82 protein-coding genes, 2 tRNA genes and 5 rRNA genes (1 of these 89 only partly in view) are annotated in these 96,851 nt (G+C 65.3%); 47 read left to right on the forward strand and 42 right to left on the reverse strand.

What is annotated here, in order from left to right; translation table 11 throughout:
• The 7 genes from CLU87_RS22640 to rrf (CLU87_RS22670) all read left to right on the forward strand — a co-directional run.
• Positions 1-2,764, forward strand: a 23S ribosomal RNA gene (locus tag CLU87_RS22640); it begins 115 nt to the left of the window's first position.
• Positions 2,765-2,905: 141 nt separating this feature from the next.
• Positions 2,906-3,018, forward strand: a 5S ribosomal RNA gene (gene rrf, locus CLU87_RS22645).
• Positions 3,019-3,358: 340 nt separating this feature from the next.
• Positions 3,359-4,891, forward strand: a 16S ribosomal RNA gene (locus tag CLU87_RS22650).
• Between the two features lie 91 nt (positions 4,892-4,982).
• Positions 4,983-5,059 (forward strand) — tRNA-Ile (locus tag CLU87_RS22655).
• A gap of 33 nt (positions 5,060-5,092) precedes the next feature.
• Positions 5,093-5,168: transfer RNA gene (locus tag CLU87_RS22660), tRNA-Ala, on the forward strand.
• Positions 5,169-5,546: 378 nt separating this feature from the next.
• A 23S ribosomal RNA gene (locus tag CLU87_RS22665) occupies positions 5,547-8,425 on the forward strand.
• A gap of 141 nt (positions 8,426-8,566) precedes the next feature.
• A 5S ribosomal RNA gene (gene rrf / locus CLU87_RS22670) occupies positions 8,567-8,679 on the forward strand.
• Together the 16S, 23S and 5S rRNA genes with 2 tRNA genes alongside form the textbook arrangement of a ribosomal RNA operon.
• Positions 8,680-9,003: 324 nt before the next feature.
• On the opposite strand, the gene CLU87_RS22675 is transcribed toward rrf (CLU87_RS22670), so the two are convergent.
• The 5 genes from CLU87_RS22675 to CLU87_RS22695 all read right to left on the reverse strand — a co-directional run bounded on the left by CLU87_RS22675 (position 9,004) and on the right by CLU87_RS22695 (position 14,279).
• The gene (locus CLU87_RS22675; RefSeq protein WP_099731899.1) at positions 9,004-9,771 is read right to left on the reverse strand and encodes a class II glutamine amidotransferase; all 768 of its coding nucleotides are present in this window, start codon (positions 9,769-9,771) and stop codon (positions 9,004-9,006) included.
• Between the two features lie 91 nt (positions 9,772-9,862).
• A complete protein-coding gene (locus CLU87_RS22680; RefSeq protein WP_099731900.1) occupies positions 9,863-11,320 on the reverse strand; it encodes a DHA2 family efflux MFS transporter permease subunit in 1,458 nt (485 codons plus the stop codon).
• Positions 11,321-11,379: 59 nt separating this feature from the next.
• Positions 11,380-11,571 carry a 4-oxalocrotonate tautomerase gene (locus tag CLU87_RS22685; RefSeq protein ID WP_015016108.1) on the reverse strand — a complete coding sequence of 64 codons (192 nt, stop codon included), beginning with the start codon at positions 11,569-11,571 and terminating at the stop codon, positions 11,380-11,382.
• Positions 11,572-11,614: 43 nt separating this feature from the next.
• Positions 11,615-11,866 carry a cysteine-rich CWC family protein gene (locus CLU87_RS22690; protein ID WP_099731901.1) on the reverse strand — a complete coding sequence of 84 codons (252 nt, stop codon included), beginning with the start codon at positions 11,864-11,866 and terminating at the stop codon, positions 11,615-11,617.
• A gap of 202 nt (positions 11,867-12,068) precedes the next feature.
• On the reverse strand, positions 12,069-14,279 hold the full coding sequence (locus CLU87_RS22695) for a malate synthase G (protein WP_099731902.1): 2,211 nt from the start codon (positions 14,277-14,279) through the stop codon (positions 12,069-12,071).
• 230 nt (positions 14,280-14,509) lie between these two features.
• On the opposite strand from CLU87_RS22695, the gene CLU87_RS22700 reads away from it, so the two are divergent.
• The 3 genes from CLU87_RS22700 (at position 14,510) to CLU87_RS22710 (ending at position 18,200) form a co-directional block, all read left to right on the forward strand.
• Positions 14,510-16,435 carry an acyl CoA:acetate/3-ketoacid CoA transferase gene (locus tag CLU87_RS22700; RefSeq protein WP_099731903.1) on the forward strand — a complete coding sequence of 642 codons (1,926 nt, stop codon included), beginning with the start codon at positions 14,510-14,512 and terminating at the stop codon, positions 16,433-16,435.
• A 151-nt stretch (positions 16,436-16,586) separates the two neighbouring features.
• Positions 16,587-17,522 carry a LysR family transcriptional regulator gene (locus CLU87_RS22705; RefSeq protein WP_099731904.1) on the forward strand — a complete coding sequence of 312 codons (936 nt, stop codon included), beginning with the start codon at positions 16,587-16,589 and terminating at the stop codon, positions 17,520-17,522.
• 30 nt (positions 17,523-17,552) lie between these two features.
• Positions 17,553-18,200: a response regulator transcription factor gene (locus tag CLU87_RS22710; RefSeq protein ID WP_099731905.1), complete on the forward strand. Its 648-nt coding sequence runs from the start codon at positions 17,553-17,555 to the stop codon at positions 18,198-18,200.
• Positions 18,201-18,347: 147 nt separating this feature from the next.
• On the opposite strand, the gene CLU87_RS22715 is transcribed toward CLU87_RS22710, so the two are convergent.
• Positions 18,348-21,011 carry a PAS-domain containing protein gene (locus CLU87_RS22715; RefSeq protein WP_099731906.1) on the reverse strand — a complete coding sequence of 888 codons (2,664 nt, stop codon included), beginning with the start codon at positions 21,009-21,011 and terminating at the stop codon, positions 18,348-18,350.
• 242 nt (positions 21,012-21,253) lie between these two features.
• On the opposite strand from CLU87_RS22715, the gene CLU87_RS22720 reads away from it, so the two are divergent.
• Both CLU87_RS22720 and CLU87_RS22725 read left to right on the forward strand, forming a co-directional pair.
• Positions 21,254-22,624, forward strand: a complete 1,371-nt coding sequence (locus CLU87_RS22720; RefSeq protein ID WP_056747783.1) for a dicarboxylate/amino acid:cation symporter — start codon at positions 21,254-21,256, stop codon at positions 22,622-22,624.
• A gap of 172 nt (positions 22,625-22,796) precedes the next feature.
• Complete coding sequence (locus tag CLU87_RS22725) at positions 22,797-23,243, forward strand: DUF2214 family protein (RefSeq protein WP_056065213.1); 447 nt, start codon at positions 22,797-22,799, stop codon at positions 23,241-23,243.
• Between the two features lie 97 nt (positions 23,244-23,340).
• On the opposite strand, the gene CLU87_RS22730 is transcribed toward CLU87_RS22725, so the two are convergent.
• Entirely contained in the window at positions 23,341-23,634 is a 294-nt protein-coding gene (locus CLU87_RS22730; RefSeq protein WP_099731907.1) for a PsiF family protein, read from the reverse strand.
• 84 nt (positions 23,635-23,718) lie between these two features.
• A complete protein-coding gene (locus tag CLU87_RS22735) occupies positions 23,719-24,243 on the reverse strand; it encodes a hypothetical protein (protein WP_099732320.1) in 525 nt (174 codons plus the stop codon).
• Between the two features lie 110 nt (positions 24,244-24,353).
• Between CLU87_RS22735 and argS the strand changes: the two genes are divergently transcribed.
• From argS to CLU87_RS22765, 6 genes are all read left to right on the forward strand, one after another.
• Positions 24,354-26,063 (forward strand): arginine--tRNA ligase, encoded by a 1,710-nt coding sequence (argS, locus tag CLU87_RS22740; protein ID WP_099731908.1) that lies wholly within the window; start codon positions 24,354-24,356, stop codon positions 26,061-26,063.
• 15 nt (positions 26,064-26,078) lie between these two features.
• The gene (locus CLU87_RS22745; protein ID WP_056747785.1) at positions 26,079-26,735 is read left to right on the forward strand and encodes an SPOR domain-containing protein; all 657 of its coding nucleotides are present in this window, start codon (positions 26,079-26,081) and stop codon (positions 26,733-26,735) included.
• Positions 26,736-26,847: 112 nt separating this feature from the next.
• Positions 26,848-27,504 (forward strand): thiol:disulfide interchange protein DsbA/DsbL, encoded by a 657-nt coding sequence (locus tag CLU87_RS22750; RefSeq protein ID WP_056747786.1) that lies wholly within the window; start codon positions 26,848-26,850, stop codon positions 27,502-27,504.
• A gap of 108 nt (positions 27,505-27,612) precedes the next feature.
• On the forward strand, positions 27,613-28,272 hold the full coding sequence (lptA, locus tag CLU87_RS22755) for a lipopolysaccharide transport periplasmic protein LptA (RefSeq protein WP_056065224.1): 660 nt from the start codon (positions 27,613-27,615) through the stop codon (positions 28,270-28,272).
• Positions 28,269-29,051: an LPS export ABC transporter ATP-binding protein gene (lptB, locus tag CLU87_RS22760; protein WP_056065226.1), complete on the forward strand. Its 783-nt coding sequence runs from the start codon at positions 28,269-28,271 to the stop codon at positions 29,049-29,051. The genes lptA and lptB overlap by 4 nt, the downstream gene beginning before the upstream one ends.
• Positions 29,051-30,652: an RNA polymerase factor sigma-54 gene (locus CLU87_RS22765; protein ID WP_099731909.1), complete on the forward strand. Its 1,602-nt coding sequence runs from the start codon at positions 29,051-29,053 to the stop codon at positions 30,650-30,652. Before lptB ends, CLU87_RS22765 begins: the two co-directional genes overlap by 1 nt.
• A 62-nt stretch (positions 30,653-30,714) precedes the next feature.
• Here CLU87_RS22765 and CLU87_RS22770 read toward each other — a convergent pair whose 3' ends face one another.
• Positions 30,715-31,194 (reverse strand): glutaredoxin family protein, encoded by a 480-nt coding sequence (locus CLU87_RS22770; RefSeq protein WP_158236094.1) that lies wholly within the window; start codon positions 31,192-31,194, stop codon positions 30,715-30,717.
• Between the two features lie 238 nt (positions 31,195-31,432).
• On the opposite strand from CLU87_RS22770, the gene CLU87_RS22775 reads away from it, so the two are divergent.
• Genes CLU87_RS22775 through CLU87_RS22790 form a run of 4 tightly spaced genes read left to right on the forward strand, consistent with a single transcriptional unit; the run spans position 31,433 to position 33,987 of the window.
• Positions 31,433-31,915, forward strand: coding sequence for a thioesterase family protein (locus tag CLU87_RS22775; RefSeq protein WP_099731911.1), 483 nt, complete (start codon positions 31,433-31,435; stop codon positions 31,913-31,915).
• Positions 31,912-33,204, forward strand: a complete 1,293-nt coding sequence (locus tag CLU87_RS22780; protein WP_099731912.1) for a class I SAM-dependent RNA methyltransferase — start codon at positions 31,912-31,914, stop codon at positions 33,202-33,204. Before CLU87_RS22775 ends, CLU87_RS22780 begins: the two co-directional genes overlap by 4 nt.
• The gene (locus tag CLU87_RS22785; RefSeq protein WP_099731913.1) at positions 33,194-33,679 is read left to right on the forward strand and encodes a putative toxin-antitoxin system toxin component, PIN family; all 486 of its coding nucleotides are present in this window, start codon (positions 33,194-33,196) and stop codon (positions 33,677-33,679) included. Before CLU87_RS22780 ends, CLU87_RS22785 begins: the two co-directional genes overlap by 11 nt.
• A 35-nt stretch (positions 33,680-33,714) precedes the next feature.
• On the forward strand, positions 33,715-33,987 hold the full coding sequence (locus CLU87_RS22790) for a hypothetical protein (protein WP_056747795.1): 273 nt from the start codon (positions 33,715-33,717) through the stop codon (positions 33,985-33,987).
• Positions 33,988-34,076: 89 nt separating this feature from the next.
• Here the strand turns inward: CLU87_RS22790 and CLU87_RS22795 are convergent, their stop codons facing one another.
• Both CLU87_RS22795 and CLU87_RS22800 read right to left on the reverse strand, forming a co-directional pair.
• Positions 34,077-34,901 carry a hypothetical protein gene (locus CLU87_RS22795; protein ID WP_199170865.1) on the reverse strand — a complete coding sequence of 275 codons (825 nt, stop codon included), beginning with the start codon at positions 34,899-34,901 and terminating at the stop codon, positions 34,077-34,079.
• Between the two features lie 8 nt (positions 34,902-34,909).
• On the reverse strand, positions 34,910-36,652 hold the full coding sequence (locus CLU87_RS22800; RefSeq protein WP_099731915.1) for an FMN-binding glutamate synthase family protein: 1,743 nt from the start codon (positions 36,650-36,652) through the stop codon (positions 34,910-34,912).
• Between the two features lie 217 nt (positions 36,653-36,869).
• On the opposite strand from CLU87_RS22800, the gene CLU87_RS22805 reads away from it, so the two are divergent.
• On the forward strand, positions 36,870-37,724 hold the full coding sequence (locus CLU87_RS22805) for a YecA family protein (RefSeq protein WP_099731916.1): 855 nt from the start codon (positions 36,870-36,872) through the stop codon (positions 37,722-37,724).
• A 108-nt stretch (positions 37,725-37,832) separates the two neighbouring features.
• Here CLU87_RS22805 and CLU87_RS22810 read toward each other — a convergent pair whose 3' ends face one another.
• The 9 genes from CLU87_RS22810 to CLU87_RS22850 form a co-directional block, all read right to left on the reverse strand.
• The gene (locus tag CLU87_RS22810) at positions 37,833-38,240 is read right to left on the reverse strand and encodes a GFA family protein (RefSeq protein WP_099731917.1); all 408 of its coding nucleotides are present in this window, start codon (positions 38,238-38,240) and stop codon (positions 37,833-37,835) included.
• Positions 38,241-38,284: 44 nt separating this feature from the next.
• Complete coding sequence (locus CLU87_RS22815) at positions 38,285-38,773, reverse strand: nuclear transport factor 2 family protein (RefSeq protein WP_099731918.1); 489 nt, start codon at positions 38,771-38,773, stop codon at positions 38,285-38,287.
• 84 nt (positions 38,774-38,857) lie between these two features.
• Positions 38,858-40,747: a patatin-like phospholipase family protein gene (locus tag CLU87_RS22820; RefSeq protein WP_099731919.1), complete on the reverse strand. Its 1,890-nt coding sequence runs from the start codon at positions 40,745-40,747 to the stop codon at positions 38,858-38,860.
• Between the two features lie 218 nt (positions 40,748-40,965).
• Positions 40,966-41,871 carry an alpha/beta fold hydrolase gene (locus CLU87_RS22825; RefSeq protein ID WP_099731920.1) on the reverse strand — a complete coding sequence of 302 codons (906 nt, stop codon included), beginning with the start codon at positions 41,869-41,871 and terminating at the stop codon, positions 40,966-40,968.
• Between the two features lie 90 nt (positions 41,872-41,961).
• A complete protein-coding gene (locus tag CLU87_RS22830) occupies positions 41,962-42,489 on the reverse strand; it encodes a CinA family protein (protein WP_099731921.1) in 528 nt (175 codons plus the stop codon).
• The gene (locus CLU87_RS22835; RefSeq protein ID WP_056065252.1) at positions 42,489-43,013 is read right to left on the reverse strand and encodes a phosphatidylglycerophosphatase A; all 525 of its coding nucleotides are present in this window, start codon (positions 43,011-43,013) and stop codon (positions 42,489-42,491) included. The genes CLU87_RS22830 and CLU87_RS22835 overlap by 1 nt, the downstream gene beginning before the upstream one ends.
• Positions 43,014-43,031: 18 nt before the next feature.
• Positions 43,032-43,511, reverse strand: coding sequence for a universal stress protein (locus CLU87_RS22840; RefSeq protein WP_056747817.1), 480 nt, complete (start codon positions 43,509-43,511; stop codon positions 43,032-43,034).
• 110 nt (positions 43,512-43,621) lie between these two features.
• Positions 43,622-45,298: a DUF4139 domain-containing protein gene (locus tag CLU87_RS22845; RefSeq protein ID WP_099731922.1), complete on the reverse strand. Its 1,677-nt coding sequence runs from the start codon at positions 45,296-45,298 to the stop codon at positions 43,622-43,624.
• A 68-nt stretch (positions 45,299-45,366) separates the two neighbouring features.
• Positions 45,367-46,251: a LysR family transcriptional regulator gene (locus tag CLU87_RS22850; protein WP_099731923.1), complete on the reverse strand. Its 885-nt coding sequence runs from the start codon at positions 46,249-46,251 to the stop codon at positions 45,367-45,369.
• A 142-nt stretch (positions 46,252-46,393) separates the two neighbouring features.
• On the opposite strand from CLU87_RS22850, the gene CLU87_RS22855 reads away from it, so the two are divergent.
• The 3 genes from CLU87_RS22855 (at position 46,394) to CLU87_RS22865 (ending at position 50,119) form a co-directional block, all read left to right on the forward strand.
• Entirely contained in the window at positions 46,394-47,434 is a 1,041-nt protein-coding gene (locus CLU87_RS22855) for an NAD-dependent epimerase/dehydratase family protein (protein ID WP_099731924.1), read from the forward strand.
• A 33-nt stretch (positions 47,435-47,467) separates the two neighbouring features.
• Positions 47,468-48,649 carry a twin-arginine translocation pathway signal protein gene (locus CLU87_RS22860; RefSeq protein ID WP_099731925.1) on the forward strand — a complete coding sequence of 394 codons (1,182 nt, stop codon included), beginning with the start codon at positions 47,468-47,470 and terminating at the stop codon, positions 48,647-48,649.
• A gap of 153 nt (positions 48,650-48,802) precedes the next feature.
• Positions 48,803-50,119, forward strand: coding sequence for a ferric reductase-like transmembrane domain-containing protein (locus CLU87_RS22865; protein ID WP_233193845.1), 1,317 nt, complete (start codon positions 48,803-48,805; stop codon positions 50,117-50,119).
• Between the two features lie 23 nt (positions 50,120-50,142).
• Here CLU87_RS22865 and CLU87_RS22870 read toward each other — a convergent pair whose 3' ends face one another.
• The 7 genes from CLU87_RS22870 to apaG all read right to left on the reverse strand — a co-directional run bounded on the left by CLU87_RS22870 (position 50,143) and on the right by apaG (position 57,108).
• Positions 50,143-50,694, reverse strand: a complete 552-nt coding sequence (locus tag CLU87_RS22870) for an RNA polymerase sigma factor (protein WP_056065265.1) — start codon at positions 50,692-50,694, stop codon at positions 50,143-50,145.
• A gap of 6 nt (positions 50,695-50,700) precedes the next feature.
• On the reverse strand, positions 50,701-50,904 hold the full coding sequence (locus tag CLU87_RS22875) for a DUF2892 domain-containing protein (RefSeq protein ID WP_099731927.1): 204 nt from the start codon (positions 50,902-50,904) through the stop codon (positions 50,701-50,703).
• Positions 50,905-51,024: 120 nt separating this feature from the next.
• On the reverse strand, positions 51,025-51,999 hold the full coding sequence (gene thiL / locus CLU87_RS22880; RefSeq protein ID WP_099731928.1) for a thiamine-phosphate kinase: 975 nt from the start codon (positions 51,997-51,999) through the stop codon (positions 51,025-51,027).
• Between the two features lie 56 nt (positions 52,000-52,055).
• Complete coding sequence (locus CLU87_RS22885) at positions 52,056-53,183, reverse strand: YbdK family carboxylate-amine ligase (RefSeq protein ID WP_099731929.1); 1,128 nt, start codon at positions 53,181-53,183, stop codon at positions 52,056-52,058.
• Positions 53,173-54,435 carry a cation:proton antiporter gene (locus CLU87_RS22890; protein WP_056065273.1) on the reverse strand — a complete coding sequence of 421 codons (1,263 nt, stop codon included), beginning with the start codon at positions 54,433-54,435 and terminating at the stop codon, positions 53,173-53,175. Before CLU87_RS22890 ends, CLU87_RS22885 begins: the two co-directional genes overlap by 11 nt.
• Before the next feature lie 158 nt (positions 54,436-54,593).
• Positions 54,594-56,612, reverse strand: a complete 2,019-nt coding sequence (locus CLU87_RS22895) for a site-specific recombinase (RefSeq protein WP_099731930.1) — start codon at positions 56,610-56,612, stop codon at positions 54,594-54,596.
• An 88-nt stretch (positions 56,613-56,700) separates the two neighbouring features.
• Positions 56,701-57,108, reverse strand: a complete 408-nt coding sequence (gene apaG, locus CLU87_RS22900; protein ID WP_056748068.1) for a Co2+/Mg2+ efflux protein ApaG — start codon at positions 57,106-57,108, stop codon at positions 56,701-56,703.
• Positions 57,109-57,196: 88 nt separating this feature from the next.
• Between apaG and rpe the strand changes: the two genes are divergently transcribed.
• Positions 57,197-57,877: a ribulose-phosphate 3-epimerase gene (rpe, locus tag CLU87_RS22905; RefSeq protein WP_099731931.1), complete on the forward strand. Its 681-nt coding sequence runs from the start codon at positions 57,197-57,199 to the stop codon at positions 57,875-57,877.
• A gap of 69 nt (positions 57,878-57,946) precedes the next feature.
• Here the strand turns inward: rpe and CLU87_RS22910 are convergent, their stop codons facing one another.
• The 3 genes from CLU87_RS22910 to CLU87_RS22920 form a co-directional block, all read right to left on the reverse strand.
• Positions 57,947-58,339, reverse strand: a complete 393-nt coding sequence (locus CLU87_RS22910) for a hypothetical protein (RefSeq protein WP_099731932.1) — start codon at positions 58,337-58,339, stop codon at positions 57,947-57,949.
• Positions 58,340-58,466: 127 nt separating this feature from the next.
• Positions 58,467-60,641: a HAMP domain-containing sensor histidine kinase gene (locus tag CLU87_RS22915; protein ID WP_099731933.1), complete on the reverse strand. Its 2,175-nt coding sequence runs from the start codon at positions 60,639-60,641 to the stop codon at positions 58,467-58,469.
• Complete coding sequence (locus CLU87_RS22920) at positions 60,638-61,336, reverse strand: response regulator transcription factor (RefSeq protein ID WP_099731934.1); 699 nt, start codon at positions 61,334-61,336, stop codon at positions 60,638-60,640. The genes CLU87_RS22915 and CLU87_RS22920 overlap by 4 nt, the downstream gene beginning before the upstream one ends.
• A gap of 230 nt (positions 61,337-61,566) precedes the next feature.
• Here CLU87_RS22920 and CLU87_RS22925 point away from each other — a divergent pair, with 230 nt between their 5' ends.
• The 3 genes from CLU87_RS22925 (at position 61,567) to gph (ending at position 65,229) form a co-directional block, all read left to right on the forward strand.
• On the forward strand, positions 61,567-62,913 hold the full coding sequence (locus CLU87_RS22925) for an SPFH domain-containing protein (RefSeq protein ID WP_099731935.1): 1,347 nt from the start codon (positions 61,567-61,569) through the stop codon (positions 62,911-62,913).
• Positions 62,914-62,915: 2 nt separating this feature from the next.
• A complete protein-coding gene (locus tag CLU87_RS22930) occupies positions 62,916-64,439 on the forward strand; it encodes a hypothetical protein (RefSeq protein ID WP_233193846.1) in 1,524 nt (507 codons plus the stop codon).
• A 79-nt stretch (positions 64,440-64,518) separates the two neighbouring features.
• Entirely contained in the window at positions 64,519-65,229 is a 711-nt protein-coding gene (gph, locus tag CLU87_RS22935; protein WP_099731936.1) for a phosphoglycolate phosphatase, read from the forward strand.
• Positions 65,230-65,248: 19 nt separating this feature from the next.
• On the opposite strand, the gene CLU87_RS22940 is transcribed toward gph, so the two are convergent.
• Together CLU87_RS22940 and CLU87_RS22945 are read right to left on the reverse strand one after the other, a co-directional pair.
• The gene (locus CLU87_RS22940; protein WP_099731937.1) at positions 65,249-66,898 is read right to left on the reverse strand and encodes a methyl-accepting chemotaxis protein; all 1,650 of its coding nucleotides are present in this window, start codon (positions 66,896-66,898) and stop codon (positions 65,249-65,251) included.
• 280 nt (positions 66,899-67,178) lie between these two features.
• Complete coding sequence (locus CLU87_RS22945) at positions 67,179-67,778, reverse strand: chalcone isomerase family protein (protein ID WP_099731938.1); 600 nt, start codon at positions 67,776-67,778, stop codon at positions 67,179-67,181.
• Between the two features lie 362 nt (positions 67,779-68,140).
• Between CLU87_RS22945 and trpE the strand changes: the two genes are divergently transcribed.
• The 8 genes from trpE to CLU87_RS22980 all read left to right on the forward strand — a co-directional run bounded on the left by trpE (position 68,141) and on the right by CLU87_RS22980 (position 74,029).
• Positions 68,141-69,640, forward strand: a complete 1,500-nt coding sequence (gene trpE, locus CLU87_RS22950) for an anthranilate synthase component I (RefSeq protein WP_099732322.1) — start codon at positions 68,141-68,143, stop codon at positions 69,638-69,640.
• Entirely contained in the window at positions 69,637-69,972 is a 336-nt protein-coding gene (locus CLU87_RS22955; RefSeq protein WP_056065295.1) for a chorismate mutase, read from the forward strand. The genes trpE and CLU87_RS22955 overlap by 4 nt, the downstream gene beginning before the upstream one ends.
• On the forward strand, positions 69,969-70,553 hold the full coding sequence (locus CLU87_RS22960; protein ID WP_099731939.1) for an aminodeoxychorismate/anthranilate synthase component II: 585 nt from the start codon (positions 69,969-69,971) through the stop codon (positions 70,551-70,553). Before CLU87_RS22955 ends, CLU87_RS22960 begins: the two co-directional genes overlap by 4 nt.
• Complete coding sequence (locus tag CLU87_RS22965) at positions 70,550-71,221, forward strand: LysE family translocator (protein ID WP_099731940.1); 672 nt, start codon at positions 70,550-70,552, stop codon at positions 71,219-71,221. The genes CLU87_RS22960 and CLU87_RS22965 overlap by 4 nt, the downstream gene beginning before the upstream one ends.
• Positions 71,222-71,238: 17 nt before the next feature.
• Complete coding sequence (trpD, locus tag CLU87_RS22970) at positions 71,239-72,276, forward strand: anthranilate phosphoribosyltransferase (protein ID WP_099731941.1); 1,038 nt, start codon at positions 71,239-71,241, stop codon at positions 72,274-72,276.
• A gap of 20 nt (positions 72,277-72,296) precedes the next feature.
• Positions 72,297-72,446 (forward strand): hypothetical protein, encoded by a 150-nt coding sequence (locus CLU87_RS23390; protein WP_199170866.1) that lies wholly within the window; start codon positions 72,297-72,299, stop codon positions 72,444-72,446.
• Positions 72,439-73,242: an indole-3-glycerol phosphate synthase TrpC gene (trpC, locus tag CLU87_RS22975; RefSeq protein WP_099731942.1), complete on the forward strand. Its 804-nt coding sequence runs from the start codon at positions 72,439-72,441 to the stop codon at positions 73,240-73,242. Before CLU87_RS23390 ends, trpC begins: the two co-directional genes overlap by 8 nt.
• 70 nt (positions 73,243-73,312) lie before the next feature.
• Complete coding sequence (locus tag CLU87_RS22980; protein ID WP_099731943.1) at positions 73,313-74,029, forward strand: uracil-DNA glycosylase; 717 nt, start codon at positions 73,313-73,315, stop codon at positions 74,027-74,029.
• A 47-nt stretch (positions 74,030-74,076) separates the two neighbouring features.
• On the opposite strand, the gene CLU87_RS22985 is transcribed toward CLU87_RS22980, so the two are convergent.
• On the reverse strand, positions 74,077-75,051 hold the full coding sequence (locus CLU87_RS22985; protein WP_158236095.1) for a helix-turn-helix domain-containing protein: 975 nt from the start codon (positions 75,049-75,051) through the stop codon (positions 74,077-74,079).
• A gap of 352 nt (positions 75,052-75,403) precedes the next feature.
• Between CLU87_RS22985 and CLU87_RS23630 the strand changes: the two genes are divergently transcribed.
• Both CLU87_RS23630 and CLU87_RS22995 read left to right on the forward strand, forming a co-directional pair.
• The gene (locus tag CLU87_RS23630; protein ID WP_099731945.1) at positions 75,404-77,131 is read left to right on the forward strand and encodes a methyl-accepting chemotaxis protein; all 1,728 of its coding nucleotides are present in this window, start codon (positions 75,404-75,406) and stop codon (positions 77,129-77,131) included.
• A 75-nt stretch (positions 77,132-77,206) separates the two neighbouring features.
• Positions 77,207-78,439, forward strand: coding sequence for an HD-GYP domain-containing protein (locus tag CLU87_RS22995; RefSeq protein WP_099732323.1), 1,233 nt, complete (start codon positions 77,207-77,209; stop codon positions 78,437-78,439).
• A 21-nt stretch (positions 78,440-78,460) separates the two neighbouring features.
• On the opposite strand, the gene CLU87_RS23000 is transcribed toward CLU87_RS22995, so the two are convergent.
• Complete coding sequence (locus tag CLU87_RS23000; protein WP_099731946.1) at positions 78,461-79,402, reverse strand: LysR family transcriptional regulator; 942 nt, start codon at positions 79,400-79,402, stop codon at positions 78,461-78,463.
• Positions 79,403-79,554: 152 nt separating this feature from the next.
• Here CLU87_RS23000 and CLU87_RS23005 point away from each other — a divergent pair, with 152 nt between their 5' ends.
• Both CLU87_RS23005 and CLU87_RS23010 read left to right on the forward strand, forming a co-directional pair.
• Positions 79,555-80,538, forward strand: a complete 984-nt coding sequence (locus CLU87_RS23005) for a tripartite tricarboxylate transporter substrate binding protein (RefSeq protein WP_099731947.1) — start codon at positions 79,555-79,557, stop codon at positions 80,536-80,538.
• A gap of 146 nt (positions 80,539-80,684) precedes the next feature.
• Positions 80,685-82,286 (forward strand): gamma-glutamyltransferase family protein, encoded by a 1,602-nt coding sequence (locus CLU87_RS23010; protein ID WP_099731948.1) that lies wholly within the window; start codon positions 80,685-80,687, stop codon positions 82,284-82,286.
• Between the two features lie 84 nt (positions 82,287-82,370).
• Here CLU87_RS23010 and CLU87_RS23015 read toward each other — a convergent pair whose 3' ends face one another.
• The 4 genes from CLU87_RS23015 to CLU87_RS23030 all read right to left on the reverse strand — a co-directional run bounded on the left by CLU87_RS23015 (position 82,371) and on the right by CLU87_RS23030 (position 86,752).
• The gene (locus tag CLU87_RS23015; RefSeq protein ID WP_099731949.1) at positions 82,371-83,276 is read right to left on the reverse strand and encodes a DMT family transporter; all 906 of its coding nucleotides are present in this window, start codon (positions 83,274-83,276) and stop codon (positions 82,371-82,373) included.
• Positions 83,273-84,418, reverse strand: coding sequence for a tRNA preQ1(34) S-adenosylmethionine ribosyltransferase-isomerase QueA (queA, locus tag CLU87_RS23020; RefSeq protein ID WP_099731950.1), 1,146 nt, complete (start codon positions 84,416-84,418; stop codon positions 83,273-83,275). Before queA ends, CLU87_RS23015 begins: the two co-directional genes overlap by 4 nt.
• A gap of 90 nt (positions 84,419-84,508) precedes the next feature.
• Positions 84,509-85,468 carry a 1-phosphofructokinase family hexose kinase gene (locus tag CLU87_RS23025; RefSeq protein ID WP_099731951.1) on the reverse strand — a complete coding sequence of 320 codons (960 nt, stop codon included), beginning with the start codon at positions 85,466-85,468 and terminating at the stop codon, positions 84,509-84,511.
• A 3-nt stretch (positions 85,469-85,471) separates the two neighbouring features.
• Positions 85,472-86,752, reverse strand: coding sequence for an HD-GYP domain-containing protein (locus CLU87_RS23030; protein WP_099731952.1), 1,281 nt, complete (start codon positions 86,750-86,752; stop codon positions 85,472-85,474).
• Between the two features lie 110 nt (positions 86,753-86,862).
• Between CLU87_RS23030 and recG the strand changes: the two genes are divergently transcribed.
• The 5 genes from recG (at position 86,863) to CLU87_RS23055 (ending at position 93,120) form a co-directional block, all read left to right on the forward strand.
• Entirely contained in the window at positions 86,863-89,022 is a 2,160-nt protein-coding gene (gene recG, locus CLU87_RS23035; RefSeq protein WP_099731953.1) for an ATP-dependent DNA helicase RecG, read from the forward strand.
• A 41-nt stretch (positions 89,023-89,063) separates the two neighbouring features.
• Positions 89,064-90,029, forward strand: a complete 966-nt coding sequence (locus CLU87_RS23040) for a LysR substrate-binding domain-containing protein (RefSeq protein ID WP_056747872.1) — start codon at positions 89,064-89,066, stop codon at positions 90,027-90,029.
• Between the two features lie 146 nt (positions 90,030-90,175).
• Positions 90,176-91,912: a dipeptidase gene (locus CLU87_RS23045; protein ID WP_099731954.1), complete on the forward strand. Its 1,737-nt coding sequence runs from the start codon at positions 90,176-90,178 to the stop codon at positions 91,910-91,912.
• Between the two features lie 151 nt (positions 91,913-92,063).
• Complete coding sequence (locus CLU87_RS23050) at positions 92,064-92,582, forward strand: Dps family protein (RefSeq protein ID WP_056647935.1); 519 nt, start codon at positions 92,064-92,066, stop codon at positions 92,580-92,582.
• A gap of 169 nt (positions 92,583-92,751) precedes the next feature.
• Complete coding sequence (locus CLU87_RS23055; RefSeq protein ID WP_099731955.1) at positions 92,752-93,120, forward strand: response regulator; 369 nt, start codon at positions 92,752-92,754, stop codon at positions 93,118-93,120.
• Between the two features lie 96 nt (positions 93,121-93,216).
• Here CLU87_RS23055 and CLU87_RS23060 read toward each other — a convergent pair whose 3' ends face one another.
• From CLU87_RS23060 to CLU87_RS23075, 4 genes are all read right to left on the reverse strand, one after another.
• On the reverse strand, positions 93,217-94,341 hold the full coding sequence (locus tag CLU87_RS23060; RefSeq protein WP_099731956.1) for a hybrid sensor histidine kinase/response regulator: 1,125 nt from the start codon (positions 94,339-94,341) through the stop codon (positions 93,217-93,219).
• Positions 94,342-94,393: 52 nt separating this feature from the next.
• Complete coding sequence (locus tag CLU87_RS23065; RefSeq protein WP_099731957.1) at positions 94,394-95,017, reverse strand: chemotaxis protein CheB; 624 nt, start codon at positions 95,015-95,017, stop codon at positions 94,394-94,396.
• Complete coding sequence (locus CLU87_RS23070; RefSeq protein ID WP_099732324.1) at positions 95,014-95,850, reverse strand: protein-glutamate O-methyltransferase CheR; 837 nt, start codon at positions 95,848-95,850, stop codon at positions 95,014-95,016. The genes CLU87_RS23065 and CLU87_RS23070 overlap by 4 nt, the downstream gene beginning before the upstream one ends.
• Before the next feature lie 8 nt (positions 95,851-95,858).
• Positions 95,859-96,851 (reverse strand): response regulator (locus tag CLU87_RS23075; RefSeq protein ID WP_143227311.1); only part of this gene is annotated, 993 nt, incomplete at its 5' end.

A 96,851-nucleotide genomic window follows, 5' to 3' on the forward strand; every position in this document is an offset into this window, starting at 1 on the left:
TGAATGGGGAAACCCACCTCGCAAGAGGTATCGCATACTGAATACATAGGTATGCGAGGCGAACCGGGTGAACTGAAACATCTCAGTAGCTCGAGGAAAAGACATCAACCGAGATTCCGAAAGTAGTGGCGAGCGAAATCGGAAGAGCCTTCTAGTGATAGCACGACTGTTAGCAAAACGGGATGGAAAGCCCGGCCATAGCAGGTGATAGCCCTGTATGCGAAAACAGACGTGTGGTACTAAGTTAGAGAAAAGTAGGGCGGGACACGAGAAATCCTGTCTGAATATGGGGGGACCATCCTCCAAGGCTAAATACTCGTAATCGACCGATAGTGAACCAGTACCGTGAGGGAAAGGCGAAAAGAACCCCGGGAGGGGAGTGAAATAGATCCTGAAACCGCATGCTTACAAAAAGTAGGAGCCCGCAAGGGTGACTGCGTACCTTTTGTATAATGGGTCAGCGACTTACATTCAGTGGCAAGGTTAACCGAATAGGGAAGCCGTAGAGAAATCGAGTCCGAATAGGGCGAATCAGTCGCTGGGTGTAGACCCGAAACCAAGTGATCTATCCATGGCCAGGATGAAGGTGCCGTAACAGGTACTGGAGGTCCGAACCCACTAGTGTTGCAAAACTAGGGGATGAGCTGTGGATAGGGGTGAAAGGCTAAACAAACTTGGAAATAGCTGGTTCTCTCCGAAAACTATTTAGGTAGTGCCTCAAGTATTACCTGCGGGGGTAGAGCACTGTTTAGGCTAGGGGGTCATGGCGACTTACCAAACCTATGCAAACTCCGAATACCGCAGAGTACAGCTTGGGAGACAGAGCACCGGGTGCTAACGTCCGGACTCAAGAGGGAAACAACCCAGACCGCCAGCTAAGGTCCCTAAAATTGGCTAAGTGGGAAACGAAGTGGGAAGGCTAAAACAGTCAGGATGTTGGCTTAGAAGCAGCCATCATTTAAAGAAAGCGTAATAGCTCACTGATCGAGTCGTCCTGCGCGGAAGATGTAACGGGGCTAAGCCAGTTACCGAAGCTGCGGATTTGCAATTTATTGCAAGTGGTAGGAGAGCGTTCTGTAGGCCTGTGAAGGTGTCTGGTAACGGATGCTGGAGGTATCAGAAGTGCGAATGCTGACATGAGTAGCGTTAAAGGGGGTGAAAAGCCCCCTCGCCGTAAGCGCAAGGTTTTCTACGCAACGTTCATCGGCGTAGAGTGAGTCGGCCCCTAAGGCGAGGCAGAGATGCGTAGCTGATGGGAAACAGGTCAATATTCCTGTACCGATCAATAGTGCGATGTGGGGACGGAGAAGGTTAGCTCAGCCAACTGTTGGATATGTTGGTTCAAGCCTGTAGTCGTGCTCGGTAGGCAAATCCGCCGGGTTTAGATGAGGGGTGATAACGAGTCTGCTTGCAGACGAAGTGAGTGATACCCTGCTTCCAGGAAAAGCCACTAAGCTTCAGCTATTGACGACCGTACCGCAAACCGACACTGGTGCGCGAGATGAGTATTCTAAGGCGCTTGAGAGAACTCAGGAGAAGGAACTCGGCAAATTGATACCGTAACTTCGGGAGAAGGTATGCCCCAAGTAGGTGAACTCGTACAGAGGGAGCCCAACGGGGTTGCAAAAAATCGGTGGCTGCGACTGTTTAATAAAAACACAGCACTCTGCAAACACGAAAGTGGACGTATAGGGTGTGACGCCTGCCCGGTGCTGGAAGATTAAATGATGGGGTGCAAGCTCTTGATTGAAGTCCCAGTAAACGGCGGCCGTAACTATAACGGTCCTAAGGTAGCGAAATTCCTTGTCGGGTAAGTTCCGACCTGCACGAATGGCGTAACGATGGCCACACTGTCTCCTCCTGAGACTCAGCGAAGTTGAAATGTTTGTGATGATGCAATCTCCCCGCGGAAAGACGGAAAGACCCCATGAACCTTTACTGTAGCTTTGTATTGGACTTTGAACAGATCTGTGTAGGATAGGTGGGAGGCTTTGAAGTGAGGACGCTAGTTCTCATGGAGCCAACGTTGAAATACCACCCTGGTGTGTTTGAGGTTCTAACCTAGGTCCATTATCTGGATCGGGGACAGTGCATGGTAGGCAGTTTGACTGGGGCGGTCTCCTCCCAAAGCGTAACGGAGGAGTTCGAAGGTACGCTAGTTACGGTCGGACATCGTGACGATAGTGCAATGGCATAAGCGTGCTTAACTGCGAGACTGACAAGTCGAGCAGATGCGAAAGCAGGACATAGTGATCCGGTGGTTCTGTATGGAAGGGCCATCGCTCAACGGATAAAAGGTACTCTGGGGATAACAGGCTGATACCGCCCAAGAGTTCATATCGACGGCGGTGTTTGGCACCTCGATGTCGGCTCATCTCATCCTGGGGCTGTAGCCGGTCCCAAGGGTATGGCTGTTCGCCATTTAAAGAGGTACGTGAGCTGGGTTTAAAACGTCGTGAGACAGTTTGGTCCCTATCTTCCGTGGGCGCTGCAGATTTGAGGAAGCCTGCTCCTAGTACGAGAGGACCGGAGTGGACACACCTCTGGTGTATCGGTTGTCACGCCAGTGGCATTGCCGAGTAGCTAAGTGTGGAAGAGATAACCGCTGAAAGCATCTAAGCGGGAAACTCGTTTCAAGATGAGATCTGCCGGGGCCTTGAGCCCCCTAAAGAGTCGTTCAAGACCAGGACGTTGATAGGTCAGGTGTGGAAGCGCAGTAATGCGTTAAGCTAACTGATACTAATTGCTCGTGCGGCTTGACCCTATAACTTTGATAGCCAACACGCTCACAGCGTGAAGCTCAAAGTCTGTTATGCCAAGTTAGACGCAGTCAAAACAAAAATCTGATTCCAGACTCTATGAATTTGCCAGGCAGTTCACAAAAACTGCCCAGCACCAAGTTATGCCTGATGACCATAGCAAGTTGGTCCCACTCCTTCCCATCCCGAACAGGACAGTGAAACGACTTTGCGCCGATGATAGTGCGGGTTCCCGTGTGAAAGTAGGTCATCGTCAGGCTCTTACAGCAAGGAACACCCAGTGTTGATACTGGGTGTTTTCTTTTGGATCATTAAACAGATGGTCCAAAAGAAAGCAAAAGTTTGACAGTTCTTCAAAAACTGTGCTAGAATTCAAGGCTTCGCTGATCGCAGCGAAGTTTGCAAAATAAAAAAGATTTTGGTCTGATTTGTTTTGTTGGGATCCTTAAAAATATACAGCCGATAAGCGTGGGCGTTTGATGGCGAGTGCCAAGTTCTTTGGAACTAGTGCTTAGCACTACAAACGCTCATGAGAGAGAAGTGAAGTTCACTTCAATTCTTAATTATGAGTTGCTCGAAAGAGCGAAAAAATCAAGATCGAACTGTAGAGTTTGATCCTGGCTCAGATTGAACGCTGGCGGCATGCCTTACACATGCAAGTCGAACGGTAACAGGTCTTCGGATGCTGACGAGTGGCGAACGGGTGAGTAATACATCGGAACGTGCCCGAGAGTGGGGGATAACGAAGCGAAAGCTTTGCTAATACCGCATACGATCTCAGGATGAAAGCAGGGGACCGCAAGGCCTTGCGCTCACGGAGCGGCCGATGGCAGATTAGGTAGTTGGTGGGATAAAAGCTTACCAAGCCGACGATCTGTAGCTGGTCTGAGAGGACGACCAGCCACACTGGGACTGAGACACGGCCCAGACTCCTACGGGAGGCAGCAGTGGGGAATTTTGGACAATGGGCGCAAGCCTGATCCAGCCATGCCGCGTGCAGGATGAAGGCCTTCGGGTTGTAAACTGCTTTTGTACGGAACGAAAAGACTCTGGTTAATACCTGGGGTCCATGACGGTACCGTAAGAATAAGCACCGGCTAACTACGTGCCAGCAGCCGCGGTAATACGTAGGGTGCGAGCGTTAATCGGAATTACTGGGCGTAAAGCGTGCGCAGGCGGTTATATAAGACAGATGTGAAATCCCCGGGCTCAACCTGGGAACTGCATTTGTGACTGTATAGCTAGAGTACGGCAGAGGGGGATGGAATTCCGCGTGTAGCAGTGAAATGCGTAGATATGCGGAGGAACACCGATGGCGAAGGCAATCCCCTGGGCCTGTACTGACGCTCATGCACGAAAGCGTGGGGAGCAAACAGGATTAGATACCCTGGTAGTCCACGCCCTAAACGATGTCAACTGGTTGTTGGGTCTTCACTGACTCAGTAACGAAGCTAACGCGTGAAGTTGACCGCCTGGGGAGTACGGCCGCAAGGTTGAAACTCAAAGGAATTGACGGGGACCCGCACAAGCGGTGGATGATGTGGTTTAATTCGATGCAACGCGAAAAACCTTACCCACCTTTGACATGTACGGAATCCTTTAGAGATAGAGGAGTGCTCGAAAGAGAACCGTAACACAGGTGCTGCATGGCTGTCGTCAGCTCGTGTCGTGAGATGTTGGGTTAAGTCCCGCAACGAGCGCAACCCTTGTCATTAGTTGCTACATTCAGTTGGGCACTCTAATGAGACTGCCGGTGACAAACCGGAGGAAGGTGGGGATGACGTCAAGTCCTCATGGCCCTTATAGGTGGGGCTACACACGTCATACAATGGCTGGTACAGAGGGTTGCCAACCCGCGAGGGGGAGCCAATCCCATAAAGCCAGTCGTAGTCCGGATCGCAGTCTGCAACTCGACTGCGTGAAGTCGGAATCGCTAGTAATCGCGGATCAGAATGTCGCGGTGAATACGTTCCCGGGTCTTGTACACACCGCCCGTCACACCATGGGAGCGGGTTCTGCCAGAAGTAGTTAGCCTAACCGCAAGGAGGGCGATTACCACGGCAGGGTTCGTGACTGGGGTGAAGTCGTAACAAGGTAGCCGTATCGGAAGGTGCGGCTGGATCACCTCCTTTCTGGAAAACTGCATTCAATATTGAACGCCCACACTTATCGGTTGTTGGAACAAGCCGCAGACCTGCGAAGGGATTCGCAAGAATGTGGAATGGGTCTGTAGCTCAGCTGGTTAGAGCACCGTCTTGATAAGGCGGGGGTCGTTGGTTCGAGCCCAACTAGACCCACCAAATTCCGATGGCTAGATACGGTAAGAGGACACTGGGGGATTAGCTCAGCTGGGAGAGCACCTGCTTTGCAAGCAGGGGGTCGTCGGTTCGATCCCGTCATCCTCCACCAACCACACTTCGGAAATTCAACACCAAAGCTGCTTTGAAAGAGGCTGCTTTGTTGTTGATCAATATCGATTGATCAAACGGCTGTTCTTTAAAAATTCATAGAGTCGAAATCAGAGTTGCCAGGGGAAACTGCACATTCGTAAAGGTTTAGTGCAGACCGTGCCCTTGGTGACAAATTTTTGATTGCGTCAAAACGAATGTTCAATGAGCAAACGTGATTGCGAAAGTGATTGCGAAGTAATTTGAACTCAGTAATGACGAATGTTTCTTGATAGTGATATCGAGGAATTATTCACATTACGGCATAACGCGTCAGGTGAAAGACCTGGCAAGTCCTTGAGATGACGGCGATATCTTGAAAGAGATGTCAAAGTTATAGGGTCAAGTGACTAAGAGCATGTGGTGGATGCCTTGGCGATTACAGGCGACGAAAGACGTGATAGCCTGCGATAAGCTTCGGGGAGCTGGCAAATAAGCTTTGATCCGGAGATTTCTGAATGGGGAAACCCACCTCGCAAGAGGTATCGCATACTGAATACATAGGTATGCGAGGCGAACCGGGTGAACTGAAACATCTCAGTAGCTCGAGGAAAAGACATCAACCGAGATTCCGAAAGTAGTGGCGAGCGAAATCGGAAGAGCCTTCTAGTGATAGCACGACTGTTAGCAAAACGGGATGGAAAGCCCGGCCATAGCAGGTGATAGCCCTGTATGCGAAAACAGACGTGTGGTACTAAGTTAGAGAAAAGTAGGGCGGGACACGAGAAATCCTGTCTGAATATGGGGGGACCATCCTCCAAGGCTAAATACTCGTAATCGACCGATAGTGAACCAGTACCGTGAGGGAAAGGCGAAAAGAACCCCGGGAGGGGAGTGAAATAGATCCTGAAACCGCATGCTTACAAAAAGTAGGAGCCCGCAAGGGTGACTGCGTACCTTTTGTATAATGGGTCAGCGACTTACATTCAGTGGCAAGGTTAACCGAATAGGGAAGCCGTAGAGAAATCGAGTCCGAATAGGGCGAATCAGTCGCTGGGTGTAGACCCGAAACCAAGTGATCTATCCATGGCCAGGATGAAGGTGCCGTAACAGGTACTGGAGGTCCGAACCCACTAGTGTTGCAAAACTAGGGGATGAGCTGTGGATAGGGGTGAAAGGCTAAACAAACTTGGAAATAGCTGGTTCTCTCCGAAAACTATTTAGGTAGTGCCTCAAGTATTACCTGCGGGGGTAGAGCACTGTTTAGGCTAGGGGGTCATGGCGACTTACCAAACCTATGCAAACTCCGAATACCGCAGAGTACAGCTTGGGAGACAGAGCACCGGGTGCTAACGTCCGGACTCAAGAGGGAAACAACCCAGACCGCCAGCTAAGGTCCCTAAAATTGGCTAAGTGGGAAACGAAGTGGGAAGGCTAAAACAGTCAGGATGTTGGCTTAGAAGCAGCCATCATTTAAAGAAAGCGTAATAGCTCACTGATCGAGTCGTCCTGCGCGGAAGATGTAACGGGGCTAAGCCAGTTACCGAAGCTGCGGATTTGCAATTTATTGCAAGTGGTAGGAGAGCGTTCTGTAGGCCTGTGAAGGTGTCTGGTAACGGATGCTGGAGGTATCAGAAGTGCGAATGCTGACATGAGTAGCGTTAAAGGGGGTGAAAAGCCCCCTCGCCGTAAGCGCAAGGTTTTCTACGCAACGTTCATCGGCGTAGAGTGAGTCGGCCCCTAAGGCGAGGCAGAGATGCGTAGCTGATGGGAAACAGGTCAATATTCCTGTACCGATCAATAGTGCGATGTGGGGACGGAGAAGGTTAGCTCAGCCAACTGTTGGATATGTTGGTTCAAGCCTGTAGTCGTGCTCGGTAGGCAAATCCGCCGGGTTTAGATGAGGGGTGATAACGAGTCTGCTTGCAGACGAAGTGAGTGATACCCTGCTTCCAGGAAAAGCCACTAAGCTTCAGCTATTGACGACCGTACCGCAAACCGACACTGGTGCGCGAGATGAGTATTCTAAGGCGCTTGAGAGAACTCAGGAGAAGGAACTCGGCAAATTGATACCGTAACTTCGGGAGAAGGTATGCCCCAAGTAGGTGAACTCGTACAGAGGGAGCCCAACGGGGTTGCAAAAAATCGGTGGCTGCGACTGTTTAATAAAAACACAGCACTCTGCAAACACGAAAGTGGACGTATAGGGTGTGACGCCTGCCCGGTGCTGGAAGATTAAATGATGGGGTGCAAGCTCTTGATTGAAGTCCCAGTAAACGGCGGCCGTAACTATAACGGTCCTAAGGTAGCGAAATTCCTTGTCGGGTAAGTTCCGACCTGCACGAATGGCGTAACGATGGCCACACTGTCTCCTCCTGAGACTCAGCGAAGTTGAAATGTTTGTGATGATGCAATCTCCCCGCGGAAAGACGGAAAGACCCCATGAACCTTTACTGTAGCTTTGTATTGGACTTTGAACAGATCTGTGTAGGATAGGTGGGAGGCTTTGAAGTGAGGACGCTAGTTCTCATGGAGCCAACGTTGAAATACCACCCTGGTGTGTTTGAGGTTCTAACCTAGGTCCATTATCTGGATCGGGGACAGTGCATGGTAGGCAGTTTGACTGGGGCGGTCTCCTCCCAAAGCGTAACGGAGGAGTTCGAAGGTACGCTAGTTACGGTCGGACATCGTGACGATAGTGCAATGGCATAAGCGTGCTTAACTGCGAGACTGACAAGTCGAGCAGATGCGAAAGCAGGACATAGTGATCCGGTGGTTCTGTATGGAAGGGCCATCGCTCAACGGATAAAAGGTACTCTGGGGATAACAGGCTGATACCGCCCAAGAGTTCATATCGACGGCGGTGTTTGGCACCTCGATGTCGGCTCATCTCATCCTGGGGCTGTAGCCGGTCCCAAGGGTATGGCTGTTCGCCATTTAAAGAGGTACGTGAGCTGGGTTTAAAACGTCGTGAGACAGTTTGGTCCCTATCTTCCGTGGGCGCTGCAGATTTGAGGAAGCCTGCTCCTAGTACGAGAGGACCGGAGTGGACACACCTCTGGTGTATCGGTTGTCACGCCAGTGGCATTGCCGAGTAGCTAAGTGTGGAAGAGATAACCGCTGAAAGCATCTAAGCGGGAAACTCGTTTCAAGATGAGATCTGCCGGGGCCTTGAGCCCCCTAAAGAGTCGTTCAAGACCAGGACGTTGATAGGTCAGGTGTGGAAGCGCAGTAATGCGTTAAGCTAACTGATACTAATTGCTCGTGCGGCTTGACCCTATAACTTTGATAGCCAACACGCTCACAGCGTGAAGCTCAAAGTCTGTTATGCCAAGTTAGACGCAGTCAAAACAAAAATCTGATTCCAGACTCTATGAATTTGCCAGGCAGTTCACAAAAACTGCCCAGCACCAAGTTATGCCTGATGACCATAGCAAGTTGGTCCCACTCCTTCCCATCCCGAACAGGACAGTGAAACGACTTTGCGCCGATGATAGTGCGGGTTCCCGTGTGAAAGTAGGTCATCGTCAGGCTCTTACAGCCCAGAAAACCCCAGTCAGATATGACTGGGGTTTTTTGCTTTTAGACGGCATCGAAATGCGCCAGGGGCTGTAGGCTGGTTAACGCTTGTGGTACCGCAGTTCGCTGGGTTTGCATCGGACTTACCGGACCGCCAAGCGCAGGAAGCCCCTCATCTACGCAGTCCGCACAGCTCCAGATCTAACTGTCGGAATGGACCCACTCGCTTCAATCGATACGGCATGCGCTGATCGATAGAACCTCGCGAGAACCAAAGTGCATCCATTCCGAGCGTCCCCATATTCACAGCCTCTCTCACCGGCGATATATCGTATGCGTCAGATAGGCAGCCGTCGGCCTTGTTCGAACACCAGCAGTTCACCTTTGCCGAACGCCGCCCACGTTTCGTTGGTCGTGAGGGGGCTGGTCACGATCACTGCCACCTGATCGTTCACGCCAGTCTCCTTCGAAAAATCCAGCTGGAGGTCTTCGTCGCTCAGCTGCGCAGCGCCGAAGGGATGGCGGCGCTCTATGTAGTGCAGATGGGTAGAGGCGTGTGCCCACAACGCCTGTCCATTGGAAAGAAGGAAATTGAATGTGCCGTGAGGAGCTATGCGGGCAGCGAGTTCCTTGAGCGTTAGCGTCAGCTCTGGAACAGAAGGCACGCTGGCGTGCGATTTGGCCAACTCTTGCATGATCCAGCAAAACGCATGCTCGCTGTCGGTATCGCCCACGGGGCGGAAATGCGAATGCAGGCGAGGGCGGAAGTCTTTCAAATCTCCGTTGTGGGCAAAGACCCAGTAGCGGCCCCACAGCTCACGCACGAACGGATGGCAGTTCTGCAGGCTCACCATGCCTTGGGTGGCCTTGCGGATATGGGCGATGACGTTCCGGCTCTTGATGGGGTAACGGCGAATGAGTTCGGCCACTGGTGAATCCACAGCCGCCAGATGGTCCACGAAGTGCCGAAGCCCCTTGTCCTCAAAAAACGCGATGCCCCAGCCGTCGGTATGGTGGTCGGTCTTCCCGCCGCGTTGCGCAAAGCCCGTAAAGCTGAAGGTCACATCGGTGGGCACATTGCAATTCATGCCGAGGAGTTGGCACATGGCGAAGGTTCCGTTTCTTTGATTTCTTGAAAGGCTTAGGTGCTCAATGCGCGCATCCGCCTTCAAGCATCAGGACAAGGTATGCCTGCTGTCAATCTGGCCGCGCCTCGCGCAGCTGCCAGGCGGCCACCAGCGCCAGCCCGCACAGAAAAGTCAGCATCAAAAAGGTTTCACCGAATGCTGCGATGCGCGCCGGGTTGCTTGCTCCGGCCGTCAACGAGGCACCATGTGCGCCGAGTCGCCATTCGAGCACGATGCCGCACAGGCTGACCCCGGCTGCGCCGCCCAGCATGCGCAAGAAGCCAATGGCGCTGGAGCCCTGAGAAATGAGCGACTTGTCCAGCGGACGCATGGAGCCCAGATTCAGCGAGGGCAGAATGAAGCCGAGTCCGATGCGCCCCAGGATCGCAAAAGCGACCAGCATCCACAGCGACGAGCCAAGGCCCACAAACACCATCAGCCCGAACGACAGGGCCAGCAAACCGAGGCCAGTGCTGACCAATAAATGGGTGGGCTGCCGGTCCGCCAATCGGCCCACCATGGCGATGGTGGCGGCCAGAACGAACCCTGCCGGCAGCATGAGGGTGCCCACGTGCGATGCCGACAGCTCCAGCCCCAGTTGCATGAACACCGGCAACAGATAGGTAGAGCCGAACAAGGCGGTGCCGTAGATGAATGCCACCACACTGCCCATGGCGAACTGCCGGTATTGGAAGAGGCGCAGGTCCATGAGCGGCTTGCGCCCGGTGCGCAGCAGCCTGCGCTGCCAGGCAATGAAACAGGCGACGGCCACCACAGCACCCATCAGCAAGCCCACCGCCTCGACGTGAGAGCCGCCATGCAGCGACACCAGGCCGTTCAGCAGGCACAGCGTTCCCACCGTGCCCAGCAGAAGGCCTCGCCAGTCCAGTGCCTGGCCTTGCCGATTGGCCTCAACCCCTCCAGGGGCGGTGACCGGTACAAACTTGTACGCCAGCCAGATGGAGGCCAGGCAGAGTGGCACCACCATGAAAAAAATGGAGCGCCAGCCAAACCAATCCACCAGCAAACCGCCCATGCTCGGACCGATGGCCGGCGCCAGCACAACACCCATGCCAAAGATGCCGCTGGCGCGCCCCTGCTCGTGGGGCTGGAAGGCATACAGGATGATGACGGCCGGGATGGGTTGCACGACACCGGCCGCCAGCCCCTCGGCGACGCGTGCTGCCAGCACCAGGCCAAAGTCGCGCGCCAGGCCGCCCCCCACGCCGCCAACGAGCAGCAGCAACATCGCGCCCACATAAGTCGCGCGGTAGCCGTACCGCGACAACAGCCAGGGGGTGGTGAGCATGGACACGGTGGTGGCCACCATGAACCCGGAGGTGACCCACTGGGCGCGTTCCTGGCCCAGTGCAAAGTAGTGGCTCATGTCCGGTATCGCCACGTTGACGATGGTGGAGGACATGATGGAGGCCATGGTGCCGACCATCACGGACAGCAACAACAGCCACCGGTAGCGCTCGCCATAACGCTCGCGCAATACGGCCAGAGACCCCGAAGCGGTGCTCATGAAGCGATCCAGCAGAGAGGCGATGCCACGGGGTCAGTGACGGAGGGAGGCTGCACCACTCAGGATGTGCGCTCCAGCCAGAGCTTGCCGCCCGTGGCCCAGTTTTCGCGCTTCACGTCCGTAATCAGGATGTCCACCGACTCGGGCGAGCCGCCCAGGATCTCGACGGATACGCGGGTGATCTCTTCCACCAGCTTCTTCTTTTGCTCGACCGTGCGGCCTTCCATCATTTCGATGTGGTACGTAGGCATGTCTTGTTCCTTTGCGCGCTGTGAAGACAGCGAAAAGCCCAAATCATATCGGCGAAGGCGGGTGGCCTGCGGCGGAAGGTTGCTGTGCGCCTGGCGCCGGCGCGCCGCAAGCCGCGCAGATACAGACCTTGCCGCGTGCCTCCTGCGGCAAAGCGGCAAAGGCCGCAGGGTCGATGGTCTGCGTCATGCACCAGCAGCTTTCTGCTGGGAGACCCGCCGCGATAGCGCACTGATTGGGCTGCCCGCACAGCGGGCAGGCAGACGGAACGGGGCGGGTAGGTGGTGCTGCAGGCATAGGAGTGAACGCGTGGGCGTCGGTGCCAGTGTACGGCGCAGCTTGCCCCAAACGCGGTCGCCGCCTCTCACGCAACTGAACAGGGTGAGCCGGAGTACTGCCTGAAACAAAAATAGCTGCTAGCGCACATATTTATTGTGCTAGCAGCTATCAAAAGTGGAGCAGGCAACGCCATGAATACGGCACTGCCTGCAGTTGGGAATCAGGCCGCTTGTGCTGCCTTCAGCTTCAGGCGCCAGGCGTGCAGCAGTGGCTCGGTGTAGCCGCTGGGCTGCTCCATGCCCTTGAAGACCAGGTCACACGCTGCCTTGTAGGCCATGCTGGTGGCAAAGTGTCCGGCCATGGGCTGGTACAGCGGGTCACCCGCGTTTTGCTGGTCCACCACGGCGGCCATGCGCTCGAAGGTCTCGCGCACCTGGGCTTCGGTCACCACGCCATGGTGCAACCAGTTGGCCATGTGCTGGCTGCTGATGCGCAGCGTGGCGCGGTCTTCCATCAGGCCCACGTTGTGGATGTCGGGCACCTTGGAGCAGCCCACGCCCTGGTCCACCCAGCGCACCACGTAGCCCAGAATGCCCTGGGCGTTGTTGTCCAGCTCCTGCTGCTTCTCGGCGTCGCTCCAGTTCGGGGCGGCGGCCACGGGCACGGTCAGCAGGCCGGTCAGCAGGTTGTCGCGTTCGGCGTTCACATCGGTTTTTTCCAGCTCGATCTGGATGTCGCTCACCTTCACCTGGTGGTAGTGCAGCGCGTGCAGTGTGGCGCCCGTGGGGCTGGGCACCCAGGCAGTGTTGGCACCGGCCTTGGGGTGGGCGATCTTCTGCTTGAGCATCTCGGCCATCAGGTCGGGCATGGCCCACATGCCCTTGCCGATCTGCGCCTTGCCGCGCAGGCCACAGGAGAGGCCCACCAGCACGTTGTTCTTCTCGTACGACTGGATCCAGGCGCTGGTCTTCATGTCGCCCTTGCGCACCATAGGACCAGCGTGCATGGCGGTGTGCATTTCGTCGCCGGTGCGGTCCAGAAAGCCGGTGTTGATGAACGCCACGCGGCTTGATGCAGCGGCAATACAGGCCTTGAGGTTGACGGACGTGCGGCGCTCCTCGTCCATGATGCCCAGCTTCACGGTGCTGTCGGGAAGGCCCAGCAGCTTCTCGACGCGGCCGAAGAGTTCAGCGGCAAAGCCGACTTCGGCCGGGCCGTGCATCTTGGGCTTGACGATGTAGACGCTGCCCTTGCGGGAGTTGCGGATGCCGTTGGCGCCGTGCCCTTGCAGATCGTGCAGCGCGATGGCCGTGGTCACTACCGCGTCCATGATGCCTTCGGGGATCTCGCGCTGTGTGCCCTGCGCGTCGGTCCACAGGATGGCCGGGTTGGTCATCAGGTGGCCCACATTGCGCAGGAACATCAGCGAGCGGCCATGCAGGCGCACTTCGCCGCCTTGGGGGGCCGTGTAAACACGGTCAGGGTTCAGCCCGCGCGTGAAGGTCTTGCCGCCCTTGGCGACCTGCTCGGTCAGCGTGGCCTGGATGATGCCCAGCCAGTTGCTGTAGCCCAGCACCTTGTCTTCGGCGTCCACGGCGGCCACGGAGTCTTCCAGGTCCAGGATGGTGGACAGGGCCGCTTCCAGCACCAGATCGCTCACGCCTGCGGCATCGGACTGGCCGATGGGCGTGCTGCGGTCGATCTGGATATCGAGGTGCAGGCCGTTGTGCTGCAGCAGCACCGACGACGGCGCAGCGGCATTGCCCTGGTAGCCCTTGAACTGCGACGCGTCCTTCAGGCCTGTGGTGCTGCCGTTGGAGAGTGACACCACCAGCTGGCCGCCTTCCACTTTGTAGCCCGTCGAATCCTTGTGCGAGCCCGAGGCCAAAGGCGCGGTGTCGTCCAGCACCTGGCGCGCAAAGGCGATCACCTTGGCGCCGCGCACGGGGTTGTAGCCCTTGCCCTTTTCGGCGCCGCCTTCTTCGCTGATGGCGTCCGTGCCATACAACGCGTCATACAGGCTGCCCCAGCGCGCGTTGGCGGCGTTGAGTGCATAACGTGCGTTCAGGATGGGCACCACCAGCTGCGGGCCGGCCTGCGTGGCCAGCTCGTCGTCCACGTTGGTGGTGGTGGCCTTCACGTCGGCAGGCTGGGGCACCAGGTAGCCGATCTTTTCGAGAAAGCCGCGGTAGGCCACCATGTTCTGGATGGGGCCGGGGTTGGCCTTGTGCCAGGTGTCCAGCTCGGTTTGCAGGCGGTCGCGCTCGGCCAGCAGGGCGATGTTGCGTGGGGCCAGGTCGGACACGATGGCGTCAAACCCTTTCCAGAAGGCGGCGGCGTCCACCCCCGTGCCGGGCAGCACCTTGTCTTCGACAAAGCGGTACAGGGAAGTGGCCACTTGCAGGCCGTGGACTTGGGTGCGTTCGGTCATGGGGTGCCTCAAGAAGAGTGGTGAAAACGGAGATCAATGAAAAACGGTGCCCGCAACAGCAGGCCATGGACAGACTGTATTGCAAATGTTTGCCCACATAAATACGCTGAAAATCTCTAAACCAGTGACTTTTACGCAAAACTGGTGACAGTCCGTAGTCACCCTGAATGGTGCTTTCGCCCGTTACCCACTACGCTGCGCGCACAACAAACCCACCGGGAGACAAACCCATGCAGGCACCCCTGGACGCCAGCGCGCTCAACGCGGCCCACAAGAACAAGATCGTGAGCGCCGCCGATGCCGTGCAGCTCATCCACGACGGCGACACCGTGGCCACGGGCGGCTTTGTGGGCATCGGCTTTGCCGAGAGCATTGCCGTGGCGCTGGCCCAGCGCTGGGAAACGACCCAAACCCCGCGCGACCTCACGCTGGTCTACGCCGCAGGCCAGGGCGACGGCAAGCAGCGGGGCCTCAACCACCTGGGCCACGCCGGCCTGCTCAAGCGCGTGATCGGCGGGCACTGGAGCCTGGTGCCGCGCATCCAGAAGCTGGCGGTGGACAACCAGATCGAGGCCTGGAACCTGCCCCAGGGCGTGATCACGCACCTGTTCCGCGACATCGCTGCAGGCAAGCCCGGCACGCTCACGCGCGTGGGCCTGGACACCTTTGTGGACCCGCGCCACGGCGGCGGCAAGCTCAATGCGCGCACCACCGAAGACCTGGTGCGCATCCTGCCCATCGACGGGCAGGACTACCTGTTCTACAAGGCCTTTCCGATCCACGTGGGCATCATCCGCGCGACCACGGCCGACGCCGACGGCAACCTCACCATGGAGCGCGAGGCGCTCACGCTCGAAGCGCTGGCGATTGCCATGGCCGCGCGCAACTCGGGCGGCGTGGTCATCGCCCAGGTCGAGCGCATCGCCGAGCGCGGCACGCTCAACCCCCGGCAGGTGAAGGTGCCCGGCGTGCTGGTGGACGCCGTGGTGCTGGCCACCGAGCCCGCGCACCACCACCAGACCTTTGCCGAGCCCTACAGCGCCGCGTTTGCGGGCGAGTTGCGCGTGCCCATGGACACGCTGGAGGCCATGCCCCTGACCGAGCGCAAGATCATCGCCCGCCGCGCGGCGCTGGAGCTGCGCCCGCACCAGGTGGTGAACCTGGGGATAGGCATGCCCGAGGGGGTGGCCAACGTAGCGGCTGAAGAGCGCATCATCGACCTCGTCACGCTCACGGCCGAGCCCGGCGTGATCGGCGGTATTCCGGCGGGCGGCCTGAACTTCGGCGCGGCCGTGAACCCGCAGGCCATCATCGACCAGCCCAACCAGTTCGACTTCTACGACGGCGGGGGCCTGGACATCGCGATCCTGGGCCTGGCGCAGGCCGACCAGCACGGCAACCTCAACGTGAGCAAGTTCGGCCCGCGCCTGGCGGGTGCGGGCGGCTTCATCAACATCAGCCAGAACGCCAAGACCGTGGTGTTTGTCGGCACCTTCACGGCGGGCGCGCTGCAGGTGGAGGCCGTGGACGGCCACCTGCACATCCTGCACGAAGGCGGCGCGCGCAAGCTGGTGCGCGAAGTCGAGCACCGCACCTTCAGCGGCGCCGAAGCCCTGCGGCGTGGCCAGCGCGTGTTGTATGTGACCGAGCGCTGCGTGTTCCGCCTGGTGCCATCGGGCGAGGCGGATGGCGGCGGTGCGCTGGAGCTGATCGAGTTGGCGCCCGGCATCGACCTGCACCGCGACGTGCTGGCCCACATGGCATTCACGCCTCGCATCAGCCCCGGCCTGCAGACCATGGACCTGCGCCTGTGCGAGCCCGGCCCGCTGGGCCTGCGCGAGCAGCTGCTCAACCGCCCGCTGGTGCAACGCTTTGAGCTGGACGCCGCGCGCCAGCTGCTGCACATCGACTTCTCGGGGCTGCAGATCAACACCGCCAGCACCATCGACGCCATCGAGCAGGAGGTGCGCCGCCTGCTCGCCCCGCTCGCCGCACAGGGCGAGCGCGTGGGCGTGATCGTGAACTACGACCACTTCACCATCGCCCCCGACCTGGCCGACGCCTACACCGCCATGGTGCAGGGCCTCACGCGCGACCTCTACACCGAGGTCAAGCGCTATGGCACCGTGGGGTTCCTCAAGTCGCGCCTGGTGTGAAGTGGGGGTGATGCTGGTTCACTATCATTTATGTAGCTGCTCAGGCATATTCCACTAGCGCATGCGGCCTGTTTGGCTTCAAAACCGATCACAGGCCGTGCCCAAGTCTGTCACCAGGCCCTTCTCCGCTTTATCCCCATAATCAGCGCCCATGGACAAACTCAAGGCCTTCGAATCGTTTGTGTCGGTGGCAACACGCGGCAGCCTCACCGCTGCGGCCAAGGCCGAGGGCGTGGCGCCGGCCATCATGGGGCGGCGGCTCGATGCGCTGGAAGAACACCTGGGCGTGAAGCTCTTGGTGCGCACCACGCGCCGCATCAGCCTCACGCATGAGGGCAGTGCGTTTTTGGAAGACTGCCAGCGCCTGTTGTCCGACGTGGCCAATGCCGAGGCCAGCGTGTCCGAAGGGGGCGTCAAGGCCACGGGCCATTTGCGCATCACCGCACCGGCCGGCTTTGGCCGCCGCCATGTGGCGCCGCTGGTACCACGTTTTCGCAGCGCCCACCCGGACGTGACCATCTCGCTCAACCTCAGCGACCGCGTGGTGGACCTGGCGGGCGAGGGCTATGACTGCGCCGTGCGCGTGGGCGACCTGCCCGACTCGTCGCTGGTGAGCGTGCGCATTGCCGACAACCGCCGCCTGTGCGTGGCCACACCAGCCTACCTGCAGCGCCACGGCACGCCGCGCCACCCCAGCGAGCTGGTGCAGCACGACTGCCTCACGCTGTCGAGCGAGGCATCGCAAACACGGGGCTGGGCGTTCCGCATGCCGGTCGAGGGCAGTGGCACCGAGGTCATCCACCTCAAGCCCGGCGGCCCGCTCGATTGCTCGGACGGGCAGGTGCTGCACGACTGGTGCCTGGCGGGCTACGGCATTGCCTGGCGCAGCACCTGGGAGGTGGAGGCCGAGATCGCCGCCGGGCGCCTAGTGGAGGTGCTGCACGATTTTGCCGCACCGCCCAACGGCATCTATGTGGTGTTCCCGCAGCGCAAGCACATGCCGCTGCGGGTGCGGCTGTGGATCGAACACCTCAAGCACCAGTACGCACAGCCCGCGTTCTGGAAAGGCCCGCAGGCCGGCGGTTGATAGCCCCCGTGGCAGACTGCACAACACTCCATGTCCACCGCGCCCACGCTCCTTGTCGCTGACGACCACCCGCTGTTCCGTGCGGCTGTGCTGCACGTGCTGCGCGAGCGGATGCCGCAGTTCCGTACGCTGGAGGCGGCCAGCGCCGCCACGCTGGGTCAGGCGCTGCAGGACCATCCCGAGGTCGAGCTGGTGCTGCTGGACCTGAGCATGCCCGGCACGCGCGGCTTCTCTGCCCTGCTGCATGTGCGCGGCGAATACCCCGAGCTGCCCGTGGTCATCATCTCGTCCAACGACCACCCCCGCGTCATCCGCCGCGCCCAGCAGTTTGGCGCGGCAGGCTTCATCCCCAAGTCCGCGCCCGCCGACGCCATGGGCGACGCCATCCAGGCCGTGCTGGACGGCGGCAGCTGGTTCCCGCCCATGGCGGCCGAGCGCTCCGAGGCCGACGCCGAACTGGCCGCGCGCCTGGCGCAGCTCACGCCCCAGCAGTTCCGCGTGCTGCTCTGCCTGGCCGATGGTTTGCTCAACAAGCAGATTGCGAGCGCGCTGGGCCTGGCCGAGAACACGGTGAAGGTGCATGTCACCGCCATCCTGAAAAAGCTCGCGTGCTACAGCCGCACGCAGGCGGCGGTGCTGGTCAAAAGCCTGGAGACGGAAGACGGCGTGTCTTCCTGAGGTGGAGATCTGCATCAAAACGGCCGTTGTCGCTTATTCAACGAGCCCTGGATGCTACTAAAAGCGTAGCGACGAGCGCGGCCTCTCCAACCGGGCGCAGCACCCTGCGCGAGGCGCCGTGCAAGGGCCGCCCCGCCGCGCAGCGGCTCAGGGGGATGCTCCCTGTCTCAGCAGCGTCTGGCTCACCAGCGCCCGCAGCGCGGGCGCCCGCACCGGCTTGGCCAGAAAGCCCCAGCCGCGTTCGGCGGCCTGGCGGCGCAGGGTGGCATCGCGCTCGGCGGTGACCAGGATCACGGCAGGCGTCTGGCCCCAGCGCTGGCACAGCTGCGCGAACACTTCGGGGCCGTGGAGGCCGGCGCCCAGGTGCACGTCCAGTAGCACCAGCTGCGGTGCCTGGCCGGGCTGGGCGGCGGCCAGGGCCTCGGGCGCGCCAGCGGCCAGCGGCACCGTGCACCCCCAGCGCTGCAGCAGGGCCTGCGTAGCGGCGCAGGTAGGGCCGTCGTCATCAATGACCCAGGCGCTGCTGCCCTGCAGGGGGGCGTCGTCGGCGGGTTGCTGCGTGGTGGCGGGGGGCGCAGCCTGCTGCGCGGCGGCGGGGTTGCCCAGCGGCACGCACACCCAGAACACGCTGCCGCGCCCCAGTTGCGAGCGCAGGCCAATCTCGTGCCCCAGCAGGCGGCCCAGGCGTTCGACGATGGCCAGGCCCAGGCCTGCGCCCCGGTCGTCGGCGCGGCCTTCGTCCAGGCGGCGGAATTCTTCAAAGATCTCGCGCTGCAATGCCTCGGGGATGCCGGGGCCCTGGTCGTGCACCTCGATGCGCAGGTGGTTGCCCACCCTGCGGCAGCCCACCACGATGCGCCCTCGCCGGCTGTAGCGGATGGCGTTGGAGACAAAGTTCTGCAAGATGCGGCGCAGCAGGTTGTCGTCGGTGCGCACCACGGCGCGTGTGGGCACGCAGCGCAGTTGCAGGCCCTGGCTTTCGGCCAGCACGCCAAAGTTGTGGCCCAGCACCTGTAGCAGTGGCCCCAGGGCCACGTCGTGGATGTGCACATCGAACTGGCCCGATTCCATGCGCGAGATGTCGAGCAGGCTGTTGAGGATGGCGTCCTGCGCGGCCAGGGCGCCGTCGATGCTGTCCACGGCGTGCCGTTCGGCGTCGCCTGGCAGATGGCTGCGCAGCAGCGAGGTGAACATGCGCGCGGCGTTCAGGGGCTGCAGCAGGTCGTGCACGGCGGCGGCCACAAAGCGGGTTTTGGAGCGGTTGGCCTGCTCGGCCTCGCGCCGCGCGGCGTCCAGGTCGCGGGTGCGGTCGGCCACGCGCTGCTCCAGCGCGTCGGCCAGCGATCGCAGCTCGCGTGCGGCGTTCTTGTAGCTGGTGATATCGGCGTAGCTGGTCACAAAACCGCCCTCGGGCAGCGGGTTGCCCCGGATCTCCAGCACCGTGCCGTCGTCCTTGGCGCTTTCGTGCAGATGGGGGGTGCCACTGCGCAGGTGGGCCAGGCGGCGTTCGATGGCTTCTTCCACCGGGCCCGGGCCCAGCAGGCCCCGGCGCGCGTTGTGGCGCATCAGGTCTTCAATGGGGCGGCCCACCTGCATCAGGTCGGCGGGGTAGCGGAACAGCTGCACATAGCGCGAGTTCCACGCCACCAGCTTCAGGTCGGCGTCGATGATGACCACCCCCTGGGGCAGGTGTTCCAGACTGCGGGAGAGGCCCATGTCAGCCTGCTGCGCCGCCTGCACGATGCCGTCCTGCGCGGTGCGCAACTCCTGCGCGTGCTGTTGCAGCACGGTCTCCAACTCCTGGCGGCTGCGCTGGCGCAGGCGGGCCAGGCGCTGGCGCTGGCGCACAAACAGCACCAGCAGCGACAGGGCCAGCCAGCCGCCGCCCCCGGCTGCGGCCGCCCAGCGGCTGTCGGCAATGCTGCTGTGGGTGGTGTGCACCAGGTGCAGTTGCCAGGGCGTGCCGGGCAGGGGCTGGGTCAGCCACAGCATGCGGCCGGGCGGGGCGGGCATGTCGGCGGACGGTTGCACACGCACCAGCCGCCCGCCGTTGTCCAGGCGGTCGTCCACGCGGACGTCGAGCGGGCGCAGGGGCTGGTCGGAGTATTGGCGGGTGGCGTTCAGCTCGCGGCGCTCCTCGTCGTCAAGCGGTTCCAGCAGGCGGTAGCGCCAGGCGTCCTGGCTGGCGAGAAAGACCACGCCATGCGCGTCCGACGCCAGCACGATGTCGGGTGTCTGCAGCCATTCGCGCTCCAGCTCCTGCAGCGCAATCTTGATGGCCACCAGCCCCAGGATGTGGCCGCTGTCGTCACGGATGGCCTGCGATAGGAAGTAGCCCGGCTCGCCCGTGGTCACGCCAATGCCGTAGAAGCTGCCGCGCCCCTGGGCCAGCGCCTGCTGCACATAGGGGCGAAAGCTGTAGTCCACGCCCACGTTGCTGGTGGCCGTGCGCCAGTTGCTGGCGGCCACGGCCAGGCCGTCGCGGTCGAGCAGGGTGAGGGTGGAGGACTGGCTGGCGCCGTTGGCCTGCTCCAGCTTGCGGTTGAGCTGCGCTACCTCGTCGGTGCTCAGGGTGCGGCGCAGGGCGTCCTGCAACTGCGCGTCCAGGGCCAGCACCTCGGGCAGGGTGCGGTAGCGGTCGATGCGCTGGGCCAGCGTCTGCCCGTACAGGGCCAGCTGGCGCTGCACGCTCTCGCTTTCGTCCAGCAAGGACCGGTGCCAGGCCCACTGACCGGCGGCGAACATGCTGGCCACCGTGCCTGCTAGCAGGATGAGCAGCGTCCAGAACTGGCGAAGGCGGGGCGTGGGCATGGGAATCCAGCGGGGTGGTTGTGCGGCACCAAGGCCAATTGGGTGCGGGTGGGAGTGTGCTGCACCAGGCTGGGGACTAAGTAGTTACCCTGATTTGGGGCACGCGTTCTCCTATGGAGCCGCTCTCGACTAATACCAATAGGTTATCGGCTGAAACAAAGTGCAGCGGTACAAACGGCACCCTTGACGCGCGCCGGAGGCACCCCGGTGGTGCAGACCCGTGACCCCAGGAGACCCGTTCCATGCACAACCATTCCGCTCCCGCAGCCTCGACCTTGAAGCTGCCTTTTTATCGGCAACTGTACTTCCAGGTGGTGTTCGCCATCGTCCTGGGCGTTCTGCTGGGCCATTTCGAGCCGTCCTACGGCGAGGCGCTCAAGCCGCTGGGTGACGCGTTCATCAAGCTGGTCAAGATGATCATCGCTCCGGTGATCTTCCTGACCATCGTGACCGGCATCGCGGGCATGTCGCAGCTCTCCACCGTGGGCCGCGTGTTCGGCAAGGCCATGGCGTACTTCCTGTTCTTCTCCACGCTGGCCCTGGTGGTGGGCCTGGTGGTGGCCAACGTGGTGCAGCCCGGCGCGGGCATGAACATCAATGTGGCCGACCTGGACCAGACGGCTGTGAAGGGCTACGTGGCCAAGTCGCACGAGATGACGCTCACGGGCTTTGCGATGGACATCATCCCCAAGACGCTGGTGAGCCCGTTCGTGGGCGACAACATCCTGCAGGTGCTGCTGGTGGCCGTGCTGTTTGGCATTGGCCTGGCCATGGTGGGTGAGGCAGGCCGTCCGGTGCTGAACTTTCTGGACGCGCTGACGACGCCTGTGTTCAAGGTGGTGGGCATCGTGATGAAGGCCGCGCCCCTGGGTGCGTTTGGTGCCATGGCGTTCACCATTGGCAAGTTTGGCCTGGGCTCACTGGTCAATCTGGCCTGGCTGGTGGGTTCGTTCTACATCACCTCGCTGCTGTTTGTGGTGGTGATCCTGGGCTTTGTGGCGCGCCTGTGTGGCTTCTCGGTGTTCAAGCTGATCCGCTACCTCAAGGCCGAGCTGATGCTGGTGCTGGGCACGTCTTCGTCTGAATCGGCCCTGCCGTCGCTGATGGAAAAGATGGAAAAGGCCGGTTGCAGCAAGTCGGTGGTGGGCCTCGTGGTGCCCACGGGCTACTCGTTCAACCTGGACGGCACCAACATCTACATGACGCTGGCCGCGCTGTTCATCGCCCAGGCCACCAACACCGAGCTGACGCTGGGCCACCAGGTGGCGCTGTTGCTGGTGGCGATGCTGTCTTCCAAGGGCGCAGCGGGTGTGACGGGCGCGGGCTTCATCACCCTGGCCGCCACGCTGGCCGTGGTGCCCGAAGTGCCCGTGGCCGGCATGGCGCTGATTCTGGGCGTGGACCGCTTCATGAGCGAATGCCGATCGCTGACCAACTTCATCGGTAACGCCGTGGCCACGGTGGTTGTCTCCCGCTGGGAAAACGCGCTGGACCAGGAACGCCTGGACGCGGCGATGAATGGCCATCCGCTGCCGCTCGCGGTGTCTGCGGCATCGGCGCCCGTGGTGCCGGCGGATGTGCCTGTGGCCACGGTGGCGCGCACTGTGGCTTGATGGTTGGCACTTGCTGAATCTGCGCTCCCAGCGGCGCGGGCTTTCGGGCCCGCGCCGTTTTTCTTTGAGCGCGTTGAGCCCACGCCATCGCGCACAATGGTGGCCCTGCCGGACGGCACTGTGAGCGCTTGGCGCGGCGCAGTGGCCTCGGGCGCTACAAGGAATCCGCACCATGACCCTCGAAGCCTTCCTGGCTGCCTTTCACCTTCTGGCCATCCTGACCTTTGTGGTTTTTCTGTCCAGCCAGGCGGCGCTGTGCCGTATCGAGTGGCTCAACGCCGCCGTGGTCGAGCGCCTGGCCCGGCTGGATGTGATCTACGGTGTGGCCGGTGCGGTCATGATTGGGAGCGGCGTGGCCCGGTTGATCTGGGGCGTGAAGGGCGCTTCTTGGTACCTGTCGCAGCCCCTTTTTCACATCAAGATCACCCTGGTGCTGGCCATGGTCCTGCTGTCGTTTGTGCCCTCGGCCGCGTTCCGCCGCTGGCGCCAGAACCTGCGCAGCACCGGTGCGCTGCCGCCCGCCGCAGAAGTCGCGCGGGTCCGCCGCCTAGTGATGATCCAGTCGCATGTGCTGCCCGTGGTGGCTGTGATTGCGGTGTTCTGGGCGCGCGGCTGGTAAGCGCAAATACCCCCCAATAAAAAAAGCCCGCCCGGCTTGATGCCGGCGGGCTTTTCTTTGTCTGAGCCGGTGGCGCTGCACCGGGTATGAACTTACTTCACTTCTTCAGGCAATCGCTCATGAAGGCCTTGCGCTCGTCGCCCTTGAGGGTCTTGGCCTTGGCATCGGCATTGCAGGTTTTCATCTTGTCCTGCTGGGTGGCGGGCTTGTTGCTCAGGCAAGTCTTCATGAACGCCTTGCGCTCGTCGCCTTTCATCTCTCCGGCGTCCTTGTTGCAGGTCGCCATCTTCGATTGCTGCTTGGTGGGGGCCTTGGCGTCTTCGGCGGCGTGGGCACCAAAGCCCACGGACAGGGCCAGTCCGAGTGCAGTCAAGGAAAGAAGCTTTTTCATGGAATCTCCTGGTGTGAATGCGTTATGGGGGGTCCCGGGGGCATTGCACCATAGAACATGGCGTGCGACAACGCGGACCCGTCATCACAACCCTGCGCGGGCCCTGGTGGCCGCGGCTGCATGAAAGGCTTTCAGTGCCGTGTGGATCTGCCGGGGGTCGTGCGCCAGGCCACCCAGGGCAAACACCACATCCCCCCGTTGCTGCCAGCGTTTGAGTGCCTTGACGATCACACCCAGTGCGGAGTCTCTGTGGCCGGGGCGCAACTTGACCAGGATCACGCCTTCGTAGCCGTCCAGGTGCACACGTTCCATGGCTTCCCAGGGCACGGTGTGCGGGTCGTCCTGGCGCAGATCGGTGATGCCGGTGGCGTCAATGACCACCGCCGGGTCTTGCTCCCGGTAGGCCTCCAGGGCGGACCGGCCCAGGGTTCCGCCCACACAGAAGGAGACGAATGCGGCGCACAGGCAGAGGGCCGTGAGCAGCCGGTCGTTCGATGCCAAAGCCCCATAGAGCGAGAAGGCCAGGCATACCGCCATCAGCATCACAAAAGGCACCTGAAACACCAGGGTCCAGCGGCGCCGATAGAGCAGGATGGGCTGGGGTTGCACGCGCAATCTCCGGTTGAAAGGGCATTGCGGCCCATTGTGCCTTTGGCTGCGGGATGCCTCCTGGCGGCGCGTCTGGCGCCCTGCTGCTGGCAGACCCGTAAAATCCTCCGATGCTCACAGCCAAAAATGAATTGCTCGCTGCGCTCGCAGCCGAGCTGGAAAACCTGTCCCCCGGCGCTGGCGCCAAGGCGGCATTTGAATCTCCCAAGGTGGCGGCCCATGGCGACTTCGCCTGCACCGCAGCCATGCAACTGGCCAAGCCCCTCAAGCTCAACCCGCGCGCACTGGGGGAACAGCTCAAGACCGCCCTCGAAGGCACGCCCGCCTTTCAGCGCTGGGTGTCCGCCATTGAAATCGCGGGCCCGGGCTTTCTGAACATCCGCCTCCAACCCGCCGCCAAGCAGGAAGTGGTGCGTGAGGTGCTGGCTGCGGGCGAGCGCTTTGGTTACCAGGCCAGCAATGGCCAGCAGGTGCTGGTCGAGTTCGTGTCGGCCAACCCCACGGGCCCGCTGCACGTGGGCCACGGCCGCCAGGCCGCGCTGGGCGATGCCATCTGCAACCTGTTCAGCACCCAGGGCTGGAAGGTGCACCGCGAGTTCTATTACAACGACGCGGGCGTGCAGATCGACACTCTGACCAAGAGCACGCAGCTGCGCGCCAAGGGTTTCAAGCCCGGAGACGACTGCTGGCCTACCGACAGCGAAAACCCGCTGGCCAAGAACTTCTACAACGGTGACTACATCGCCGACATTGCCGAGGCCTTCAAGGCCAAGGCCACCGTCAAGGCCGACGACCGCGAGTTCACGGCCAATGGCGATGTGGAGGATTACGACAATATCCGCCAGTTTGCGGTGGCCTACCTGCGCAACGAGCAAGACAAGGACCTGCAGGCGTTCAACCTCCAGTTCGACGAGTATTACCTCGAGTCCAGCCTGTATACCAGCGGCCGCGTCGAGGCCACGGTGAACAAGCTCATTGCCAACGGCAAGACTTACGAGCAGGACGGCGCGCTGTGGCTCAAGAGCACTGACTACGGCGACGACAAGGACCGCGTCATGCGCAAGCAGGACGGCACGTTCACCTACTTCGTGCCCGACGTGGCCTACCACATTGCCAAGTGGGAGCGCGGCTTCACCAAGGTCGTCAACATCCAGGGCACGGACCACCACGGCACCATCGCCCGCGTGCGCGCCGGCCTGCAGGCGGCCGATGTGGGCATTCCGCAGGGCTACCCCGACTACGTGCTGCACACCATGGTGCGGGTGGTCAAGGGCGGCGAAGAGGTCAAGATCAGCAAGCGTGCGGGCAGCTACGTCACGCTGCGCGACCTGATCGAGTGGACCAGCAAGGACGCGGTGCGCTTCTTCCTGCTCAGCCGCAAGCCCGACACCGAGTACACCTTCGACGTGGACCTGGCCGTGGCACAGAACAACGACAACCCCGTGTACTACGTGCAGTACGCGCATGCTCGCATCCAGTCGGTGCTGCGTGCGTGGCAAGAGGCGGGCGGTGGTGATGTGGCTTCGCTCAAGGATGTGGACCTGTCCGCCCTCGAAGGCCCGCAGGCCCAGGCGCTGATGCTGCAACTGGCCAAGTACCCCGAGATGCTCACCGCCGCCGCCGACGGTGAGGCGCCACACGATGTGACCTTCTACCTGCGCGACCTGGCCGCCAGCTACCACAGCTATTACGATGCCGAGCGCATCCTCGTGGACGACGAGGCTGTGAAGAAGGCGCGCCTGGCGCTGGTCGCTGCCACCGCCCAGGTATTGCACAATGGCCTGGCCGTGCTGGGCGTGTCGGCCCCGGCCAGAATGTAAGCAGTTACTACCAATATGAAAAAGCAACAGACGGGCGGGACCATTGTCGGCTTCATCGTCGGGGTCATCGTGGGCCTGGGCGCGGCGCTGGCCGTGGCCGTGTACGTGACCAAGGTGCCGGTGCCCTTCCTGAACAAGGGCAATGGCCGCGGTGCCGACCTGGACGCAGCGGAGTCCCAGAAAAACAAGAACTGGGACCCGAATTCGCCGCTGTATGGCAAGAACCCGGCCCGCCCTGCGGCGCCAGCGGTGGCGGCAGCCGCGTCAGCCCCTGCATCCGCTCCCGCCCCTGAGGTGCGCGCCGCCGCGTCGGCTGCCAAGCCTGCCGCGAGCAAGCCAGACGCCAAAGCCGAGGCCAAGGCCGAGAGCAAGCCGGGCGCTGACCCGCTGGGCGATCTGGCCGTGGCCAAGGCCGCGGCCAAGGGCAGTGTGGACCCGTTTGACTACTTTGTGCAGGCGGGCGCCTTCCGCACCCAGGCCGACGCAGACGCCCAGCGCGCCAAGCTGGCCATGCTGGGCTGGGAGGCCCGCGTGAGCGAGCGTGAGCAAAATGGCCGGGCGGTCTTCCGGGTGCGCATCGGTCCTTTCACCAAGCGTGACGATGCCGAAGTGCTCAAAGAGAAACTCGATGGCGCCGGGCTGGAATCGGCGCTGGTGCGTGTGCAGCGCTGATCGGCCTGTGGCTGTGAACAGGGGCCTGTGCATACAGCGCCACCACCAGGGCTGAACTTTTTGTAAAGGGATGTCTCACATCCCGCATACCTGAACCAGGAGAGTCTTTGTCATGAAACGCCGTGAGTTTTCTTTGTCCGCCGCCTCGGCGGTTGCCGCTTCTGCCCTGACGCTGCCAGTGGCCAACCCCGCCATGGCGCAAGCCCGCCAGTTCAAGGAGGGCAAGGACTTCAAGCGGCTGGACAAGCCCGTCGCCCCCGATGCGCCGGCTGGCAAGGTCGATGTGATCGAGTTCTTCTGGTACAGCTGCCCCCACTGCAACGCCTTCGAGCCCACGCTGGACGCCTGGGTCAAGGCTGCGCCCAAGGACCTCTCCATCCGCCGCGTGCCTGTGGCGTTCAACGCCAGCTTCGTGCCCCAGCAAAAGCTGTACTACACGCTCGAAGGCATGGGCAAGCTCGAAGCCCTGCACGCCAAGGTCTTCCGTGCCATCCACGTGGAAAAGGCCAAGCTCGCCAAGGACGACGAAATCCTGGCCTGGGTGACCCAGCAGGGCGTGGATGCGGCCAAGTTCAAGGAGGTCTACGGCTCCTTCAGCGTGGCCAACCAGGTGCGTCGCGCCTCGCAGCTGCAAGATTCGTACGGTGTTGAGGGCGTGCCTTCCATGGGTGTGGCAGGCAAGTACTACACCGACGGCACGATGGCCGGCAGCATGCAAACCGTGTTGCAGGTGGTCGAATACCTGGCGGCCACGGCACGCAAAGCCTGACGATGTGCCGACCCTGTCGGCAAGTTGTCCCAAAGGCCCGCTGACGCGGGCTTTTTTTTCGGGGTGGGTACCATCGGGTGGCTACAATCATTGCAAGATTCGTGCCCTATGACCCACCGCCTACTCCCCCTCCTTGTGCTCGCAGCCCTGACCGGCCTTGCGGGCATGGCACATGCCGAAAAGGCTGACCGTGCCAAGCCCATGAACATCGAGGCCGACGCCCTGCGCCACGATGAACTCAAGCAGACCAGCGTGTTCTCGGGCCGCGTGGTGATGACCAAGGGCACCATCGTGCTGCGCGGCGCGCGGCTGGATGTGCGCCAGGACGCCGACGGCTACCAGTACGGCGTGGTCACGGCCGAGGCGGGCAAACGGGCGTTCTTCCGCCAAAAGCGCGACACCGTGGCGGGGGCGCCTGACGAGTTCATCGAAGGCGAAAGCGAAGTCATCGAATACGACGGCAAGGCCGACAACGTGCGCTTCATCACCCGCGCCGAACTCCGCCGGTACCGTGGGTCGGTATTGAACGACGAGATCACCGGCGCCGTGATCGTCTACAACAACCTCACCGACGTGTTCACCGTCGATGGCCAGAAGGCACCAGCCTCTTCTGCTGCGGCGGGCGACACACCAGCGCCCGGTGGTCGTGTGCGCGCCGTGCTGGCGCCCAAAGACCCTCCGCCCGGCGCGGCAGCCCCGGCCCCAGCGCCTGACGCGCCCGCACCGGCGCTGCGCCCCAGCAACAGCCTTGGCGGCGGCGCCAAGTGAGCGGGCCTGCTGTGAGTACCGGTCCTGACTCCCAGGCGGGTAGCCGCCTGGAGGTACAGCATCTGGCCAAATCCTATGGCAGCCGCAAGGTCGTCAAGGATGTGTCGTTGGTGGTGCAAAAAGGCGAGGTTGTGGGGTTGCTCGGCCCCAACGGCGCGGGCAAGACCACATCCTTTTACATGATCGTGGGCCTGGTGCGCAGCGATGCAGGTGATATTCGCATCGATGGCCACTCGGTGGCCCACATGCCCATCCACCGCCGCTCGCGGCTGGGTCTGTCGTACCTGCCGCAAGAAGCCTCGATCTTCCGCAAGCTCACCGTCGAAGAAAACGTGCGTGCGGTGCTGGAACTGCAGCGCGCCGATGACGGCCAGCCGCTGTCGCGCGACGCCATCGAAGAACGCCTGACGGCATTGCTGCAAGAGCTGCGTGTGGACCACCTGCGTGCCTCGCCCGCGCTGGCGCTGTCCGGTGGCGAGCGCCGCCGCGTCGAGATCGCCCGTGCCCTGGCCACCCAGCCGCGTTTCATCCTGCTGGACGAGCCTTTTGCCGGCATCGACCCCATCGCAGTGATCGAGATCCAGCGCATCATCGGCTTCCTCAAGGCACGCGGTATCGGTGTGCTCATCACCGACCACAACGTGCGCGAGACGCTGGGCATCTGCGACCACGCCTTCATCATCAGCGACGGCCGCGTGCTGGCGCAGGGCACGCCCTCCGAGATCGTGGACAACGCCGAAGTACGCCGCGTGTACCTGGGCGAGCATTTCCGCATGTGATGAAGCCTGGACTGTCGCTGCGCGTCTCGCAGCACCTTGCATTGACCCCCCAGCTCCAGCAGTCCATCCGGCTGCTGCAGTTGTCCACGCTCGAACTCTCGCAGGAAGTCGAGCAGATGCTCGACGAAAACCCGTTCCTCGAACGCAATGCCGACGAAGCACCGCGCGAGGAGTTTGGCCTGGAAGCCGCCGACACGCCCGCGCAGGCCGACGAGTACAGCGCCGATGATGCTATGTTTTTAGGATCGGTCGGTGCAAGCAGTACTAGCGCTGAGAGCCAAAACGAGGCTGAAATCCCCAATGGAAGTGCCGACGAGCCCGACTGGAGCGGCGACGGCACCGTCGAGATGGCGCCCAACGACGCCGAGTGGGGTGGCGACGCCCCGGCGCGCACCCGCAACGATGCGGAAGGCGACGAGGCCGACGCCACCGAGCTGGCCCGTTCGCACGAATCGCTCACCGCCTTTTTGCACCGCCAGGCACTGTCGCTGCGGCTGTCTGAAGTGGACACGGCCGCGCTGCGTTTTCTCATCGAATCGCTGAACGACGACGGCTACCTGGAAGAGTCGCTTGAAGAGCTGGCCATCAGCCTGGCCGGGCCCGACGACCTGGAACAGATCGAAGAATTGGTGCACCGCTTCACCGTGGCCCAGCGCCTGTTGCAAAGCCTGGAGCCCGTGGGCGTGGGCGCGCGCAATTTGTCTGAATGCCTGACGCTGCAGCTCACGGCGCTGGCGGCGGATGAAGACAGCGACGCCGACCCCGAGACCGTGCAGACCGCGCTGCGCATCTGTCAGCAGCCGCTGGAGATGCTGGCTCGCCGAGACATCCGCCGCCTGACGCAGCTGTGCAGCGAAGGTGGCGTGGCCGGAGAAGAACGCACCCGCTCTGCCATGGCACTCATCGCCCGCCTGGAGCCTCGCCCCGGCCGCCGTTTTGCCGACGTAGAGCGCAACATCATCATCCCCGACGTCATCGTGCGCAAAGCCGGTCGCGCCAACGGGCGGGACGGCCAGCACAACTTCATCGTGCAGCTCAACCCCGACGTGATGCCCCGTCTGCGCGTGCACGACATCTACGCCGGCGCGCTACGAGGCCACAAGGGCGGCGAAGGCCACCAGGGCATGCAGCAGCGCCTGCAGGAGGCGCGCTGGTTCATCAAGAACATCCAGCAGCGCTTTGACACCATCCTGCGCGTCTCGCGCGCCATCGTCGAGCGGCAGAAGAACTTCTTCACCCACGGCGAGCTGGCCATGCGCCCCCTGGTGCTGCGCGACATCGCCGACGAACTGGGTCTGCACGAGTCCACCATCAGCCGCGTGACCACGGCCAAGTACATGGCCACGCCGATCGGTACCTACGAGCTGAAGTACTTCTTTGGCTCTGGCCTGGGCACCGAGACCGGTGGCAATGCGTCCAGCACGGCCGTGCGCGCACTGATCAAGCAGTTCGTGTCCGCCGAAAACCCGGCCAAGCCGCTGTCCGACAGCCAGATCGCCGAGATGCTCAAGGAGCAGGGCATCGAGTGCGCACGCCGCACCGTGGCCAAGTACCGCGAGGCGCTCAAGATCGCGCCAGCGAATTTGCGCAAGGCGCTTTAGCGCTCCCGGCGTGGAGGCGCGCGAGTGTTCTCTGGTCGTCCAGGCAACAGTTCAATGCCGGGCTATTTGCGCGCCATGAATACCGCGTCATATGCTTGTGGCGTGAATCCTGCGATCTTCTGGCCGTTGGTCAGCAAGACCGGTACGCCTCTGGCCCCCAGCTGACTGAACGCCGCCTTGCCAGAAGGCGTGTCGATATCCAGCTCCCGATAGGCGATGCCCTTGCTCGCCAGATAGGCCTTGGCCGCCTTGCAGTAGCCGCACCAGGTGGCCATGTACAGCACCACATCGCCCCGAGGAGCCGCAATCTGTGGAGTGTCCGGAGTGGCTGTTTTGGGGGCGGGGCCCGCCCCCGGTACCACGCTGACCGGCAGGTTTTCCAGCTTCATCGTTTTCTCTACGGCACCGGTCGTGGGAGGCTTGTCGCTGTAAACCACCCTGCCGTCCGTACCCACTGATTTGTAGAGCGTCTGGGCGTTGGCTGCCAACGGCACCACGGCCAGCGCCAGGGTGGTCAACAGGGTCCGAACAAAAGGGCGCATGAAGGGGCTCCGGTAAAATCCACTGCCCGAGAGCATACGAGACAGTGGCGCCCGGCCCACAGGACTCGTGCGCAACACTCCCCTGCAGTGGCCTGGGCACCACGCTGTAGATGGGATGGCGTCCCCCTGTGCTTCCCATCTGGCGCCTGGAAGGGCAGACCCTGTCTTTCGCGCAATGCGCTATGTCCGTCGCTGGCACCTGCCTTCGCTTCCTGTTTTGCCCTCCCACTTTCCGACCATGGCCCGCATCGTCTTCGACCTCCCACCGCACTTCGGCTTTGCCACCGAACTGCAGATCTACATCAGCCACGTGAACCAGGGCGGGCATCTGGACAACGCGCAGCTGCTCAGCCTGGTGTCCGAAGCGCGGGTGCGCTTCTTTCAGTCACTCGGCTACCCCGAGGCCGATGTGGGCGGTCTGTCCATCGTGGTCGGCGACATCGTGGCGCAGTACAAGTCCGAAGGTTTTCACGGCGAAACCATGCGGGTGGAGATGGCGCCGGCGGATTTCAACCGCTATGGGTTTGACCTGGTCTTTTGCATGACCGAGAAGACCTCAGGCCGCGAGGTGGCGCGCGGCAAGATCGGCATCGTCTTCATCGGCAAGGCCAGCCGCAAGGTTGCTCCCATCCCAGACTCCATCCGTCAGCTGCTGCTGGCCCGCGCAGGCACGCCGGATTCCCATGCATTGTCCGAGCGCGTATCCTCCCCATCGACATGAACCAACTCCAACTTTTTCTCCCTTGCGCTGCGGGCGTCGAGGGCTTTCTGGCTGACGAGGTGCATGGCATCACCGGCCTCACGGGGCAAGACCTGCTGGTGGGCCGGGGCGGTGTGCTCTTGCGCGCCTCGTGGCGCCAGGCCATGCAGCTCAACCTGCACAGCCGCCTGGCCCAGCGCGTTCTGGTGCAACTGGCGCACCGCCCCTACCGGTCTGAGAACGACCTCTATGCCATGGCCAGCGAGGTGGCCTGGGAGATCTGGTTCACCACGCGCCAGACCTTCAAGGTCGAGGTGACGGCCCAGCACAGCCCGCTGCAGAGCCTGAACTTCGCGGGCCTCAAGGTCAAGGACGCGGTGGCCGACCGCTTCCGCCACAAGAGCGGCGTACGCCCCGATGTGAACACCCAGTGGCCCGATGTGCGCATCCACCTGCACCTGACCACCGACGAGGCCACGATCTACATCGACACCTCGGGCGAGCCGCTGTTCAAGCGCGGCTGGCGCGAGGACAAGGGCGACGCGCCGCTCAAGGAGACCTTGGCCGCCGCCATGATTGCCGCCAGCGGCTGGGACCCGCACGGCGACAACCCCCAGCCCCTGTATGACCCCTGCTGCGGCAGCGGCACCATCGTGGTCGAGGCTGCGCAGATCGCCTGCCGCATCCCGGCGGGCATGCTGCGTCGCTTTGCGTTTGAAAAGCTGCTGCCCTTCCAGGCGCACGTTTGGTCTGCTATCAAAAACGAAGCTGAAGGCGCAATATGTACTAGCGCTGTGCCCCTGTTTGGCAGTGATGTGGCCTTCCGCATGGTCGATTTTGCGCAGCGCAACGCCGAGCGCGCAGGCGTGGCCCAGGCCGTGCAGTTGCGCGGCGGCGACGCCCTGCAGCGCATGCCACCCTGCGAGCAACCCGGTGTGATGCTGCTCAACCCACCCTACGGCGAGCGCATTGCCGCCGCAGGCAGCGCGGGCCGCAACGCCAGCGAGCGCGCGGCCGACCGCGCCCAGGGCATGGCCGTGGGCCGCGAAGAGGCGCAGACCGAAGACGGCGGCGAATTCTTCAGCCAGCTCGCCACGCACTGGAAGAAGAACTACAGCGGCTGGACGGCCTGGATGCTGACGCCCGACCTGAAACTGCCCGGCAAGATGCGCCTGAAGGAATCGCGCCGCGTACCGATGTGGAACGGCCCCATCGAATGCCGCATGTTCCGCTTCGACATGATCAAGGGCGCCGTGCGCGACCGGGCTGCCAAGCCTACCCCCGACGGCGGCCCGCGCCATGAAGGTTGAACTGCGCCTTCCCGCCGAGGCATTGGCGAACGAGCCCGCACGCCCCGTGGTGGTGGACACCAATGTGGCGCTCGACCTGCTGATCTTCAGCGACCCGCGCACCGCCCCCCTGCGCACGCTGCTGGCCCAAGGGCGCCTGGCCTGGATCGCCACCCACGTCATGCGCGATGAGCTGGAGCGCGTGCTGGCCTACCCGCACATCGTTGAGCGCATGAACTACTACCGCGTGAGTGCCGCCAAGGTGCTGACGGCGTTTGATGCGCAGTCGCGGCGGGTGGACATCGCACCCAAGGTGACTTACGTGTGCAAGGACGCGGACGACCAGAAGTTCATCGACCTGGCGGCGGCGCACCGGGCAATTTTGCTGAGCAAGGACAAGGCGGTGATCTGCATGCGCAAGCGGTTGGTGAACCTGGGGGCGGATGTGGCGACTGCGCTGGTGCTGGAAGAGGCGCCCGCCACGGCGGCGGCCTGATCACGCATTGATTAGTTTCTGCTGCAAGGATCGGTATGGGACCGTTGGGTTTTCTTGTCCTCTCGGGCTTCTTCGCCTACCTCGCTTTTGATGCGTTTCAGTTCAACCGGACATCCGGTCACAAAGTCTGGGCCGTGCCGCCCTCTTCCGGTCGGGCGGTTGGTGTGGATCCTTTGTCGCGCGCCGAGCAGGAGGGCGCGCAATCGAACGAAATCACTGCAGTGGGGGGCATTCCCGGCCTCTACTGGATTTTTGTGATGCTGTCGGTGGGCTGCTTGGGGGTTGCTGCCTGGCTGTGGCTAGCGTAGGTTGGGGTAGCGCGGTCTAACCCGACGTTTTCTTCCACGGGCATGGCCTGTCGGGTTACGCCAGCGGCTAACCCGACCTACTGGTTGATCTAGCCTTGAGCCAAGAGGTCATACGCCGCCCGCACCCGCTGCAAATCCCGCCCCAGTTTGCGATTGGTGGGCAGATTCCGCATCCACCCCATCCGCCGGACACTGGTGGCCAGCACCGCCCGCATCTCCTCGCTCCCCTGCGCCACCCACGCCGCCCAGCGCTCGCGCCCCTCGGTCAGCGTGCCGCTGGCATGTAGGTAAATCGCGGTGGAATGCGCGTAACACAGCGCATCGCGCACATGGCACACCGCCAGCGGCAGCACGGCGGCGGGGTCGTCCTCAAAATCGATGCAGGCCACCTCGCCATCGGGGCAGCGCACCAGATTGCGCGCAAACGCCTGGCTCAGGCAGGTGCCCTGGTGGTGCACCTGGGTCAGGGTGCCCAACCCCTGCTGCCACAGCGCCAGCACAGCGGCCGTGTCGCCCGCCTGCACGGCGTGGTCGATCTCGTTGCCCAGCGAATGGGTTTCCTCACCCACGTTGCCCAGGTGGCGCATGGCAAAACCATTCGGCAACGCGGCCAGCACTACGGGCACGCGGATGCCGCGTGCTGCCAGGTCGCGCAGGCGCTGCACTTCGGTGGCAATGGCCGTGGGGCCGCCGGGGTTGGGCACGGGGCGCAGGGCATCCAGCCGCAGCAGGGCGGCCAGCAAGGCCATGGCGCGGTAGCGGCCTGTTCCGTGGGGGGCTCCCGCGCGCTTGATCCAGATCTGTTCGTTGCCCAGCACATGGGCCATCACGTTGTGCGGCTGGGTGGCGAGTTGTTGCTGCAAAAAGGCGGCGTAGTCCGGGGCGGTGGTGTGGGTGGGGGCGGATGCGTCCATCGTCAGATTCATACAGCAGCGTCCCCCGCCACCGCCGCTGCGGTGCCCACGGCTGCGGCGTGCACCAGCTCGACATGGTGGGGGATGGAGGGTTCCAGCGCAGGCTCGCTGGCCTGAAAACTGTGCGCGCTGGCCAGCGGCCAGTACAGGCGGAACACGTTGTGCTGCGCGTCGAGCGGGCCGAGCAGCGCGCCCGGTTGCATGCGCGTGATCAGGTTGGACAGCAGGCGCACCTCGGTGTCGCTGATGCGGCGCACGATGTGGTGGGCCGTGATGTCCTTGGGGTGGCGCAGCCCGGCGGCCTGCACCAGTTCCTGCAGCGCGTGCAGCGTGCTGCGGTGGAACTGCGCCACGCGCGTGGCCTTGTCGGGCACCACCAGGGCCTGCTGGCGCAGCGGGTCTTGGGTGGTCACGCCCGTGGGGCAGTGGCCGGTGTGGCAGTTTTGCGCCTGGATGCAGCCCAGCGCCATCATGAAGCCACGCCCCGCGTTGCACCAGTCGGCGCCCAGCGCCATCATGCGAGCGATGTCGAAGGCGCTGATGACCTTGCCCGCGCAGCCAATGCGCACGTGGTCGCGTAGGTTCACGCCCACCAGCGTGTTGTGCACCAGCAGCAGGCCCTCTTGCAGCGGGGCGCCCACGTGGTCGCTGAACTCCACGGGCGCCGCCCCCGTGCCGCCCTCGGCGCCATCGACCACGATGAAGTCGGGCGTGATGCCCGTGACCAGCATGGCCTTGACGATGGCAAACCACTCCCAAGGGTGGCCCAGGCAGAACTTGAAGCCCGTGGGCTTGCCGCCCGAAAGCGTGCGCAGTTTGGCGATGAACTGCATCATCTCGACCGGCGTGCGGAAGGCGCTGTGGCTGGCGGGCGAGATGCAGGCTTCGCCCTCCTTCACCCCGCGTGCGGCGGCGATCTCGGCCGTCACCTTGGCGCCGGGCAGCACGCCGCCGTGGCCGGGCTTGGCGCCCTGGCTCAGCTTCAGCTCGATCATCTTGACCTGCGGGTCGGTGGCATTGGCCGCAAAACGCTCTTCGCTAAAGGTGCCATCGTGGTTGCGGCAGCCAAAGTAGCCTGAGCCAATCTCCCAGATCAGGTCCCCGCCATGCACGCGGTGGTGCTGGCTGATGCTGCCCTCGCCCGTGTCGTGCGCAAAGCCACCTTTTTTGGCGCCCTGGTTGAGCGCCAGGATGGCGTTGGCCGACAGTGCGCCAAAGCTCATGGCCGAGATGTTGAACACGCTCGCGTGGTAGGGCTGGGTGCAAGGCGATACCGATGGCGACGGCGCATCGGGGCTACCCCCGATCCACACACGGAAGTCGTGCGACGGCAGCTGCGTGGGCGCGAGCGAGTGGTTCACCCATTCATACCCATGCGCGCCCACGTCCAGGTGCGTGCCGAAGGGGCGGTTGTCCGGGTCGCCCTTGGCGCGCTGGTACACCAGCGAGCGCTGGGCGCGCGAGAACGGCGCGGCCTCGCTATCGCTTTCGATGAAATACTGGCGCACCTCGGGCCGCACATATTCGAGCATGAAGCGGATGTGCCCGATGACCGGGTAGTTGCGCAAAATGGCGTGGCGCGACTGCTGCAGGTCGTACACGCCCACTGCGACCAGGGCAGCAAACACCAGCACCACGGGCAACCCTACGTGAAAAGCCACCAGCGCAAACAGCGACAGCAGCAGCCCGAAAACGCACAGCGCAAAGGCCGTGTAGCGCACCGGGTACAGGGAGTTCAGTTGGTGGAGCATGGGGGTCCTGGTTCTGGTGGCGGTGCGAGAGGGGGCTACACTGACCGCCTTTTTATCGGGTTGCCATGTTGCGCAAGGCGCTTTTGAGGCCCGGCACCACCCCGGGTCGCCGTACCTCCGCCGCTACACCAGCGCCACGGCACAAGGCCTGCGCATCATAAAAGTAAAACATTGTTTTGCCGCCCCCGCTTTCTCCCTTGACGACCGGAGTCCTCCCATGACCGAACCTGCATCGCCCACCCCCGCCACTGACGATCTCGACCCCACCACCGCCCCGGCCGCTGCGCTGGGCCCGGATGAGCTGGAGGAGATGGACAACATCCTCGACGACCTGCGCGCGCGCGGCGAGGAAATCCCGCAGTGGGAGTTCTGCGACGGCTTCATGACCGCGCTGATCTGCAGCCGCCGCCCCATCGGCCCGGCCGAATACCTGCCCATGCTGCTGGGCGACGGCGCCGAGCTGGATGTGGCCGAAGGCGACCCGCTGCCGCAGTTGCCCGCGTTTGCCGATGCCGCCCAGCAAGCCCGCTTTATGGACCTGTGGATGCGCCGCTGGAACGAGATCGTGGCCCAGCTCGACACCGACGTGAAGACGCTGGACGACGACCGCACCTTCCAGCCCGAAGCCATGGACATGCGCGGCGCCGTGGCCAGCCTGACCGACGAGCAGCGTGCCGAGATGGGCGACGACCAGGAGATCCCGTCCTTCGGCCAGGTCTGGGCGCTGGGCTTCATGTTTGCGGTGGAGAACTGGCCCGAAGACTGGGCCGCCCCGCGCGACAAGGAAGCTGCCAAGTGGCTGGACGATGCGCTGGAGCGCATCGTGGCCCTGACCGAAGACGACACCGGTAAGCCCGAGGTCTGCATGTACGACGAAGACGGCCCGCCCAGCACCAGCCAGGCGCGCGTGGAAGCCTTCGGCGAAGCCATCTGGGCCGTGTACGACCTGCGCCAGCTGTGGAAGAGCATGGGCCCTCGCGTGGAGACGGTACGCAAGGCGCCCGAGCCGGGGCGCAATGACCCTTGCCACTGCGGCAGCGGCAAGAAGTACAAGAAGTGCCACGGCGCGTAAGCGCAACCTCTGGCACTACTTTTTTGTTATCTGGTCGTGCTTGCAGAAAAAGCGCGAAAGGCTGATAGCCCCGCAGCTTTTGCTGCAAGCCCCTGCGACCGTGGGGCGCTACGGCTGTCCGTCGAACGCGTCGATGTCTTTTGGCAAGGTGACCCACGCTAGGCGGCGCCGCGTCCAGATCTGGCGCTGCGGCGTGCCCAGCTCGTGCCTTTGCGTGATGGTTCCGAGCCGCAGGGAATAGGTCTGCGGATTGTCGGCCGCGCAGGCATACAGCGAGCTTCCGCAGACGTCGCAGAAGGCCAGCACACGCCGGTTGCCGCTGGCCGCTGTCTTGATGTACGTGCGGGGTGTGCCGCGGGTGAGCCGAAAGCCTGCCGCCGGGGCCTGGATGTTGGCACGGAAGGCGGAGCCGGAATGCGCTTGGCAGTCCGTGCAATGGCACACCGTAGCAGTGCCGGGCTCCGCCTGCGCTTCGTAGGCGATTGCGCCGCAATAGCATTGGCCTTGCACCTGCATGGCGTTTCCTTGTCCGTGGGTGGTGTCCGCCAGCCGGTGCGGGTTCAACCCTGCGCCAGAAACTTCTTCAAATTCCCCGCTGCCGTACTCCGCACCTTGCGCTTGAGCGAAGGCGACCAGCCCAGCAGCAGGCCCGGTGCGCCCAGTGCCTGCCGCGCCCAGCGCCAGAAGTTGAAGCGGTCACGGTGAGTGGCAATCAGCCCGTCGGGCGTGAAGGTGAAGGTGCCGTCGATGATGTTGTGCACCTTGCGCCCGGTGGCGCTGAAGAGGTAGTGCGCCTCCCAGTGCGCCTTGCCGCCCTGCGCATCGGCGTCGATGCCGCTGAACTCCAGCTTCCAGTGCTCGGCGGCGCCGGGCTTTTTCGTCGCAGTGCACAGCATGCGCCACATGCCTGCCACCTGCTCGCGGCTTTTCAGGGAAAAGGCCTCGTCGTCAAACGTGGCGTCGGGGGCATAGCAGGCGGCCATGGTGGCGTGGTCCAGTTGGGCAAACGCGGTGTAGAAGCGTTGCAGGGTCTGGGCGTTGGGGTGCATGGGTTCTCCTCCTCAAGGGCGCCCATGCTACACCGGGGCCGTCGCGCTGCCTGCCCCCTGCGGGACCGGCGCGGCGATGTGCTTTCAGCTGGTGCGCAGCCCGCCGATGCGCCGCCGCTGAGTGTCATCCAATGCGTCCAGCACCTGGATGCCGTGCGCATACCCCTGCTGCACGATCTGCTCGAACCGGTTCCATTGCAGCATGCCGACGCGGTCCATGGGGGGGTTGAAGTACAGGTCGGTGAGCTGCTGCGACTGGCGCTGCCGCGACATGCTGTACAGGATGGTGACCTGCATGAGGTAGCTGGCCAGCGAGGGCAGCTTGTAGCGGCGCTGCGCGCGCGGCCGCAGCTTGTCGCGCAGCAGGGCCCAGCTGCTGGGGATGTCGTCCAGCTCGATGCGGCGGGGCTTGCGGAAGTTCAGGTCCACACCAATCACCGTGCCCACGCCGCGCATGCTGCTGCGCATCACATCCACTGGGAAGTTGTTGAACGTGCCACCATCGCACAGCAGGTCGCCCTCGTGCACCACGGGTGGCAGCGCGCCGGGGATGGAGATGCTGGCCAGCAGCGACTTCACCAGGCTGCCACGGCGCACCACCTGTTCGCTGGCGCGCGAGTAGTTGGTGGCCACGCAGTAGTAGTTCTTCCACAGGTCTTCCACCTGGGCCGGGAAGCCCACCAGCCGGCCCACGGCGTCATGCAGGATGTGGCGCAGTCGGCGGCCCTTGATAAGCGACATCAGCGGCAGCAGGTTGAAGTCTCCCGTGGGGTTGGTGCGAAACGCCTCTCGGGCGTTGGCCATCACCGTCGCCAGCGGCCGGTCGGATGCCACATACGCGGCCATGACCGATCCAATGCTGGTGCCGCCCACGCAGTCGATCTCCACGCCTTCTTCCTGCAAGGCGCGGTAGATGCCCAGGTGCGCAAAGCCGCGTGCGCCGCCGCCCGCCAGCACCAGGCCCACGGCCGTGCGGCTCTGGATGCGGGCCAGGCGCGCCATGTCGCGGTCGAGGGTGGGGCGCACATGCACGTGGTCGGCCACGGGGCGGCGGTCCAGCCATTGCTGGGTGCCACGTGGGCACTGCGTGCCTTCCGGGTGCAGCAGCACCAGGATCTCGGCGGCCTCGGCCAGGGGCGCGCGGCGCAGCAGGCAGTTTTCTTCAATCGGGTGGATGGCGGGCTCGGCCTGCGCGTCGGCCAGCAGCAGCAACTCGTCGCAGTGGCGGCTCACGCGGCGCGTCCAGGGGGTGGGCTCGGGGTCGGCCAGCAGCAGCACAAAGTCGTTGCGGGCCTCGATATCGTCGAGCAGCATGGCAATGCGGCGGTTGGCCGTGGCGTCGGCGCCTTCGCGCTGCGCAATGCCGGGCTCCTGCAATTCGGCGTCCACGGTGGTCGAGTCCACCACCCGTACGCGGCCTACCGTGCCGAGGTGGCGCGCCAGACGCTGGCCAAAAGCCTGCAGGTCTACGCCGCTGCTCACCGGCAGCAGGCCCATGGCCACCGGGCGCTCCTGCGCGGCCGTATGGGTGGCGGCGCCCGACTGCAGGCGCTGGATGATCTGGCGCGTGAGCGCAATCGATACCTGGGCGCTGCTGGCCAGCAGGGTCTTGAACACGTCCTTGGTCAGTCGCACCAGCACCGAGTCGCGCACGGCGACCACGGTGGCGGCGCGGGGTGCGTCGGTGAACAGGCTGATCTCGCCAATCACCTGGCCCCGGCCCATATCGGCCACACGGCGCTGCGGGCCGATGCTGCCGTCATCGCTGCGCACATAGGCACGCAGGCGGCCGCTCACGGTGAGGTACATCGACTCGCCGGGCTCGCCCTGCGCCATCAGCGTGCTGCCGCCGGGCACCTCCACCCACTCCAGCTGGGCGCGCAGCAGCTCCAGCGCCTCGGGCTCAATGCCTGGCAGAAAGCTGCGCAGATGCTCGGTGAGCAGTTGGTTCTGGGTCGCGGTAAAGGGAGGCATGGTCACGCAATCGGCAAGGCACAGTGGGGGCGCTGCGGAAGGTGATGGCTTACCAGCCACCGGTGCTGGCCATGGGTTCCGCAGCGTGCGAAGCGGCGGATTCTAGGAACGCGATGTCACCTGTGCGCACTGCACGGGGCATGGTGGCCGCGCAGCGCGTGAACAAATGCACGGCAGAGCCTTTCGATTGCCCTTTCGGGCCGTGTCGGACCTGGTCGTCAGTGCATGAAGGCGCTCAGCGCCTGGGCCGTGGCCTCGGGCAATTGTTCGGGGATGAAGTGCCCCGCCGGAACGGCCTGGCCAGTGACCACGCCCGCACACTGCGCCTGCCAGAGTGCCAGCGGATCGAACAGCCGGTGCACCACGCCGTGCGCACCCCAGATCACGAGGGTGTCGCACGCTATTTTTTCGCCGCGCGCGCGGCTGTCGCGGTCGTGGTCCAGGTCGACGCCCGCACTGGCGCGGTAGTCCTCACAGGCGGTGTGGATGGCTTCGGGTGTGCAAAAGCAGCGTTCGTAATCGGCCAGGGCCTGTGGCTCGATGTGGGCCAGGCCCGCGCTGCCCCAGCCGCCCAGCTTGGCGTGCAGGTAGGCGCGGGCGTTGCCGCCGATCATGGTCTCGGGCAGCGGCGCGGGCTGGATCAGGTGAAACCAGTGGTAATAGGCGCGCGCAAACTCCATGTCGGTGCGCGCGTACATGTCGAGCGTGGGGGCGATGTCGATCACGCACAGCTTCTTCACACGCGCGGCGTGGTCCAGCGCCAGGCGGTGGGCCACACGGCCGCCCCGGTCGTGGCCGCACAGGTAGAACGTGTCGTGGCCCAGCGTGGTCATCACCTCGGCCATGTCCTGCGCCAGGGCGCGTTTGCTGTAGTTGCTGTGGTCGGGCAGGCCGGGCGCGTGGGATGAGTCGCCATAACCGCGCAAGTCCGGCAGCACCAGACAGTAGTCGCGTGCCAATTGCTGCGCCACGCGATGCCACAGCGCATGGGTTTGCGGAAAGCCGTGCAACAGCAGCAGCGGGGGTGCGCCCACGGTGCCGCCGGTGCGCACAAAGATCTCCGCGCCCGAGGTGCTGATGCGCCGGGTGGCAAAGCCGTCAAACCAGGAGGGTTTCGTTGTCATGGCCGTATGGTGTGGCAAGGGGCGGGTGAAGCCCTGTCTTGTGGACGACAGCGGCCGCTCATGCCGGGGCCGGGGATCTTGCCAGCGAGGTCAGGCAGGCAGCAGGCTGAGCAGCCGCTTCAGGGCGTATCGCAGCGTGGCCGTGCGGACGGCGGCGCGGTCCCCGGCAAAGTGCTGCATCTCGCTGTGGGTTTCGCCGCCCACGCACCAGGCAAACCACACGGTGCCCACCGGCTTGGTCTCGGTGCCGCCTGTGGGGCCCGCGACGCCGGTCACGGCCAGGCTGACCTGCGCGCGCGAGTGGGTCAGCGCACCATCGGCCATGGCGCGTGCCACAGGCTCGCTCACCGCACCGTGCTGCTCGATCAGGCTGGGGGGCACCCCCAGCATCTCGGCCTTGGCCTCGTTGGAATAGGTCACAAAGCCGCGCTCGAACCACTGGCTCGAGCCCGACAGGTCGGTGCAGGCGGCGGCGATCATGCCGCCGGTGCAGCTTTCGGCGGTGGCCAGCATGTGGCGGCGGGCCAGCAAACGCAGCGATATTTGCGTCAAATTGGCCTCAAGCGCTTGTACTTCTTGCGCTAGCAGCTCACTTTTTGATAGTGACGTGGGTGCCATCAGAACCTCCACAGTGCGATGACCAGCAAGGTACAGAAGGCTGCCACAAAGTCGTCCCACAAGATACCCCAGCCCCCGCGCCAGCCAAAGCCCTTGAACAGGCTGTCGGCCCAGCCAACCGGGCCAGGTTTGGCAGCATCAAAAAAGCGGAACAGCCCAAACGCCACCACCTGCCCCCACAGCCCCATGGGCATGGCCAGCCACAGCACCAGCCAGAAGGCCACGACTTCGTCCCACACGATGCTGCCGGGGTCGGCCACGCGCATGTGGCGCGCTGTGGTGGTGCAGGCCCACCAGCCCACCACGGTGCTGATCACGATCAACAGGCCCATTTGCCGCGGGTTCAGCCACTGCTGCAGCACCAGGTAGGCCAGCCAGGCCCACAGCGTGCCCACGGTGCCTGGCGCCTTGGGGGCCAGGCCCGCGCCAAAGCCCAGCGCCATGAAGTGGGCGGGGTGGGACAGCATGAAGCGCACGCTGGGGCGCAGGGGGGCAAGGGGTGGCAGTGGCTCGGAAGCGGTCATGTCGCGACGGAAAATTGATCAGGCGCTGGCGGCACCGCCGTCTGCCCCGGCAGGCAGGCGCACCAGCAGTACGGGCACGGGGGCGGTGCGGGCAATCTGCTCGGCATCACTGCCCATCAGCACGCGTGCCAGGCCACGGCGCCCGTGGGTGCCCAGCACGATCAGGTCGGCGCCCCAGGCCCGCGCGTGTTCCACCACCAGGTCAGCCACCCGGGCATCCAGGTTTTCGATCAGCACCGTGTCCACCGGCACACCGCTTTGCGCCACGCGCTCTTGGGCGCGGCGCAGCAACGCCTCGCCCGCCTGGCGCAGGCGGGGCAGCACCTCCTGGCTGTAAACCTCGGGCCGCTCAAAACCGCTGATGTGGGCCAAAGGGTCCATCACGTTCAGCAGGCGAATGCGTCCACCCGTTGCCTTGGCCAGGCCCGTGGCTTCGTTCACAGCGTGGTCAGCGGTGGGGCTGCCGTCAACGGCAACAAGGAGGTGTTGGTAACTCATGGCGGCGGGCTCCTGGGGGCTTGGTGGCACCAATGTGATCGCTGGGGCGGATTGTGACCGACACGCCGTTGCGCGGGGTCTTTGGAGGGCCAGTCACCGTGTTGCCAAGGTCACTGGCGTTCGATCAGCTCCACGTCCTTGGGGTAGCGGATGGTGTGCTCGGCGCTGAACTGGGCAGTGGCCCCCGTCGCCACGGATTGCTGCCAGGATACGGTGCCGGGCGTGCGGTTCCAGGCTGTGTCCGACGGCTGGGGCTGGTAGCGCGATTCGACCTCGATCTTTTCGTTGCGCGACACTGGTGCGGCATGCAGCACCTGCAGCGTGATGGCCGTCTTGTGGCGGTTCTCCACGCTGTAGGTCCGGCGCGTCTTGCGCTCCACGCGCGAGCCGGTAAACCCGCTGCTGCCCGTCAGATCCTGCACGGGCTCGGCCCGTACGGTGACCAGCTCATCGCGGCCAAACGACAGGCTGGTGCTGCCGGCTGGGGCGCCTGCACTGGGCGCGCCAAAGTCGATGCGGCCGTTGCCCACAAAGGCGCCATCGCGGTACAGGCCTGCTGCGCCTGCCGGCCACACGCCGGGCGGCTGGGCAATGTGGGCAACCAGGTAGGCGGCTTCTTCCATGGCCGGTGCCGTGCGCGTGACCAGCGTGGCGGGGGCGCTGTGATTGCCCAGCGCCAGCGTCACGCGCTGGCCGCTGGAGGGCACGGTGATGCGCTGGGGCACGGCGAACTCGGTGGCAAACCCCTTGTCGAGGGCGCTCACGTCAAACGTGGGCATGGCTTCCTCGGCGGCATTGCGGGACCGGGACAGGGACGCAATGGCCGGTGCGGGCGCAGGCGCCATCGCCATGGCCGGCGCGGGCGAGGCCTGCGGGGGCGGTGCCACGTTCAGCCACCAGGGGCGGGGCAGTTGCCCTTGAGTGGCGCGGCCCGGCTGCCCGGTGGACAGGGTCAGCTGCACACTGCCCCAGTCTTCGCCGCTGTTCTGGGCCACCAGCGCCTGGCGTTCGATCAGCACCATGGATTTGTTCGCATCCAGCGTGGCGCGGTAGCTGGGCTGCCAGCCGGGGCCGCGCACCTGGTAGGACAGGCGCAGCTCAGCCTCGCGCTCGGTAGCCAGGTTGATGGTGACTGACACCACCCGCGCACGCTGGCTGGCCACGCGGTCGCGCTCTGCCGCGAGCGGCTTGAGGGACAGCTCCAGTGCCTCCTGCTTGCGCTGGAGCTGATGCGCGCGCGCAAAGCTGTCCTGCCCGGACTTGCGCAGGACCTCGGCAGTGGCGGTGATCTGTGCGGGCGTCGGTGTGGCAGCACGGGGGGCGGAAGTGGCAGGCGCTGCCGACTCCGGGCCCGCGCCGGTTTGCGCCACGCTGCGCAGATAGCCATCCACCAGCTGCAGGGCCGAGGACTCGGCCTTCACCCCCGCGATCTGGTCCTCCAGCTCTCGGATGCGGCCGTCCAGCGGACTGGCGCAGCCTGCCGCCACGTCGCGGTCTTCGGTGAGCACATTGAACTCGTCCACGCGCACGGCGGGGTCGGCGTTGATCTGCAGGCTTTGCACATCCAGCGACGCGGGCAGGCAGGCCAGCGTGAGGCTGCGTGCGCCAGCGGCCACCTTGGCCACGCGCTCTACCGTGGCGCTGCCGGGGTAGACGGTGACACGGGCGATGCGGGAGGTGTCTTGGGCGGCTGCAGACAGCGGGGCCAGGACGGCCAAGCCCAGTACCAGCAGTGCGGGGCGCGCTGGAAGGTGAAGGAAGGGGAATGGGGGGCTCACGGGGCGCATGGGGCTCCTTGGGCGCAATGGACAAAGGGACTGGGATGCTAGCAGCCAGGCAGCGAGCTGCCCGTGGTCTACAGCACCAAGGGCACCTCTGCCGCCAGAAAGTCATACACCGCCCGAATCTTGCGGCTGGTGCGGATCTCGCGGTGCACCGTGAGCCAGATGGGCAGATCGGGCAGGGGCAGCATGGGCAGCACGGCCACCACGTTCGGGTCGGTGCGGGCCAGGTAGTTGCCCACAAAGCCGATGCCCAGCCCCGCCCGCACAGCCTCCCAGTAGGCCATGAGGTCGTCGGTGCGGAACGCGAAGTGCCCGCGCTCCACCGGGTAGCCCATCGCGGCAAAGCCTTGCTGGATGTCTTCGTGCCGGTCGTTGCCCACCAGCTCGTGCTGCAGCAGGTCGGGCGGTTGGCGGGGTGTGCCCTTGCGGCGCAGGTAGTCGCGGTGGGCGTAGGCACCCAGCGTCACCGCGCCGATGCGCTTGGCCACCAGGCTGGCCTGGTCGGGGCGCACCATGCGCAGCGCAATGTCGGCCTCGCGGCGCAGCAGGTTGGTGACCTGGTTGCTGGCCACCAGCTCCACCTGCACTTCGGGCAGCGCCTGGCGCATACGCGCCAGCACGGGCGGCAGCAGCACGCAGGCCACGGGCTGGCTGGCGGTGATGCGCACGGTGCCGGTCACGCCTTCCTCCGCGCCCGACACGCTGCGTGCGAGCTGGTGGGCGCCCATCTCCATGGCGCGGGCCGATTCGGCCAGCCGCAGCGCCGTGGCCGTGGGCAGCAGGCCGCGCCCGGTGCGCTCGAACAGCACGACGCCCAGCTGCGATTCCAGCTCGGCAATGTGGCGGCCGATGGTGGGCTGGCTGGCGTTGAGTGCGCGTGCGGCGCCCAGCAGGCTGCCCTGGTCGAGCGCGGCCAGGAAGGACTGCACGAGGCTCCAGTCAAAGGTCTGGTTCATGGCAATAGCGTGCCCGCAATCGGGCGGCAGTGGGGTGGTTGGTGGTATTCATATTTGCATTGCTGGTATGAATGCTTAGCCAATTGTGTAACGGTGCCTGCGTTTCCACAATCGCTCCATCCCTTGTGAATGGAGCCCTGGCATGACCCCTCAACCCTTCTCCCCCACCGCTGGCGAGCAGCCGCCCACCGTGCTGATCCTGGGCGCCCGGGGCCGCCTGGGCCTGGCCGCCGCCCGTGCGTTTGCCCAGGCGGGCTGGCAGGTGCTGGCCCAGGTGCGGCCCGGTGCGCAGCATGCCACCTTGCCTGCCATCGCTGGGGTGTGGTGGATGCCCGTGCCGGTCGATGACACCGCCGCACTGGCCGCCCAGGCGCAGGGTGCGCAGGTGGTGGTGCATGCGCTGAACCCCGCCTACACCCACAAGGCCTGGCGCGAAGAAGCCCCCGCATTGATGGAAGCGGCCATTGCCGTCACCCGCCAGCTGTGCGCCACGCTGATGCTGCCGGGCAACGTCTACAACTTTGGCGAAGCCATGCCACCTGTACTGCACGAAGACACGCACCAGGCCGCCAAGGGCTTCAAGGGCCGCATGCGGGTGCAGCTGGAGCAGCGCCTGCAGGCCGCCACGCAGGGGGGCGAGATGCGCGCCGTGGTGCTGCGCGCCGGGGACTTCTTTGGCAGCGGCACGGGCAGCTGGATCGACCAGGCCATCGCCAAGGACCTACCCCGGGGCCGCATCACCTGGCCCGGCCCGCTGGACGTGGCCACGCCCTGGGCGTACCTGCCCGACCTGGCCCGCACGCTGGTGCGCGTGGCGCAGGAGCGGCACCGGCTGGCCGCCTTCGAGTGCCTGCATTTCGCTGGGCACCACGTTACCGCGCAGCAGTGGCTGCACAGCTTCACGGCCATTGCAGCAGAGCAGGGCTGGTTGCCCGATGCGGGCGCGCTGCGGGTGGACCAGTTGCCGTGGCCGCTGCTGCGCGTGATGGGGCTGGTGGCCCCCACGTTCGCTGCGCTGGCGGACATGCGCTATCTGTGGCGCACGCCCCACCGTCTGGACAACACCCGCCTGCGCGCGCTCATCGGCGACGAGCCCCACACCCCCTTCGATCAGGCCGTGCGCCAGGCGCTGGTCGATTTGGGGCTGGTGTCCATCCGTTCAATCCGCGCCGCGCTGGCCTGACCGCATCACCTTTTGAACCATCGGAGCATTCTCATGAACCGTCGCAACTTCATCCGTTTGGCAGGGGGTGGCACCATCGCCGCCGCTACTGCGGGCACGCTGGTCGCCTGTGGTGCCGTGGGCTCGCACTATCCCGCCGAGGCGGTGGAGGCCTGGAAAGGTCCGGTGGGCGAGACCGACCTGCGCCGCCGCGCCGTGGCCTACGCCATCACCGCGCCCAACCCGCACAACCTGCAGCCCTGGCTGGTGGATCTGCGCGAAGAGGGCGTGATCACCCTGCGCACCGACCGCGAGCGGGTGCTGCCCCACACCGATCCCCTGGGGCGGCAGATCCTGATCGGCCATGGCGCCTTCCTGGAGCTGCTGGTGATGGCGCTGGCCCAGCAGGGCGTGGCCAGTGAAGTGTTGCTGTGGCCGCAGGGCGAGTTGCCCATGGCCCTGAAGGACTGGGACAGCCGCCCCGTGGCGCGCATCACGCTCCAACCCGGCGGCGCGCCCGATCCGCTGTTCGCCCAGGTGCTGCTGCGCCGCACGCCCAAGACAGATTTCGACACCACCCGCCCCGTGGCGCCCGAGTTGCTGGCCCAGTTGCTGGGCAGTGCCCAGGCCGGTGCCCCGCTGGGCGTCGGCGGCACGGTCAGCGCCGGCCAGCTGCCCGCCCTGCGCACGCTGTGCTGGGAGTCCGCCCGGGTTGAGCTGCTCACGCCGCGCACCATGATGGAAAGCATCCACCTCACGCGTGTCGGGCCGGGGGAAATCCTGCAGCACCGCGACGGCATCTCGCTCAACTCGCCGTTTGTGCGCGCGGTGTCGGCGCTGGGCATGTTCGACCGCTCGGCGCCACCCGTCGAAGGCAGCGCAGCCTACAAAAGCGCCATGGGCCGCTTTGAAGGGCACAGCCGCACGGCCATGGGTTTTGTGTGGATCACCGGCCCCAACACGCGCAGCGACCAGGTCCACACCGGCCGCCTCTATGTACGCCAGCAGCTGCAGGCCACGGCGCTCGGTGTGGGCATGCACCCGATGAGCCAGGCCGTGCAGGAGTTTGCCGAGATGGCCCTGCACTTCGAGCGTGTGCACCAGCTGGTGCTGGGGCTGCCCGCGCCGCGCACGCCGCAGGACGCCACCGTGCAGATGTTCTGCCGCATCGGCTACCCCGAAGGCGAGGTGCCTGCCACACCCCGCAGGCCCCTCGCGCGTTTTGTGCGGACTTGACCCAGAGGAGGGCAGCCCCCGCGCAGATTGCTGATGCAGATCAACCCTCGGCCACCAGCCACCACGCTTTGCCGCCTCTTCACACTCCGTTCAGGTGGCGTTCATCGCGGGTTTCTACAGTTGCTGCATTGCAATAAATAGTTGGGACTGGTGATGTGGAAGAAGGTCTTGGGGGGCTCTCTGGCGCTGGCATTCACAGCGTGGCTGCTGGCACTGTGGGTGCCCCAACCTGCGCCGGCCGCATGGGGCGATGTCTGGTGGTGGCGCAACCAGCTGATCCTGCTCACCGGCGTGGCGGCCTGGGCGCTGATGTCGCTGATCATGGTGCTGGCCGTGCGGCCCGCGTGGCTGGAAAAACCGCTCGGTGGCCTGGACAAGAGCTACCGCCTGCACAAGTGGGCGGGCATTGGCGCGATTGTGCTGGGGTTGGTGCACTACGGGCTGCAGCTCTCGCGCAGCCTCCTGGCCGACTGGGTGGGTCGCCCGGTGCGCACGCCGCGCGCTGACTGGTGGCTCAACACCTTCCGCCACCTGGCCGAGGAGATGGGAGAGTGGGCCGTGTGGTTCCTGGCGGCCATGCTGGTCATCACGCTGTGGCAGCGGTTCCCGTACCACGTGTGGCGTTACCTCCACAAGCTGCTGGCCGTGGTGTACCTGGTGTTGGCCTTCCATGCCGTGGTGCTCACGCCGCCTGCTTGGTGGCAACAGCCGGCAGGTGTTCTGGTGGGCCTGTGCACGCTGGTGGGGGCGCTGTGCGCCGTGCGCTCGCTGGCCGGGGCCATCGGGCGCCGCCGCCGCCATGCAGCCCGTGTGGTGAGCGTGTCGCCCCAAGGGGCTGGGGTGCTGGAAGTGACCTGCCAGGTCAGCCCCGCCAGTGGCTGGAAGCATGCGGCCGGTCAGTTTGCATTTGTCACCTTTGGCCGTGCCGAAGGGGCGCACCCCTTCACCCTGCTCAACGCCGACCAGGGTGATGGCGTGCTGCGGTTTGCGATCAAGGCGCTGGGCGACCACACGAGCCAGTTGCCCCTGCATGTCCGTCCCGGGCAGCAGGTGAGCATCGAGGGGCCGTACGGCTGCTTTGACTTTCGCAGCGGCAGCGCCACCGAGCAGGTGTGGGTCGCCGCAGGCATTGGCGCCACGCCGTTCATGGCCTGGCTGGAGTCGATGCAGTCCACGCCCGCGCTGGCGCCCCGGGTGCACCTGCACTACTGTGTGCGCCATGCGGGTGAGGCGGTGTTTGCCGAGCGCATGGCTGCACTGTGTGCCCGCTTGCCCAGCGTGACGCTGGAGATTCACTACAGTGACAACGCTGGGCCCGTGACACCCGCAGCGTTGCTCGCGGGCACCAGCCCGGCGGCGAGTGTGTGGTTCTGCGGACCGCAGGGTTTTGCCGAGGCGGTGCGCCAGGGCATGGAGCAGCTGGGGCGCTCGCTTGCGCGCTTTCACCAGGAGCTGTTCCAGATGCGCTGAGGCGGGTTCTCCGCGCTGCAGCGCTACGTGGTGCCGGTGCGGTCCGTGGGTGCCAGGTACTCCCGCACCAGGGCCCGCGCGCGGTGCAGGCGGCTTTTGGCCGCCTCGCGCGTCACACCCAGCCGCTGCGCCATCTCCTCGATGGTCAGCTCCTCGAAGTCGCGCATCAGCAGGGCCTCGCGGTACAGGGGCGGCAGCGAGTCGATGGCCAGGGCCAGGTCATGGCGCAGTTCGTGGTCGGGGCGGTGCGACCAGGCGAGGTTGTCTTCCACCTGTGCCAGCGGCTCGCCCTTGAGCCAGGCCAGCATGGGCTGCATGCACAGCCGCTGCACGATGCGCACCACCCACCCGCCGAACGCCGCCACCTCGCGCAGCGCGCCCACGCGGCGGTACACGATGATGAGCGCCTCCTGCACGACGTCGTCCGTCGCCGTGGTGGCGGCGCAGTGGCGCAGCGCATAGCGGCGGATGTCGGGACGGGTGAGGCGCAGCAGCTGCTCCATGGCCGCTGCGTCACCGCTGCGTGCGGCGGGCAGAAGCTGGGCCACGGTGGGGGCTGGGTGGGTGGTGGCCATGGGCGGTCACTCGACAGGCTTGCGGCCCACCATGGCACAGGCGGGGCAGTAGCCAAAGGCACCGCTCAGGATGCTGCCAACGCCCGAGGCTGCCAGCGCCAGGCCCAGGGGCGATGCGGACGTCCACCACAGGCCTGCAGCGATGAGGGCGACGCCCCCTGCAACGCGCAGCAGGATTTCGGGGCGGGTGATGTTCTTGCGGTACAGCATGGTGAAAAACTCCTTGGTGGGGAAATGAAGGCGCCGGCACAGGGCACCTTCCCTACCAAGAGCGGCTGGTTGCGCAAAAGGATTCATGGGTTGCAAAAAATTTTTGCCTGCCACCGCCCGTCACCGGAAATGGTCGAACGAGGCGTAACGGTTCTCCACCGCCTGCCCCTGCGCGTCCACCAGCCAAAGGCCTGGCTCAGCCAGCACGGTGCCGATGCGGGTGACGGGCGTGCCGCTTGCCTGCGCCGAGGCGGCCACCGCGTCACGCCGCGCGCGCGGGGCGGTGAAGGCCAGCTCGTAGTCGTCGCCGCCCGCCAAGGTGCATTGGTGGACCAGTTCAAGGTCCAATGGGCTGGTTGCGCTAGTCGAATATGTCTTTGCTGCTATCAAATGTATAGTTTTTGAGGTGTCGATACAGGCCCCTGCCCCCGAGGCTTGGAGGATGTGCGACAGGTCGCCCAGCAGTCCGTCGCTCACATCCATGGCGCTGGTGGCCACGCCGCGCAAGGCCAGGCCCAGGGCCACGCGCGGGGTGGGGCGCTCCAGCCGCTGGCGGGCGCGGGCCAGCGCCTCGGCGGGCAGGGCGATGTGGCCGAGCAGAGCCTCCAGCGCCAGCCTGGCGTCGCCCAGCGTGCCACTCACATAGATGTCGTCGCCGGGCTGTGCGCGGCTGCGCAGCAGGGCCTGGCCGGTGGGTACCTCGCCAAACACGGTGATGCAGATGTTGAGCGGGCCCTGCGTGGTGTCGCCGCCCACCAGCTCGCAGCCGTGGGCATCGGCCAGCGCCAGCAGCCCGCGCGAGAAGCCCGCCAGCCAGGCCTCATCGACCCGGGGCAGCGACAGGGCCAGCGTGAACGCGAGCGGCTTGGCACCACACGCCGCCAGGTCGGACAGGTTCACGGCCAGCGCCTTGTGGCCCAGGGCTTCGGGGTCGACGTCGGGAAAGAAGTGGCGGCCCTCCACCAGCATGTCGCTGCTGATGGCCAGCTGCATGCCGGGGCGCGGTGCCAGCAAGGCACAGTCGTCGCCCACGCCCAGCACGGCGTTGCGAACGGGGCGCGTGAAGTAGCGCGCAATCAAGTCAAATTCACCCATGCCCCGATTGTGAGTGGGATAAGAGCGGGCAGCTTGTGGAGGGGCGTGCCAGATTCTCAGCCGGCCGCCGCGCCGCGAAAGCGCTGCGCTGCCTGGCGGCTTACCTCGGCCAGCAGCTGCTCTTCGCTCTGGCGTTGGCGCAGCCAGCGGGCATCGTTCTGCCCCGCCTCGACCTCGGTGCGCAGCATGTGCATAGCGCTTGATGCGCCCTGTACGGCCGCGTGGCCTGCGATCTTGTCCATGGTGCGCAGGATGTGCTCGCGCAGCGGCATGTGGTCGCCCGTGGCCGGGTCCACATACACCGCGTCCATGCCAAACCGGCAGGCCTGGAAGCGGTTGTAGGTGTACACGAGGTAGTCGTCCTCTTCGGGCATGAAGGGCTGGTCGGCCAGGAACCACGCGCCCAGCGACTGCACGTAGCCCGCGAGGGCCGCAGCGCGCTCGATGGTGAGCGGCGTGTCGAACACGCGGATCTCGATGGTGCCGAACTCGGGCTTGGGGCGGATGTCCCAGTAGAAGTCCTTCATGCTCTTGACCACGCCCGTGAGGGTCATCTTGTTGAAGTAGGTCGTGAAGTCGTCCCAGGTCAGTGCCATCGGTGCGCGCCCCGACAAGGGGAACGCGAACACCGAGTTGAGCCGGGCCGAGTCAAATGCCGTGTCCTGCCCTTGCACATAGGGGCTGGACGCCGACAGCGCAATGAAGTGCGGGATGTAGCGCGACATGCGGTGCAGCATCAGCAGCGCCGCATCCGCATCCGGGCAGCCAATGTGCACGTGCTGTCCGAAGATGGTGAACTGCTTGGACAGGTAGCCGTACAGCTCGGACAGCTCGCGAAAGCGCGGCTTGTCGTAGATGCGGCGCTCGTGCCACTGCTGGAACGGGTGCGTGCCGCCACCCACCACGGCAATGTTGAGCTTGTCGGCGCTTTTGACCAGCGCATCGCGGATGGGCGTGAGCTGGCCCAGCACCTCGCTGGCCGAGTGGCAGATGCCGGTGGAGATTTCGATCATGCTGTTCGTCATCTCGGGCACCACGCTACCGGGCAGCGGGGTTTTCTTCATGAGGCGCAGCATGTCCTCGGCGTAGGGCGCCAGGTCGTAGTCATTGGTGTTGACCAGCTGCAGCTCCAGCTCGACGCCCAGCGTCAGCGGCTCGGAATGGGTGAAGGCTTCAAGACTCACGGGGGGACTCTCCGTTGTTGTTGCTGCGGGTCAGGGGTGCCCAGGGTTTGGAGCTTTCGCCCGCACGGTAGATGGCCACGGTGGCAATGACGGCACCAAATACCTCCATCAGCAAGATGGCGGGCAGCGCCACACCCGCGATCACATGGCCGGTGGAAGGCGACGCGAGCACAAACTGCGAGGCGATCAGCAGGGCGATGGAGGACATGGGGGTCATCGCGCAGCCCACCCACAGCGCCTGCTTCCAGCTGGCGCCGCTGCCCACATTGCCCAGCGCCACGCCGGTGGCCTTGGCCAGCAGGCGCACGGCAATCAGGGCCAGCACCACACCGGCCACGGGCGCGCTCCAGTCGGCCTGGGCCGCCACGGTGGAAACCAGCACGAACATCAGCATGGTGAGCAGGGACGATGCATTGCCCAGCTGCCGTGGCCAGGCCCAGGGGCGCGGGTTGAGCTGCTTGAGCAGCATGCCCCCCAGCAGCGCGGCCAGTGGTGCCGAGCCCCCCATGTGAGCGGCCACTGCCGTGCCTGCAGCCACCAGGGCCAGGAACAGCATGGAGGTGTTTTCGCTGGTGGGGCTCATGAAGCGCAGCGCCATGCGCAGCACCAGGGCCAGCACGGCGGCCACCACGATCGATACGCCCAGCACCACCACCACGGGCGACACGGCCTCCAGCACGGTGAGGCTCTGGCGGTTGATGAGTTCTGCCTTGGCGCTGCCCAGCGTCAGGGCATACAACGTGGAAAGGGTGGTGAGCACAATGGCGCGTTCGGTCACCGGGCCGGCGGCACGGGTGTCGGCCACCACCCGGGTCAGCACTGCAGGAGATGCCGCCAGCGCCACCAGGGCCAGCGGGCCAGCCGCCTGGGGCGGCAGCTGCAGCCACACCAGCACCCAGTACACCGCGAAATAGGTCAGCACCGATTCGGCAATGCTCTGCACCAGCACCATGGGGTTGTGGCGGAACCAGCGCAGCGGGATACGGCCGCCACATTCGAACAGCACAATGGCCACGCCCAGCTCCAGCAGGAACAGGCCAATGCCCTGCAGCGGCCAGACCGCGCCGCTGAAGCCTGCCAGGCCGGCTGCCGTGCCCACCAGCGAATAGCCCACCACCTTGGGCAGGCCGGTGTGGCGTTGGGTGAGATAGCCTGCCATGGCGGCTACCGCCAGCAGCAGTGACCATTGCACCGTAGGCAGCCCGGCCGAGGGGCGCAGCCACTGCGCCCAAAAGCTCAGGATTTCATTCATTTCATCGGACCTCTGCGTCAGACGGGCGCTGCCCGTTGGAGTGGAGGCCCCGGCGCACAGGCCCTCCGCAGATGGGACGGGGTGCGCTGGGGCGTTGGGCCCTTGAATTTACAGGCGGAAACACTCCGCCCTTGTAGGACAGAGGCGGCGGTTTCGCCTCAGCCCTGTGCCGTTGTCGCGAGTGGCCCCCGCCGCTCGGGCACAAAAAAGCTCAGCGGCGCGGTGCGCAGGCGGGCGCGGATCGCGGCATAGATGCGCGAGCGGTCCACGCCGCTCACGTTCTGTGCACGCAGCGCCAGACTGAAGGCCAGATAAAAGCTCACCGACACATTCAGTGCGCCCAGGAACGGGAGCGAGGCTACTGCCCACCAGAACGCGGGCAACTGCAGCACCTGCAGACCCAGCGTGGCGCCGGCGGCCGCCACCTGCCCGGTGGAGAGGGTGACGTGCCGTACATCCAGCCCCAAGCCGAAAAACGCAGCGAAAGCAGGCACCAGGCCCAGCATGAAACCCAGCGAGATGTTGGCTGCAAAACCCGACAGGTTCTCGCGCAGGAACCGCGCCCAGCGCGCGGCGCGCTCGGCTCCCAATAGCCCGGTGATGCGCGGGTTGTAGTGGAGGGCCGAGTCCATGCGGTGCAGCACAAACCAGTTCTCTGTCCAGCCCGCGATGATGCTGGAGGCAAACAGCAGCACCCCGGTAAAGGCGGCAAAGAACAGCGACGGCCCCAGCAGGTGCAAGGACTCGAACACATGCTCGGCCTGCTTCTCGCTGATGGCCGGGTGGCCCGTGGCCAGTGCAATCAGTGCAGCCAGTGCCAGCACGGCCGGGAACACCACCAGCACATTGCCCAGCACAGCGGCCACCTGCGAGCGCACCAGGTGCGTGATCTCGTCCACGAACGACTCGATCGCATCGCCGGTGCCCAGCTCCTTGAGCTTGGCCGCCATGGCGGGCGCGGTCATGGCAGGTTGTTTGGTGGCCACCGTGAAATGCAGCAACTGGATCAGCACAAAGCTCACGGCATAGTTGATGCCCGCCATGAAGCCGCCCCAGAAGGCCGAGAGCGCGAGCGCATACAGGCCAAACTTGATCAGTGTGGTGAAGGCCATCAGCGCACCGCCCCCTGCCGCCTTGCGCAGCATGGAGCGGTATTCGGCACTGGTGCGGGTGATGTAGTGCTCGCCCGTTTCGGCGCTGCGCTCGGCCACCTTGGCCGCCAGCAGCGAGGAGTTGGAGGCCAGCAGCGCGCGCAGGCTGCGCCGCTCCTGTCCCACCATCACCAGCTGTGCCATGAGTTGCGCCGCAGTGACGGCGGGCTGCGCGGACAGCAGGCAGTCGAGAAGCACGCGCACGCGCAAGATGCGCTCGCGCAGCTGCCGCAGCCGGAACACCAGCCCCACCGAAATGCCGTTGTCCTCGAAATGCGTATAGACGGTGGCAGCCGCCGCGCGGCAGGCCTCCAGGCGTTCGCGCAGGCGCTGGGCGGATGCGTCCAGCCGGTCGGGGGTGCGCAGTGCGTGCAGCACCTCGACCCGCAGGCTTTCCACGTCGCGGATGAGGGCGTGGAAGGGTTGTGCCTCCCGTGCAGATTCGCTCATGCGCAGCCGCAGTTCGGGTGCAAAGCCGGTCGAGAGGATTTGCCCTGCACAGTAGGTGATGGCGTCCAGCAAGGCGCGGTGCCAGCGTGTCGCGCCGCCTGGGCGCTCATCGGCGTTGTCCTGGGCCAGCAACATCACCAGGCGGTTCAGGGTGGCTTCATCCAGCGCTGCCAGCCATTGCGCGTCGAACGCACGGGGCAAGGCCAGCATGAACAGTTCGGACGCATCGATGGTCTCTGGGCTGCCCGGCAGCAGCTTGGTGCGCAGGCGTTCGGCCATCTCGCTGACCAGGGCGGTGCGGGGTGCAAAGCCAAAGTCTGCCAGCAAGGTGGTGATGTCTACCTGGTCCACCAGCGTCGCCCACCAGTCCTGCAGCCGCTGCTGAATATCGGGCCGCGCCGCGACTGCATCGATGAAAAGCTGCACCCGGCCCACCGCGGCAGGCACCGAATCACGCTTGCCGCGCACCCAGTCCAGCAGGTGGATGAGCCAGAGGTGGCGATGGGCCAGGTCGGCGGCAGGGTCCAGCGCCGCCAGCAGGTGGGCCAGGTCTTTGGGCTCGGCGGAATTTTTCATGGATGGCCTGCTCCCACAGGAAAAGCCGCCCATCCGATGGATAGCGGTCCCATGGAGGGGTGGGCATGGGGGCTGTGGGAATGGTTCTTCAATGCAGCACCCGGCCGCTCAGGGGCTCACCCGACGGGCCGTGGCTGATCGCCTCCAGCACGAACAAGGGCACCGGGGTATTGAAAGGCTCGCCATCTTCGGCCACGCAATGGAAGGTGCCGTGCATGGTGCCGCTGGAGGTGCGCAGGCGACAGCCGCTGGTGTACTGGAACGACTCACCCGGCTTGAGCAGTGGCTGCTGTCCCACCACGCCCAGTCCCTTGACCTCTTCGGTGTGGCCGCGCGCGTCGCTGATGATCCAGTGTCGCGAGATCAGCTGGGCGGGCGCGTCCCCTGCGTTGGTGATGGTGATGGTGTAGGCAAAGCTGAACACCCCGGTGTCCGGCGCAGACTGCTCGGGCAGGTATTCGGGCAGCACTTCCACGTCAAACTGGTACTTTGGCATGGGCCGCATGGTAACCGTGCCGCCCCGTGTGTGGGCAACTCCCACGTGCCAAAACCCCAGTGGTTCTGCGCTTTGCGACAATCGGGGGATGAGCCGCACATTCCAAATCGCCCCCTCTATCCTTTCCGCCGACTTTGCCCGCCTGGGCGAGGAAGTGCGCAATGTCATTGCCGCTGGCGCCGACTGGATTCACTTTGACGTGATGGACAACCATTACGTGCCCAACCTGACGTTTGGCCCCATGGTCTGCCAGGCCTTGAAGCCCCACGCCAAAACGCCTGCGGGCGTGGCCGTGCCGATTGACGTGCACCTGATGATCCAGCCTGTGGATGCCTTGGCCGCTGCCTTTGCCGACGCGGGTGCTGACTACATCAGCTTCCACCCCGATGCCTCGGGCCATGTGCACCGCAGCATCCAGGCCATCCGGTCCAAAGGCGTCAAGCCTGGCCTGGTGTTCAATCCCGCCGAACCTCTGGACGTGCTCGACTGGGTGATCGACGACATCGACCTCATCCTCATCATGAGCGTGAACCCCGGCTTTGGCGGCCAGAGCTTTATCGACTCCGCGCTGCGCAAGATCGAAGCTGTGCGCAAGCGCATTGATGCTTCTGGCAAGGACATTCGTCTGGAAGTCGATGGCGGCATCAAGACCGACAACATCCGCCGCGTGGCTGACGCGGGCGCTGACACCTTTGTCGCAGGCAGCGCCATCTTTGGCAAGCCGGACTACCGGGGCGTGATCGACGCGATGCGTGTCGCCTTGGGCTGATCGCCTCGGTCGCTGCGAAGATTGGGTGCGGATGCCTTTTTGGCAGACCGCACCTGATGGGAGGTCAGGTTACTGTTGCGCAGGCACGGTGATGGTGGTCGTGGTCGATTCGCGCAGCACGCCGCCGCCGGAGACCGAGCCACTCGCCGGGCTGCTTTGCACGCGGCGCATGCAATCCGCCTGGTCAGCAGCCGTCTGGAACGCTGCACAACGCTGGGTGGCGTTGTCGGTGGCGGCGGCTCCGGGGTTGCTGAGATCGCCCTTGCGGGAAGCGTCCAGTGCGTTGTTGGCCTCGCGCAGGCAGGTGGCCAGGCTGTCCTGGGTGTTGTTGGTCATGCACTTTTCCCGCTCCTGCTCGTAGCGTGCCCGCGCGTCCTGCGGCGGCGTTTGAGCGGATGCGCCCGCACAGGCCAGCAGCAAGGCCGCAGCGAAGATAGAGGTGGCAAAGGAAAGGCGTTTCATGGAGGGCTCCTGAGGCAATGGCAGACGATGGTCTGAACCTATGCCTGCAGGGTAGGCGCCGGGGCCATGTGCCCCTGTCGGACAGAGCCGCCCTTGCCCGTGCGCGCGCTTCGCGTCTTGGGCTGGGTCAGCCCAGTCGCTGAAAGGTCAGGATGAAGGCCGCGCCATCAGACGTGTTGCGCGCATTGATGGTGCCGCCCATCTTGGCCATGTAGGTTTTGGCCACAAACAGCCCCTGGCCCCGGTGCTCGCCCTCGCCCAGCGGGGTGGGGCTGGCGGGGTCGGAAACGCCCAGCTCAAAAATCCGCTCCAGCAGTTCGTCTGCAATGGTGGAGCCCTGATTGTGCAGCGTAGCGCTGGCGGTGGATTCTGACGCCGTGAGGGTCAGCCTGATGGGGCTGCCCGTGGGGCGATAGCGGTCGGCATTGCGCAAGATGTGGGTCACCACGTCTTCGAGCGCAAACTCGTCGGCCCGCACGATGACCGGGCCAGGGTGGCTTGGGCCCAGGTCGTACACCACATCCAGAATGCCCGCAAAGTGGGCGTTGTCGGCCACGTTGCGCAAGAAGGCATCCAGGTCCAGCCGCCCCTCGGGCACATCGGCGGCCTGCAGCGCTTCGGCGGGCGATGCCGTGCCATACAACACATGGATGGCCTGCTGCATGCGCTGCACATAGCGGTGGCCGGGGTCTTGTGGGCCGTTCAGCGCCATCAGCGACTGCAGGGGCGACATGATCTCGTGCCCTACGGCGTGCCACATGTCGCGCTCTTGTTGGGCGCGCAGCTGCTCGCGCTGCAGGTCGTCCTTCACGCGCTGCAGCAGGTCGGCCAAGCCACCGGCCAGAATGCCCAGCTCGTCCGAGCCGCGCAGGTCCGACACATCCAGATCGCCCAGCCGGGGGCCGGTGTGGCCAGGCTGCACGTTGTACGACACGGCGGCGGCGCGGCGGGTCAGGGCCGTCACGCGGCGGATCAGGCCCACCTCGACCACGAGCCAGGCCAGCGCAATGGCGCCCAGCATGGCACCCAGGTACCACGACAGGCGCGTGGCCACGGCGGCCAAGCCTTGCTCCACGCCGCGCAGGTGGCCGGTGAAGTTGACCACGTAGTTTCCCGTGGGCGTGTCCAGAATGTCCAGGGCCGTAGGGGCGGCGGGCGTGGCTGCTGCCGGGCCCACGCCTGCGGCCTCCAGCGGCAGCCAGCGGATCAGGCGCAGCAGCCACGGTGCAGATGGATCGGCCTGCACTTCGACGCCCTTGAGGGTGATGGCGCTGGCTTCGTCGCTGCCCATTTTGCGGATCTGCACACGCTCACCCGGCAGCAGGCTGCGCGAGAGGTCGCCCAGCGATGCGGCCAGTTGCGCGCCGGGTGCGTCGCTGTCGAACAAGGGCTTGGTGTCCTCGCCCGGCGCCAGCATCTCCACCCGCACCCGCATCTGTCCCAAGTCTTCCGGCGGCCAGACCAGGCGCTCGTCCTTGCGGAACAGGGCTTCGCGGAACAGTTCGACCGGCAGGCGGATGGAGTAGTGCGTGCGGCGCAGGCAGTCAGTGGTGGTGGCCTCGCCAGCGGGCGAGCTGGCCGATGGGGGCGGCAGGTCGCGGCACTGGCCGTTTTGCCACAGCCAGCCGCGAAAGTCGCGCACGGGCCGCGCGCGGGCGTCGAGCTGCGGCGTGCCGTTGTCCACAAATCCCGTCAGACGCCCGCGCACGGCCACGCTGCCTTGTGGGGGCATGGCCTCATACGGCGCAATCCAGCGGTAGGTGGCACCCCGCATGTCCAGGGTGATGCGCGCACGGTGTGCCTCGGCGGGCACCAAGGCGCCGCGCTCGCGGGGCGTCAGTTCGCCGGCATAGAAGCTGCCCACCAGGTAAATGAAGCCGCCCGCATAGGGGTTGTTGCCAATCGCCGCGCACACTGAGGCGCCATCGGGGTACTGCACAGAGCAGCCCGCCATCTCCACGGCCTGTTGCGATTTTTGGGGGTCGTCAAAGTCGATGGCCGCATAGGGCAGCAGTAGCGGCGCCAGCGGCGTCACGCCCTGGCCGAGGTGGCTGGCATTGAGCAGCGCCAACTGGCCGGAGGGGTGGCGCAGCCGCGCCATGACCTCGGCCTGGCTGCGCACAAACCCATGCTGGTAGGCCTGCCAGGCGCGCTCCTTTTCGTCCTTGAGCACCACCACGCTCAGCACCACCGTGGCCAGTGCCAGCAGCACGAACACCCCGCGCACCAGAATGCGCAGGCGGAACGCGGGCAGGCCCAGCCGGGGCATCTCCAGCGCGGGGCGGCGCAGCAGGCGCTTCATTTACCGACCCAGCGGAAGCCGCGCATGGGCACGTTCTCAATGCCTTCAAATCCGGGGTCCACTTCGCGCAGCGCCTCGCGAATGGTGCTCACATGCTTGCGTACGTTGTCGCGATTGCGGCCACTTTTCACCACCTCGAACAGTTCGTCATACGACACCACCTCGCCACTGCGCTGGTGCAGCGTGGCCAGAATGCGCTGGGCCGTGAGCGGCAGGTTGATGCGCTCGCCGCGCCAGGTGGGGGTGCGCTGCCACAGCGGGTCCAGCACCAGAGCATCGCCCGCCGGGGCAGGGGCTGCGCTGGCCGGGGCCTGTGCCTGCGTGGTGCGCAGGATGTCGAGAAAAGTCTCGATGAAATCGGCTTCTTCAAACGTGGTTTTCTGCAGGTAGTCCCACGCGTCCAGCGCCTTCATGATGCTGCGGTAGATGGCCGCAGGCATGGCCGACACCACCAGCACCGGCGTGCCCTGGCGCAGCTTGTTGATGGCGTTGATGAGGGCCACGCCCGCATGGCGCTCGCGGCCTAACTCAATGTCCAGCACCACCGCGTCGTAGTGCTCGCGGGCCAGCGCGGCCTCGGCCTCGTCGCGGGTAAACCACTGGTCGATGACGATACCGCTCTTGGCGCTGCGTATCCACCCGGCCAACTGGTTGCTGGTGGGCAGGTCGTCTTCGATCACGGCAATGCGGGTCATGGGCAGGGCGGGGCTGTAGAGGGGTGGGTGGATTATCCCGGCGCCCCGTTCTGGGCGGTGTGAGTTTTTCTTCCGGGGCCGGAAGGTTCGTGCGTCCGGTGTGAGCGCATTGGGGGCTGCACTGCGTTGTTGCTTCCGGGGTGGATCCGAACAATCGGTCCTCAATGAGCCAGCCACGGCGACGGCTCAGAAACGACAACAACATCGAACCAACCTGAGAGAGAAACACCATGAAAGCCACCTGGAATCGCATCGTGCAGACCCTGAAGGGCCGTCGCTCCACCCCCTTGCCCGAAGCGGGCACGGAACCCGTGTTGGACGCTGATCTGCAAGGCATCCCCCCCACAGCGGGCCCGGTGTCGGCCGCCCCGTTGAACTGGGCCTACCTGCTGCCCACCGCCCGCACCGTGCGCTGGCTGGCCGCTGGCGCCGTGGTCGTCGCAGCGGGTCTGATGGTGTACCGCAATCCGCCCGTGCAACACCTGGCGCAAGGCGACCTGGGTGTGCGCCTGAACCAGTTCACCGGCTCGGTGAGCCTGTGGCGGGATGGCAGCGTGTGGGTGGTGCCCGGCCTGCACACGGTGCGCGTGTTCTCGCTGCGCGACCAGAGCTATCGCCCTGAGGCCATGCGCCAGGCCACGGGTAGCGCGCCGCTGCAGTCGGTGGAAGGCCTGTCGCTGGGGCTGGATTTGAGCGTGCGCTATGCGCTGGACCCCAACTCGCCCGCCGTCAATGCCGGCAACCTGCCCGACAACCTGGGCGTCGACATCGTGGAGCCCGCCGTGCAGGGCCTGGTCTACAAGGTGTTTGCCCGCTACACGGTGCGTGAAATCTTCTCGTCCAAGCGCGCCGAAATTGCACAGATCATCGAAACCGAACTGCGCGCCCGCCTGGCTGCCGATGGCGTGACGCTGCGCAGCCTGCAGATCGGCAAGGTGGACCTGCCCGCCGAATACCGCCGTGGCATGGACAGCCTGCTGGCCGAAGAGCTGGCGTCCGAAAAAATGCGCTACACGCTGGAGCTGAAAGACAAGCGCGTGAAGGAAACCGAGCTGGACGCCAACGCCGACAAGGTGCGTCGCGAAGTGGCCGCCGAAGCCGCCGCGCGTGAGCAGGTCATCGCCGCCAAGGCCCAGGAAGAGGCCATGAAGCACGTGCTGCCCTTCAAGCAGCGCCAGATCGAACAGCGCCAGCTGGAGGCCGAAGCCGAGCGTGTGGCCCGCGTGAAAGCTGCTGAAGGCGCCGCCCAGGCCCGCCGCATCGAAGCCAACGGCGAAGCCGACGCCCGCCAGAAGCTGGCCGAAGCCGAGGCCTACCGCATGGACCGCGTGGGCAAGGTCAACGCCGAGCAAATGGCCCGCGAAGGCGCGCTGGTGACCAAACACCCGCTGCTCATTCAGAAGACGCTGGCCGACAAGCTCTCGGACAAGATCCAGGTCATCATCGCGCCCCCGCCTACCAACGGCGACTTCATCGGTGCCGCGCTGCTGGGTGGCAACCGCAACGCCCAGGCCGGTGCAGCCCATGCTGCGGCCGTGGCCGACGACGCCACCACCACCCAAGCCGTGGAGCAGTGAACATGAACGCCACCTTCGCAACTTTGTTGGCAGCCGTGGCCAGCGCTGCAGTGACCGTGGCGGCCGAGGCCGCCCCCCAGCCATCGCCCAGCGCCCAGGGCAGCGCCATCGTGGTGCAAGACCAGGCCAGCCTGCGCGCTGCACCCCGCGACGGAGCCCAGCAGCAGGCCAGCCTGTGGCAGGGCGAAGTGCTCGAAGTGCGTGGCGAGCGCCTCGACTATTTGCAGGTGTGGGACCACAAGCGCGAGCGCGGTGGCTTCATCCGCGCCAGCGATGTGCGCCGCGTGGCCCTGACCGAGGCGGAAGGCCCCGCGCTGCTGGCCGTGATGCGCTTTGTGCAGGAAACGCCGGGTGCCGAGGCGCTGGGCATTGGCCTCACCGCCGCCTACCTGCAAACCGCGCCCGCCAAGGCCCTGTCGGGTGTGGAGGGTGCCCAGGCTTTCGATGCCCTGGGCACCTTTGCAGACCGCCTGGCGCGCCGTGCCTCGGTGGCCGTGCCGGGCAAGGCATCGGGTGCCACGTTGTCGGCCCATCTGGATGTGGCCAACGCCTACGGCCTGCGCTTTGCCACCTACGAGGTCGAAGGCCGCATGCAGGTTTGCTACGAGGGCGAGGCCTTTCGCCGCCTGCTGGCCATGCCCGTGGCCGATGCCGAGCAGCGCGCCCGTGCCGTCCTGGCGCTGACTCGCCCCGAATGCATCAACCCCGATCTGCCCGCACACGAGCGTGCCAAGGTCACAACCTGGCAGGCTGAGGTACTGGAGCGCGTGGACGTGGCGGGTCTGCCCGGCTACCTGCGCAACCGTGTACAGATGCGCCGCTCCAGCGTGTGGGGTGCTGCAGCGTTCCAGCAGGCGCGTAAGAACGCGGCCGACCCGGCTGTGGCCGCCGCCGCTGCACGTGCCCTGACGGAATTCACCGGCGTGAGCAAGGCCGAGCTGCCTGACGAGGACCAGAGCGCCTACAACGACGCCGCCATGCGGGTGAGTGCGGTGCGCTGGGCGCTGGTGCCTGCTGTTGTGCCTGTCACCTCGGCCGCCAGCACTCGCCCCACGCTGCTGACTGAGCCTGGCGCCCCCGGCGAAACCTGCGTGCTGCTGGTGGACGCGCAGCACAGCGTCAAGGCCCCGCTGCTGCGCCGCTGCACCTACGGCGTGGTGTGGACTGCATCGGCCAGCACCAACCGCGAAGGCACAGCCTTGGCCCTGGCCGTGCAGCCCATGGAAGGCTGGCGCGAGCTGTGGGTGCTGCGCAAAACGGAAGGCGGCTGGCTGGCCGATGTGCTGCCGCCCGCCGCCGCCACGCCCGAGACCGGCGTGGCCGAATGGGCGGGCTGGGTGCCCGGCGGCCAGCAAATGCTGGTGGCGCGCGAAGCCCGGGGCCAGGGCCGCTACCGCAAGAGTTTTGAGGTGGTGCGGCTGGAGGGCTTGACCACCGAGCGCGTGACGGGCGATGTTGCAGCGCTGCCCCTGTTCCAGCGCTGGCAAGACCCTGCGTGGAAGCGCGAGACGCTCAGTCTGCGGTGAACGAAGCAAGGCAGACCAGGGGAGGATTTGACGGGTTCCGTAAACTTGGTCCTGTCTTCTCTTTCCGAATGCTTGCCCAATGTCTCTCGCCGTTACCCCCTCGCTGTCCACATTGCTCACCGGCGTGGACGCCGCCATCATCGACCTGGACGGAACCATGGTGGACACCATGGGTGATTTCAACGAGGCACTGAACCGCATGCTGCGCGAACTGGAGCTGCCGTCGATTGCGGCGCAGACCATCGAACACATGGTGGGCAAGGGGTCGGAGCATTTGCTGCGTTCAGTGCTCAACCACGTGCTAGTGCAGATAAATCATGCCTCTATTGCTACTGAAATTGAAGCGTTGTATCCATCGGCCTGGGCCAGCTACCAACGCCACTATCTCGCCATCAATGGCCAGTATGCCGGGGTGTATGACGGTGTGGAGGCGGGGCTCCAGGCTTTGCGCGCCCGGGGTCTGCGTCTCGCCTGTCTGACCAACAAGCCCCGGGACTTTGCGCTGCCCTTGCTGCAGTCCAAGGGGTTTGACGGCTATTTCGAGAAGGTCTTCGGTGGCGACTCGTTCGAGCGCAAGAAGCCCGATCCGTTGCCGTTGCTCAAGACCTGCGAAGCCTTGGGTACCGACCCTGCGCGCACTCTCATGGTGGGCGACTCCAGCAACGATGCGCAGGCCGCGCGGGCTGCGGGCTGCCCGGTGGTGCTGGTCACCTATGGCTACAACCACGGCCAGCCCGTGCGGGCCGTGGATGCCGATGGTTTTGTGGATACGCTGGCGCAGCTCGCCTGAGCTGGCAGAGCTTGCCTGTTCAGGCGGTCAGCTGGCGCGGCGCCACGCTGCGGTAATCCAGACGTGATGACGCGGGGGGATTGCTGCGCACGGGGGTGGGCACGGTGTTGTTGGGGCGCGTGGCGTTGTCTGAGAGGCGGAACACCGCCACGGCGTCCACCAGCTGGCCGGCCTGGGTCTTGAGGCTGTCGGCGGCGGCCGCACTTTGTTCCACCAGGGCGGCGTTTTGCTGGGTGGCCTGGTCCATCTGCGTGATGGCCTCTCCGACCTGTGAGACGCCCTGGCTTTGTTCGCTGCTGGCGGCGCTGATCTCGCCCATGATGTCGGTCACACGCCGAATCGCGCTGACCACTTCGGTCATCGTGGCGCCGGCCTTGTCCACCAGGGCCGTGCCGCGCTCCACGCGTTCCACACTGGTTCCAATCAGACCCTTGATCTCCTTGGCGGCCTCGGCGCTGCGTTGCGCCAGGCTGCGCACCTCGCCCGCCACCACGGCAAAGCCCCGACCCTGTTCGCCCGCGCGTGCGGCCTCCACAGCCGCGTTCAGCGCCAGGATGTTGGTCTGGAAGGCGATGCCATCGATCACGCTGATGATGTCGGCGATCTTGCGGCTGCTGTCGTTGATGCCCTTCATGGTGTCCACCACCTCGGCCACAACGTCGCCGCCCTGCACGGCCACGGTGCTGGCGCTCATGGCCAACTGGTTGGCGGTGCGGGCGTTGTCGGCATTCTGGCGCACGGTGGAGCCCAGCTCTTCCATGGAGGCTGCGGTTTCCTCCAGTGCGCTGGCCTGCTGTTCTGTGCGGGCACTCAGGTCGTTGTTGCCTGATGCAATCTCGGCACTGGCCGTGGCCACGCCCTCGGCGCTGTTGCGCACGTTGCCCACGATGGTGGCCAGGCGCGATTGCATGGTGGACAGTGCCTGCAGCAACTGGCCGGTTTCGTCATTGCCACTGGTGGTAATGGGGTGGGTCAGGTCGCCATCTGCAATGCTTTCGGCGGCTTGTTGGCCTTGCTGCAAGGGGCGCACGATGGAGCGCGTGACGGTCAGGCCCATCAATGCGCCGAGCGCGACGGCCACCAGCGTGCCTACGCCCAACAGCACCTGGCTGGCTTTGGCCAGGGTGGAGGTGTCTGCCTGGCTTTCGGCCAGCTGGGCGGCCATGGTTTTGCGCAGGTCGTCGAGGGATTGAAGGTATTTGTCGGCCAGCGGGCGCAGGTCTTTGTCCACGAGGGCGGGCACGTTGGGTTCGCCACCGCGGTGCAGTTCCCGGATTTCGTTGAGCTTGTCGTTGTAGGCCTGCCGGGCCGTCGCAATTGCTGCCAGAAGCCCCTTGGCCTGGTCGCCTTGCACCAGTGCCTCAATGCGCTTGACCTTGGCTTCCATGCCCTTCGCCGTCGCCTGGGTATCGGCGGTGAGCTTGTCCATGTAGTCGCGGTCGATGGCCTTGAGGAAGGCCTCGGTGCGTACCCAGTTCAGACGGATGTCCGACGCCCAGTCCTCCACAAGGGTTTGCTGCTCGATCTCCTGCGTGGCGACGCGCTCGCTGGCACTTTGCAGGCTGGCAATGCGCCACATCCCTGTGGCCGCAATGAGAGCCGTGATGAGAAGAATGGCGCCGAAGGATGCGCCCAGGCGCAGGCCGACGGAAAGGTTGCTGAGTTTCATGGTGGTGTCTGGCGCGTAAGGGGGCTGGGGGCAGAAGGGGCGTTACAGACGGCTCGTTGCGGGGCGCGGATAGCGCACAAAGCTCGGTTCAGGCCGTGGCCTCGGGCGCTGCGGGTGTGCGCAGCGGGAGACCGGTTGTCGCGTTGTCAAAAAAGGGCTGGAAAGGTTGGGCAATGGCTGGAGCGGGGACTGAGGCACAGGCTACTCCCGGGTAGGGGGCGCGTCTGTCGGGCGCGCGACAGCCTTTGCCGGGAGGGCGTGGGTGTTTGCCCTAGGACAACTAGGACGATGACTGGGCGGTCTTGCCCAGCAACGCGTCCTTGAGCTTCCAGTCAGCTGGCGCATTGCCCAGCCAGATACCCAGCAACGCGTTGAAGAACTCGGGTTCCTTGAAGGGCTCTCCCTGCGGCTTGCCCTTGACGGTGATGATGGTGCCGGTACCCGGAATCCAGTCGATCTGGAACTGGTCTCCCGCAACCAGCTTCTTGTGGTCCGAGAAGATCTGGCTCATGCGGAGCACGCCAGGAATGAGCTTGGAGAATGCCGCGCGGTCCATGTTGTCCTCCATGCCGCGCGAGAACAGCTTGCCCAGCTCGGTGGAGTCGATGTCGCGCAGCATGGTGATGCTCATGCGCTTGGGGCCCTTCTGGGCCATGACGTCGGCGGGTGTGCCGGCTTTCTTTTCAAGATACAGCCCCGCCGTGTATACCTTGAACACTGCCTTGTAGCGCACCCCTGCGCCGTTGAGCTGCAGGGTGCTGCCGCCCAGGCTGGCGGTTTCTTCGTATTTCACGTCGGCCACGGTAATGGGCTGGGCAATGGCACTGGCTGCCAACAGGCAAGCTCCCGCCATCACAGCGCATCGCGTCAGGAATTTCATGCGCAGCTCCTAAAAAAGAACGGTCGTTCGTTTCAAATTGTTGCAGCGCTCCTGTCGGGCCGCAACAGGGTTTTCGAGCGGTTGTGCGATCTCGCTGTGAGATCTGTCAAATCAGCCCGCTAAAAAAGCTTTGCTACACTTTGGCCCATGTTCATTCACCACGTGTTCATCACAGGTTGCAGCGACCGGGGAGCCTGGCCCTGGCGTCAGCCTGTCGCTTTGAACGCCTGATGGCACCTGGGCAGCAGCCCCAGCGTGCACCCGTGGCCTCCACCCGGATGCGGTGAGGCCGATTGAATGGACCGCAGCGCCCCTTTTCCATTGCACAGGGACACGCGCTGCGACAGCTGGGAGCCCTCCCCGTGATCACAGAACTTGAATTCAAAAGCCTGGCCAGCGAAGGCTATAACCGCATTCCGCTCATGGCCGAGGCCTTTGCGGACCTGGAAACTCCGCTCTCGCTCTATCTGAAGCTGGCGCACACCAAAGACGGCGGCAAGCACAGCTTCCTGCTCGAATCCGTGGTGGGCGGCGAGCGCTTCGGGCGCTACAGCTTCATTGGCCTGCCCGCCCGCACCCTGCTGCGCGCCAGCGGCTTTGGCGACCAGGCCAGGACCGAGGTGGTGACCGACGGTCAGGTGGTCGAGACCGCGCAAGGCAACCCGCTCGATTTCATCGAGGCCTACCAAAAGCGTTTCAAAGTGGCTTTGCGCCCCGGCCTGCCGCGTTTTTGTGGCGGCCTGGCCGGTTACTTCGGCTACGACGCGGTGCGCTATATCGAAAAGAAGCTGGAGACCACCTGCCCGCCCGACACCCTGGGCTGCCCCGACATCCTGCTGTTGCAGTGCGAGGAGCTGGCCGTCATCGACAACCTCTCTGGCAAGCTGTACCTCATCGTCTACGCCGACCCGGCCCAGCCGGAGGCGTACGCCAAGGCCAAGAAGCGCCTGCGCGAGCTGAAAGAGCAGCTCAAGTATTCGGTGAGCGCCCCCGTGGTCAAGGCCACCGAAAGCCACCCCGCCCAGCGCGACTTTGCCAAGGCTGACTACTTGGCCGCCGTGGAGCGCGCCAAGGAGCTGATTGCCGCAGGCGACTTCATGCAGGTGCAGGTGGGCCAGCGCATCCACAAGCGCTACACCGAGTCGCCCCTGTCGCTGTACCGTGCGCTGCGTTCGCTGAACCCGTCGCCGTACATGTACTTCTACGACTTTGGCGACTTCCATGTGGTGGGCGCCAGCCCCGAGATCCTGGTGCGCCAGGAGAAGACCGACGAAGGCACCAAGGTCACCATCCGCCCCCTGGCGGGCACCCGCCCGCGTGGCGCCACGCCCGAGAAGGACAAGGCCACCGAGGTCGAACTCATCAACGACCCCAAGGAACGTGCCGAGCACGTGATGCTGATCGACCTGGCGCGCAACGATATCGGCCGCATCGCCAAAACCGGCACCGTGAAGGTGACCGAGGCCTTTGCAGTTGAGCGCTACAGCCATGTGATGCACATCGTGAGCAACGTGGAAGGCATCCTGCACGACGGCATGACCAGCATGGATGTGCTCAAGGCCACCTTCCCCGCCGGCACACTCACCGGCGCGCCCAAGGTGCACGCCATGGAACTCATCGACCAGCTCGAACCCACCAAGCGCGGCCTGTACGGCGGCGCCTGCGGCTACCTGAGCTACGCGGGCGACATGGACGTGGCGATTGCGATCCGCACTGGCATCATCAAGAACGGAACGCTCTACGTGCAGGCGGCTGCCGGTGTGGTGGCTGACTCGGTGCCCGAGCTGGAATGGAAAGAAACCGAACACAAGGCCCGTGCGCTGCTGCGCGCCGCCGAACTGGTCGAGGAGGGGCTGGAATGACCCTCGCTATCACCCGAGTCAAACCCTGCACCACCATGCAGGACGTGCGCCGCGAAGTGAACGCGCTGGACGACGTCCTGGTGCCCTTGCTGGTAGAGCGCGTGGGCTACATGACCCAGGCCGCCCGCATCAAGCAAGGTGTGGAACAGGTGCGCGATGAAGCGCGCATTGAGGCCATCGTGGCCCGCGTGCGCGAGCGCGCCCAGGCCGAAGGCGGTGACGCCGACGTGATGGAAGCCATCTACCGCAGCCTCATGGAAGCCTGCATCGCCTATGAACACCGCGAGTTCGCCCGTCTGCGCGAGCCCGCCCTTGCCGGGAGCGCCGCATGAAACTCTTGATGGTCGACAACTACGACAGCTTCACTTACAACATCGTCCAGTACTTTGGTGAACTGGGCGCCGAGGTCGAGGTGTTCCGCAACGACGAGATCACCGTGGCCGAGATCGAGGCGCGCCTCAACGCGGGCCAGCTCGACCGCCTGGTGATTTCACCCGGGCCTTGCTCGCCCGCAGAGGCGGGTATCTCGGTAGCAGCGATCAAGCACTTTGCCGGCAAGCTGCCCATCCTGGGCGTGTGCCTGGGCCACCAGAGCATTGGCGCGGCCTTCGGCGGCAACATCATCCGCGCGCAGGAGCTGATGCACGGCAAGACCAGCGTCATCACCACCACGCAAAAGGGCGTGTTTGCGGGGCTACCCGAGCAGTTCACCGTCAACCGCTACCACTCCCTCGCCATCGAGCGCTCCACCTGCCCCGATGTGCTGGAAGTGACGGCCTGGACGGAGGACGGCGAGATCATGGGCGTACGCCACAAGACGCTGGCGATCGAAGGCGTGCAGTTTCACCCCGAAAGCATCCTCACCGAACATGGCCACGCCATGCTCAAGAACTTTCTGGAGCAGCGCGCATGAGCTTCATCGACGCCCACCAGCTGGTGATGTTTATCGCCGCAGGCTGGCTGCTCAACCTCACGCCAGGCCCCGATGTGCTTTACATCGTGACCAACGCGCTCAAGTCCGGCACCCGCGCGGGCATCGTGGCGGGCCTGGGCATCACGGCCGGGTGTTTCGTGCACATCTTTGCGGCAGCCGTGGGCGTGGGCGCGCTGCTGGCCGCATCGGCCACGGCATTCACGATGCTCAAGTGGGTCGGCGCGGCCTACCTGATGTGGATGGGGGTGCGCATGCTGTTGTCCAAGCCCGGTGCCGATGGGGGCAACAGTGCAGCGCTGGCGGCGGCGCAGGCGGCCCGTGCGCAGCACACACCGCTGCGCAAGGTGTTCCTCGGTGGCTTTTGGACCAATGTGCTCAACCCCAAGGTCGCGATCTTCTTCCTGGCCTTCGTGCCGCAGTTCATCGCGCCGGGCGCGGACAACAAGGCGCTGGCCTTCGTGCTGTTGGGCGTGCTGTTCAACCTCAACGCCATCCCCGTCAACGTGGGCTGGGCGCTGGCGGCATCGTGGATGGCACGGCGCGCCGGGGTGATCCAGCGCGGCATGCACTGGCTGGACCGCGTGGCCGGTGCCATGTTCATCGGCTTCGGGCTCAAGCTGGCCTTCACAGACCAGCCCTCTGCATAAATACCAGGAGACATTCCATGCCCATTACCCCCCAGGAAGCGTTGCAGCGCACCATCGAACACCGCGAAATCTTCCACGACGAGATGCTGCACCTGATGCGGCTCATCATGAACGGCGAACTCTCGCCCGTCATGACCGCGTCCATCATCACCGGCCTGCGCGTGAAGAAGGAAACCATCGGCGAGATCACCGCAGCCGCGCAGGTGATGCGCGAGTTCAGCACCAAGGTGCACGTCAAGGACGCGACCCACATGGTGGACATCGTGGGCACGGGCGGCGACGGTGCCAACACCTTCAACATCTCCACCTGCTCGATGTTCGTGGCCGCCGCCTCAGGCGCCAAGGTCAGCAAACATGGCGGGCGCGGTGTGTCGAGCAAAAGCGGCAGCGCCGACGTGATGGAGGCCCTGGGCATCCACATCAACCTGAAGCCCGAGCAGATCGCCCAGTGCATCGCTGAAGTGGGCATCGGCTTCATGTTTGCGCCCAACCACCACCCGGCCATGAAGAACGTGGCCCCGGTGCGCAAGGAACTGGGCGTGCGCACCATCTTCAACATCCTGGGCCCGCTGACCAACCCGGCCGGTGCTCCCAACATCCTGATGGGCGTGTTCCACCCCGACCTCGTCGGTATCCAGGTGCGCGCGCTGCAGCGCCTGGGCGCCGAACACGCGCTGGTGGTGTACGGCCGTGACGGCATGGACGAAGTGAGCCTGGGCGCCGCCACGCTGGTCGGTGAGCTGAAGAACGGCCAGATCACCGAATACGAGATCCACCCTGAAGACTTCGGCCTGCCGATGGCCAGCAACCGGGCGCTCAAGGTCGAAACACCCGAGCAGTCGCGTGAGATGCTGATCGGCGTGCTCAAGGGCGAACCCGGTGCCGCGCAGGACATCGTCTGCCTGAATGCAGGCGTGGCCCTGTACGCCGCCAACGTGGCCGAGTCCATCCAGACGGGCATTGCCAAGGCACGCGCTGCGATTGCCTCCGGCGCCGCGCTGGCCAAGCTGGAGCAGGTGGTCACGCGCACGCATGCGCTGGCCACAGCGGTCTGATACGGCGGCCTGACCCAGCCATGTGGCACAACCCGGGCACCTGGATCGCACTGGGCGTCTCTGCCCTGTTCATCGTGGCCGGGGTCGTGATGCACCGCGTGTTCACCCGCATTCTGAAACAGGGCTCCGCTGAGCCCACCGAAACCGACAAGGCAGCCAACCATGAGTAGTGACATCCTCAACAAGATCGTGGCCGTCAAGCACGAAGAAGTGGCCGCCGCCAAAAAGCGCCTGCCGTTCGATGCCATGCGCGCCGATGCCGAGAGCCGCGTGCTCACGCGCGACTTTGAAGGCGCGCTGCGGGCCAAGATCGCCAAGGGCCAGGCGGCGGTGATTGCCGAGGTCAAGAAAGCCAGCCCCAGCAAGGGCGTGCTGCGCGCTGACTTCGAGCCCGCTGACATTGCGCAAAGCTATATGGAAGGCGATGGCAAGGTCAGCGCGGCCTGCCTGTCGGTGCTGACTGACCGGCAGTTCTTTCAGGGCCAGCCCGACTACCTGAAGCAGGCCCGCGCCAGCACCCTGCTGCCGGTGCTGCGCAAGGACTTCATGGTGGATGCGTACCAGATCTACGAATCCCGCGCCATGGGCGCCGATGCCATCCTGCTGATCGCTGCCTGCCTGGATGACGCGCAGATGGCTGATTTCGAGGCCATTGCCCGCAGCCTGGACATGGCGGTGCTGGTGGAGGTGCACGACCGCCCCGAGCTGGAGCGCGCGCTCAAGCTCAAGACCCCACTGGTGGGCATCAACAACCGCAACCTGCGCACGTTTGAAGTCACGCTGGATACCACCCTGGGCATGCTCAAGGATGTGCCAGCGGACCGTTTGCTGGTCACCGAGTCCGGCATCCTCAAGCCTGCCGATGTGAAGACCATGCGCGACGCGGGTGTGCACGCCTTTCTGGTGGGCGAGGCCTTCATGCGGGCGGATGACCCCGGCCTGGCGCTGGCCAAGCTGTTCGCTTGACAGTGATCGATCACTATGTTTTTGATAGCTGCTGGAGCATGTGTAACTAGCGCTACCAGCCTATTTCGCCATGAATTCCTCTGAAATGCCCGCCACGCAACTCCAGACGGCCCGACCCGCCGACTGGCCGGTAGCCCCTGGCTGGCAGCCCTTGGTGGACGCCTTTTTTGCAGGCGCGCGTGGGCAGGCGTTGCTCGCTCACTTGCAGGCGCGGCTGCAGGCCGGGGCTGCGATCTTTCCGCCCCAGCCGTTGCGCGCGCTGGACCTGACGCCACCCGAAGATGTGCGCGTGGTCATCCTGGGGCAGGACCCGTACCACGGCCGGGGCCAGGCCGAGGGTCTGGCATTTTCGGTGGCGCCGGGCGTGCGGCTGCCGCCCTCGCTGCAGAACATCTTCAAGGAAATGCAGCGCGACCTGGGGGTGGCGTTTCCCCCGTTCCCGAACCCCGGCGGGAGCCTGGTCAAGTGGGCAAAGAATGGCGTGCTGCTGCTCAACACCTGCCTCACGGTGGAAGAGGGCCAGGCCGCCAGCCATGCGGGCAAGGGCTGGGAAGAGCTGACTGACACCGTCATCCGCCACGTGGCCGAGGGCCCGCGTCCGGTGGTGTTCATGCTCTGGGGCTCGCACGCACAGGGAAAGCGCGCGTGGATTCCCGCAGACCGGGGGCACCTGGTGCTCACGTCCAACCACCCCTCGCCGTTATCGGCGCTGCGCCCGCCCGTGCCCTTCATTGGCAACGGGCACTTTGGCAAGGCGCGGGATTTTCGCGCGCAGCACGGTTACTGAGCCCTTGCACGGCGGCCCCCAGGGGTCATGGGCCGCCCTTTCGGTTTTCAAACCCTTCGCGTGCGGGTCTGGGCAGGTGACTCGCCATAGCGCTCACGGTAGAACGCTGAAAAGCTGCTGGCGCTGGCAAACCCGCAATCCATGGCAATCTGCGCGATGCTGTCCGCGCTGTCCTGAAGCAGGTGTTGGCGCGCGGTCGCCAGCCGCTGGTCGCGCAGCCACTGCATGGGGGACTGCCCAAACCGGTGCTGAAACGCGTATTGCAGCGCCCGGACCGACAGGCAGCCCAGCTGGGCCAGCTCGCTGAGGGTGAAGCGAGCCCCGGGCTCGGCCAGCATCGCATCGCACACCTTGTCCACGGCCACGCGTTCGCGCAGGCTGCCCGGGCGGGGTGGGCGGGTCTCCGCAGTCAGCCAGTCCGGCCGGAACAGCAGCACCAGCTGGCGGTAAACAAAGTCCTGAAAACCCAGCCGGTGCAGCAGCTCTGGCTGGTCCAGGTGCAGGTGGATGGTGGCCCCGATGTGCCGCGCCAGGGCCTCCAGAGAAGGGCCCATCTGCGAAGTCAGAAAGCGGACCCGCCCATGGTCCAGGTCGACCGGGCACCCCGCTTCCAGACCCCGCAATGCGCGCGCCGCCATGTGCAGCCCCTGGGGGTCCAGTTGCAGCATGAGCACGTTCTGGCCCTGGCCGACGGCTTCCTGGGGGCCAGAACCCGCCGGAATGAACACGCAGCGGGGGCCGGTCAGCTCCAGCTTCTGGTTCTGCACCCGCAACTCGTTGTGGCCTTGCAGCTTGAAGGACACGGAGGCGCGCGTGTTGTCTTCCACCGCAACACGCAGCGACGTAAACGACGCGGCTATGGCGGATATGCCGGGCAGCACCACGGAGGCCGACTGGCCCGCAAAGGCTTTGTCCCGTGGCTGTGCATCGCAATCCTGGAGCTTGGGCCACAGGGGCAGGACCGATTCTCCGAACGCTGCGGGGGTGGAGAAGGTGGCGCAACGGTCGTTGCCGAACAGCAAAGGGGACGGGACGGACGTTGGGTTCAGAGCGCGATACCGCTGAATGCGGGAAGAAAACCAGAGGTGGCCGGGTGTGAGCCTTGGGCTCTGCATCGAGTTCCTGGGTGGCGCAGTGTACAAGCAGACCTTGCGGTCAATGGCTGCCAAATAAACACCTGGAGGTTACTTTTGCGTTAAACATGCACACAACTGCGCGAATCGTGTAGACGGTAGTCAGGCTGTGTTTGGACAATCCCGCTGAGTCGGGGGGAGGTCTGCGGGCCCGGCGGCGCATGCCGCCGCCGGGTGGCTGTGGCGCGGAGCATCCACGGTGTCTTGCCATCGACAAGAACACAGCAAAGGAAATGACGTCGTGGAATGGTTCAAGAAGCTTTCGGTAGGGAGCAAGCTGATTGGCGGGTTTCTCGCCGTCGCGGCCGTGGGGGCGGTGATCGGGATCAACGGAGTCCAGAAATCGTCCCAGATCAATGACCTGGCCCAGCTGATGTATGAGCGCGAGATCGCTGGCATGTTGCATGCCACCGAAGCCAACATCAACCTTGTCGTCGCCGGGCGGGCCATGCGCAGTGCGCTGCTGGCGGTGTCGGAGCAGGAGCGCGCCACCCAATTGCAGGCTGCCGGCGAGAGCGTGTCGCAGGCACAGAGCGAACTGGAGCGCTCCGCCCAGTACTTCGTCACCGACAGCGGCAAGGCCCTGGCACGGGACGCTGGCGCTGCCTTGCGCGATTACGCAGCCGGGCTGGACCAGGTCGCGGCCTTGCTCAAGGAGGAGGAGCTGGCCAACGTGCGCGCCTCCACCGACAAGATGCGCGCAGTGCGCACCCTGGCCGACAAGGCCGACGACCTGCTGGGCAAGCTGGTCGAGCGCAAGCGCAGCGACGCCAAGGCGCTCAACGATGAGACGGACGCGATCTACGGCCGCATCCGCGTGCTGCTGATCTCCTTGACGGCCGGTGGTGCCCTGGTAGGGATCGCGATTGGCGTGGCCCTCACCCGCAGCCTCACGCGCGCGCTGGGCGGCGAGCCGGCCGCTGTGGCGCAGGCTGCCAATGCCATCGCTGCCGGGGACCTGTCTCTGCCCATCGATACATCGCGTGCCGGGGCGGGCAGTGTGGTGGCTGCGATGCACGACATGCAGCGCTCGCTGCGCAGCGTGGTGGGTACGGTGCGCGAGGCCAGCGACAGCATTGCCACGGGCGCCGGTCAGATCTCGGTGGGCAATGCCGACCTGTCCCAGCGCACCGAGGAGCAGGCCAGCAACCTGGAGGAGACGGCGGCCTCGATGGAAGAGCTGACCAGCACCGTGCAAAGCAGTGCCGACGTGTCGCGCCAGGCGGCCGAGCTTGCGCGCAGCGCCAGCGCGGCGGCCCACGATGGCGGCCGCGTGGTGGGGCAGGTGGTGGCGACGATGGCAGAGATCAACACATCGTCCCAGCGCATCTCCGACATCATCGGCGTGATCGACGGCATCGCTTTCCAGACCAACATCCTGGCGCTGAACGCTGCGGTGGAGGCGGCGCGTGCAGGCGAGCAGGGCCGTGGTTTTGCCGTGGTGGCGAGCGAAGTGCGCAGCCTGGCCCAGCGCAGCGCAGCGGCGGCGAAAGAGATCAAGGGCCTGATCGAGGACAGCGTGGGCCGGGTCGAGAAAGGCAGCCAGCTGGTCAACGATGCCGGCCAGGTGATGGACACCCTGGTGGCCCAGGTGCGCAGCGTGGCCGACCTGATTGGCGACATCACCACCGCCACGCAGGAGCAAACTGCAGGCATCAGCCAGATCAACGAAGCCGTGACCCAGCTGGACACGGTGACCCAGCAAAACGCCGCCCTGGTCGAAGAGGCGGCCGCCGCCGCAGACAGCCTGAACAGCCAGGCCCAGCAACTGGTGCAGGCGGTGGCCGTGTTTCGCCTGGGGCCGGATGCGCAGCGACCCGCCCCCGCGACCGGTCTTGCCGCGCCCGGGGCGTCACAGCGGCTGGCCCCTGCACTGCCACGCGCGGCACAGAAGGCGGTACCGGGCGCCGGTACTACCGCCCGACAGGCGGCCTCGGCAGGCGATGGGGATGCCTGGACGCGTTACTGAACAAGGTGGGGAGTGGCATGGGCTGAACCCCGCCGGGTTCCCCATGCCAGGTAGGTCGCAATGGATGGTGCCCCTGTGTTGAAAAGGATTCCGGTCGATCAGGCCCTGCCAGGCATGTTTGTGCACGCGCTGGATGCGTCGTGGATGGACCATCCCTTCTGGCGCAGCCGGTTTGCCCTGCAGGGTGAGGACGATGTCCTGGCCCTGCGCAGCAGTGGGGTGGCGCATTGCTGGATCGATGTCTCGCGCGGCGCGGATGTGGCTGCCGGGGCTGCATCTGTGCGCGAGGGCGGTGCGTACACCCCGGCGGACCTGCCAGCCGCCCCTGCCACGCAGGCTGCATCGCGGCAGCACCACATCCCGGCCCGGGGCGATGCGGTGACCCCGCCCCACCGCGCCGAACGGCTGGCAGTGAAGGCGCGCGAGGTGGTCCGGGCGCTGTTCTGCCAGGCCCGTGCGGGGCAGGCGATATCCCTGGACCACAGCTTGGCCATCGTGGATGAGCTGACGGCGGCGGTGGCGACGCAGCCCGGAGCGCTGATCGGGCTGGTGCGCCTCAAAAGCAAGGACAACTACACCTTCGCGCATTCCGTGGCGGTGTGCACCTTGATGATCGCGCTGGCGCGCCAACTGGGTTTGGCGCCCGACCAGGTGCGGGAGGCGGGCATGTGCGGGTTGCTGCACGACGTGGGCAAGCTGCGGGTGCCTGGCCACATCCTGGACAAGCCGGGCAAGCTCACGCCCGAAGAGTTCCGGGTGATGCAGATGCACCCGCAGCACGGGGTGGAGATCCTGCGCCGTGGTGGCCAGGTACCGGACTCCGTGATCGACGTCTGTCTGCACCACCATGAAAAGATGGACGGCAGCGGCTACCCGCATGGCTTGCCACAGGGACAGATCAGCCTGCTGGCACGCATGGCGGCGGTCTGCGATGTGTATGACGCGGTGACTTCCGAGCGGGCCTACAAGAGCGCCTGGGACCCGGCCATGGCCCTGGCGCGGATGGCGCAGTGGGAGGGGCATTTCGACCCGTCGATCCTGCACGCCTTTGTGCGGGTGGTGGGTATCTACCCGGTGGGGTCGCTGGTGCGTCTGGCCTCGCACAGGCTCGCCGTGGTGGTGGAGCACAACCCCGAGGCCCTGACGGCGCCCCGGGTGCGCGTGTTCTTCTCGCTGCGCTCTGGCTCGCACATCGAACAGCGGGTGGTGGACTTGTCCCGCACCGGCGAGGCAGACCACATCGTCGCGCGGGAGGACCCGCACACTCACGGGTTCATGCGGCTGGCCCACCTCTGGCAGCCGCAGTGACCGGAGTGCCTCAGCGCCTGTTCACGATCTCGCCGGGGACCGATTGTCAGCAGGCTCTTCGCCCGGCAGCTGTTCCTTGAGCAGTTCCAGAAACGCCTGCGCCGCCACCGGCAGGCTGCGCCCGGCCAGGGTCTGGAGTTCGATGTCGCGCAGGTCCATGCCAGGGTCGCTGATGGGCAGGGCCACGATGGCGCCTTCGGCCACCAGGTGGCGCACGGCGATCTCGCTGGCTACGGACAGGCCGCCGCCCAGCTGTACAAAGTTGACCACCGTCTTGGCGTGGTTGCTGATGAGCACGGCTTCGAGCTGCAGGCCCTGGCGGCTGCAGACGATGTCGATCATCTGGCGCACCGTGGTTTCGGCCGGGGGCAGCGCGAGGGGGTACTCGGCCATCTGCGCCAGGGTCACGCTGCCTGCGCTGGCCAGTGGGTGGCCCGGGGGCAGCAGGGCCAGCACCGGCGCGCTCTGGCGGTAGGCCACGTCGATGTCCTTGTGCGGTGCGCGGCTGAAGCACAGGCCGATGTCGGCTGCGCCGCTGCGCACGGCGTCGGGCACCTGGGCGGTGGGCAAGGCGATCACGCTGAACTGCACCCCTGCGTACGTGCGCTGGAACTCCACGCACAGGCGCGGCACCAGCTCGTTCGCGAACGCATCCGATGTGGCCAGACGCACCTGCCCCGCACGCAGGCCCTGCAGCGCGCCGATCTCGCCCAGCGCGCGCTCGGCGTCCAGCAACGTGCGGCGCGCGTGCACCGCCAGGATCTCGCCCGCCGCCGTCAGCACCATGCCGCGCGGGTGGCGCTCAAAGAGGGGCGTGCCCAGCTGGGCTTCCAGCCCCGCGATCTGGCGGCTCAGTGCCGAGGCGGCCACATGCAGCCGGGCCGAAGCCTCGGTGAGCGATCCACTCTGCGCCACGGCCAGAAAGTAGCGCAGGGTGGTGTCTTGCAGCAGGTGGGGACGCATGGAGGAAGGGGCGGAGAGGGAGGTGTTCAGTATGCGCCGGTTTGCCGTGGTGGCAAAGCAGCTTGCTGAAATGCTGGTGGTCAAGCAAGGCGCAGCTTCCTAAGATGGTTCCATCCTCTGTTGTGTCCGATTTCTTTGCGGGAGTGCTCTGTATGCGTCTACTTTCCTGGGGCCGTGGTGTCTGGGGCCTGGCCGGCCTGCTGGTGCTGGCATCTGCCGCGCAGGCACAAGCCAACTGGCCGGATCGCCCTGTGCGGGTGATCGTGCCCTTCCCCGCCAGCGGCGCGACCGACCTGGTGGCCCGTACCGTTACCCAGCGCGTCGCGGCCGACCTGGGGCAGCAACTGGTGGTGGACAACAAGCCCGGCGCTGGCGGCACCCTGGGCACGGCCGAGGCGGCCAAGGCCGCACCCGACGGCTACACCCTGCTGCTGACCACGAGCAGCACACATGCCATCTCGCCCCACCTCATGCCCAAGCTGGCTTATGACCCGCGCAAGGACTTCACGCCGGTGGCCCATGTGGCCGACGCACCCAGCGTGCTGCTGGTCACCAACAGCCTGCCGGTCAAGACCGTGGGTGAACTGATTGCCTACGCCAAGGCCCACCCCGGCAAGCTCAACTACGCCACCAGCGGCAACGGCACCATCGTGCACCTGAACACGGCCGCCTTCAGCGCCCAGGCGGGTGTGGAGATGACGCACATCCCCTACAAGGGCACGGCCCTGGCCATCCCTGACCTGATTGCCGGGCAGACGCATGTGCTGTTTGACTCGCTGCCCACCGGCATGCCGCACGCCAAGGCCGGCCGCCTGCGCGCGCTGGCCGTGACCAGCGAAAAGCGCAGCACCCTGGCGCCTGAGCTGCCCACGCTGGCCGAATCTGGCCTGCCCGGCTATTCGTCGGTGACCTGGTTTGGTGTGTACCTGCCTGCCGGGGCATCCCCCGCGCTGGTGGAGAAGGTGCACAAGGCCTTTGCCAAAGCCGTGCAGGCTCCCGAAGTGGCCGAGAGCTTGGCCAAGCTGGGCGTGGAGCCCGCCGCACCGCGCACGCCCGCGCAGTTTGGTGCCATGGTGCAGGCCGATAGCAATCGCTGGGCGACGGTGATTCGCCAACACAAAATAAATATCGATTAACCCCCCTGAGTCGCCTTCGGCGCCTTCCCCCAAGGGGGACGACGCCCTCGGTGCGGGGCGGCCCTTTCTCGGCGTCTCTCGCCTGCGCCATGCCTGTTCTACCCGTGTCTGGCTCACCGGACATGGGCCTTGGAGACACACGCTTTATGAATTCCAATTCTCTCGACTGGTCCCTTCCCTACGCCTCCAACCGCAGCGCGGTCATGGGCCGCAATGTGGTCTCCACCTCGCAGCCGCTGGCCGCGCAGGCGGGCCTTCGCATGCTGCTGGCGGGTGGCAACGCGGTGGACGCCGCCATTGCCGCTGCCATGGCGCTCACGGTGGTGGAGCCCACGGGCTGCGGCCTGGGCAGCGACGGGTTTGCCATCGTGTGGGATGGCAAGGAGCTGCACGGCCTCAATGCTTCGGGCCGCTCGCCTGCGGCATGGACGCCTGAATACTTCGAGAAGCTGGGCGGCATTCCCGAAACGGGCTGGAACGCCGTCACCGTGCCGGGTGCCGTGTCGGCCTGGGTGGCCTTGTCCAAGCGCCTGGGCAAGCTGCCGTTTGCACAACTGGCCCAGCCCGCCATCGACTACGCGCGCAACGGCTTTCCGGTGTCGCCCACCATCGCCCGCCTGTGGGCGCTGGGCGCTGCCAAGCTGGGCACGCAGCCCGGTTTTGCCGAGTGCTTCATGCCGAATGGTCGCGTGCCCCAGGCGGGTGAAATCTTTCGCAGTGACGCCCATGCGCGCACGCTGGAGCTGATTGCCGAAACCGAGGGCGAGGCCTTCTACCGGGGCGTGATTGCCGAGCGCATCGCCGCCCATGCGCAAGCCAACGGAGGCGCCATGACGATGGCCGACCTGGCCGCCCACCAGGCCGACTGGGTGGGCACCATCCAGCAGCGGTTTGGCGACTCGGTGGTCCATGAGATTCCGCCCAACGGCCAGGGCATTGCGGCGCTGATGGCGCTGGGCATGCTCGACGCGCATGGCATTGGCAAGCACCCGCTGGACGACGTGGAAACCGTGCACGCCAGCATCGAGGCCATGAAGCTCGCGTTTGCCGACCTGCACCAGTACAACGCCGACATCGACGCCATGCACGTCAAGCCCGATGCGCTGCTGAACCCCGACTACCTGCGCAGCCGCGCCGCGCTGATCGACACCACGCGCGCTGGCGACCCCGGCTATGGCGCGCCACGCCCCGGCGGCACGGTGTACCTGGCGGCAGCCGACGCGTCGGGCATGATGGTCTCGTTCATCCAGTCCAACTACATGGGCTTTGGCTCGGGCGTGGTGGTGCCGGGCACGGGCATCAGCCTGCAGAACCGGGGCCACGGCTTCAACCTGATCCGGGGCCATGCCAACCAGGTGGCGCCGCGCAAGCGCCCCTCGCACACCATCATCCCGGCCTTTGCCATGCATGCCGACGGCACGCCGCAGATGGCTTTCGGCGTGATGGGCGGCCCCATGCAGAGCCAGGGCCACACGCAGATGGCGCTGCGCGTGCTGCGCTACGGCCAGAACCCGCAGGCAGCCGCCGATGCGCCGCGCTGGCGCATCACCGGCGGCAAGGGTGTGGCGGTGGAGCCAGGGTTCGACCCCGCCGTGGTCGCCGCGCTGCGCGCGCGCGGGCACGAGGTGACGGTGGAAGAGGGCAACGGCGTGTTCGCCTTTGGCGGCGCCCAACTGGTGCTCAAGAACGGCAACAGCTACATCGCGGGCTCCGACCCGCGCAAGGACGGGCACGCGGTGGCGTTCTGATCCATGCCCAGGCGGTGGGCTTGATGCTATTGAATATATAGCTGCTCAGGCATATTGCACTAGCGCTACCGGCTGTTTCGGCTCTTAACGTGTCTCGCGCACGGTCAGCCAGGCGCTGGCCGCGCCGCTGAGCACGATGGCCGCGATGCCCGCCATCGACCACGCATCGGGCACATGGCGGTACACCAGCCAGCCCGCCAGCATCGCAAACCCGATCTGTGAATACAGGAACGGCGCAATCGTCACCGGCGTGGTGCGCGCATAGGCGTTGAGCAACAGCATGTGGCCCACCGCGCTCGACAGGCCCATGGTGAACATGCCGGCCCACAGCCACGGGTCGCTCACCGGCTGCCAGAAGAACGGCACGCCCAGCGACACCAGCGCGGTGGCGATCCAGCTGGTGTAGAGCTGCGTGGTAGCGGGGCTCTCGTGCCCGGCCATCTTGCTGCTCAGCACCTGGTAGCCGGTGCCCGCAGCCAGCATGCACAGCGGCCACAGCAGCGCCCAGGTGAAGGCCTCACCGCCGGGCCGGATGATGGCCAGCGTGCCCGCCAGGCCCGTCACCACCAGCAGCCAGCGCAAAGGGCTCACCGGCTGGTGCAGCCACAGGGCCGCCACCACCGTCACACACAGCGGCACCGTGGCCACGATGGCCGTGAACTCCGCCAGCGGCAGGGCCGTGAGGCTGATGAAGCCGAACAGGCTGGTCATGGCGAACAGCGCGCCGCGCAAGGCCTGGAAGCGGGGCTGTGTGGTGCGCAGCGCCGTGCGCCCCGCGCGCTGCAGCACGAAGGCCGTGGTCAGCAGCGACTGGAATACATAGCGCATCCACAGCGCCATTACGATGGGCACACCCACACTGACCAGCTTGCTCGCGGTGTCCAGCAGCGCAAAGAACGCGCAGGCCACCACGGCCAGCGCGATGCCTGCCAGCGCCGCACGCCGGCGGGCTGCAGGGCTGGTCGACGGCGCAGGGCCTGAGGAACTCACGGCGTGCCGCGCGCACGCTCCAGCAGCATGGCGTCGCCATAACTGAAGAAGCGGTACTGATGCGCAATGGCGTGCCGGTACAGGCCCATGATGTGGGCATAACCCGCAAACGCGCTCACCAGCATCATCAGCGTGCTCTTGGGCAGGTGGAAGTTGGTGATCAGCACATCCACCACCTGGAATGCAAAGCCCGGTGTGATGAAGATGTTGGTGTCGCCAGAGGCCTGGCCCGTCTTCGCCCAGGATTCGAGTGTGCGCACGGTGGTGGTGCCCACGGCCACCACGCGGCCGCCGCGCTGGCGGCAGCGCTCCAGCGCGGCCAGCGTGGCCAGCGGAATCTCGTACCACTCGCTGTGCATCTGGTGCTCGGCCAGGTTCTCGGTCTTGCAGGGTTGGAAGGTGCCCGCGCCCACGTGCAACGTGACGCTGGCGCGTTCGATGCCGCGTGCGGCCAGGTCGGCCAGCACGCCTTCGTCAAAATGCAGCGCGGCCGTGGGCGCGGCCACGGCGCCGGGGTTGCGGGCAAACACGGTCTGGTAGCGCTGGCTGTCCTCGGCCTCGTCGGGGTCGTGGTCGGTGTTTTGCTGGCGCTCGATGTAGGGCGGCAGCGGCAGGTGGCCGTGGCGGTCCATCAGCTCCCAGGGCGATTCGCCTGCAGGGCCGTGCAGCGCAAAGCGGAACAGCGGGCCGTCCTCGGTGGGCCAGCGGCCCAGCAACTGCGCGTCAAAGCCGCCCGCCTTGCGGCCACCGGCCATGTGCACCACGCTGCCGGGCAGGGGCTTCTTGCTGACCTTCATGTGGGCCACGACTTCGTTACCCGGGTTGCCAGCCTCGACGGGCAGCACGCGTTCGATCAGCAACTCCAGCTTGCCGCCGCTGGCCTTCTCGCCAAAGATGCGCGCCTTGACCACGCGCGTGTCGTTGAACACCAGCAGGTCGCCTTCGCGCAGCAGTCCGGGCAGCTCGCGAAAGATGCGGTCTACCGGCTGCATGGCGCGGCCATCGAGCAGGCGCGAGGCGCTGCGCTCGGGCGCGGGGTGCTGGGCAATGAGTTCGGGGGGCAGCGAGAAGTCGAAGTCGCTGAGGGTGAACACGCGGGGAGCGTGGGGCGCGCTGGCTGCGCCGGAGGAAAGATCAGTCATCGTGCTTGAGGGCCGAACGGGCCCGTGCCAAGGTAAAAATTGCGGAAGGCGCGATTGTCCCACGGGGCTGCAGCCCCTGCAGGCGCGGTGCTAGGGCGAGGTGGTGAATGCCACTGGTGCCGGTACGCTGTGCACCAACCGTTGCACGTCATCGGCCTGGGCCAGGGTGGTGCCCGGATGCAGCAAGGCGGCAGCGCCTGCGGCCACGCCCCAGCGCAGCGCCTCGGCAGGCGCATCGCCCCGGTCCAGCGCCCAGACCAGCGCGGCCAAAAAGCAGTCCCCAGCGCCCGTGGTGCCGGTCGTAGCGGGCACGTTCAGCGCTGGCGCCTGCCATACCCCCTCCCGCGTGGCCAGCACGGCGCCTTGCTCGCCCACCGACAGGGCCACGGTGTCGGCGGCGCCGCTGCGCACCAGCGACTGGGCGGCAGTGCACCAGTCGACCGCCTGTTCCAGGGGCTGTTGCAACAGGTCGCGCAGCTCGCGCAGGCTGGGTTTGACCAGCGCCACCCCGGCCTGCAATGCCGCCGCCAGCGGCGGCCCCGAGGTGTCGACGGCCACCCGCACGCCCCGGCCGGATGCGGCGCGCGCCAGCTGGGCGTAGAAGTCGTCCGGCGTGCCAGGCGGCAGGCTGCCGCTGGCAATCAGCCAGCGGGGTGGCGGTGTGTAGGTAGCCAGCGCATCCAGGCAGGCCTGCCACTCGCTGACCTGCAGCATGGGGCCGGGCAGCACAAACCGAAACTCCTGGCCCGTGCTGGTCTCGACCACCGAAAAGTTCTCGCGCGTGTCGCCCGCAATGCGCTGCAGCCGCGTGGGCACGCCCTCGCCGGCCAGCAACTGCTGCACCTGGGCGCCCGCCGCGCCGCCCGCCAGTGCCCACGCGCTCACGTCCGCGCCCAGGCGGTGCAGCACCCGCGCCACGTTGATGCCGCCGCCCCCCGCAAACCGTCGCACCGGGCCGCAGCGCAGCTTGTGTGTGGGGGCCACGTGGTCGGTGGTGGTCGCCAGGTCGAGGGCGGGGTTGAGCGTCAGGGTGATGATCAGTGCAGGCATGGGCTACCAGACCTTGTCGGAGAAGCCGGACCACAGCTCGTCCAGGTCGGGAAAGCGCCACTTCTCGGGGTCTTCGCGTGCCACGATCTTCTCGTTGCAGTCCGGGGCGGCCAGGTTCACCACCTCGGGCGGAATGCGCAGGTCGGACTTGGTCGAGAAAAACACCTTGACGATGGGGGTGGTCAGCGCGGTGGGCGATTGTTCAGTCACGATGCCGATGCGGCCCGAGGTCAGCCGCACCAGCGAGCCCACGGGGTAGATGCCGATGCTTTTGACAAACGCCTGAAAGATGCGTGCGTCAAAGTGGTCCCTGGTCCACTCGGCCATGCGGCGCAGCGACTCGGCCGGGTCCCAGCCGCGCTTGTAGGGTCGGTCGGAGGTGATGGCGTCGTATACGTCGCAGATGGCCGTCATGCGGGCGATCACGCTGATGCCTTCGCCCTGCAGCTTGTCGGGGTAGCCCGAGCCGTCCACCTTTTCATGGTGGTGCAGGCAGGCGTCCAGCACGGCGTCGGGCACGTTGCCGCCTTCCTTGAGCATGTGGTAGCCCTCCACCGGATGGCTGCGCACCACGGTGAACTCCTGGTCGGTGAGCTTGCCGGGCTTGTTGAGCACTGCCAGCGGGATGGCCGCCTTGCCCAGGTCGTGCAGCAGGCCTGCCATGCCAGCGAGCCGCTGCTGGTCGTCCTTGAGCTTGAGCTGCTTGGCAAGGGCCACCATGAGTGCGCACACCGCCACCGAATGCATGTAGGTGTAGTCGTCGGCCGTCTTCAGCCGCGCCAGGCTGATGAGTGCGCCGGGGTTGCGGGTGACGGAGTCGGAGATTTCTTCCACCAGGCTCTGTGCACTGGCCGAGTCCACTGCGCGGCCCATGCGGGCCTCGTTGAACATCGAGACCACCGCTTCCTTGGACTTGACGCAGATGGCGGCTGCCATCCTCAGTTCGCTGTGCATGTCCGCCGGTTGGCGGTCCCGCTTGGGGGGAGGAGGGGGTGAAGGCAGCGTCACCTTGATGGGGGGCAGGTCCTCCAGGCGGCTGAAGTCGGTCTCGATCTGCGCATCCACCTCTTCGCGCGACATCGACGCCGTGCCTGCGGCCACATCCAGGCCCTTGTCGGTATCGATCCAGATTTCCTGAATGGCGGTGGCCTGGATGCGGGCGAGGTCCTTGGGGTCCTTGAGCAGGAACTTGGCCCGCCAGAAGGGGTGCTCCATCCACGAGCCGCAAAACTCGTGCAGGTACATGCCCAGGGTCAGGTGTTGGATGTGAATGCGCTTGAGCATGACGGGGCCCCGGACTCGAAAACACGCCGTGATCAGGCGTTAGCAATGGTAACCATGGTAGCCTTTTCAGGCTGCGATCTCCGCTCGTTTTCCCTAGCAAATTGCTCTCCATGCCCGCTGCCGCCCCTGCTCCCGCCAAACCCACTGCGCGCTCCGCCGTCCCGGCCGCGCGTGGCCAGGGTGCGGCCTCGGTGGCGCAGAAGGCGTTGCAAAAACTGGGCCTGCGCCGCGATATCGACCTGGCCCTGCACCTGCCCTTGCGCTATGAGGATGAAACCCGCATCACCCCGCTGGCCAACGCGCGCGACGGGCAAACGGTACAGATCGAGGCCACGGTCACTGCCAGCGAGGTGCAACTGCGCCCCCGCCGCCAGCTGCTGGTGCAGGTAGAGGATGACACCGGCAGCTGTGAGCTGCGCTTTTTCAGCTTCTACCCGTCGCACCAGAAGACCCTGGCCGTGGGCGCGCGCCTGCGCATTCGGGGCGAGGTCAAAGGCGGCTTCTGGGGGCGGCAGATGCTGCACCCGGCCTTCCGCGTGGCGGGTGGCGAGTTGCCCGCCGCTCTCACGCCCGTCTACCCCACCACCGCCGGACTGCCCCAACCCTACCTGCGCCGGGCCGTCGTCAGTGCGCTGACGCGGGTGGATTTGTCGGACACCCTGCCACCCGGCACAGAGCCACCGATGGCCCGGGTTTATGGCCCCAATGGCCTGCAGCGCAGGTTCAGCTTGCGCGAGGCGCTCACTTTTTTGCACCATCCCACGCCCGATGTGGCGCTGTCCACGCTGGAGGACCAGAGCCACCCCGCCTGGCAGCGGTTGAAGGCGGAGGAGTTGCTGGCCCAGCAGCTGTCGCAGCAGCAGTCGCGGCGTGAACGCGACATGCTGCGCGCGCCGGTGCTGCGGCCCCGGCGCAGCGCCGACGGCGCCTTGCCATTGCACGAACAGTTGATGGGCGTATTGCCGTTTGACCTGACGGCGGCCCAGCGCCGCGTGGGCGAAGAGATCGCGGCCGATCTGGCCCGCCAGGTGCCCATGCACCGATTACTGCAGGGCGATGTGGGTTCGGGCAAAACCGTGGTGTCGGCCCTGGCCGCCTGCCTGGCCATGGACGCGGGCTGGCAGTGCGCGCTGATGGCACCCACCGAAATCCTGGCCGAGCAGCACTTTGCCAAGATGATCGGCTGGCTCGAACCGCTGCTGGCCGCACACGGCCGCAAGGTGGCCTGGCTGGTGGGCGGGCAAAAGAAGAAGGACCGAACCGCCATGCTGGCGCTGGTGGCCAGCGGCGAGGCGGCGCTGGTGGTGGGCACGCACGCCGTGATCCAGGACCAGGTGCAGTTCAAGAACCTGGCGCTGGCCATCATCGACGAGCAACACCGCTTTGGCGTGGCGCAGCGGCTGGCCTTGCGGCAAAAGTTGGCGGCCCACGGCATGGAGCCGCACATGCTCATGATGAGCGCCACGCCCATCCCGCGCACTTTGGCCATGAGCTACTACGCGGACCTGGATGTGTCGGTCATCGACGAGCTGCCGCCAGGCCGCACGCCCATCGTCACCAAGCTGATTGCAGACAGCCGCAAGGACGAGGTGATCGAGCGCATCGGCGCGCAGGTGGAGGCCGGACGGCAGGTGTACTGGGTGTGCCCGCTGATCGAAGAGAGCGAGGCGCTGGACCTCTCCAACGCGACCGCCACACACGCCGACCTGAGCGAGGCCTTGCCGGGCTGCATGGTCGGCCTGCTGCACTCGCGTATGCCCACCGCCGAGAAGAAGGCCGTGATGGCGCTCTTCACCAGTGGCCAGATGGGCGTGCTGGTCAGCACCACGGTGATCGAGGTGGGCGTGGACGTGCCCAACGCCTCGCTCATGGTCATTGAACATGCCGAGCGTTTTGGCCTCTCGCAATTGCACCAGCTGCGCGGCCGCGTGGGGCGCGGCGCGGCGGCCTCGGCCTGTGTGCTGCTGTACGCCACCAACGACAGCGGCCGCGTGGGCGAAACCGCCAAGGAGCGCCTGCGCGCCATGGCCGAAACCAACGATGGCTTCGAGATCGCCCGGCGCGACCTGGAGATCCGGGGCCCCGGCGAGTTTCTGGGCGCCCGCCAGTCGGGCGATGCGCTGCTGCGGTTTGCCGACCTGGCGACCGATACCCATCTGCTGGAATGGGCGCGTGAACTGGCCCCCCAGATGCTAGACCGCTACCCGGAATTGGCCGCCAAACACGTGGCGCGCTGGTTGGGTGGAAAATCGGACTATCTCAAGGCATGAGACGCTCAGAACGACACTGACGTGGCCCGCAGGAACACACCATGACCCTCACCGAACTCAAGTACATCGTTGCGGTGGCCCGCGAGAAGCACTTTGGCCATGCGGCCGACGCCTGCTATGTGTCGCAACCCACGCTCTCGGTGGCCATCAAGAAGCTGGAAGAAGAGCTGGACGTGAAGCTGTTCGAGCGCAGCGCGGGCGAAGTCACGGTGACCCCGCTGGGCGAGGACATTGTTCGCCAGGCGCAAAGCGTGCTGGAGCAGGCGGCGGCCATCAAGGAAATCGCCAAGCGCGGCAAGGACCCGCTGGCCGGTCCGCTCACGCTGGGCGTGATCTACACCATCGGGCCCTATCTGCTGCCCGAGCTGGTGCGCCAGTCCATCACGCGCACCCCGCAGATGCCGCTGATGCTGCAGGAGAACTTCACCGTCAAGCTGCTGGAGATGCTGCGCACGGGCGAGATCGACTGCGCCATCCTGGCCGAGCCTTTCCCCGACACCGGCCTGGCCATGGCGCCGCTGTATGACGAACCCTTCATGGCGGCCGTGCCCAGCACGCACCCCTTGGCGGCCAAGAAGTCGGTCACGGCTGCCGAGCTGAAAAACGAGACCATGCTGCTGCTCGGGGCGGGCCATTGCTTCCGGGACCATGTGCTGGAGGTGTGCCCCGAGTTCGCGCGCTTTGCGAGCAATGCCGAGGGCATCCGCAAGTCGTTTGAGGGCTCGTCGCTGGAGACCATCAAGCACATGGTGGCCGCCGGCATGGGGGTGACGCTGGTGCCACGCCTGTCGGTGCCGCGCGATGCGTTGCTCACGGTGTCGCGCCGCCGCAAGAGCGACGAGACCTACATCCGCTACCTGCCCATCCGTGAGGAAGACGGTGGCCCGCCGCCCGTGCGCCGCGTGGTGCTGGCGTGGCGCCGCAGCTTCACGCGCTACGAAGCCATTGCCGCTCTGCGCAACGCCATCTATGCGTGCGAGCTGCCAGGCGTGACCCGACTGTCCTGAACGGCTGCTGGGCACTGATTCGCTTCCTGGAATCGGCGCTACACTCCCGCCGCCCCTGCGCAGGTCCACCCGGCCCGGGCAGGCCATGCTCCACGGCGCCCTCTGCCCATCGGCGGTCGGTGCCTTTGCCCCCACAAGAGGTTCCTATGAAGACGCTTTGGCTCACCGCCACGCTGGTTGCCGCCCTGACGGCTTGCTCCACCCCCACCCCCCCACCCGCGACCCAGACGCTGAAGAAGCCTGCGCTCGACCGCATTGCGGCCGCGCCTGCCGCCGCTGCAGCAGCGGACTTCCGACAGTTCCTGGCGCTGGCTGGACAGATGCAGCCGCAGCTGCAGACCGCCGTGTCGGCTTACCTGGCGCACAAGCCTTTGGTGGGTGATGACCTGGTCAACATCAGCCGCTTGCTGGGTCTGCACAACCGCTTGCGCAACCAGGCGGCGGTGATCGACGCCACGGCGAAGATGGTGGCCATTCCCACGGTGCGCGCCGACAAGGTGCCGCCGCACGAAGACAAGCACATCATCGCCTTCGGTGCCTTGGTGGAGGGGATGGCCAAGGACTTCGGCCTGCAGTACCGCAACGTGGACAACCGCATCTTTGAAGTGAAGCTGCCTGGCACTGGCCCCGAGGAGTTCGGCATCCTCACCCATGCCGACGTGGTGCCCGTGGTGGCCGACGAATGGGTGCTGGACGATGGCACAAAGCTCGACCCCTTCCAGCTGACCCGCGTGGGCGGCAACCTGTATGGCCGGGGCTCCATTGACGACAAGGGCTCCATCGCCACGGTGCTGTTTGCGATGAAGGCCGTCAAGGACAGCGGCCTGCCGCTGGCGCGCACCATCCGCCTCATGATCGAAACCACCGAAGAAACCGGTGGCGACGCGATGAAGTACTACCGTGCCAAGACCACGCTGCCTGAGTACAACATCGTGCTCGATAGCAAATATCCTGCGGTGGTGGCCGAGAAGGGCTCGGGTGCGCTGCGCGCCTCGTTCCCGCTGTCATCGGCTGCCAATCCGGGCGCTACGGTTATCACCGCCATGGCGGGTGCCGCATCGGCCAACGCAGTGCCGCAAACCGCCACGGCCCGGCTGCACGGTGGCAACCTGGCAGATGTGGCGGCGCGGCTGAACGCTGCCAAGGGCGCCTTTGTTGCGAAGTACCAGCCGCAGGGCGGCGCATTCGGCATCGATGTGGCGCAGGACGGCGGTGCGGTGGTGGTGAAGGTGACCGGCGCATCGGCACACGGATCGCGCCCCGAAGAAGGCGTGAACCCGCTGCCGCGCCTAGCGCTGTTTCTCAAGGAGTCAGGCCTTGCTCTGGCACCCAACGGTTATGCGCAGGCCGTGCGTTACCTGACCGACCTGTATGGCACCGATTACCTGGGGCGCACGCTGGGCCTGGCTTACAGCGATGACTTCATGGGCCCGCTCACGATGTCGCCCAACCTCATCCGCGAAAAGGATGGCAAGGTCGATGTGCTGGTGAACGTGCGCATGCCCCGTGGCAATACGCCCGAAGCGCTGGCCAAGGCCACTACCGAACGCATCAAGGCCTGGGGCGCCCAGGCCGGCGTGGCGGTGGAGGTGGACCACAGCCAGGGCAACTGGATGGCGCGCGACCCCCAGGGCGCCTGGCTGGCCACGCTACTCAACACCTTTGGCGACACCACAGGCCTCGAAGCCAAGCCCGTGCCCACCGCCGGCAGCACCACGGCCAAGCTGATGCCCAACGCCATCAACTTTGGCCCCGCCATGCCTGGCAAGAAGTACACGGCCCACAACGCCAAGGAGTTCAAGGAAGTGGCCGACCTGGATGCCGACATGCAGATGTTCACCGAGATGCTGGTGCGCATCGGCAACTTGCCGCAGATGCAATAAGCCTGCGGTGCTTGCCCCCGCGTGTTTTCTTGACCCAGGTGCAGGGCATCGATGTTGGCTGACGCTGTGGGGCTTTTGCTTGCGCTACAGTGTTTGAGGACCCCGCACCGCGCGGGGTGTTTCATGTTTTCCGCACGGAAGGAACCTCCCCATGGCCAAAGCTCCTGGAAAAGCCGCACCTGGCAAGACCTCTGCCCCCAGCATCAACATCGGCATCAGCGACAAGGACCGCGCTGCCATCGCCCAGGGCCTGTCGCGCCTGCTGGCCGACACCTACACCCTGTACCTCACCACCCACAACTTCCACTGGAACGTGACGGGCCCTATGTTCAACACGCTGCACACCATGTTCATGGCGCAGTACACCGAACTGTGGAACGCGGTGGACCCGATTGCCGAGCGCATCCGCTCGCTGGGCCATGTGGCGCCGGGTTCTTACGCCGAGTTCGGCAAGCTGGCGACGGTACCCGACGCGCCCGCCAAGCCGCCCAAGGCGTTGGACATGGTGCGCGTGCTGGTTGAAGGCCACGAGGCCGTGGCCCGCACGGCGCGCAGCCTGTTCCCTCTGGCCGACAAGGCCAGCGACGAGCCCACGGCCGACCTGCTGACCCAGCGCCTGACGGTGCACGAGCAGACGGCGTGGATGCTGCGCTCATTGCTCGAAGAGTAAAAGGGTTCGCAGCTTCCAAGCGCATGACCCGAGGGGCGCAGAACAGTGCAGCACAGCGAAGAAGAGCGCCTTGTCCTACATGGCGCATGTCCATCGCCTGCGCATGATGCGGGTTTTGGTCATGCCCCTTCTTCGCAGGGTGGCATGGCGTATCAATCCCCTCCGATGTATGCGAATCCTGTACGTTGAAGACAACCCGGAGCTGCGCGAGACCATCGGCATGCTCATGGAAGGTGAAGGCCGGACGGTCACGCCCTGCGCCACTGCCGAGGAGGCGCTGGCGCTGGATGCTGGGGACGTCTTTGATGTGGTGGTGACCGATGTCAGCCTGCCAGGCCTCTCGGGCACGGAACTGGCCCGCCAGCTGCTGGCGGGTGATGCGCAGCGGTGGGTGGTGCTGTGCTCCGGCTACGAGCTCGGTAGCCACCCGCGCAGTTGGGGGCCCAACGTGCGCGCCTTGCTCAAACCTTTTGAGCTGGAAGAGCTGGAGCAGTTGCTCGAGTCCATCCATACAGCGCTGGCTTCAGCCGCCGGCTGAGTCTTGCGAGCGCCGATCGCTCGCTGTTCATCCTTTATTCATCACGCCACCCCCCCGGTCGTGGCGATCTGCGCTGTTGTGCTGGGCTGCGCGCAGTCAATTGCGGGGGCTGCGTGCTGGCGAGTGGCGCGGCAGTCTCACACGAAAGGTCGTGACATCGTCCCGTGACTGGGCCTCGATGGTTCCACGGTGGGCCCGCACGATCTGGTGCGCAATGAAGAGGCCCAGCCCCAGCCCCTGGTGGCGGCCGGGCTCACGCTCTCCACCCCGGAACGGGTCGAACAGATGCGGCAGCAGCTCAGGGGGAATGGTGCCGCCGTTGGACACTGTGATGCTCACCTCCTCAGGGCTGGTACCGTCCACTGCAATCTGCACAGGGTGGTCGACTCTGCCGTGGTGCAGGGCGTTGCCAACCAGGTTGGTGATCACCTGACACAGGCGTTCGGCATCCCAGGTGCCGGCCAGGTCGCCTTGCAGGGTGGACCCGATGTAGCGTTCCGGGTGGCTGGTGGCCACCTCATTCAGCGTGCGCTGCACCAGCGCCTGCATGTGGGTGGAGCCCAGCTGCAGCGCCAGCCCGCCCGCCTGGCGAATGCGGGTCACGTCCAGCAGGTCTTCGATCATGTGGCCCATGCGCTGGCTGGCGCTTAGCACCCGGTCGGCCATCAGCGCGGCCTTGTCGGGGGACGGCTGGCGCTTGAGCACCGTGGCTGCTGCGACGATGGACTGCAGGGGCGTGCGCAGGTCATGGCTCAGCACTGCCATGAACATTTCGTTGATGCGCAACGCTTCGGTGCGCGCGCGCAGCTCATGCGCCAGCGCCTGCTTGCGCCGGTGCAGTTCAAAGAACACGCTCGCCTTGTTGGTGAGCATGTGTGGGTCGATGGGTTTGTACAGAAAGTCCACCGCACCACTCTCGTACCCCCGGAACTGCCAGTTCTGCTCCCGCGAACCCGCCGTCATGAAGATGAGGGGAATGTGTCGGGTGCGTTCGCTGCCCCGGATCAGCTCCGCCAGCTCAAAGCCGTTCATCTCGGGCATTTGCACGTCCAGCAAGGCCAGTGCCACGTCATCGTGGGCCAGCAGCAGCTCCAGGGCCTCGGGGCCAGACTGGGCCTTGAGGATATCCAGCCCGTCGCGTTGCAGCAGGGCCTCCAGGGCGATCAGGTTTTCCTCGACATCGTCAACGAGCAGGCATTTGGTGCGGTCGGTCTGGGGCATGGGCGGTGGGGAGGGTGGATGGGGTTCTCAAGGAGGGACGCATATGCCCATATCAAAGCTGCTGGCGCTGATGCAGGTCCGCCAGCAGCCTTGCAATGCCTTCAGGGGGCAGGATGTGGTCAACCGTCACGGCCGCGATGGCCGCCTGTGGCATGGTGGGCATGCCGGCGCTGGCAGGGTCTTGCACGATGGTGAGGCCGCCCGCTGCCTGAATGGCCTGCAGGCCGTGCACACCATCTTCGTTGGCGCCCGACAGCAGAATGCCCACCAGCCGGGGGCCGTAGTGGTCTGCTGCGGACTCGAACAGGACGTCGATGGAGGGACGGGAAAAATGCAGGGGAGGGTCTACCGACAGCCCCACATGCGGGCCCTGGGGCCCGCTGTCAACCAGCAGGTGGTAGTCCGGGGGCGCAAAGCTCACCGAGCCTGGCGTGATGGCGTCCTTGTCCTGCGCCTCGCGCAGCGCCAGGGCGCAGCGGGGCTGGAAGATGTCCACCAGCAGGCTGCGCCGGTCCCGAGGCAGGTGCAGCACCACCAGCACCGCCGCCTGCAGCGTGGCGGGCAGTGCTGGCAGCAGCTCCAGCAAGGCATCGATACCGCCCGAAGACCCGCCCACCACGATGGCGGCGTAGCCCTCGGGGGGCACTGGCCTGGGTGTGTGGGCGGGGCTGCTCACAGCCCGGCCTTCTTGCGGTAGATGCGGTCTTGCAGCACGAAGTCGTCGAACGCATCGGTGTGCGCCGAAAACCGCAGCGACTCCTTGGAGCCCAGGCCCAGAAACCCCCGGTGGCACAGCGACTCGCGGAACAGCCCCAGGGCGCGATCCTGCAGGTCGCGCTCGAAGTAGATGAGCACATTGCGGCACGACACCAGATGGACCTCGGCAAACACGCTGTCGGTGGCCAGGCTGTGGTCAGAGAACACCATGTGCTCGCGCAAGCCCTTGTCGAACACCACGCGGCCATAGCCGGCAGCGTAGTAGTCCGACAACGAGCTGCGGGCGCCGGAGCGCGCATGGTTCTCGGTGAACGCAGGCACTCGGGACAGGTCGAACACACCTGCCTCGGCGGCGCGCAGCGCGTGCGGGTTGATGTCCGTGGCGTAGATCAGCGTGCGGTCCAGCAGGCCTTCTTCCTGCAGCAGGATGGCCAGCGAATACACCTCTTCTCCCGCGCTGCACCCGGCCACCCAGACCTTGAGCGACGGGTAGGTGCGCAGCAGCGGCACCACCTCCTGGCGCAGCGCCTGGAAGTAACTGGGGTCGCGGAACATGTCGCTCACCTGCACGGTGAGGTATTCGAGCAGCGCAGGGAACACGGCGGGCTCGTGCAGCACGCGGTCCTGCAGCTGCGACAGCGTCTTGCAGTCGAACTGCACCAGCGCCGACGCCAGCCGCCGCTTGAGCGACGCCTGTGCGTAGCCCCGGAAGTCGTAGTGGTAGCGGTGGTAGATGGCATCGATCAGCAGGCGCTGCTCGATGTCTGCGGTGCGGGCCTTGCGATGGGGCATGGCGGGGCCTACTTGGGCATCCACACCCGCACCAGGGACAGCAGCTTCTCCACGTCCAGCGGCTTGGCGATGTAGTCATTGGCCCCGGCGGCCAGGCATTTTTCCTGATCGTCCTTCATGGCCTTGGCGGTCAGCGCGATGATGGGCAGGCGGCGCCACTCAGGGCGGTTGCGGATCTCGCGCATGGCGGTGTAACCGTCCATCTCCGGCATCATGATGTCCATCAGCACCAGGTCAATCGCGGGGTGGCCGCCGCTGCCGGCGCGCTCCAGCGCCTGCAGGGCCTCCAGGCCGTTGCGCGCAATCTCCACGTGGATGCCGGTGGGCTCCAGGATGCTGGAGAGCGCAAACACGTTGCGCACATCGTCTTCCACCACCAGCACGTTGCGGCCTTCCAGGGCAGTCTCGCGGTTGCGGGCCACCTGCAGCATATGGCGGTGCTCTGCCGACAGCTCCGACTCCACCTGGTGCAGGAACAGCGTGACCTCGTCGAGCAGCCGCTCGGGGGAGCGGGCGTCCTTGATGATGATGGACTTGGAGAACCGGCGCAGCTGCTGCTCCTCGTCGCGCGACAGGGCGCGGCCTGTGTACACGATGACGGGCGGGAAGGAGACGCCGTCCTGCTCCGTCATCTGCTGCAGCAATTCGTAGCCGCTCAGGTCGGGCAGGTTCAGGTCCATCACCATGCAGTCAAAGGTGGAGCCGCGCAGGTGCGCCAGCGCCTCGGCTGCCGTGCCGGCGCCCACAATCTCCACGTCGTCGTTGGTGAGCAGGTGGCGCACGCTCTCGCGCTGGCGTTCGTCGTCTTCCACCACCAGCACGCGCCGCAGGTTCTGGGTGAACTTGGCTTCCAGCCGCTGCAGGGCATGCACCAGTTCGTCGCGCTTGACGGGCTTGAGGGCGTAGCCCACGGCGCCCCGGCCCAAGGCCTCTTGCGAGTAATCGGCCACCGAGACCACGTGCACCGGAATGTGGCGCGTGGCCGGGTTGCGCTTGAGCTG

It is taken from the genome of Acidovorax sp. 59, assembly GCF_002754175.1.
GTDB classification, from domain to species: domain Bacteria; phylum Pseudomonadota; class Gammaproteobacteria; order Burkholderiales; family Burkholderiaceae_C; genus Acidovorax; species Acidovorax delafieldii.

Bases quoted from the DNA above. Each gene is read 5' to 3' on its own strand.
- CLU87_RS22675 (WP_099731899.1), bottom strand. From the start codon at position 9,771: ATGTGCCAACTCCTCGGCATGAATTGCAATGTGCCCACCGATGTGACC.
- CLU87_RS22680 (WP_099731900.1), bottom strand. From the start codon at position 11,320: ATGAGCACCGCTTCGGGGTCTCTGGCCGTATTGCGCGAGCGTTATGGC.
- CLU87_RS22685 (WP_015016108.1), bottom strand. From the start codon at position 11,571: ATGCCTACGTACCACATCGAAATGATGGAAGGCCGCACGGTCGAGCAA.
- CLU87_RS22690 (WP_099731901.1), bottom strand. From the start codon at position 11,866: ATGCCTGCAGCACCACCTACCCGCCCCGTTCCGTCTGCCTGCCCGCTG.
- CLU87_RS22695 (WP_099731902.1), bottom strand. From the start codon at position 14,279: ATGACCGAACGCACCCAAGTCCACGGCCTGCAAGTGGCCACTTCCCTG.
- CLU87_RS22700 (WP_099731903.1), top strand. From the start codon at position 14,510: ATGCAGGCACCCCTGGACGCCAGCGCGCTCAACGCGGCCCACAAGAAC.
- CLU87_RS22705 (WP_099731904.1), top strand. From the start codon at position 16,587: ATGGACAAACTCAAGGCCTTCGAATCGTTTGTGTCGGTGGCAACACGC.
- CLU87_RS22710 (WP_099731905.1), top strand. From the start codon at position 17,553: ATGTCCACCGCGCCCACGCTCCTTGTCGCTGACGACCACCCGCTGTTC.
- CLU87_RS22715 (WP_099731906.1), bottom strand. From the start codon at position 21,011: ATGCCCACGCCCCGCCTTCGCCAGTTCTGGACGCTGCTCATCCTGCTA.
- CLU87_RS22720 (WP_056747783.1), top strand. From the start codon at position 21,254: ATGCACAACCATTCCGCTCCCGCAGCCTCGACCTTGAAGCTGCCTTTT.
- CLU87_RS22725 (WP_056065213.1), top strand. From the start codon at position 22,797: ATGACCCTCGAAGCCTTCCTGGCTGCCTTTCACCTTCTGGCCATCCTG.
- CLU87_RS22730 (WP_099731907.1), bottom strand. From the start codon at position 23,634: ATGAAAAAGCTTCTTTCCTTGACTGCACTCGGACTGGCCCTGTCCGTG.
- argS (WP_099731908.1), top strand. From the start codon at position 24,354: ATGCTCACAGCCAAAAATGAATTGCTCGCTGCGCTCGCAGCCGAGCTG.
- CLU87_RS22745 (WP_056747785.1), top strand. From the start codon at position 26,079: ATGAAAAAGCAACAGACGGGCGGGACCATTGTCGGCTTCATCGTCGGG.
- CLU87_RS22750 (WP_056747786.1), top strand. From the start codon at position 26,848: ATGAAACGCCGTGAGTTTTCTTTGTCCGCCGCCTCGGCGGTTGCCGCT.
- lptA (WP_056065224.1), top strand. From the start codon at position 27,613: ATGACCCACCGCCTACTCCCCCTCCTTGTGCTCGCAGCCCTGACCGGC.
- CLU87_RS22765 (WP_099731909.1), top strand. From the start codon at position 29,051: ATGAAGCCTGGACTGTCGCTGCGCGTCTCGCAGCACCTTGCATTGACC.
- CLU87_RS22770 (WP_158236094.1), bottom strand. From the start codon at position 31,194: ATGCGCCCTTTTGTTCGGACCCTGTTGACCACCCTGGCGCTGGCCGTG.
- CLU87_RS22775 (WP_099731911.1), top strand. From the start codon at position 31,433: ATGGCCCGCATCGTCTTCGACCTCCCACCGCACTTCGGCTTTGCCACC.
- CLU87_RS22780 (WP_099731912.1), top strand. From the start codon at position 31,912: ATGAACCAACTCCAACTTTTTCTCCCTTGCGCTGCGGGCGTCGAGGGC.
- CLU87_RS22785 (WP_099731913.1), top strand. From the start codon at position 33,194: ATGAAGGTTGAACTGCGCCTTCCCGCCGAGGCATTGGCGAACGAGCCC.
- CLU87_RS22790 (WP_056747795.1), top strand. From the start codon at position 33,715: ATGGGACCGTTGGGTTTTCTTGTCCTCTCGGGCTTCTTCGCCTACCTC.
- CLU87_RS22795 (WP_199170865.1), bottom strand. From the start codon at position 34,901: ATGGACGCATCCGCCCCCACCCACACCACCGCCCCGGACTACGCCGCC.
- CLU87_RS22800 (WP_099731915.1), bottom strand. From the start codon at position 36,652: ATGCTCCACCAACTGAACTCCCTGTACCCGGTGCGCTACACGGCCTTT.
- CLU87_RS22805 (WP_099731916.1), top strand. From the start codon at position 36,870: ATGACCGAACCTGCATCGCCCACCCCCGCCACTGACGATCTCGACCCC.
- CLU87_RS22810 (WP_099731917.1), bottom strand. From the start codon at position 38,240: ATGCAGGTGCAAGGCCAATGCTATTGCGGCGCAATCGCCTACGAAGCG.
- CLU87_RS22815 (WP_099731918.1), bottom strand. From the start codon at position 38,773: ATGCACCCCAACGCCCAGACCCTGCAACGCTTCTACACCGCGTTTGCC.
- CLU87_RS22820 (WP_099731919.1), bottom strand. From the start codon at position 40,747: ATGCCTCCCTTTACCGCGACCCAGAACCAACTGCTCACCGAGCATCTG.
- CLU87_RS22825 (WP_099731920.1), bottom strand. From the start codon at position 41,871: ATGACAACGAAACCCTCCTGGTTTGACGGCTTTGCCACCCGGCGCATC.
- CLU87_RS22830 (WP_099731921.1), bottom strand. From the start codon at position 42,489: ATGGCACCCACGTCACTATCAAAAAGTGAGCTGCTAGCGCAAGAAGTA.
- CLU87_RS22835 (WP_056065252.1), bottom strand. From the start codon at position 43,013: ATGACCGCTTCCGAGCCACTGCCACCCCTTGCCCCCCTGCGCCCCAGC.
- CLU87_RS22840 (WP_056747817.1), bottom strand. From the start codon at position 43,511: ATGAGTTACCAACACCTCCTTGTTGCCGTTGACGGCAGCCCCACCGCT.
- CLU87_RS22845 (WP_099731922.1), bottom strand. From the start codon at position 45,298: ATGCGCCCCGTGAGCCCCCCATTCCCCTTCCTTCACCTTCCAGCGCGC.
- CLU87_RS22850 (WP_099731923.1), bottom strand. From the start codon at position 46,251: ATGAACCAGACCTTTGACTGGAGCCTCGTGCAGTCCTTCCTGGCCGCG.
- CLU87_RS22855 (WP_099731924.1), top strand. From the start codon at position 46,394: ATGACCCCTCAACCCTTCTCCCCCACCGCTGGCGAGCAGCCGCCCACC.
- CLU87_RS22860 (WP_099731925.1), top strand. From the start codon at position 47,468: ATGAACCGTCGCAACTTCATCCGTTTGGCAGGGGGTGGCACCATCGCC.
- CLU87_RS22865 (WP_233193845.1), top strand. From the start codon at position 48,803: ATGTGGAAGAAGGTCTTGGGGGGCTCTCTGGCGCTGGCATTCACAGCG.
- CLU87_RS22870 (WP_056065265.1), bottom strand. From the start codon at position 50,694: ATGGCCACCACCCACCCAGCCCCCACCGTGGCCCAGCTTCTGCCCGCC.
- CLU87_RS22875 (WP_099731927.1), bottom strand. From the start codon at position 50,904: ATGCTGTACCGCAAGAACATCACCCGCCCCGAAATCCTGCTGCGCGTT.
- thiL (WP_099731928.1), bottom strand. From the start codon at position 51,999: ATGGGTGAATTTGACTTGATTGCGCGCTACTTCACGCGCCCCGTTCGC.
- CLU87_RS22890 (WP_056065273.1), bottom strand. From the start codon at position 54,435: ATGAATGAAATCCTGAGCTTTTGGGCGCAGTGGCTGCGCCCCTCGGCC.
- CLU87_RS22895 (WP_099731930.1), bottom strand. From the start codon at position 56,612: ATGAAAAATTCCGCCGAGCCCAAAGACCTGGCCCACCTGCTGGCGGCG.
- apaG (WP_056748068.1), bottom strand. From the start codon at position 57,108: ATGCCAAAGTACCAGTTTGACGTGGAAGTGCTGCCCGAATACCTGCCC.
- rpe (WP_099731931.1), top strand. From the start codon at position 57,197: ATGAGCCGCACATTCCAAATCGCCCCCTCTATCCTTTCCGCCGACTTT.
- CLU87_RS22910 (WP_099731932.1), bottom strand. From the start codon at position 58,339: ATGAAACGCCTTTCCTTTGCCACCTCTATCTTCGCTGCGGCCTTGCTG.
- CLU87_RS22915 (WP_099731933.1), bottom strand. From the start codon at position 60,641: ATGAAGCGCCTGCTGCGCCGCCCCGCGCTGGAGATGCCCCGGCTGGGC.
- CLU87_RS22920 (WP_099731934.1), bottom strand. From the start codon at position 61,336: ATGACCCGCATTGCCGTGATCGAAGACGACCTGCCCACCAGCAACCAG.
- CLU87_RS22925 (WP_099731935.1), top strand. From the start codon at position 61,567: ATGAAAGCCACCTGGAATCGCATCGTGCAGACCCTGAAGGGCCGTCGC.
- CLU87_RS22930 (WP_233193846.1), top strand. From the start codon at position 62,916: ATGAACGCCACCTTCGCAACTTTGTTGGCAGCCGTGGCCAGCGCTGCA.
- gph (WP_099731936.1), top strand. From the start codon at position 64,519: ATGTCTCTCGCCGTTACCCCCTCGCTGTCCACATTGCTCACCGGCGTG.
- CLU87_RS22940 (WP_099731937.1), bottom strand. From the start codon at position 66,898: ATGAAACTCAGCAACCTTTCCGTCGGCCTGCGCCTGGGCGCATCCTTC.
- CLU87_RS22945 (WP_099731938.1), bottom strand. From the start codon at position 67,778: ATGAAATTCCTGACGCGATGCGCTGTGATGGCGGGAGCTTGCCTGTTG.
- CLU87_RS22955 (WP_056065295.1), top strand. From the start codon at position 69,637: ATGACCCTCGCTATCACCCGAGTCAAACCCTGCACCACCATGCAGGAC.
- CLU87_RS22960 (WP_099731939.1), top strand. From the start codon at position 69,969: ATGAAACTCTTGATGGTCGACAACTACGACAGCTTCACTTACAACATC.
- CLU87_RS22965 (WP_099731940.1), top strand. From the start codon at position 70,550: ATGAGCTTCATCGACGCCCACCAGCTGGTGATGTTTATCGCCGCAGGC.
- trpD (WP_099731941.1), top strand. From the start codon at position 71,239: ATGCCCATTACCCCCCAGGAAGCGTTGCAGCGCACCATCGAACACCGC.
- CLU87_RS23390 (WP_199170866.1), top strand. From the start codon at position 72,297: ATGTGGCACAACCCGGGCACCTGGATCGCACTGGGCGTCTCTGCCCTG.
- trpC (WP_099731942.1), top strand. From the start codon at position 72,439: ATGAGTAGTGACATCCTCAACAAGATCGTGGCCGTCAAGCACGAAGAA.
- CLU87_RS22980 (WP_099731943.1), top strand. From the start codon at position 73,313: ATGAATTCCTCTGAAATGCCCGCCACGCAACTCCAGACGGCCCGACCC.
- CLU87_RS23000 (WP_099731946.1), bottom strand. From the start codon at position 79,402: ATGCGTCCCCACCTGCTGCAAGACACCACCCTGCGCTACTTTCTGGCC.
- CLU87_RS23005 (WP_099731947.1), top strand. From the start codon at position 79,555: ATGCGTCTACTTTCCTGGGGCCGTGGTGTCTGGGGCCTGGCCGGCCTG.
- CLU87_RS23010 (WP_099731948.1), top strand. From the start codon at position 80,685: ATGAATTCCAATTCTCTCGACTGGTCCCTTCCCTACGCCTCCAACCGC.
- queA (WP_099731950.1), bottom strand. From the start codon at position 84,418: ATGACTGATCTTTCCTCCGGCGCAGCCAGCGCGCCCCACGCTCCCCGC.
- CLU87_RS23025 (WP_099731951.1), bottom strand. From the start codon at position 85,468: ATGCCTGCACTGATCATCACCCTGACGCTCAACCCCGCCCTCGACCTG.
- CLU87_RS23030 (WP_099731952.1), bottom strand. From the start codon at position 86,752: ATGCTCAAGCGCATTCACATCCAACACCTGACCCTGGGCATGTACCTG.
- recG (WP_099731953.1), top strand. From the start codon at position 86,863: ATGCCCGCTGCCGCCCCTGCTCCCGCCAAACCCACTGCGCGCTCCGCC.
- CLU87_RS23040 (WP_056747872.1), top strand. From the start codon at position 89,064: ATGACCCTCACCGAACTCAAGTACATCGTTGCGGTGGCCCGCGAGAAG.
- CLU87_RS23045 (WP_099731954.1), top strand. From the start codon at position 90,176: ATGAAGACGCTTTGGCTCACCGCCACGCTGGTTGCCGCCCTGACGGCT.
- CLU87_RS23050 (WP_056647935.1), top strand. From the start codon at position 92,064: ATGGCCAAAGCTCCTGGAAAAGCCGCACCTGGCAAGACCTCTGCCCCC.
- CLU87_RS23055 (WP_099731955.1), top strand. From the start codon at position 92,752: ATGCGAATCCTGTACGTTGAAGACAACCCGGAGCTGCGCGAGACCATC.
- CLU87_RS23060 (WP_099731956.1), bottom strand. From the start codon at position 94,341: ATGCCCCAGACCGACCGCACCAAATGCCTGCTCGTTGACGATGTCGAG.
- CLU87_RS23070 (WP_099732324.1), bottom strand. From the start codon at position 95,850: ATGCCCCATCGCAAGGCCCGCACCGCAGACATCGAGCAGCGCCTGCTG.